Source organism: Chryseobacterium sp. 1B4 (genome assembly GCF_036631475.1).
Lineage (GTDB): Bacteria > Bacteroidota > Bacteroidia > Flavobacteriales > Weeksellaceae > Chryseobacterium.
Genome location: NZ_JAPNUF010000011.1, coordinates 230,685 through 345,228, shown reverse-complemented (window position 1 = coordinate 345,228; position 114,544 = coordinate 230,685). Strand labels below are relative to the sequence as shown.

Sequence of the window (114,544 nt, the reverse complement as noted above, 5' to 3'; positions counted from 1 at the left end):
TTTTTCTGATTGAAACAGCTTCAGAACTTTCTGGCAGGGTATCACCTGCTGCATTTTGTCTGCATATTTTTTCTGTTATCCAGCAGCTTTTGTCCCACTTCAAAGCTTTGCTGTAATTTGGCCTTAGCTTCCTCATCCGTTAAGGTTTCCGGATCAAAGTTTGAATTGAACTGACTTTTTATCTGTTTCTGGCTATCCAGATATTCGTTATACAATTGTGTAAATTCGGCTTTATCCTCCGGATCAACATTCAGATTATCCATGATCATATTGTTTCTGAATTTCTTCAGAAGTTCTTTTCTCTCTTCAGGAGAAAGGTTATTGATGACTTCCTTTCTTTGTTTAGGATCCATCTTTTTCCAATCATAATCTGTTCTTTGGGCATTTAAACCAAAGCCGTAAATAATCAAAAACGTCAATAATATCTTTTTCATCTTCTTTTAATTATAAATATCCAAATAAACGTCCTGAGTTGAATTACTTGCTAACTCTGCAATTTCAGAATTAGAAAATGAATCCAGATAGTCATTCATTCGTGTTTCTTCTTTTTTATTTACAGTTTTCACCGGTTTTGGTGTGTCTGTTGTTTTTTCAGTTTCCTGGACGCTTTTTGAAGCGTACACATTGTTATTTTTTGATTTTCAACTGTTTGATTATTATTTTCAACAGAAGTTAAATCAGATTTTAAAGTTTCATAAGCCAACTCACTTTCTGTTTTTGGTTCTCCGTTATTGGCCACATACGTTGTTTTAGAGTTCAGTATTTGTTCCGTGGAATCGTTATCTGAATTGAAAACATAAGTTGCCCCAAAGATCAAAGCCAGTGATGCCGCTGCTGCATACATCCAGTTCAGCTTAAAGACAGGTGCTTTTTTACTTGTCTTTATATCATTCATAACGCTCTCCTGAATATTTTCAAACAAATTTTCAGGGACTGTGTAAATGTTTTTACGTTCTAATTTTTCTATATCGAACTCTTTCATCTTTGTTGGATCAAAAATTATTTTTCGTAATTTTCTTTAATATAATCTTCTATTTTCTGTTTGGCATAATGATAATTCGTTTTCAGAGTCCCTACCGACATATCTACAATCTTTGATATTTCTTCATAGGGCAAATCATCATAATACCGCATCATAAATACCAGTTTCTGCTTCTCGGGCAGGCTCTGTATAGCGTTCTGCAGTAAAATCTGTATTTCTTCAGCATCATCATCTGTATTATCAGCTACGAGATTCTGCATGTGATAATCCGGGTCTTCGTCAGTTTTCTGCATCTTTTTCATTTTGTTGACCTGCTGTAGCGCCTCGTTGGTAGCAATTCTGTACAACCAGGTATACAGCTGGCTATCATTTTTGAACTGATGAAAATTCTGATAAGCTTTAATAAAAGTTTCCTGCAAAGTATCCTGTGCAAGATCTCCGTCCACAATAATTCTTCTTATGTGCCAGTACAATCTGCTTTGATAGGCATCCATCAAGGCACGGACACCTTTATCCTGGGTCCGTGGATTCTGCATCAACGAAATAATTTCCGCGTCCTTAATCTTCATAAGATGCCTTACATTGTTTTGGATTACAAAAATAACTGAAAGTTAAATTAATTATTCAATTTTCAATTTAAATATTAAAAATATTATGAGACACTTACGCAATAAACGTGCCTGTATTGAAGTACATGATTTCCAAAGCTGACTTCCTTTCCCGGCTCGGCTTAAAATCCTATATTTGTTATATGCAAATTGTAATTATCGGTTCCGGAAACGTTGCCTATCATCTGGCAAAGGCTTTCACTTTGAAAAGCATTCCTGTGGCCCAGTTATTTGGGAGGAACGAAAAAGAATTAAGTAAAATTTCCGAAGAATTAAACATTCCCTACTCCACAGATCATCTGGAAAAGGCAGATCTTTATATCATCTGTGTAAGTGATCATTCTGTAGAAGAAGTTTCGAAGATCATACCCGGAAAAGACTTTCTGGTTGCGCATACTTCAGGATCACTTCCTAAAGAAATTCTTGCCGGCGAATACCGGAAATCCAGTTTCTATCCTTTACAGACCTTTTCAAAATCCAAAGAACTGGAATACGAAAAAATTCCGTTTTTTGTAGAGGCTGAAAATGATGAAGACCAGAAAATATTGTTGGATCTTGCTTCAAAAATTTCGGAAAGGGTGATGGAAAGTACTCATGAAAAAAGAAAGTATATTCACCTGACGGCTGTTTTTGCATGCAATTTTGTGAATCATCTTTTTTCAAGGGCCAAGGAAATTTCAGATTCTCAGGAAATTCCGTTTGATTATTTCTTACCATTGATTGATGAAACAGTTCAGAAAATTCATACAATTGAGCCTAAAGAGGCACAAACCGGACCTGCCGTAAGAAATGATGTCAGGATTTTACAGCTGCATGAACAGTTATTAAAGGACGAGAGCCTTGACATTTATAAAACAATGAATCATTCTATTCAGAAAATGTATGAGCTATAAAGAGAAATTAAAAGATATTAAGGCATTTGTATTTGATGTTGACGGTGTTTTCACAGACGGAAGTGTATATCTGCTTCCCGGAGGAAATATGTGCAGGGTAATGAATGTCCTGGACGGCTATGCTGTGGTGAAAGCATTAAAAAACAATTATCTGATTGGTGTTATTACGGGAGGAAATGATGAAATGGTAAAACACAGAATCAACTACCTTGGAATTCAGGATTACTATCCGAAATCTCACAATAAAATAGATGATTTTGAAGACTTTAAGAAGAAATACAATCTTAAAAATGAAGAAATTCTGACGATGGGTGATGATCTTCCGGATATTCATATTATGGAAAGTTCGGCTATTGCTGCGTGCCCTGAAAATGCAGTTCCCGAGGTAAAAGGAATCTCTGATTATATTTCACCTAAAAAAGGAGGAACAGGAGCGGTTCGTGACGTGATAGAACAGGTGATGAAAGTTCAGGGTAACTGGCATGATGATAATACCCAATCTGTATAATTAACGGCATGAAATTACTTTTAGCATCACAATCCCCAAGAAGAAAGGAACTTCTTTCCAGCCTTGGTTTTGAATTTGAGGTTGTCAAAATAGATTGTGAAGAAATACTTCCTCAGCACATTAAAATAGAAGAAGCCGCAGCGTATCTTTCCGATTTAAAAGCGGATGCTTTCAGAAGTCTGGAAGGGGACGAAGTGCTTCTGACTGCTGACACAGTGGTAGCTATTGATAATCAGATTCTAGGCAAGCCTAAAGATGAAGCAGATGCCTTTAAAATGCTCCAGAGCCTTTCAGGAAGAACGCATCAGGTGTATACAGGAATTACCATCAGAACTGCCAATCAGTCTTTTACGGAAACAGATGTAGCCGATGTAGCTCTGGATGTGCTTACGGATGAAGAAATTAACTATTATGTGCAAAATTACAAGCCTTTCGATAAAGCAGGAAGCTATGGCATCCAGGAATGGCTGGGAATGGCAAAGATCACAAGCCTTACAGGAAGCTTTTATACGATTATGGGACTCCCTACCCACCTCGTTTACAAAATTTTGAAAAAAACCGCTTTGATTTAAAAGATTTTTAGAATTCCGGATATCTGTTAAAGAAGAAATAAAATATTTCCTGCGGAAATATAAATATTATTCGTTATAAAATTTTATTATTTTTACAAAATCATCAAACTGCTGATAATAAAAAGCAGATTAGCGAGTTATATTGAATAATGAAAAAGAATATATTATTCCTTTTAGTCATATGCCTTGTTGCCTCCTGTGCTACCAAAACAAAAAAGCCGGAGCAGCGTTCAAGGGTATTGAAAGGATTTTCCACATATTACAATACTCTGTTTAATGCGAAAGATGCATTAAACAGTGAATTTACGGCCAGGGACAAAGGGCACAAGGACAATTTCTATGCTCCTTATATTCCTATTCTGACATACGAGGAACAGCCTTTGGGGAGTGACCTTGGGCAGACTGAAGCTTTTGCAGAAAATTCTATAAAGATGGCCGAAGTAGCCAACAGACCCTCCGGAAGAGGTAATTCGGGAGTTCCGAATATTCCTGGCGGGCCTCCGGGAGGCGGGCCATCAAGACCGGACGGTGAGGAGAGCAAAGGCGCTACCACCCTTGAAATTGCAGAAGCCAAAGCTTTAAAAGCTATTAATAAATATTCGGTAACCAGAAATGGTGAAGAGAAAAACAAGCAGATTTTTGATGCCTATATGATCCTTGCCCAGGCAAGAATTTACCGTGGTAAATCCCTGGAAGCTCTGGATGCGCTCAATTATGTCTTCACACACATGAAAGATGATAAAAGAATTGCACTGGCAAGAATTTATCAGGGGCTTGCTTATGATAAAATCAAAGATTACCACAGAGCACATGAGACTTTTGCCAAACTGAAAGGAGAAGATATAAATAAAAGCTACGCAAAGCTGCTGAGTATTTACTATGCTGAATCTCTGCTTGATGCAGGAAAAAAGAAGAGGCAGCCAAGGAACTTGACAATGCTTTTGAACTGAATAACAACAGAAAGGTCAAAAGCAGAATCGCTTATCTGAGAGGTCAGGTTTATGAAGAACTGAACCAGAATGATAAGGCAAGAGAAAGCTATGCTGCGGCATACAAATATGCCAATGATTTCGAATTCGAAGTAAAATCCCAGATTGCAATTGCTAAAACCTTTAACGGTAAAGGAGATTATGCCGGGGCAAAAAATTACCTGGAGGGAATCAGTAAAAAAGGAACTTATGGTTCCAGAAAGAATGAATTTTACTATGCCTTAGGTTTGATGGCTAATAAAGCCGGAAAAAAGATGAAGCACAGCAATTCTTCAGAAAATCACTGTTTGAGAAGGTTTCTGACCCTCAGATCCGTGGGCTGACTTATTATGAAATAGGAAAAAGCTACCTTGATAAGAATGATTATATAGGGGCAGGAAGCTATTACGATTCTGCACTTGCCGTAATGACTTATGAACCGTCAAAAGTCTTGTTGAAAGACCAATCCGAATACATTAAAAAGATTTCCAAAAACTACTATCTGATCAAAAAGAATGACAGTATTCTTTCTCTGGCAAGGATGGATGATGCCCAGAAGACTGATTATTTCACAAAATATATTGCAAAATTAAAGATTAAAGAAGAAAAAGCAGAACAGGAAAGAAGACGTGCTGAAAGAAGTAAAGGTTTTGATACAGGAGATTACAGCGCCAATTCTATTTTTGCCAACAGTGGTAATTCTTTTGAAGACTTTGGAGTAACTACAAAAGGTTTTTACTTCAGCAATACAGGAACTGTAAGCAAAGGGACCTCTTCATTTAAGCAGATCTGGGGAGACCGTGCTCTTGCCGACAACTGGCGTTCTTCCAAGAAGATGGCCTCTATTGAAGATATGAAGAATGAAGCTCTGGGAGTTACTTCAGCACCTAATCCAAGACGTTTTGAACCTGCTTATTATATTGAACAGATTCCTACCGACCAGGGCAAATTGTCCCAGTTAAAAAAGGACAGGGATACCGCTTCTTTGGGACTTGGTATTATGTATCAGAACTATTTTACCAACACTCCCTGGCGACTAAAACGCTTTATGACCTTGTAGATGTGAAGCCGGAAGAAAAGGTAATGCTACAGGCATTGTATGAGATTTTTGCCATGAATTATGAAAAAATCCCCAGGCTTCTGAAAGAGCAAAACAAATTCTGTTAGCTGATTATCCTTATACTTCATATGCTGAGTTTGCAAGAAATCCTAAAAACAAATCATTTGTGAAATCAACTGAGGAAGTTGAAAACGAATATAAAAAGGCATATGCCCTGTTTGAATCGGAAAAGTTTACGGAAAGTAAAGAGGTGATCGATCAGACCATCCAGAAGTTCCCGAAGGATGCACTGGTTCCTAAACTATATCTTTTGAATGCTTTCAATGCTGGAAAATCCAGTGGTAAGGAGGTAATGATTCTGCAGCTTGAACAGATTGCGCTGAACTATTCCAAAACTCCGGAAGGTGTAAGAGCGAAAGAAATGCTGAATTACCTGAAAAGTGATCTAAGCTTCCAGGCAACGGATAATAAAGGAAATACCATCCCTCAGCAGCCTTCAGGAGCTCCCGTACAGCCCAATGCCCAGAATACAGGTATTTCACAAATGAATAACGGGAAAATCCAGAAGCTGGACAGCGCTCAGAATCCGAATATGAATAATACGGCTCCACAACAAAATCCCGGGCAACAAAATCCCGGGCAGCAAAATCCTAAGAAAACAAACGAAACAAAATCAGGGTCGAAAATCCCGCCAAGACCTCAATAAAATAAAAAAGCGAAGATTTATTCTTCGCTTTTCTTTTCTTTACTCCATGGAAATCTTTGAGATAAAAAGGCTCAAAGTACGCCATGTCTTCAAATTCTTTATGCTTTATCTTTTCCAGTGTCTTCCTGATCAGATATTGTGCAGAGGGATATACATCTTCTTTAAAAGCTGCATCCGGAAGATTCAGGATATCTTTTGCCTTTTTAGCCCCATCCCCTACAAACAGGACTTTTTTATCTTTGAATTCTTCAAAAGAAGCTTCATCTAAAATTTTGGCTTCAGTGGCTGACAATTCTTTTCCTGTCTTACCGTCATAAACAGCTGTATAAACCTCCATTCTCCTCGCGTCGATCAAAGGCACTATGAGCTCATAGTTATCGCCTAAAAAAGGCTCTATCATGCTTTCAAGAGAATTTACAGCTACCAGAGGAACTCTAAGCCCGTAACAAAATCCTTTTGCCGAAGCAGCTCCGATTCTTAAGCCGGTGTAGGAGCCCGGTCCCTTTCCTAAAGAAACCGCTTCAATCTCTTTCAGAGAAATACCAGCTCCTTCCAATGCCCATTCAACATAAGTGTGTAAACTTTCAGACTGTTTATAGTTTTCGGAAACTTCTTCACAAAGGCATAACAGCTTCTCATTATCTGAGACTGCTACTGAACAGTTTTTAGATGATGTTTCCAGATATAGAATTTTCATTTTTTTCTTTTAAGCTAAACTGCAAAATTACAAAAAGGCAAACCGCTTTAATGTTCTGCAAATTTACTCCATTATTTTGGACTATTTTCTATAAATTGTTCTCGGTTCTGCCTGGGCACTTGGATAGATGGTCATATCTGAAATGGTAACATGCTTCGGTGCATTCACACAGTAAGCAATTGCGTCTGCAATATCTTCCGCTTTCAATGCTTCATAGCCTGCATACACCGTTGAAGCTTTATCGCTGTCTCCTTTGAATCTTACCAGGGAAAAATCCGTTTCTACAGCGCCTGGCTGAATGTTGGTTACCTTGATTCCAAATTCAGTAAGCTCCAGCCTCATCCCTTCGGAAATAACATCTACTGCTTTTTTCGTCGCACAGTACACTACTCCATTCGCATAAGTTTGTCTTGCTGCTACGGAACTGATATTTACAATATGACCTAAATTTTTAGTTTTCATAATCGGGATGACCATTTTGGATACATAGAGCAATCCCTTAACATTTCCGTCTATCATAGAATCCCAGTCATCCGTTTTACCAGCCGACAGCGGATCTAATCCGTGCGCATTTCCCGCATTATTGATCAGAACATCAATATCTTTCCAGTTCTCAGGAAGAGAATTGATGGCTGTTTCCACTTCTTCAAGATTTCTTACATCAAACTTTAAACTAAATATTTCGGTAAATTGGGAAAGTTCAGTCTTTACAGATTCCAGCACTTCACTTCTTCTTCCGCAAATAATTATTCTGTTTCCTTGTTTTGCAAGAAGTTCTGCAGTAGCTTTTCCTATACCGGAAGTAGCTCCGGTGATCAATATTGTCTTCATATTTTTTTCTCTTAAATGATATGCTTTGCCCCCTGTATTCCACCATTTCCAAACGACCAGTCTTCCTGACCGTTATTCTCAGTTAATACAATAATGATATTATTTTTTGTAATTGTAGTTGATGCTTCTATTTTTTCAGCAATAGAAGCATATAACCTTTTTCTTTTCAAAATCCCTTCCTTTTCCTGCAGTTATCTGTATAAAGATGATTTCTTTTGTATGAGGGATGTCCAGATAGCTTTGAGGAAATTTAACCTGGTGTGATTCCAATTCTTCTATAACATGAAAATAATCATCGGCCGGGATATTAAATTCATTCATAAGAGCCTGATGTACAGAAATGGAAATCTGATCTTTCTCTTCTTGTTTCAGCGTTTCAGGCAGGCTAATTCTTACAAAGGGCATATGGTAAATTTTAATTATTTATACTCAAAGATAAGACATATCTAATTGGCATCAAACGCCTCAAAGGCGTCTTCAATATGTTCAATTATTAAATTTTTGTTGTCGTCAGGAAGAGCGGAAATAATATCAAACCTTACTTCGTTATCTTTATTAAATTGTTCCAGATAATGATTGGCAGCAGAAACAATAGATCTTATCTTTGTTTTGGTTACAGCTTCCTGTGGGAGCATAAATGCATCAGTAGATCTTGCTTTTACTTCCACGATGATAATCAGATTATCCTTTTCAGCAATAATATCAATTTCAGCTTTCTGAAAACGGAAGTTTCTGACCAGGATTTTATAGCCATACTTCTTGAGATGCTCAACAGCGAGATCCTCTGCCATTTTTCCAAAATCGTTATGGTTTGCCATATTCAGTATTTAAGAGTCTGGAGATAGGAGGGAGGTACCTACTTAAAAATCAATTTTTACTTTATTATCAACCTTTAGCTTAACCTCGCTTCCGATAATTAATGGCCGGTTGTCTTTGATATGTCCATTCGGGAAGGCAAATACCACAGGGAATTTATATTTTGAAATTCTGTCAGAAATCAGCTTGTAAGCAAACTCGTCAAAGCTTTCTTCATAGCTTTTGTTTTCTTTTTCATCTCCCATATTGGTCATACCCCCAACAATGAGTCCTTTAATTTTGTTAAAAACTCCTGCCAGCTCCAGGCTCATGATCATACGGTCCAGGGCATAGAAATTTTCACCAATATCTTCAATAAACAAGATTTTATCCTTAAAATCAAAAGAATATTTGGTCCCCAGAAGGGCATAGATAAGGGCTAAATTGCCTCCAACCAGCTCACCCTTGATATTCCCTTCCTTATTAAACTGATGAGATTCAAGGCTGTATTTGGGCGTTCTCCCTTTCAGGATATCGAAAATAAGATCATAACTTTTATCCGTAACTCCAAAACTGGATGTTTTAATGGTCTGGCCATGGATAGAAGCGAAGCCTTTTTCAAAAGATAGCTTTGAATTACAGTATTATCGGAATATCCGATATACCATTTCGGGCTTTCTGTAAAGTTTTTCAGTTTCAGATGCTGAATCAGGTGCTGGCATCCATAACCTCCTCTAGAAGCCCATACGGCTTTTATTTCTTTATCATTTAAAGCCCAGTTGATATCTTTTATTCTTTCCTTTTCTGTTCCGGCATAATTGTATCCGTTTGAAAATTTAGCGTAAAGATGTTCCCCCGGAACGGGTTCAAAACCTCTGCTTTTAATCATTTCAATCCCTTTTTCCAGTTGTGAGGCATCTACGGCACCTGCAGGGGAAATAACAGCTATTTTGTCTCCTTTTTTAAGAGACTTTGGAAAGATCATTTTTTTCATTTTGTTTTTTGATATTTTACTTCTTTCTTTTCTGCTTCCTCCAGCTGTCTGTCAAACTGGTTGAATTTTTTGAAACTCTGAAGGAAAATAAAGAAACTGAAGATAATAAGAATACAGCCAACCACCCGTCTGATCTGGTTGGCTAATTTTTGTGTCAATTTATCGTGAAACTGCTTGGCAAGAAATATCTTCGCAAGGTCTATAGATAGGTAAGTGGCCAGCACTATGCTGATGTATAAAATAAAACTGCTGGTGTCCGGGTATTGATTCCTTACGGAAATTACCGTTACCAGCCAGAAAAGGATAACACCAACGTTGAGAAGATTAAAGAAGAAACCATTGAAAAATGTCTTGATATAATTCTGGCCAATGATCTTTTCTTCACCAGGCATATGCATTTTGGTTTTGGTAACCAGCATCACAATCCCGTAGATGAAAATAAGAATGGAAGTAATTCTGTAAAATCCGGGATGCTTATCTATTAAAGTTACAATATCTGTACTGGCATAGTACGCCGCTACAATGCATAACAAATCTGCTGTGATAACGCCAAGATCCAGTGATAGGGCATGTCTGGGGCCTCTGGAAAAGCTGGTTTCGATTAACAGGAAAAAAATAGGTCCTATGAAAACCAGGCTCAGCATAAATCCTAATATGATGGCAGATAGTACAAGTTCTAGCATTAAGTGGTGTTTTAAAATGAAAAAAAATTCATTTCGTTTAATACAAAGTTAGACTTTATGATTTAATTATTCAATAAAGTTGTGATATATCAAGTGGATTTTAATCAGAGTTTAATATAAAAATTTTAAGAAATAGGAGAGGGAGCATATTAAAAAGCTCTTAATATGAAAAAACAAAAGGCTGATCGTTATTGAACCATCAGCCTTTTTATTTACTGTCTTTGGAGACATTATTTACTTCACAATCTGGAAATCCAGCTGTTTCTGAATCAGATTGGCTTTCACCACTTTGATCTGAACTTCGTCTCCCAACTGGTATTTATTACCATGTCTTACTCCATATACAGCATGTGTTTTGGCGTCAAACATGTACGAATCATCAACAAGATCTCTCAGTTTGATCAGACCTTCCGCTCCGTTTTCCGGAATTTCTACCCAGAATCCGAATTCTGCCACTCCGGAAATCACACCTTTGAAAGTTTCTCCTAAATGTTTTTCCATGAATTTCACCTGCATGTATTTGATAGAATCCCTTTCCGCATCTGCTGCCAGTCTTTCCATGGCACTGCAGTGTTTTGCCTTTTCTTCAAGCTCACCTTTGTTTGGAGATTTTCCTCCATCCAGATAATGCTGAAAAAGACGATGGGCCAATAAATCCGGATAACGACGGATAGGAGAGGTAAAATGGCTGTAATATTCAAAACCTAATCCGTAATGCCCGATAGGTTCTGTAGAATATACCGCTTTACTCATACTTCTCATGGCCAGCGTTTCGATCATGTTTTCTTCACCTTTACCTTTTACATCATGAAGAAGCTTATTCAGGGATTCAGCAACTTTTTTGGTATTGGCAAGATTCATTTTATATCCGAAAGTAGCTACAAAGTCTCTCAGTGATTCCAGTTTTGCAGGGTCCGGATCATCATGAACCCTGTAAATAAATGTATTATTGGTGATTTCACCTTTCCTTGTCAGAGATACAAATTCCGATACTTTTTTGTTGGCTAAAAGCATGAATTCTTCGATCAGGTGATTGGAATCTTTACTTATTTTAAAATAAACCCCAACCGGCTCATTATTTTCATCCAGGTTGAATCTTACTTCACTTCTGTCAAAAGTAATAGCTCCTTTTCTGATACGTTCATTACGCATAATTTTTGCCAGCCTGTCAAGAGTATTGATCTCTTCCGCCAGATCTCCTGTCCGGTTTCTATACGTTCCTGGGCCTCTTCATAGGTAAATCTTCTGTCTGAGTGGATTACTGTTCTTCCAAACCACTGTTTCTGGATTTCCGCCTGATCATTCAGTTCAAAGACTGCTGAAAAAGTATATTTATCTTCGTTTGGACGCAGGGAACAGACATCGTTGCTCAATACTTCCGGAAGCATCGGTACAACCCTGTCAACAAGATATACCGAAGTAGCTCTCTGATAGGCTTCATCATCAAGAATAGTTCCCGGAACCACATAATGAGATACATCTGCGATATGAACCCCGATTTCCCAATTTCCGTTTTCCAGTTTTCTTATGGATAAGGCATCATCAAAATCCTTGGCATCTTTAGGGTCAATTGTAAAAGTGCATATTTTACGCATATCCCAGCGTTTTGCAACTTCTTCGTCAGTAATACTTCTGTCAATTTTATCTGCATCAGCTTCTACTTCCTGTGGAAATTCATACGGTAAACCATATTCTGCAAGGATAGAGTGGATTTCTGTCTCATGTTCACCCGGAGCACCCAGTACCTGGATAATTTCACCTTCAGGATTTTTATCCCCTGGTTTCCACTCTGTCATTTTTACGATCACCTTATCTCCATCTTCCGCATTATTGAACTTGGTCTTGGGAATAAAGATATCCGTATTGATTGTTTTTTTATCACAAACTACAAACCCGAAATCTTTGTGAGCTACCTTCTGAAATGTCCCTACAAATTCTGTTCTGTTACGTTCCAAAACTTCCAGAACTGAGCCCTCAAGTTTCTTTCCTTTATAATGATAAGTTATAATAAGAACCTTATCTCCCTGCAGTGCATCCTTCACATTTTTGGCATGAATGAAGATATCGTCTTCCATTCCTTCCACACTTACGTAGGCATTTCCGCTTTGGTTAAAGTCAATAATTCCGGTTAGTGTTCCTGCTATTTTCAGGTTAACAATATATTTTCCGCGCTCCACTTCTTTGATCTTTTCAGATGCCTGAAGTTTATGCAGTGCCTGGATAACAAGTTCCCTCTGTCTTGGATTTTTGTAATCTATACCATCAGCGATTTGTTTGTAATTATAAATTTTGGATGAATTTGCATTCATAAAACGGAGGATCAGTCTTCCGATCTCCATCAGTTTTAAATCATTTTTATGACTTATATATTTTCTTTTTTTGGCATGTTAATTTTCTTTTTTAAATGTTTGGCCTTATCTCAATTCAAATAAAACCTTTTCTAAATCTTCCTTATCCTTATATAAGGTTATTCAATTTCATCATAGATTCTTTCCGTATATCATCAGAAATTATCTTTCAGTTTGCTAACAACGGGAGCTTTAGTTTTGTATAAATTTAATACAATTCTGGAGAAGAAAAGAGAAAAACCTTCTGTTAAATATATTTCCAATATAAAAAAGGCTTTAGAGAATAATAGAGTATTATTTCTATTGGACACTGCAAATGTACGAATAAAAAATAAATAAGGCTTGTAAATCGTTTTACAAGCCTTATTATATGTTAGCAAAATGCAATTTTGTCAACTCTGTTCTGGTGTCTTCCACCTTCAAAGTCTGTTGAAAGAAATTTATCTACAATCTCAATGGCCAGTTCCTTTGATATAAATCTCGCCGGTATCGAAATCATGTTGGCATCATTATGCTGTCTTGCCAGCGTTGCAATCTCCGGCATCCAGCAAAGGGCGCATCTTATTTTCTGATGTTTGTTGGCAGTGATCTGAACTCCGTTTCCGCTTCCGCAGAACAAAATTCCCAGTTCATTTTCTCCGTTTTCCACAGAAGTAGCGGCAGGGTGCACAAAGTCCGGATAATCCACACTGTTTGTGGAAAACGTTCCAAAATCCTGAACTTCAAAATGTTCTGAAAGGTAGTTTTTAACAATCTCCTTATATTCATAGCCTGCATGGTCCGCTGCAACAGCAATTTTTCTTTTCATAATACTCTTATTAAGCTTTTTTAGATTCTATTTCCTTACAAAGGTAAGAATAATAACAATTCGTGTTAGTAAACCGGGAGTTAATTGTGAAAAGGTCTGTGAATAACTGTGGAAAACTTTTATCAACTTTCTATTTTTAAAGATCAATTTATTTCGTAATAGAAAACCTTTCTGCAAAATTTAACCACAACTTTCCAGATGTTTTCTTCAACTATCCCCAGTCTTTTCCATAATAAAATAACTAAGAATTGCTTTATTTCAAAGTTATCAACATTTGTTAATAAGTGTGTGAAACAGCGGGTTTACAAGGATTTATATTGTGAGTTAAATATGAATTGAATAAAAGTTGAGTGTTACCAACTTTCGACCTGAAACTTATCCCCGAAACTAACAATACTCAACAACAACTACATTATTCTTTTTTTAAAAGAGAAAAAATTGTTGATTAATGGGTGATTGGGTTCGGGGAAAGTTTTTGAAAACTTTTATTTTAATCAAACTGTTGAAAAAGTTTAAAACCTTACATTTGTGAAACAAAAATTCAGTGAAATTTATGAAATTGTTCATGCGAGACTTTCCAGGAAGCTAAAACGGATTTGAGCACGGCAGTTTCATGAGGCTTAGAAAAAAATAAATCTATTTATGAAAACAATCAATGATCTTAATTTTAAAGATAAGAAGGCTCTGGTAAGAGTGGACTTCAATGTTCCGCAGGATGATCAACTGAAAGTGACAGACAATACAAGAATTGTTGCTGTAAAACCTACAGTGGATAAGATCCTTAATGATGGTGGTTCTGTCATCTTAATTACCCACCTGGGAAGACCAAAGGGAGAGGTTAAAGATGAATTTTCTCTTAAACATATAGTGAGCGAAGTTTCCAATGTCTTAGGACGTGAAGTAAAGTTTGTTGATGAATGTATCGGTGAAAAAGCAGAGCAGGCTGCAGCTGAACTTAAACCGGGAGAGATCTTGTTATTGGAAAATGTACGTTTTCATAATGAAGAAGAGAAAGGAGATGCTGCCTTTGCAGAAAAGCTTTCTAAACTTGGAGATGCTTATGTAAATGATGCATTTGGTACTGCACACAGAGCTCATGCTTCCACAGCCGTAATTGCACAGTACTTTCCATCAACTAAATATTTCGGTTTACTGATGGCTAAAGAGCTTCAGGCAATCGATAAAGTATTAAAAAGCGGCGAAAGACCTGTTACAGCTATTCTAGGGGGTCTAAAGTTTCAACTAAAATTACCATTATAGAAAATATACTTCCTGCTGTTGATAACCTGATCATCGGAGGAGGTATGGCATTTACCTTTATTAAGGCTCTTGGAGGAAAAATCGGAAATTCTCTTGTTGAAGAAGACAAGCTTCCTTTAGCTCTTGAGATTTTAGGTAAAGCTAAAGAACATAAGGTGAAAGTTTATCTTCCGTCTGATACAATTATTGCAGAAAGTTTTAGTAATGATGCGGAAAGAAAAGAGGCTGATATTTATGCAATCCCTGAAGGATGGATGGGACTTGATGCGGGCCACAAATCCAGAGATCAGTTCAATGATGTACTGTTAAACTCAAGAACTATCCTTTGGAACGGTCCGATTGGAGTTTTCGAAATGTCAAACTTTGCGGGTGGAACTGTAGCGTTAGGTGATAGTATTGCTGAAGCAACCAGACTTGGTGCCTTCTCTTTAGTTGGAGGTGGAGACAGTGTTGCATTCGTTAAGCAATTCGGGTATGCTGATAAAGTAAGTTATGTTTCTACCGGAGGTGGGGCTATGCTTGAAAGTCTTGAAGGACTTGAGTTGCCAGGTGTAGCTGCAATCAACAATTAAAAGGAAAAAATATTTTAAAGCCTGCTAATTATATTAGCAGGCTTTTTTCATCTCAGTAACTTAAAGAAAATCCTTTATTCATGAGTAATTCCAATGTGTTTTAGATATAACTTATGGTTATATAGAGCCATGTTTAGTTTTTTTATCAATTACCTGTATTTTATCGGAATTTCTTTGTCTGTATTTTTCTCTATAATTCTGTAATTTTAAAATTTTATGCTTATTCTTTCCTTGTTTTTTTGAAAATAAATGGTTCGATTTTCAACTGAATATTGTCATTGAAAGATCCATTTTAGAAACATTTTTATGTTTTTCATTTTATACTTATTTTCTTGTCTATGCTCTTGTGGGAGATTAGTCTGACAGTTACTTTAAAGTACCATTTTTGATCCCTGATTTTATAATCCTGAAACAAGATTATTCTTTATATTTCTTTGAGGAAATAATTTGAATTTTATTTTTTATAAAGTAATTCTATAGTTATTTATTTCACATAAATGTGAAGATGTTATATCATTTTGAATATCAATTAATAAACTATTTGTTAAATATATTTATTAGAATCGTTTTTAACTTTGATACTTTGTAAGTAATGTGAAATGAATAAGTTAACAATATTTCTTATCAAATTTTATTGTAACAATGAATTTAAGTCAAATTAGAAATGTTGTGCTGACAGCACGTTCAAATTACATCTACTGCTTTTTAGGTTGATTTATAATTTTGTTTTGAAAGATTTTATTTTAAGTTAGAAGAAACTGAAGTAAGATGTAAAACTTTGGTTATAAATTCAGATAAGAAGAGTAGGGGAAGTTTTATATTTTTCATTGTTATGTATTCTCTGTTTATTTCTAATAGCTTCCGATTTGCAGAATAAGAATATTTACCGGTCTTGTATTTTCAATTAGGAATACTGAAAAATCGACCTCAATAAATATACTGAAAATCGACTTTCTGTATTTTTCCGTGAATTAGCATGTCAATTTATTTTTAGCGGAAATTATCTTTGTTTTTTGTAAGAATTTAAATTGTAAAATCCAATTTTTTGTTTTGTAGTGACTTTTAGACATCAGGATAAGTTTATAGATAGTAAAGTGAAAATTGAACTCTAACAAAATAATTGTTTAAAATGGAGTAGGGGGAACCTTATTAAAAGTTTCAAGAGTTCACTGAGTCAAAATTATTTTACTTACAATTTCAAGAATAAATAAAAATGAAGTTTATATAAAAAAACTCAGGAGAAAAATTCCTGAGTTTTGTTTTTTTTAGTCAAAATGCCGAAAAATGACCTTCATAAACAGGTCAAAAATCGATTTTCTATCTTTTTTCGATAATATATATCAAACTTGAAAATTCGTTCGAAAATAATGCCTTTATGTTGGAAATTGTTCCATAGACTACTGCTTTTAGCCAAAACAGGGGTGATTTTTTATATTTTTCGCTCAACATGGAGATGTAGTATGAGTCAAGAACCAGTGGTTTTATTTTTCTTAATTTCCAGTCTCGGTTTTTAGAAATTAAATTTTCCATTCCATTTTTTGAAAAGTGATAGATGTGTCTCGGAACATCATAAGCAGCCCAATATTCTTTATAATGTTTTGCATCATATGATGTAGGGTTAGGAACGGCGATAACAAGAAGACCTTTTTCTTTTAATTTTGTATGGAATATATTCAGCATCTCATCCTGGTTCTCAATGTGCTCGAAAACGTGCCAGAGTGTAATAGCATCCAGACTGTTTTCTTCAATCTTATCAATGTCATCCACAATAGAGGCTTTGGATATTTTTCCCTGAGCAGCTTTTCTTGCATCGGCGTCAGGTTCAAAACCGAAAGTCTCAAAATCATTTTCAATATATCTTACAAATTCTCCGGCTCCGCATCCATAATCCATAACTTTAGATCCTTTGTTGATTCTATCTACCAGTATATTTTTTGTACTGAAGATTAAATGACTGAAGAAACTTGTAGAGTTTTTCTTTTAAACTTCCGGAATCCTGGTGATGAGAAATGTAATCTTCGCTTTCATAATATCTTGAAATGTCAGATGGAATAGGGGAGGTTTTAAAAACACCTTTTGTTTCTGTCTCTTTAATTTCAAATATTTCCTGTGAAAGAAAATGATCTTTTATTTTCATTGATATGTTATCTTTTTATAGGGTAAAAAAATTAAGATATTCAAAGTTTTATCACTACAAATATCTTAATTTTTTGTTTTTATTTTTTAATGTTCCACGTGAAACATTTTTTTTAACGTCCCAGATATACTAATAAAACATTGATGTCGGCTGGAGAAACTCCACTTATTCTTCCTGCCTGTGCTATAGTTTTCGGGCGTACATTAGACATTTTCTGCTTCGCTTCTGCAGAAAGGCTGGAAAGCTTGGTATAATCAAAATCTTCAGGAATTTTAATGTTTTCCAAACGGTTCAGTTTAGCAACATTTTCTTTTTCTTTCTCTATGTATCCTTTGTACTTGATATTAATCTCTGCCTGCTCCCTTACTTCATCGTTATATTGAGCAGAAACTTCTTTAATGAAATCAATTTCATCCAGTTTTTCCAATGTCATATTTGGCCTGGTAAGAATCTGTGCTGCTCTGTACGCCTGGTCTACGGGGCTGCTTTCGATAGATTCCAGAATCGGATTGATAATACCTGGCTTTAAAGAAGTTTCTCGAAGGAATTCTTCAAGTAATTGACTTTCAGATACTTTTGTTTCTACGCGTCTTAATCTGTCTTCTTTTGCCAATCCAAGGTTGAAAGCTTTTTCAGTTAGACGAATATCAGCATTATCCTGTCTGAGAAGAAGTCTGTATTCTGCACGTGAAGTAAACATTCTGTAAGGCTCTTCGGTTCCTTTAGTAATCAAATCATCAATAAGTACTCCGATGTATGCTTCATCCCTGTTCAGGATAAATTCACCTTTTTCGTGTACTTTATTATGTGCATTGATCCCTGCTATTAAGCCTTGACCTGCCGCTTCTTCATAACCTGTTGTTCCGTTAATCTGTCCTGCGAAATATAAATTATCAATAATTTTAGTTTCCAGGGTATGTTTTAATTGGGTAGGAGGGAAGTAATCATATTCAATAGCATAACCTGGACGGAAAACTTTTACGTTTTCAAATCCCGGGATATGTTTCATTGCTTTAATCTGTACATCCTCCGGAAGAGAAGAGCTGAATCCGTTTACGTAGATTTCAACAGTTTTCCATCCTTCCGGTTCTACGAAAAGCTGGTGTCTGTTTCTTTCTGCAAAACGGTTAATTTTATCTTCAATACTTGGGCAGTATCTTGGACCTAAACTTTGGATTGTACCATTGAACATTGGACTTCTGTCGAAGCCTTCTCTCAAAATGTCGTGTACAGTTTCGTTAGTATAAACAATATGACAGCTTAATTGTTTTGTCAGTTTCGGGGTATCAAGATAGCTGAACTTTTGAGGATTTTCATCTCCTTTCTGTTCTTCCATTTTTGAATAATCCAGGCTTCTTCCATCTACTCTCGGTGGAGTACCGGTTTTCATTCTGCCTGCTTCGAAACCTAAAGTGACCAGTTGCTCTGTAATTCCAAAAGCTCTTGGTTCACCCATTCTTCCTCCGCCTAATTGTTTATCTCCAACGTGAATTAATCCGTTAAGAAAAGTTCCGTTGGTAAGAACCACAGACCTTCCTTTGATCTCAATTCCTAAAGAAGTAACTACTCCTGTTACTTTATTATTTTCAACAATCAGTTGTTTCACCATATCCTGAAAGAAATCAAGATTGGGAGTATTCTCTAATGCTAAGCGCCACTCTTCAGCAAAAAGCATTCTGTCATTTTGGGTTCTCGGAGACCACATCGCAGGACCTTTTGAAAGATTCAGCATCTTGAATTGTATCGCAGATTTGTCTGCTACAATTCCGGAATATCCTCCCATTGCATCAATCTCTCTTACGATCTGTCCTTTTGCGATTCCGCCCATTGCCGGGTTGCAGCTCATCTGTCCGATGGTCTGCATATTCATTGTAATAAGTAAAGTTTTTGAACCGAGGTTGGCTGCTGCTGCTGCTGCTTCACAACCTGCGTGTCCTGCACCTACTACTATTACATCATATATTTCTGAAATCATTTTTATCTCGCTTGTTTTAAGCTTTAAACCTTATCTTTATAACCAATGTTTCACGTGAAACATTTTTGGAGAATGCACTCTAGGTAAATGTATATTGTTGCTAGAATAGAGTACTTTAGATATGGGACTTTAAGTGATTGTTCAATTTTAAAACTTTAAATCCCTGTATTTATCAAGGTACAGATCTTCCATTCTCCGCATCTCTTTTTCTTCCTCTTCCGTCTTGTCTTTATAGCCTGCCAGATGTAAAATCCCGTGGGCTAAAACCCTTCTTAATTCTTCTTCATAATCTCGGGAAAGGATAGAGGCGTTATCAGAAATGCGCTGCAAAGATACGAAAATCTCTGCGCTTATTGTCTTCCCTTTTACATAATCAAAAGTGATGATGTCTGTATAATAATCATGCTGTAAATAATCCTGATTGATCTTAAGAAGATATTCATCGTCACAGAAAATGTAATTGATTTCTCCTAGTTTTTTCCTTCTGAAAGAATAAGATCTTCCAGCCATTTTTTGTAATCTGTACTTACTGACTCCGGTAAGTTTTCGTAAAAGAACTGTATCATTTTTTAAAACCAGTGCCCTAAAATAACACTGAATATACCTTTTTGGTTGTTTTTAAGTGAGTGGCTGAAGTTTACTTTTATCTGCCCGAAAGGAGATTTGTAACCAGCCGTTATTCCCAGTGAGCTATAATTTACTTTAACTGCATCTTCAAACTTGATATCGTTTGATAAGTTAGCAAAGCTGAAATTTCCACTGATAAAATAGTTTTTGTTGAATTTAAACTGGAGATCATTAGAGGCCAGTATAACATTATTTGTATGAAGCTGGGCAAAATAAAATCCTCCGAAGCTTTTGAAATTAATCAGGTTCTGTTCAAAAATTCCCCTAATCTGTATTGATAATAAACAGGAAGGTTTTCACCAATGGTAACTCCTCCAAATAAATTCAGGCGGTAACTGAACTGCTTACCCAGCGGAATATTAAGCCTGAGATCTGCTTTAATCTGAATGATTCTTTTATCAACCTCGGACTTTAAAAGATCTACTACCTTTCCTTCTGCAGCGAAATATACTCCTTTAGTCGGAAATTCTTTATCATCCTGCGTGTCGGTTTTGATGAAAATATACGGGTTTAAAAAACGGCTGTAACGTTGGTTCTCACCATTGGGGTTTTCTGCCTTAAAATAGTCGTGGCTGATACCGCCACCAATGGCAAATTTGTCTTTCCATACAGACTGTATATAAGCTTCATTTCTGAGCCACTCCCAGCGGTCTACCACATAATTGTCTATATTTTTGATATCAAAGCTCATTCCGGAAGAATAAATTCCAAATCCGGGAATATATCCGTTATCGATAAAATAGTTCAGGTAATACCTCAGGCGGTCTCCAACAACAACATCGAGGGAAAGGTTTGAGTTTTTGAATAAAAGTCTTTTTGCTGAATAATTCAAAAGAAGTCCCGTCTTGAAAACTTCGTCATAATGTAAGCCAAATTTTAAAAAATGACGGGCTTCATCTTCGGTAACATACAGCTTCAGATAATTGGCATCATTTTCCTGAACAATATCATAGTTGATAAAACGGTAGTTGTTTGTAGCAACAAGCTTATCTATCATTTTATTGATGCTTCCATAGGTCTGCAGAGAGGGAGGCGCAGTCCCATTTTACCAAGCGTATAGTTTTTTCCGTAGATTTTACTTCCTTCAATAGAAATGCTGTCTATCTTATAAACATTGGAATAGATTGGATTTATACGTTGTCTGAGGCGGTCAAACGGTCTTTTTGGAAGCTGATCCAGTATATGGGTATATTTCAGTCCTTCCACGTAACCGCTGTCCAGAATTTTCTTTTTATCATCATAACTTGTTGCAGACATCCCTTTCAGATTGGGTTTAATATTGATGTCTGTATATTTATACTGTCTTCTGGTATCTTTTTTATTCCGAAATCAATAACCTGATTCAGAATGGCTATAATGTTGTTTAAATCCTCTCTTTTTGAAAGATCCTGGTTAAGATCCACACCAATGACAATATCGATTCCTTTGTCCTTTAAAGGCTTTGACGGATAGTTTACCGTCATAGCTCCGTCAATATAAATACTGTCTCCGATTTTAACAGGATCCATTAAAGAAGGAAATGCGGAGCTTGCCATAATAGACTGTACAAGATCTCCTTTTTCAAAGATCTGCATATTTCCGCTTTCAAGATTGGTGGCAACACATAAAAAGGGAATAGGCATTTTAGAGAAATCTTCGATATTGGAAACGTTTTTAAAAGTTCTTTAAGAAGATAAACATTTCTCTGGCCGGTGCTGATGGAAGAAGGAAGGGTGATTTTTCCGTTTTTAAGCGGAATGGATAAAAGGTATTTATCTACTGATTTGTTGAAAAAGCTGGCTTCCTGCCGTGATTTCGGATCCATAATCAGAGAATAGAAATCCGTATCCATGACAATTTTTTCTATTTCTTTTCCGGAGTAGCCGGCCGCATACAATCCTCCTACAATAGCCCCCATACTTGTCCCTGAAATATAATCCACTTTCACTCCCAACGAATCTAATACTTTAAGAACCCCGACATGTGAAAAGCCCTTGGCCCCGCCACCGGCAAGTGACAGCCCGATCTTTGCATTCTTGGGAATCACCAGATCTTTTTTTACCTGAGAATGAATCAATAACAGCGGGAATATGAAAAGCAGAATCAGGAGTTTTCTCATAAGTTAGTCTTTTATATAGATCCGTTTCACCCGGGGTGAAATGGAAGTTAATACTTCATAGGTTATCGTTTTGCAGTATCCTGCGAATTCTTTTAAACTTGGGTGTGCATTAAAAACAGTTACCGTGTCACCTTCTTTTACATTCGGAATGTGATCTATATTAATCATCATCATATCCATACAGATATTTCCAACGATAGGTGCCAGTGTTCTGTTAACGCCAACATTTCCTACCTGATTTCCTATCAGCCTTGGGATTCCGTCTGCATATCCTACAGGAATGGTTGCGATTCTGGTAGGATGATCTGTCTTATATCTTCTGCTGTAGCCTACAGATTCTCCGTTTTCCACAGTTGATATCTGTGAAATTACGGTTTTAAAGCTTACGACGGACCGCAATTGCTTCTGAATTTCAGGATCTGCTGATTCTCCAAGCATTCCGATACCGATTCTTACCATTTCATACTGGTGATCTGTATAACTTGTGATTCCGGAAGAGTTCAGGATATGACGGATAGGAGTGTATCCCAGCTTTTCTATAAGATAACTGGAATTTTTTTCGAAAACTTCCAGCTGTTTCAAAGTGAATTCTTTTTCTTCAGGTACATCAGAAGAAGAAAGATGGCTGAACAAACTTTGTACTTTTAAGTTTTTCTGATTTAAAGTTTCGCTTAACTGATCCAGTTCAAAATCTTTAAAGCCAAGGCGGTGCATTCCTGTTTCCAGTTTGATATGAATAGGGTATTTTTTATCATATCCTGATTTCTGAACGGCTTCATAAAATAATTCCAAAACTCTGAAGCTGTAAATTTCAGGTTCCAGGTTGTATTCTATAATAGTCTGATAACTGTGCTGCTCAGGATTCATTACAATAATAGGAGTCGTAATTCCTTTCTTTCTCAGCTCCACACCCTCATCTACATAAGCAACTCCAAGATAGTCTATATGATGATGCTGAAGGAATTCTGATACTTCAAAACTTCCCAGACCGTAGGCATTGGCTTTTACCATAGCCATCATTTTCGTTCCCGGTTTCAGCAGTGATTTATGATAGTTGATGTTATGAAGAATGGCATTAAGGTTTATTTCCAATACGGTATCATGCTTTCTGAGTTCCAGAATATCTTTAAGTTTTTCGATCTCAAATTTTCTGGCACCTTTCAGCAGGATGATCTGATTTTCTATTTCAGTAAGATGTTTACTTTCAATAAGCTCTTTAGTGTCAATAAAAGTAAAGGTTTTAGCTTTAAATAATTCACTGAATATGGAAATTTCTTTACCGATCAGGAATACCGAATCAAAATTCTGATCATTCACCAGCTCTGCTACTTCTTCATACAATTCTTTGGCATTGGTGCTCACGCCTACGATGTCTGTCAGGACCAGAGATTTTTTTGCTTTATTGTATTCATTCAAAAACTGCAGGGCAGTCTTCAAAGAGTCGAGGTCAAGGTTGAAAGAATCATTGATGACAATATTGCCCTTAATTCCTTCAATGGCTTCAAGCCTCATTTCGACGGCCTTTAAAAGGTTGATTTTTTCGACGATCTTTTTATTTCCGATATTCAGTTCCTTGAGGACTGTGATAAGCGCCATAGCATTGGTTAACGTCGCTTCGTCTCTCTTATGGGCCGGAAAACTGATTTCTTCGCCAAAATATTCAACAATTATATTTTCATCTTTGGAAATATTGCTTTTGATGAAAACCTGGTTCTCTTTTTTGAAACCATAAGCAATTAGTTTTTTATCAGAATAGGCGTTTTTAATTTTTTGATCAACTAGGGAATTGTCACCATTATAAATGATCACTTCAGAATTCTTAAAAAGACTGATTTTTTCATTAATCAATTCTTCTTCGGAAGAAAAGTTGGCAGCATGAGCTGTTCCGATGTGTGTCAGCAATCCGATCTGAGGATGGAAAATATTTTCAAGTTTTTCCATTTCGTGCGGTTTTGAGATTCCCACTTCAAAAATTCCCAGCTGATGAGAATCATTGATCTGAAGAAGAGATAATGGTAATCCAATCTGGGAATTGAAACTCTTTGGACTTTTTACAGTAGGAAATTCATTCCACAGACATTGATATAACCATTCTTTTAAAATGGTTTTTCCATTACTTCCTGTAATTCCGATAGATTGTAAATGAGAATTTTCGAAATGATATTTTGCTAATTTCTGAAGAAACGCTACGGAATTTTCAACAATGATCAGGTTATATTTTCAAACTCCTGATAATGATGTTCAGAAATAATGACCTTAATACCCCTGTCCATTGCAGATTCAATAAATTTTTCCCCGGAATTTTTATGAGTATTGATCGCGATAAATGCTGTATTTTTGATAGAATAAATAATCCTGCTGTCATACGCTATATTTTTGATCAATAAATTTCCGTCTCCAATGATCTGTGCATTGGTGATCTCTGCAATGTGTTGTGCTGTATAGTTCATTGGTACCCTTTCTGCTTTATTTTAGACGAAATCGCAAAAAGGTAAAATAGTAAAAGGGGCTAAGATTTATTACATCATCCGGTTTTTTCCTTTTTAATATTTTACGATAGCTTTTTCGCTTTTCATTTTATATTAAGTTAAATATATTCTTAATGGTTTTGGCAACAGCTGATTCATAATGTAGCAGCTTCGCCTTCCGGTTATTTTCTTTTTGAAAGTACTTCGTCAATAAAAACACGGCGGCTTACTGCTTCATAGCTTTCTGTTTCTCCCAATTCTACCAGGTTATCTCCCTGGGAAATTCTCATGGAATAATTGGCAAGATTACCCGTTCTCTTACAAATAGCATGCACTTTTGTAACATATTCGGCAGTAGCCATCAGATTCGGCATAGGCCCGAACGGACGGCCCAGAAAATCCATATCCAACCCTGCGATAACTACTCTGATACCGCTATTGGCAAGCTGATTGGCAATATCAACAATGCTTTCATCGAAAAACTGAGCTTCATCAATTCCTACAACATCACAATTGGATGCCAGCAGAAGAATTTCATTTGGATTCTCTACTGCTGTACTGCGGATCTTATTCTGATTGTGGGAAACTACATCCTCTTCAGAATACCGTACATCCAGCTTAGGTTTAAAAATTTCCACATTCTGTCCTGCCATTTCTGCTCTTCGCAACCTGCGGATAAGTTCCTCGGTTTTACCGGAAAACATAGAGCCGCAAATCACTTCCATCCAACCGCTTTGTTTGGAATGATTAATTGTATTTTCTAAAAACATTTGTTAAATTAGCCGTATATTTTTAACATCAAAAGTAAGCAATTTTAATAAGAATCTTATTATGCAGAATATCCAAGATTTAAAGGAAAAGATTTTTTTGAATCCATGAATATCATTGATAATCTGGACAAAATAAGTCACATAGACGAATTACTTTCTAAGCAAGATCTTGTGGATGAGCTTGCTAACAGGATTTCTTTTTTGAAACTGCTGGAAAAAAATATTGAATACTTCGTCGCAGACAATCCGGTGCAGAACCCGGACAGCCAGTATGTCTCTTTTGCTTCAGGAGAAACAGAACATCATGATGCAAACGAAGTGACCGAAGAGGAAGCTATTTTCAATAATGAACTGAATGAAATTGACGAGAATGAAATTTTCCCTGACGGATCTGAAGAAGAAGCGGTTTTTAATAATCAGCTGAATGAAATTGTTGAAAACGAATTTCATGAAAATATAGTGAGCTTTGTAGAAAAAAGTTACACTGAAAATACTGAGGGCCAGATTTCTGACCATGAAATACAGGAAGAAGAAGCCGTGTTTAATAATCAGTTGAATGAAATTGATGAAACAGAAATATCAGCAGAACAAAGAGCCGTTCTGAACTTTGTAGATGAAGATAAAATTCTCGCAGATTCCACACCGGATTCAGATGAAGATCTTAATGAAGATCTTTATTACCATGAAGTAACTGAAGAAGAAGCGATTTTCAATAATCAGCTTAATGAAATAGAAGACGAGGAAAAATTTCTGAACAGGAATCAAAAAGAAGTTGATTCTGCGATCGTAAATGATACCAAAACATCAGTTACAGAGACAATTCCAAGTATTTTTGACAGCGAAACACTGGAAGACGAAATCCTGATCGAAGAAAGCGAAGAACAGTTTGTAGCTTCAAATGTTTCGATAGAGCAGGGAGAGATGGCTACTGAAACTTCCAATGTGGAAAATATTCTGAGCGAGATAAAAAATGATCATTCAGCAGAAGAAACAAAAGAAGAAAGCATCCTTGCCGAAGTTTATGACCGGAGAAAAATTGTTGAAATTGACAAACCTGTTCGCGAAGAAACCGATAAAAATCCTTCCGATGAGAGCTTTGAAAATTTAGAAGAATACCATCGGGAGAAAAAATAAAATTAGCCAATATCAAAGGAATGAAGGCTGTTCAGTCGCTTTTCGATGACGACCATCTGGAAAGAGATCTTCCTAAAGAAGAAAAACCGGCTCCGGCTGTGAAGGAAGACACGGGAAGTATCCTGAAATCCAATATTCCAACCAACTTCATGGAAGCAGACAAGCTGAAACCTGAATTTAAGCTGGATCTTAATGACAGGCTTGCCTTCACGAAGATGCTTTTGAAGGAAGCCAGGCAGATCTGAATGATACGGTATACCAGCTGAATCAGTTCAGGACACTGGATGAAGCCAAAGAATATCTGAGCGATCTGTACTACGAAAGAAAATGGAATAAAGTGGATGAATATGCCCAGAGGCTTTGGATATTGGTGGAAAATAAATTCTTATAATTTTGAGCGGAATCCTATATTTTGTTCCCACACCTGTCGGGAACCTTGAAGATATGACCTTCAGGGCAGTAAACGTCCTGAAAGAAGTTGATTATATTTTATGTGAAGATACCAGAACTTCCGGTGTGCTTTTAAAACATTTTGAGATCTCGAAGCCTTTAAAATCTTATCATTTGCATAATGAGCATCAGGCGACGGAAAAAGTGATTGCAGACCTTAAAAACGGCCAGAATATCGCTATTGTTACCGACGCAGGAACTCCCGGTATTTCGGATCCCGGATATCTGCTGGCAAAAGCGGGGGCAGACAACAATATTGAAATGATCTGCCTTCCCGGGGCTACTGCTTTGATTCCTGCCCTTGTAGTTTCAGGACTGCCCAATAATGAATTTCTATTCGCAGGATTTCTACCTCAGAAAAAGGAAGACAAACCAAACTGAAGCAGCTTGCTGAGGAAAAAAGACCATAGTTCTTTACGAAAGTCCCCATAAGATCAACACCACTCTGGAGCAGATTAAGGAGTTCTTTGGAGAAGAAACCAAAGTAAGCTTAAGCCGTGAGATTTCCAAGAAATTTGAAGAAACCAAACGTGGGACAATCAATGAATTAATTGAGTTTTCCAAAAGTAAAACTTTAAAAGGAGAGATTGTTCTTATTGTCAATAATTCTATTTAATTTTCCTTGAAAAAATTAGTTTTTGTATTATGTTCTGTAGTCTGTACAGCACAGACTAATCAGTATATGAAAGTAATCCTGTCGAAAAAAACAGGAAAAGAGATCAGTTCTTATTCTGAAGGATACGGAACAGCTTACGATCCCAGATCTAAAAAACAAGGTATTATAGATTCTTTGGGGAATATCACATTTGAATCTCCAGGGAGAAGTGTTTATCATATTTTCAAAAACCGGTTTATCCTGGATTCTGAAGAAGGAAGCAGCCGGAAATCAGCAGTTATTGATGAAAAAGGAAATGAGATTATTCCATTGGACAATCAGGAATTTAATACGCCCTGGTGGAGCAGAGAGCGGATTATTTCATCAAAACAGAATGCAGAAGCAGTCTTCGACTTTAACGGAAAGCAAATTATTCCTTACTCAGAAAAGATCCGTTTTTCAGGAAAGAACAGATTTTTTGTTTTAAAAGATAAAAAATGGTTCCTGTATGATCTTCACGGAACGCAGCTCAGTACCAGGGAGTTTAAAGAAGATTACAATTTTGAAGAGGATAAAGCACTCATCATTAATGAAGATGGTCAGAGCGAAATCATAGGAAGTAATGGCCAGACCTTACATACATTTTCTCAACAGGTGATCAACATCAGTGCTTATCCCTATCTGATTACCAGAAATAAAAGTACAGGCAAATATGGTTTGATCGATGCAGACGGAATTACGATTGCTGAAGAAATTTTTAATGATATCACTCCTGAATATTTCGGAAGAAGGGAATATATCTATTTCGGTAAAAACGGCAAAACAACTGTTTTCAGTAAGAAAGACAGGAAGCTGTATTCCCTGGCTTATCAATATCTGAATCCTTTACCGGATAAGTATTTCAGTACATATAACGATAAAACAAAGAAATATGGTGTTGTAGACCTTGAGGAAAGGTTATTTTTCCTCAGGAATATGATTTCATAAGAAGCTTTACCATTTCCGGAAAAGACTTTATTTATCTTAAAAAGGAAATGAAGAGAAATTTCTCGATAATGATCTTAAGAATATGATAGAAGAAGGATTTCAGGTTTTTGGCTTTTATCCTGATGATCTCATTATTGGAAAGGACAATACATATTACAGCTTTTCAGTGGCCGGAAAAAGGTTGAAAGAATTAAAAAATATCAGCTGGATAAAGAATGAGGATGTTGGATATTTTAATCCTCTTAACCAGTACTCCAAACCTTTGGTTTGCAGGAATACTGATAATTTTTATGGCATTCTGGATGGGAAAGGAACAGAAATTGTACCCTTTGTTTACGAAGATATCATAACTTTCGGGAATGCTGAAAATGAAATTGTAGTGAAAAAAGAAGGGAAGTTCGGCGTTTCCAATTTCCAGAATGAGCCTCTGAAAGAAATTGTGTATGATAAATATTTCTGGCAGAAAGAAGTACTGAGGCTGGATCAAAACAAAAAAAGTGATTTTATCTATTTCACCAGATTTAAAAATAATTCTGCCCAACTATAATAAATATAAATAATCATCAAAAAAAGATGAGTATTTTAACAATTTAAATGGGTTGAATAACAATTTATAATATCTTTGCAAACCGTTTAATTCCGGAAAGGAATTGTAGAGACTACAAGAGTCAGCTCACACAAGCTGAATGAGTTATAAAGAAAATAATTGTCAATAGATATGAAAATATTAGAAGGAAAAGTAGCACTAATTACCGGAGCTACAAGAGGAATCGGTAAAGGTATCGCTGAAATGTTTGCCCAGCAGGGAGCAAAAGTAGCATTTACCTACGCCGGCTCTGTAGACAAAGCAAAAGAATTAGAAGCAGCTTTAAGTTCTGTAACCCAAATTAAAGGATATCAGTCTGACGCATCAGATTATGATGCTGCTCAGAAATTGGTGGATGAAGTAATGACAGAGTTCGGGCAGATTGATATTTTGGTAAACAATGCAGGGATTACAAAAGATAACCTGTTATTGAGAATGTCCAAAGAAGATTGGGATAAAGTAATCAAAGTAAACCTGGATTCAGTTTTCAACCTTACGAAAGCGGTAATCAAACCAATGATGAAAGCAAGATCAGGTTCTATCATCAATATGACTTCTGTAGTAGGAGTGAAAGGAAATGCCGGACAGGCCAATTATGCAGCTTCTAAAGCAGGGGTAATAGGGTTTACAAAATCAGTAGCGTTGGAATTAGGATCTAGAAATATCAGGTGTAATGCTATTGCTCCTGGATTTATTGAAACGGAAATGACGGCTGTCCTGGATGAAAAAACAGTTCAGGGATGGAGAGAAGAAATTCCGATGAAGAGAGGAGGACAGCCTGCAGATATCGCGAATGCATGTGTATTCCTGGGCAGCGAAATGTCAGCATATATTACCGGACAGACATTAAACGTTGACGGTGGAATGTTAACCTAGAAAATGAAAAAAGTACAGAATATAATAGTATTCTTGTCAGTTTTACTATTCATCGGTCTGACGTACATTAGTTTTTTTAATGTATATCAGACCGATGATTATTTCTGGTCCTATACTACCAGAAAGCTTGGGCTGCTGCAAAGCTTTATAGACACCTATACACAATGGGGCGGAAGATATTTCGGATATTCCATTAATATGTTTAATCCTGTCTTCTATGACAGCAATAATATTGTCCCCAAAATATATCCTGTCTTTCTGATCTTCTCTTTCATTGGAGTTTCGGTATTAAACTTTAAAGGGTATTTCAACTATTCTCTGAAGGAGTCCGTTAAAAAAGGATTTCTTTTGTTTTTCTTTTATACAGTCCTTCTGGTAAGCTTACCGGAACATTACTTCTGGATTACGGGGTCCAATATTTATTTTGTTCCTGTTATTCTATCCGGTATTTTACTTTATTTTTTCAGAAAATATGAAGATACAGACAGGAAGATATGGTTTTACCTTTCAGCTTTGCTGATCCTCATTCTGATGGGATCTAATGAGATTCTGGCATTGATTCTTGAAGGGCTTTTATTAGTGACCTGTTACCGGAAACGCAATAAAGAAAGCTTGATCCTGGCATTGCTGGGAACCGTATTTCTGCTCATATGTTTTCTCGCACCCGGAAATTTCAACAGAATGGGGGAAGTGGAAAAAGGAATTGTTAAATGGCTGAAAAGAGCTGCTCTTTTCGGGGCGGATACTGCATATGTAGTATTTAAGGTGATTCTTATATTACCGTTATTTATAAAGGTTTTTGAAGAAGAACTTAAAAAGATTGCTGGTAAGGTTACATACAGGCAGGCTGTTTTATTCTGGTCAGTATCATTGCTCCCTTTGTTATTTACAAGCTATATTCTCACCTCTGTTGCAAGACAGTTCGAAAGTATACTTTTTTATTTTCTGCTTACTTTTTCACTGTTATTATATTTTAAATGGAAAAAGATTAAAAAGTTCTGGTGGCTTTCCCTTCTCATTGTTTTGCTTCCGGAGCTCAAAATTTTCCCCGGAAAATATTCTTACTTTAATATTGATTTTAATAATGAAAATATAATAATGGAAGTTCTGGATACAGATCTGAAAGAATATGAAAGAGAAATGAACCAAAGAATAGATACCATCAGAAACTCTCCTGAAGATTCAGTTGTGGTGGATAAAATAAAAGAAGTTCCGAGGATTTTATATATGGATGAAATGGCTTCTGTAAAAGAACAGGAGACCTACGTAAATGATCAGCTTCAGAAGTATTTCAATAAAAAATACATCAGAACAAAAGAATAAAGGCTTTAGAATTATTATCTAAAGCCTTTGTTTATTAATCTTTAAAAACCTGGTTTTCCTGTTCCTGAACCCTTATAAAAGTAGTTCGCTTGGAAAGTTCTTTCAGTTTCGAAGCTCCTACATAGGTACATGTAGACCGGACACCTCCTAAAATATCCTTTACTGTTTCAGAAACCGGACCTTTATAAGCTACTTTTACTGTCTTTCCTTCAGAAGCACGGTATTCTGCCACGCCTCCGGAATGCTTATCCATTGCCGTTTTAGAGCTCATCCCATAGAAAAGACGGTATTTTTTACCGTTTTCTTCAATCATTTCTCCGCCGCTTTCATCGTGCCCGGCAAACATTCCTCCCAGCATTACGAAATCTGCACCGCCGCCGAAGGCTTTTGCAACATCACCGGGAACTTTGCATCCTCCGTCAGCAATGATATGTCCTCCTAAGCCGTGGGCAGCATCAGCACATTCAATAATTGCAGAAAGCTGAGGATATCCAACCCCGGTTTTTACTCTGGTAGTACATACGGATCCCGGGCCAATACCTACTTTTATGATATCTGCTCCTACCAGAAGAAGCTCTTCCACCATTTCTCCGGTAACCACATTTCCTGCGATAATAATTTTCTCCGGAAAATTAGCCCTTGCTTTCTTCACAAATTCAACAAAATGCTCAGAATACCCATTGGCTACATCTATACAGAGAAACTCGATTTTTGGATGCTTTTCGAGGATCAGCCTTATTTTTTCTTCATCTGCCTTTCCTGTTCCTGTACTTAAGGCAATATACTGGTGAATACTCTCAGGCTGGCTGTTGAGAAACCGGCTCCATTCATCAGGAGTATAATGTTTGTGAACAGCAGTAATAATTTTTCTTTGGCCAGTTCTACTGCCATTTCAAAAGTCCCTACTGTATCCATATTAGCAGCAATTACCGGAACTCCTGTCCATTTTTTCTTGGTATGCTTAAAGGTAAATTCTCTTTGGAGATCAACTTCCGAACGGGATTTTAAAGTAGAACGCTTAGGGCGGAACATTACATCCTTGAACCCCAGTTTTATGTCATATTCTATACGCATTTTGTAATTATTTGTCAGAATAAAGGTAGTGAATAATATGAAATAGTGTATTTTTGAAATAATGGATTTTCCTGTAACCTTTCATATTTTCGGCAAAACAATCCTTGCGCATCCGCTTTTTGAGGCTGCCGGAATGTTTTTGGGTATGAGATATTATTTTTATCTGAAACGTAAGTCCGGGGAAAAACTTTCTTTCAATACTTCTGCAGCGGTTTTAATAGGCGCTACTGCCGGAGCTTTGATAGGCTCCAAGCTGATCGGAAATCTTGAAAATCCTTATGCATTATTTGAAAATTTTTCTATCAGAAAATTCTGGTCAAACAATACCATTGCAGGAGGTCTGGCCTTTGGCTTACTGGGAGTAGAGCTGGCAAAAAAGATTGTACACCATAAAGAAAGTACGGGAGATCTTATTGTTTTTCCCCTGGTATTTGCTATGATTATAGGCAGAATAGGGTGCTTTCTTACCGGTATTGGTGAAGAAACATATGGTATTCCTACTGATTCTGTTTTTGGAATGCATTTGGGGGACCAATATCTCAGGCATCCTGTTGCTTTGTATGAAATAGCCTTTTTAATTCTTCTTTGGATAGGATTAAAGTATATTCAGAATCGTAAGAAATACCCTTCCGGCTTTATATTTCAGCTGTTTATGCTCAGCTATTTTACATTCAGATTCTTTTTAGATTTTATAAAACCAAAGGTAGAAATCATTGGAAATATGGGTACGATTCAAATGGTCTGTATCTGCGTAATTATTTACTACATTTATAAAATTAAAAATACCGGATCTTTATATTTAAAAGAGTCAAGATGAAAACATTAACTATTTTAGAAGGCAATCTCAATCTGGCAGGGTTGGTGGTAATGATTGTTGGTGCGATTATTTTGGTTGCACTGGTTCTTTCCCTTATTGTCACTGTTGTGACAAAAACCATCTACGAATGGAAAGGAGACCGGAAATTTACCAAAAAACAATTTATCCAGACCATGCTTATATCCCTTCTGATCTGTGGACTGATCAGCGGCTATATTTGCGGAGGACTTTAAAAAATTTGCTATGCCAGTAAGAAATTATACCTATTACGATTATACTATCAGTCTTTGCCCGGAATGTCTTAAAAGGGTAGGAGCTAAAATCATTATTGAGGATGAAACTGTTTTTATGACCAAACGATGTCCGGATCATGGTTTTTTTAAAACAAAAATAGCTTCTGATGCACATTATTATAAAAATATAAGAAACTATAATAAAGCCTCTGAAATGCCCCTTCATTTCGGAACTGATGTGGAATATGGCTGTCCTTATGATTGCGGGCTATGTGTAGATCATGAACAGCATAGCTGTCTTTCAATTGTGGAAGTTACAGACAGGTGTAATCTGACCTGTCCCACCTGTTATGCGATGTCCTCACCTCACTATGGAAGTCACAGAAGCCTGGAAGAAATTGAGGCTATGTTTGATGTTATCGTAAAAAATGAAGGAGAGCCGGATGTAGTGCAGATCAGTGGAGGAGAGCCCACTATTCATCCGGAGTTTTTCAAAATTATGGATATTGCCAAGTCAAAACCAATCAAACATCTGATGCTGAATACCAACGGAATCAGAATAGCCAATGATCCGGGGTTTGCTGAACAATTGGCTACGTATGCTCCTGAGTTCGAGATATACCTTCAGTTTGACTCATTTAAACCTGAAGTACTGGAAGATTTCAGAGGGAAGGATCTTACGGCAGTCAGAATGAAGGCGCTGGAAAAACTCAATGAGCTTAACCTTTCTACCACATTGGTGATTGTCCTTCAAAAAGGTAAAAATATTGATGAAATAGGAAAAATTATAGAATTTGCCCTGAAACAGAAATGTGTAAGAGGTATTACCTTCCAGCCTGTTGAAATTGCCGGAAGAAACCGGGAAGATTCTGCTCATGAAAAAATTACCTTAACTGAAGTAAGGCAGGAAATTATCAATCAGTTTCCGTTATTAAATCCTGATGATATTATTCCTGTTCCCTGTAACCCGGATGCTCTGGCTATGGGATATATCTTAAAACTTCAGGGTGAAACAATTCCTCTGACCCGATATATCAATCCTGCTGATCTTCTGAATAATGAATCAAGAAACACGATTGTTTACGAACAGGATAAGGGATTGCATATGCAGCTGCTGGATATTTTCAGTACGGGGATTTCCGTAGATAAAGTCCAGCCTAAGGTCAATCAGTTATTGTGCTGCCTGCCTGAAGTCTGTGCTCCGGATCTTGGCTATGATAACCTTTTCAGAATAATTATCATGAACTTTATGGATGCTCATGATTTTGATGTAAGGGCAGTGAAAAAGTCATGCGTACATATTGTCAATAAAGATCTGAAGTTAATCCCTTTTGAAACAATGAACCTTTTTTACAGGGATGAGAAAAAGGCTTACCTGGAAGAGCTCAGAAAAGAAGATAAAGTATTATTTTAACAACATAAAAAATAAAGCGTGAAATCTGATTTCACGCTTTTATTTCTCTTTGATTATTTTACCTCTTTTACATTTTCAAAAGTCATCACCTCTTCCAGCGTTTTCATATATTCGTATGCGGTCAGGTCAAATTTTACCGGAACAATGGAAATATATCCGTTAGCCAATGCTGTTTCATCAGCATCCTCAGAATCATCCATATTGTTGAAATATCCGGTCAGCCAGTAATATTTTTTACCATGAGGATTGATTCTCTCATCAAAGCTTTCTTCCCATTTTGCATGCGCCTGTTTACATACTTTTACACCTTTTATTTCTCCGGCCGGAAGTTTAGGAATATTGACATTCAGTACAATTCCTTTGGGCATTGGGTTTTCCAGCGTTTTTCTTACGATATTCTGAATAAATTCTTTAGCCTGGGTAAAATCTGCTTCCCAGCTGAAATCAAGTAATGAAAATCCGATAGCAGGAATACCTTCCACACCAGCTTCTACTGCAGCAGACATGGTTCCTGAATAGATCACATTGATAGAAGAGTTCGCACCGTGATTAATTCCTGAAACGACAATATCAGGCCTTCTTTTCAGAATTTTATCAAGAGCCATTTTGACACAGTCTACAGGAGTTCCGCTGCATGAAAAATCAGTTTGAGGGCCCTCCAGGGTAACTTCTTCGTAGCTTAAGGTAGAATTAATGGTAATAGCGTGGCCTTTTCCACTTTGAGGAGAATTGGGTGCTACAACAACTACTTCTCCGATTTCATTCATAAAATTTACAAGATTTCTGATACCGGGAGCTGTAATTCCATCATCATTAGTCACCAGAATAAGTGGTCTTTCCATAAATTATCTTTAATTTTTTTATTCAAATAATATTGTGAGTCTGTTCATTTTCAGAATGGAACAGATAGATTTTCAACACATCAAATGTAGGTAAAAATAAGACGCGATAAAACAGCAGATGCAGTATTGATTTCTTTGAAATCAAAATTGAGTTTCATCTGTTTTAACCATAAAATAAGATTGGAAACCGGATTATCAGAAAATACAATGTTCAGAAAAGTAAACCGAAATAAATACTTTGAAAAGGAAGAATTTTTTGTGACCGGTGTCATTATTCATCAGTTTATCTTAAAATTTACAGATGCATTTCCAGCAGGAATCTGTTGAAATTCTGAGGAAAAGCACCTGTAAAGACTGATGTTTTTGTTACGTGATTTGAAAAAGAATTAATCAAGTGGTTTTCTGCCGGAAATAATGTTATAAAGAATAACAACAATGGCAATAACCAGTAAGACATGAATTAAATAGCCGGTACTCATACCCGGAACTATTCCTAACATTCCTAAAAGCCAAACGACGATGCAGATAACTGCGACTAACCATAGTAAACTTTTCATAACTTAATATTTTGAATTTGTATACATCAATACCATCATATTTTATGCCTTAATGGTTGAAAACAGATTTTTGTGGTACCTGTTTTGCGATTTTTAATGAAAAAAATTGGAAAAAAACCTCGTAAAAAGAAATAAAATAATATGGTTTTGGATTGAAACTGCCTGACAGCAGGAAACGGATAACACTGTTTTGATTATTTGCAAATCTCTTTAAATAAAAATGACCAAAACTGTCGATATTTGTAAATAAGGTATTAAATTTGATCATTTGTAACAGTACCAAACTTACTGCTACTAATTATTATACTTATTTTAAAAAAATTAATAAATAAAGACAGTTTATGTGGAAAAATTTCAAACTGAATAAATTTTTACTCCTGATTCCATTAACCAGTCTAATGTTTTGTTTCAACTCGCCAAAGAATGACGATGAAAAGATGCAGACAATAATGGTGAGCGTAAAAAACACACTTTCTTATCTGCATTACAGCCCGAAAACTATCAATGATGCCTATTCGAAGGACGTTTATAAGCATTATTTCGAATTGGTAGACCCGGCAAAAAGATATTTCCTGCAATCTGATATGGACGAATTCAGCAAGCATGAAACAAAGCTTGATGATTATATAGGACAGGGTGATCTGACATTTTATAAACTTACCATTGACAGATTATACCAGAGAGTGGATGAAATCGATAAAATCACACAGGATATCTTCAGTAAACCGATCAATCTTCAGGAAGATGAAACCCTTACCCTTGAGCCAAAACTAAAAAAAGTACCTGCCAACAAACAGGAACAGTATAATGAGTGGAAAAAGTTCATCAAATACAATATCCTTCAGGAAGTTGAATCGATGAACAGTAAGGAAGAAGCTCAGAAAGAAAAGAAAGATTCTGTTCAGAAATTCAAACTGAAAGATACCATCAAACTGAAGGTACTTACTCAGGATGAAAAGATCAAAAAAGCTACAGATGAAGTAAAAGATCTTGTAAAAGATACCTTTACCAGATTCAAAAAGAGAAAGAAAATGGATTGGTTTACCGTGTATATGAATGCATATACAGAAGTATTTGATCCGCATACGAACTACTATTCTCCAAAAGATAAAGAAGATTTTGATACCCAGTTTACCGGAAAAGTAATCGGTATCGGGGCGCTGATCCAGGAGAAAAAAGGAAATCTTTATCTGGGAGCTCTTACCATTGGCGCACCGGCATGGAAGTCTAAACAGCTTTCAGAAGGCGATAAAATCCTGAAAGTAAGATCCAAACCTAAAGAAGATGCGGTAAATGTTGTAGGAATGCTTTCTGATGAGGCAGTAAGGCTGATCAGAGGGGAAAAAGGAACTCCGGTAACATTAACGGTTCAGAAAAAGACGGTACCATTAAAGATGTAACCATGATCCGTGAAGAGGTCGCTATTGAGGATACCTTTGCAAGAAGCATCGTTGTAAATGCTCCAAACGGTAAGAAATATGGTTTCATCAACCTTCCAAGCTTTAATGCGGATTTTGAAAATGCAAAAGGAAGAAATGCTTCTGATGACATTAAGAATGAGATTGTTAAGCTTAAAGCCCAGAATATTGAAGGAATCATTCTTGACCTTAGAAATAATGGTGGAGGTTCTTTAACTGAAGTAGGCGATATTATGGGGCTTTTCATGGAAGCAGGACCTTATGTTCAGGTAAAAGACGGAAACGGAAAAATACAGACGCTTAAAAATAAAAATGAAACGCCTATCTGGACTGGTCCGCTGGTAATCATGCAAAATGAACTTTCTGCATCCGCTTCGGAAATCCTTGCGGGAGTAATGCAGGATTATGGAAGAGCAATGATCATCGGGTCTCCTCAGTCTTTCGGAAAAGGAACCGTTCAGACTTTTGTTGATCTGAACAGATTCCTGAATACAGAAGATGACTTCGGATCCTTAAAACTGACCATCCAGAAATTCTACAGAATTACAGGAGAATCTACCCAGAGAAAAGGAATTGTATCCGATATCCAGATGAAAGACTTCTTTACCTATGCTGAGGTAGGAGAGCGATATGATGATTATGCATTGGCATGGGATAAAATTTCCCCTACAAAATTCCAGAAACTGAACTATTTCAATATTCAGGCCCTGGAAAAAGCAAGTGCTGACAGAATGGCTAAAAACAGCAATTATCAGTTGTTGTTGGAATCTGCCCAGTGGAGAGAAAAGCTGGATAAAGAAGAAAACATTACGCTGAATATAACGAAGTTCAACGAACTGATGAAGAACAGAAAATCTCAGATCGAAAAGTTCAAGGCTTTGACAAAATTTGAGAACGGACTTCAGTTTATCATGTACCCAAGTGAGATTGAAAGAGAGAAAAAGATGAAGCTTTCAAGAAAAAATCTGAAATGTGGATTAAGAATCTGAAAAAAGATCTTTACCTGCAGGAAGCAATGAATATTGTCTCAGATATGGGCGCTAAGTCCTAATCATAAAAAAACCGCTAACCAAAAAGGTTAGCGGTTTTTTATTGAATAAAAGTAAATTATTTAATTTCTACACATCCTACTCTTCCTCCTGCATTTCCTGTAGGCTGAGTATGGAAGTCATCTGCTGCTGCATGTACAATAAGGCCTTTTCCGATAATGTTTTTAGACTCATCTGTACAGCCCAGACACCATTTGTCTGTTTTGAAAGTTAATGTTGCTGTTCCGTTCTGGTCGGCAACCAGGTTTCCTATATCTCCCATATGGAAATGTTCGGCTCCCCATTTACCATGATCATTCTTGGAAGGATTCCAGTGACCGCCCGCAGATGTCCCATCTGCCGCGGAGCAGTCTCCTTTTTCATGAATGTGTACTGCATGGATTCCAGGAGTAAGGTTCGTGATGTCCAGCTTCATTGTTACCTCACTTCCGTTTTGGGTAAACTTCGCTGTTCCTCCTGTCTGTGTTCCGCTTTTGGCATTTACAGAGTACGTTTTTGTAGTTCCGCATGATGCTGCTAAAAATGCACACCCTGCCAGTAATGCTAATGTTTGTACTTTCATTTTTTAAATGATTTATAGTGATTTTACCCTAAATTTAAAAAAGATTTTCCAATGCGCTTTATGATTCCTGTCTTTTTTCAAAAGATACTGCGTATTACAGCTTTATTCCATCTTGTTTTAATCACGGCTCATCCACTTATGATCAGATTGTTATTGGCATTAAAACAACCCGGAAAAAGCTTATTTTTAACGTGGAATTATTATATATAAACATGGTCATTCTGTACACCTTTATCAGCGAAGAAAAACATCTGTTTTTTTTGGACAGATACATGTCCGGTTTTTCTCCGGAAACTCAACAGGCTATCCTGAGATACAGAAGATGGCAGGATGCACAGCTTTCTTTACTGGGAAAAGTTCTTTTACAATACGGATTGAGAGCTTATTATAATATCTCTGATATAGAGACAGGTCTTCTCCCTAACAGAAAACCCTACCTGAAGGATCATCATCTTCATTTCAATATATCGCATTCCAAAGATCTTGTTGTCTGCGCCATTGCGGAATATCCTTTGGGAATAGATGTGGAATTCAATGATCCGAAGATCAGCTATCAGGATTTTATATTTCAGATGACAGACAGAGAACTTCTTGAAATTCAAAATGCTGACGATAAAATAAAAGGATTTTTCACCTATTGGACAAGAAAGGAAGCTGTAATCAAAGCGCATGGAGACGGAATGATGATTCCCCTGGAATCTTTCGAAATAGCAAATAACGAATGTATTATTGAAGGGGAAAAGTTCTTTACCAGAGAGATTTTTATTCATGAAGGCTACCACGGATATATCGCCTCTTCAGACCGGGAAATTAAAAAAGCTGTTCCTCTTTTAAACATTGGGAAGAAGCTGGTTTATAACTGATGAATGCATAAATTTCTGAGAATAGCAATAATAGACAAACAAATCTCAGCCTGAAAAAATATCTTTGTGCACATATACTTTTGAATTGGAAGAATATAAAAAACGGATTGTAAAAACACTTCAATATATTGATAACCATCTTGATGCAGATTTGTCTCTGGAGAAAGTTTCAGAGGTAAGTGCCTATTCCCCGTTTCATTTCCACAGAATATTTAAGCTGGTTACAGGGGAAACTCTTCAGAACTATATTATCAGGAAGAAAACAGAAAAGAGTGCTCTGTGTCTTGCCTTGCATAAAAGTATGGAAATAAGGGATATCTACTGGGATCTTGGATTCTCCAGCCATTCTGCTTTCTGCAAAACATTCAAAAAATATTACGGATTAGCGCCTACGGAATTCAGGAGGTCGGCACCGGAAAAGTTTCACAGGATTGTACAGAAGCAGAGCAAGAACGGACAAGTTGATACGGTTTTCAGCCAATACATTTGCAACATCGAAAACCTGTTAAACTGGACGAAAGTGAATTTAAAAATTGAAGTAAAAGAAATGCCGGAAATGCACCTGGCATCCGTAATGAGCCTTGGAATAGCCAATGTAGAGCCTTCTTTCAATGTATTGGTAGACTGGGCGGTAAAGAAGAATCTTTTTCCCAAAGAGAATGTGAAAATGATTTCCGTTTATCATGACAGCTGCAAAATAACACCTCTTGATAAAGTCAGGATTCACGCCTGCATGCTTCTGGATGAAAAACTGCAGAAACAGCAAGGAGAAGTTTTTGCGGAAACTTTAGATGCCGGAAAATACATTGTAGGAAGTGGTGAAGTTACCCTGAATGACTTTGAGCAATGCTGGGTCTCTTTGTTTTTATGGATGAATGAGCACCATTACACGATGAGGAGAACCTTTCCCTATGAAATTTATCACTCTAATTTTAAAGAACATCCGGAAGGAAAAATGGTTGTGGATTTTTGTATCCCGGTTCATTAATTACCATTCGGTAGCAAAAGAATGCCTTTCGGTAACAATTTTTTTACAGGAAGGTATTTACTGTGCTATTTTTGACGCAGAAAACAATAAAAATGAAAACACAAGGACAAAACATACCGGTTCTTTTTTTCCTGATTGCCTCCATTATGGGATATTCTCAGGTGAAAATATCGGGGAAAGTATTCTTCAAAAACAAAGGAGTGGCCGAAGTAAATGTAACACTTAAAGATACTTACGACGGGACAACCACTGATACACAAGGTAATTTTACATTTGAAACCTCAGAAAAAGGAGCTCATATCATTACTTTTACCCATCCGAAATATGAAAATGTAGAAAGACCGGTTTCTATTGAAAATCAGGATGTTTCTTTGAATATCGACCTTAAAGAACAGATCAGCGAAATTGATGCAGTTGTCGTTTCTGCAGGATCTATTGAAGCCAGCGATAAAAAAAGAGCAACAGCGCTGCTTACTCCCATTGATATTTATACCACAGCAGGAGCCGATGGGCAGATTTCTTCAGCACTGACGTATCTTCCCGGGGTACAAAAAGTAGGCGGAACAGAAGGTCTTTTCATTAGAGGGGGTACAGGAACGGAGTCTAAAATTTTTATGGATGGAAGTCTTATCAACAATTATTTTTCCAATTCAGTTCCGGGAATTGCAGGAAGAGATCAGTTCAATACCTCTCTTTTTAAAGGAAATATATTTTCAAGTGGTGGCTATTCTGCACTGTATGGGCAGGCTCTTTCAGGAGCATTGATGCTGGAAAGTGTGGATCTTCCGGATGAAACTTCTTATAATGTTGGGATTTCACCTATTTTCCTGAATGCCGGCTTTCAGAAGTTATCAGGTAATAAAAATTATTCGTACGGGGCTACAGCAGGATATTCTCTTTTAAGTCTGATGCAGAAAGTTTTTAATTTTAATACAGATTTTGTTGAAGCGCCACAAGGGTTTAACGGAGACCTGAATTTCAGATTTAAAACAAAATCAGGAGGATTTTTTAAATACTACGGAATGTTCAACTCCAATAGAATGGGTGTAAAGTCGGAAAGTCTTGAACCCGGATCCGATTTCAGCCTGGTAAAGCTTAATGGTAAAAATACTTTTCATAATCTCTCTTTTAAGCAGAAATTCGGAAAATATCTGCTGAATGTGGGTGGTTCTTACTCTTATAACAGATCGGATCTTCATTTTTCTACAGAAACCAGTGATATCGAATCTAACAGAAGCCAGCTTCTGACAGACGGAAATTATCTGAATTTTAAAGCTGTTCTTGAAAGAAAAATCAACAGGATAAGTGCAGTAAGGGGAGGTTTTGAACTTAATAATACCGATGAAAACCTGAATTTTGAAGCCGTACAAAAGCATTACAAGGATTTGATCTCATCAGCTTTTGTTGAAACAGATCTCGGCTTCAGTAATGCATTGTCAGCGAAAATAGGAGTAAGAACGGAACATTCATCATTCTTAGGGAAGAACAATATTGCACCACGTTTTGCGGTTGCCTATCGTCTGGCAAAAGACTGGACCACTTCGTTAGCTTACGGACTTTTTATCAGAATCCGGAAAGTAAATACATCAACGGACCTGCAAATCTTGGTTTCCAGAAATCTCAGCATTATATCTTCCAGGTTCAGAGAGCATCAGAAGGCAGAACTTTACGTTTTGAGGCATTTTACAAAAAATATGACCAGTTGATTAAAACGTTCAATATTACCCAGGATAAAGAGCAGAATCAGCAGATCCAGACTGCACTGAACAATAATGGATACGGATATGCCAAAGGACTGGAGTTTTTCTGGAGAGATAATAAAAAAACATTTGAAAATATTGATTACTGGATCAGTTACTCGTATCTGGATTCAAAAAGAGATTTCCTGAATTATCCTGTGAGCCTGCAGCCAGGTTTTGCAGCAGAACATACGCTTTCAGCAGTGGCAAAAAGATTTATTCCGGAATGGAAACTAGGGGTAAACCTGTCTTATACCTATGCGAAAGGACGTCCTTATTATGATATTGCATCTAAGACTTATAATGGAGAAGTGATTAATTATACACGTAATGAAGGGAGATTGAAAGATTACAACGCATTGAATTTCAGTATCAATTATCTTCCGAATATCGGTAAAAAGGATGCGAAATCTTTTCCCGTATTTGTGCTGAGTATCAGTAATATTTTAGGATCAAAAAATGTATATGGCTATAATTTCTCGGCAGATGGCTCCAGAAGCTCCGCAATTGTGCCGCCGGTCAATACTTTTGTATTCATAGGAGCATTTATAAGTTTCGGAGTAGACAAAACAGATGATGCTATCAATAATAATTTATAAAAAACATAACTTAGAACCCACAAACATCACTAACTTTTAAAATTTGAATCATGAAAAAATACCTTTAAGCTTTGCTTTAGCTTTTATGAGTTTAACTGCTTTTGCACAGGCAGATTACGACAAAGTAATGTCTGATAAAATCGCCAGGATAGAAACCTGTAAAACACCGGAAGACTTCCAGGCACTGTCCAACGACTTCCAGAGAATAGGGAGCAAAGAAAGCTCGAAATGGCTTCCGGCTTACTATGCCGCTTTTTCTTTAATTCAGAAAGGAAGAGTCCTGATGAGAGAGGGGAAAATGCAGGAGCTGGATGTTATCGCTGATCAGGCTGAGAAACACCTTTCAATGGCTCAGAATCTTGCCGGAACTGATAATGCGGAAATTCATCTGTTGAGAAAAATGTCTTATTCTCTGAGAATGATGGTAAATCCTGCCCAGCGTTACATGACAGACGGTGCAAGAGCAGCAGAAGAGCTTAATGTTGCAGAGAAATTAGATCCTTCAAATCCGAGAATTGCCCTGATCAAGGCAGAAGATACGTATTTTACTCCTGAACAGTACGGAGGCAGTAAAACGAAGGGATTGGAGATGTTTAAAGATGCTCAGACAAAATTTAAAGCCTACAAACCCAAAACTGTTTTAGATCCTAACTGGGGAAAAGCTGAAGCAGATTATTTCCTGAGCCTGCCTGCAGAAAAAGCAAAATAGTTTTCTATATTTTACGTAAAAATCAACCTTCATTCGTGAAGGTTTTTTTATACCATTCAGAAAAGAAAATCAGCCCTTCGGTAAGAATTAATTTTTGATACCTTTAATAAAAACTAATTTTGAGTCAAGAAAACAGATCATGAAGCGTAAATACCTTATAACATTACTTTGGACTTCGTTAGGAACCACATTGTTTTTTTTCTTGTTTTTTAATGATGAAAAGACAATGCAGACCTTTTTGATCACTTTGCTCCTTTCGACGATGTATTCTTTTGTTCTGGGGTTTGGAAACGGATTCATCAATGAATTTCTCAATAAAAAATTTCCCTGGTCAGAAGCTACCCGTACGAGGGCTGTCTTAAGTATTGTTTCCATTATCATCGGAAACTTTGTTCTGGTCTATTTCTGTAATTATATGAACTATGTTGTCATTCAGAAAACAGCCAGTGCAGAAGAGTTTTTCTCATCAAAATATGGAGTTACCAATTGGTTTATGATCAATATTGCTCTGCTGATCTCCGCTTTTCTGCACGCAAAAAGTTTTATGGAGGAGCTGAAGAAGACTTCCAGAAAAGAAGTGGTGGAGCAGAAGCTTATTGCCAAATCTGCGAATGCACAGTTTGAGAGTTTAAAGAACCAGCTGGATCCTCATTTCCTTTTTAATTCGTTGAATGTCTTAAGCTCCCTGATTGATGAAAATCCCCGACAGGCTCAGAAGTTTACCGCTTCAATGTCAAAGATTTACCGCTATGTACTTGAACAGAAAGATAAGGAGCTGGTGACGGTAGAAGATGAAATAGAATTTGCAAAAACCTATTGTGAACTTTTAAAAACAAGGTTTGAAGACAGTGTGGATTTCAGTTTTGATGTTCCCGGGGGAGACTATCAGAAATATGTGGTTCCGCTTTCCCTGCAGCTGCTGCTTGAAAACTGTATCAAACATAATTTTGCGACATCGTCAAAACCACTTACTATCAGAATTTTTTCAGACGGAAATACCCTCTGCATTGAAAACAATCTGCAGGTACGAGAACAGATCAAAGAAAGCTCCGGGATTGGTCTTGCCAATATTGTACAGCGTTATTCTCTTCTTACAGAAAGAAATGTCTTTATAGAAAAATCTGAAGATCATTTTAAAGTAAAGCTTCCGATGCTTTTAGCTAAGCCTCAGATTACCATTGAAGAACCTGAAGAGGAGGCTGCTGCTTATAAAAGAGCCCAAAAGAGGGTAAGAGAAATGAAAAAGTTTTATTCCAGCCTGATTACGTACTGTATTATTATTCCTTTTTTATTCTTTGTCAATCTTTTAACAAGTAAGGGAGAGTATTGGTTTTGGTATCCGGCATTAGCCTGGGGAATGGTTTTGGCTTTCAGGGCTTTCAAAATTTTCGGAATCGGGGAGTCCTGGCAGGAAAAGAAGATCAGAGAAATTATGAATCAACAAAAAAACAGAAGCAATGGAAAAATTTGATGAAAATGATATCCACTATCAGCAGGCTAAAAAGCAGGTGGAACAACTGACCGGCTTTTATGGGCATTTATTTGTTTATGTGGCAGTAAACATCATTATTGTCTTTTATAATATTTCACATCTGGAACCGGGAGAAAGCTATTTTCAGTTTAAAAACTTCTTCACTGCCATCTTTTGGGGAATCGGACTTCTGGCTCATGCGCTTTCCGTTTTTTTACCAAAAATCGGAGCCGTAAAAAAGTGGGAGGAAGATAAGATCCGTGAAATAATTGATAAGAAAAAAAATCATTAAAAAACAGCAAACTGTGTAAATGCAGGCTTCGTTTTTAGTGATTCATTTAAAAATTAACCATAAAAACCTAACGGAAATGAATACTTTATCCATTCTATTTTATATTTCAATGGCTGCCTGGTTTCTTACGGAGATATTGTATAAAAACAGGCTTAAATCCGGTAAAGAAGACAAAAAAGATAAGGACAGATCTACCCTGAATATTTTATGGCTGGCCATTCCTTTTTCCATTATGAGCTCAGTAATTATATCCTATAATACCCGCTTACCGATAATTAGGACTAACTGGATTCTTTATCTGGGAGAGTTTTTCATTCTGGCCGGGATTATTTTCAGATACATTATGATCAGGTCCCTGGGAAAATATTTTACGGTAGATGTTACCATCAGACAGGACCATAAAATCAAAAGAAGGATTTTATAAATACCTGAGACATCCTTCCTATGCTTTTTCCCTGTTAACATCACTTGGACTTGGCTTGTATCTCAATAACTGGCTTTCATTACTCTTTGCTTTTGTGCCTCCTTTTTTAGCTTTCGCCTATAGGATTAAAATTGAAGAACAGGCTTTGGTAGAGCAGTTTGGAGAAGAATATATCGCTTACAGAAAAAGTACTAAAAAGCTGATTCCTTTTATCTATTAAGTTGAGGTTCTTACCATTCAGGTATCATTTTCTACCGTTCGGTAATATAAAATTGATTGGAGGCTTCTTTCTTAGCTACCTTTGACTCAAGAAAAACAAATTAACCTTTAAAACAAAAACATTATGGAAATTTTACCTGATAAAGAAACAATTGCTTACAGAAAAGCTACTAGAAGAGTAAAAGAACTGAAAGAGTTTTATGGAAATCTTACTTCTTACTGTCTTGTAATTCCCTTTTTAGCTGTACTGAATATTCTTACTGCTCCCGGATATTTATGGTTTTTATGGCCTGCACTGGGTTGGGGGATCGGACTTGCATTTCATGCCGTTAATGTATATGGAATCGGCAAAGAATGGGAGGAAAGAAAAATAAAAGAACTGATGGATAAAGAAGAAAAACCAAAAATAAAAACATTTTAACCCATAATAACTAAAAAATTATACAATCATGGATTACCAAACTGCCTGCACAAGAACCCAAAACATCAAAAAATTCTACAGAAGCATTTTCATATTTGCGATCGTTGCTGTGCTTATTGCTCCCGACGATATTTTTGATGAAAAGATAATCAGAATCCAATTATTCGACAGGTATGCCATACTTGGAATATGGGGGCTTATCCTTCTTGTAAAAGCGATAAAGCTGTTTCTTTTTGATTCCGAATGGGAAAGGGATATGATTGAAAAAGAACTCAGAAAAGAGAAAAAGCCGATAGACTATTAAAATCTGTCCGCTTTTATCTACCTTTATTTCCTGAAATCTGAAAACCAAAAGTAAAGCTCAATGATCAAAACTGTTATTATAGAAGACGAAAAACCGGCTTCAAGGAAATTGGAAAGAATGCTGGGTAATTTCCCTGAAATTGAAATAGTTGCTAAAATAGAATCAGTAGAAGAAGGAGTTGCCTGGTTTTCTGAAAATGAGCATCCCCAGCTGATTTTCTCCGATATTGTTTTAGGTGACGGTCTTTCTTTTGATATCTTTGAAAAGGTACCTACCAAAGGGTTCATCATTTATACGACAGCTTTTGACCAGTACACGCTGAAAGCATTTAAACTGAACAGCATCGATTATCTTTTAAAGCCCATTCTTGATGAAGATCTTGAAGGCGCTGTTGAGAAGTTCAAATCATTCATTCCTGCAAATGATACCAATGCTTCTCAGGATATCAAACAGCTGATCAGAAAAGAAAAATCAACACTTTCCAGAATTTTGGTTAAAATAGGATATAACCTTAAAATTATACAGACTCATGAAATAAGCTGTTTTTTCAGTGAGAATAAAATCGTTTACCTTCAGACGGAAGACCGTAGTTATCCATCAGATTTTACGCTTGATGAGCTGGAAGACGTTCTGGATGAAAAAAGTTTTTCCGTGTCAACAGACAGTTTATTATAAGCTCAGATTATATTAAAAATATCCATACTTCGCCTTACTATAAAGTAGAGCTGGAATTTCAGCCTGATGACGAGATTACGGTAAGCAGAGACCGTGTGAAAGATTTCAAAGACTGGTTAGTCAGTTGATAAACAACCTTTAAAAACAAACACCATGGATCTTATATTATTGATTTTTAAACTTTTCCTTTCTCTTTTTTATCCCTGAAATCAAAAGAATAATCAGCCGTTATAAAACCGGGCGGCAGATGTTATAAAATGATGGAAGGCTTCCGTAACTTCTTTCCTGTGCTTATGGGCAAGAGGAAAAGGAACCATATGGGAATATTCATACGGAAAGTCTTTGATTTCAATATCAACGTTGATATTCCTGTAACCTCCCTGCAGTGTATTTAAAGCTTCGATTGGAGGGGCAACACTATCTTTCTCCAGCACATAAGCTTTGATGTGGGTTTGGATTTCCTGAATCCTTTCTTCCCTCTCTTGCTGAAAATAATTATAGCGGAGCATCTTTTTAAACCAGCTTTCCTGTGGGTGTAATGCTTCGGTCTGATAGTGCTTCAGCCGGGCATCTGATTTGAAATCCGAACTCAGGAGCTCCGTAAAAACAGACTGCATTTTAACGGTTGCCTGGGTATCCATAATGTATTTGGATATCGGAAACATCCGGTCGATGGTCATTCCGCCACAAAAGCAGAAAACTTTCGATTCGGAAAAGTAATGATCCGGATCAGCCATTTTGATGATCATGGAGAAGAAAGATCCTATGGAATACCCGAATAAATCTAATTTTGCATCCTGGGAAATACTTTTTAAGTGGCCGTTTTTGATATCTTTTACCACTTCGGTGATATCAGAATAGGTCTGAAGGCCGGACCAGAACATCCTTTGGGGATGAGCTTCCAGCCGGGAACTTATGGCAGCATTTACATAAGAATAATTCATGTTTTCCGGATACTTTTTCTTTCTGAAATGTACTACTTCCATCATGTGATGGCGGTCACTCCAGATAGGTTCCGCACGGTTCATATGAAAAGCGATAGGGAAAAGAACAATGGCTTTTTTCGTTCTTTGGGCCAGTTCATATGCCCACGGAAGATATTTGTCCCATTTCTTCTCATTCAGGCCATGAAAGAAAAAATACATCCGTCTGCTTTTTCAATATCTGCGCTCTTCAGAAGGTAATATTCAAACTTTTTGTTGCATTCAATTTCGAAATCTTTAATGTCTACTGTTGGATGATTATAAACAAGATACCCCTTTTCGCTGATTTCCAGGGTCTGCTGGTGTTTATTGCAATGCTGATGCTCCGAACCGTACAGAAGGTCAGAAACTTTAGATTCAAAAGGAACTGACTCAATGGTTACATTCAGCTCCTTTATTTCAATGGTGCTTTTTCCTGAATCAAAATGACTCTTCAATACTTCATACAATTCATAATATTCCATAACGGTGCCATTGAGGGGTTCATAATTAGAACTATCAAGTTAAAGAATTATTGCAGTAATCTGCTGGTTTTGAATGATTAAATGTATTCCAGGCATAAGAGAAATATAATAGAAGCAGCATAACGAACCCTTTGGTGAATTTTTAATGAGATCAGCAGGTCTTAATTATCTGTAATCAATCCTGTTGGATTCTGTATCTTCAAGCTGTTTTACAATAGATTCCGGAATCTCATCACTGTCAATCGGAAAGCTGATAGAGTCGGAAATAAAATTTTTCCTGTCTGCTTTTCTGAAGATTTCAAACAAGGCAATCGGCTCCTGATTGAAGCTTATACAAGTGCTTATAAAGTGGATTTCGTGGAGTTTATAGTCCGGATTCTTAAGTTTTTCTTTACTATCTTTTATCCTTGAAATAAAATGCCTCTGACGGATAAAAGTATTGCTGTTCATAATGATGAAAACATAATCCGAATAGGCGGTTACTTTTCCAAAATATTTATGGTGATCGCCGCCGCTTCTCTCAATAAAATATTCTCCGGTAGTTTCCGACTTATAAATTTCCATCGCAGAGCGCCATATACGGTCTTCTTCTGCCATCAAAGGATTATCAGGCAGATTTCGGTTATATGAATACCAGCAGCCTACCAAACGGTCTAAAAGTGCTGTATTCAGATTAACATTGTTCATTTCAATTCTCAGGTCATTAAAATTGAATGATTCCGTATTGGAATTAATAAAATCTATATAATTCGAATAACCCAGAGCTTTAACAATAAGGCTAAGTTTGGCAAGGTTCGGCCTGCTCAGAACAGCATTTTCATTCTGTTTGAATTTTTTCAGCTTATTGATAATCAGATGTTCATACAGGTAATTTGTTCCCAGAAGATCAGGTTCTTTTTTTATCTGCTTTTCAGCATGATTACTGACAATCAGATCATTCAGTTCAGCACTTATATAAGACCATTCGGTTTTGGTAACATCTTGCCAATGGTTTTTCTTTAAAAACTGCCGGCTTAAGAAATTCATAAGCTTTTCAAGATGCAGAATATCCTCCTTTTTCATGGGTTGGTTTTATAAGACTAATTTAAGATTTTTATCAAACCAAAAAAGACTTTTGAAAGACTTTTATATTGTATAATCCATTGATATTTGAATAGAAAACAAATAGTAAGACAATGGAAACAAAAATGGTATTAAAAGACGAATCTCTTTGGAAAAGGATACAGGAGTTTTCTCTGGATGCTCCCGGGGTTGATTTTCCCTTTTCAAAAAAGCTGGCAAAAGAAGAAAACTGGAGCCTTGATTTTGCTAAGAAGGCCATTGAAGAATACAAAAAGTTTGTATATCTGTGCTGTATTCTTCCCAGCGGCGCTTCTCCCAGCAAAGTTGTAGATAAGGTATGGCATATGCACCTGATCTATACCCGGAACTATTGGGAAGAATTTTGTCCGGATATTCTGAAAAAACCTCTTCATCATCACCCATCCAATGGAGGAATAACAGAAAAAGAGAAACATCAGAACTGGTTTGAAGATACCCTGGCCGCCTACCGGAAAGTATTTCAGCAGGAAGCCCCGGAAGAAATCTGGAAAGCGCCGGGGAAGAAATCGAAAGTGCAGACCCGGATAAAAAAGATCGCTTCCTTTACCCCGGCTTTCATTTTGCTGATGCTGTTCTCATGCACTGAAGGGAATGGATTTACAGGCTTACTCGTGACAGGAGTTGTATTTGCAGTTATTTTCATCCTGGGAGTGGTTGTATCTGTCATCGGAGATCATGAAGCTTCAGCCCCCAATGGAAAAAAGAAAGCAGATAGTGATGGAGGAAGCTGCGGCGGATCAAGCTGCGGCAGCGGTTGTGGAGGAGGTTGCGGCGGTTGTGGAGGTTGTGGCGGATAAAAACTAATGAGTATGAAAAAGATCATCATTCTTTCGGTTCCTGTTGTGATCAGCCTTATATGGCTTTGGACAACATATCAGACATTTAATCCTGTTATACTTAAAGGGCCCGGTTTCCTGAAGTTCTATATTTTACTGATTCTTGGTTTCTACGCTTCGGTCTTTATGCTCAGTTCTTTTAAAGAAAAGATTTCAGAAGTGACACTTTATTTTACCGGCTTTATTTTTTTATTGGGAATTATAAAGCTGATCAGAGGAATTGTATTGGAAAAACCTGTTGGTTTTCTGGTTGTGGTTTTAATAGCAGAATGTATTGTTACATTGGTTTTTATGTCAGGTTATTTTAATAAAAAGATTAAATAAATATTTTTATAAAAAATAAACCCGAAACGAATGTTCCGGGCTTTATTAGGTAGGGTTGACATTAAATATCTTTCTTTTCATTGGCCGGTTTGTGACTATATTTCCGGACCATAACGGAAGTCAGAATTACCAGCATTAAGGCCAGCGCGATGTTGGATTTTTCCGGATGTACAATGGCCTGATAAAGATTATACCCAAAAACTGCAGATACAATGGTAATCAGGATATTGTTTGCATAAGCATACTGGTTTTTTGCAGATGTTTTCATAGTAGTATTTTTATTGTTATTTACTGAGTAAGTATGATCACTTAAAAAACGTTACAGTAAAATTTCAAAAAAATATTCTCCTTAAAAAAACAGTCCCGGTATCCTTAAAAGCTCTTCATTCAGGAACTCGCACCATTAAATCCCGAATCCCGAAACCCTTACGAAATCACGCCGCTGCCGATCAATTCCTCATCGATATACCAGGAAGCAAACTGACCTTCAGCAATAGCAGACTGGAGCTCATCAAACTCAATATAAAAGGCATTTTCAAACTGATACAGGGTTGCTTTCTGCAAAGGCTGTCTGTATCTGAATCTTGCCATTACTTCCATTGATTCACCATTCTGAAGTCTCATATCCTCACGTACCCAGTGCAGTTCTGAATTATCAATTTTCAGCGCTTTTTTGTGTAATCCCGGGAAATGACTGCCTTCTCCTACGAAAAGGATGTTGTTTTCCATGTCTCTGGAGATGATAAAACAGCTTTCTTTGTGTCCGCCTATTCCAAGCCCTTTGCTTTGTCCGATCGTGAAAAACTGGGCTCCCTGATGCTTCCCGATCACTTTTCCGTCGGATTTTTTATAATTGATTTTTCTTGATAAATATTCCAGCTCTTCTTCTTTAGAGGAAAATTCAGGCTTTTCTTCTGAAAAAAGAGGAGAATCTTTGAAAATTTCTACAATTTCCCCTTCGTTAGGTTTCAATTGCTGTTGCAAAAACTGTGGAAGGCTTACTTTTCCGATAAAGCATAAACCCTGTGAATCTTTTTTATCCGCCGTTACAAGCCCGATTTCTTTTGCGATCTCTCTTACCTGTGGCTTTGTAAGTTCGCCGATAGGGAATAATGCTTTTGAAAGCTGATCCTGACTTAGCTGGCAAAGGAAATAGGACTGATCTTTATTATTGTCTTTCCCTGCCAGAAGATGGAAAATTTCTTTGCCGTTTTCATCAAAAGTGGAAGTTACCCTTGCATAATGTCCTGTTGCAACCTTATCTGCACCCAAAGACATTGCGGTCTTCATAAATACATCGAATTTTACTTCTCTGTTACACAATACATCGGGGTTGGGAGTTCTGCCTTTTTCGTACTCGGCAAACATATAATCAACGATACGTTCTTTGTAAAGTTCACTCATGTCTATTACCTGGAAAGGAATTCCAAGCTTTTGTGCCACCATAAGGGCATCATTACTGTCCTCAATCCAGGGACATTCATCTTCTAATGTTACGGAAGCATCGTTCCAGTTTCTCATGAATAAAGCCACTACTTCATGGCCCTGCTGCTGCAGCAAATAAGCTGTAACACTAGAATCTACACCTCCGGAGAGGCCTACTACTATTTTCATTGTATTTCAATTTTACGAAACTCTTAACGGGAGTTCTTAGTTTGATGCGGCAAAAATACAACTAATAAAGTCGTAAAAAAACCATAATTTTAAACATTGATAAAAACGATAGTAATCGGGATGGCCATCTTGCCGGCTTATAACGGGTGACGGATGGATAAAATAGCATCAAAACAAAATATATCTAGATATGAAAAAGTTTATTATTTCTATGATGCTGATAGGATCAGGATCAGTATTTTCCCAGGTTTCTGTAGGCACACCGGTACAGGAAAACAGCAAATGGACCTTCGGAGGAGGCATCGGGGTAGGATTTGGAAGTAACAGTGCTTTTAACCTGTCTGCTTCACCCAGAGTAGGCTACAGGTTAACTGATGATCTTGAAGGAGGAGTAGTGGGAACAGTTTCCTGGCAGACTTCGGACTATTATAAATCAACAATGTTCGGGGTAGGTCCTTTTGTCAATTATTATTTTGCCAGAACATTTTATTTGGGAGCCAACTATCAACATTATTTCATTGATTACAAGGATAAATACTACGACTACAAATATAATACGGAGGAAAATGCATTGTATCTGGGAGGAGGATATATGCAGCGGATCGGGAATAATTCCTTTATGCAGCTGGGATTAATGTACAATGTGCTCTGGAAACAGAATTCCAGTGTGTTTTCCAGTGGCCTGGTCCCAACTATCGGTTTTGTGGTTGGGCTTTAATACCTGATGGATTATAGGAACGGGCTTTAGCCCGTTCAATACAATATTCAAAAAAACATTGGCTTTAGCCAGACTTATACAAACAAAAAGCACCGGAAAACTTTCCGGTGCTTTTCTATTGAATTAAATTATTTATTTTTCATTAAGACTGAGAAGATTTCTCAGCGGCTGATTTCTTAGCTTTCTGCGTCTTTCCAATCAATCCGTCTTTAGCCTCATTCAGGTCAAGAACCACGGTTTCTCCTTCAGATAATTGCTTGTTTACCAGCATTTCTGCCAATAAGTCTTCAATATATTTCTGGATCGCACGTTTCAATGGTCTTGCACCGAAATCTTTGTCCCATCCTTTTTCAGAAATAAAGTCTTTCGCTTCATCTGTAAGCTCTACTTTATATCCTAATTTTTCAAGTCTGCCATACAGTTTGTTCAGTTCAATATCAATGATTTTCTTGATGTCATCCTGTACAAGAGAGTTGAAGATAATGATATCATCTATTCTGTTTAAGAACTCAGGAGCAAATGCCTTTTTAAGGGCATTTTCAATGGTGCTTCTTGCTCTTGTATCTGAAGTTGACTTTTTAGCAGATGTCCCGAATCCTACACCGTCTCCGAAATCTTTAAGATCTCTGGTTCCGATATTGGATGTAAGGATGATAATCGTATTTCTGAAATCGATTTTTCTTCCTAAACTATCTGTAACGTGACCTTCATCAAGGATCTGTAACAGGATATTGAACACATCCGGGTGAGCTTTTTCAATCTCATCCAAAAGAACTACAGCATAAGGTTTTCTTCTGACAGCCTCGGTTAGCTGGCCGCCTTCTTCGTATCCTACATATCCCGGAGGCGCACCTACCAATCTTGACACCGCAAATTTTTCCATATATTCACTCATGTCAATTCTGATCAATGCTTCGTCAGAATCAAATAATTCTCTTGCCATTACTTTAGCCAGCTCGGTCTTACCAACCCCGGTTGTACCAAGGAAAATGAAGGTACCGATAGGACGGTTCGGATCTTTAAGCCCGGCTCTGTTTCTCTGGATTGCTTTTACAACCTTTTTCACAGCGTCTTCCTGACCGATTACCTTACCGTTCAGTTTATCATCCATCTGGGCCAATTTATCAAGCTCGTTCTTACCAACTTTCGTTACAGGAACCCCACTCATCATTGAAACCACTTCTGCTACATTTTCTTCCGTTACGGTTTCTTTTTTCTCTTTTACATCTTTGTCCCATTTTTCCTGGGCAGCATTCAGTTCCATCTGAAGACGTTCTTCTTCATCTTTCAGCTTTCTTGCTTCAAGGTAATCCTGCGCTTTTACCGCTTTCTGTTTCAGTTCCTTGATCTCTTCGATTTTCTTTTCAAAATCAATGATTTCAGTAGGAACTTTCATGTTTTTGATATAAACACGGGATCCGGCTTCGTCCATCGCATCAATCGCTTTGTCCGGTAAGAAACGGTCTGTAATATATCTCGATGTCAGATTGACACACGCTGCAATGGCTTCCGGAGTATAAATTACATTATGATGTTCTTCATACTTATCTTTGATCTGGTTCAGAATCTGAATCGTTTCATCAATAGAAGTAGGTTCCACCATTACTTTCTGGAATCTTCTTTCCAGAGCCCCGTCTTTTTCAATATACTGACGGTACTCATCCAGAGTGGTTGCCCCGATGCATTGAATTTCACCTCTTGCCAAAGCCGGCTTAAACATATTGGAAGCATCTAAACTTCCGGTAGAACTTCCAGCTCCTACAATGGTGTGAAGCTCATCAATAAATAAGATGACATCTCTGTTTTTTTCCAGTTCCGTCATAATCGCTTTCATCCTTTCCTCAAACTGACCACGGTATTTAGTCCCGGCAACCAAACTTGCCAGATCCAAAGTGATCACACGTTTTCCGTAAAGAACCCTGGACACTTTTTCTGTTGAATTCTTAATGCCAACCCTTCAGCGATAGCAGATTTACCAACTCCCGGCTCCCCGATAAGGAGAGGGTTGTTTTTCTTTCTGCGGGATAAGATCTGAGAAACCCTCTCAATTTCTTTCTCACGCCCGATCACCGGGTCCAGCTTTCCGTCTCTTGCCAAAGAAGTAAGGTCTCTGCCAAAGTTATCCAATGTAGGTGTTTTACTTTTTGCAGAACCTAGATTTCCTGTAGGCTTTCTCATTTGCTCAAATTCTTCTCTCTCATCATCATCATCGTAAGCACTCATCTGAGGAGACTGTCCTGAATTTTTAAGCATAGTCTGGTATTCTCTTGAAACTCCCTCATAGTCAATATCATAAGCTCCCAGAATATTTGAAGTAGGATCCTCATATTTATAAAGAATACCTAAAAGCAGGTGAACGGTATTAATTTCATTGCTTTTATATTGTCGGCATTCTAACTCTGCACGTTTAATAGCATGATCTGCCATCTTGGTGAAAGAAATATTGGTAACCTCTTCAGAAATAGGATTAAGACTTGCTGTATTTAAAGTTTCAATTTTTCTTCTGATTTGTGTTAAATCCGCATTAAGGTTTTGAAGGATTTCTTTTGCAGAGTTTTCCGTTTTTATAATACCTAAAAGTAGATGTTCTGTATTAAGAAATTCACTTTTCAGCCTTTTAGCTTCGCTTTTGCTTTGTTTGAACACCTGGCTCAAACCTTGTGAAAACTTATAATCCATAATATATCTCATTAGAACAAAGGCAACATTACCTTTTATTCATTATCTAAATTACAAATATTTTACCAAAAATCAATTAATGACTTTATGGCAGAAAAAATTTTATTATCTTATTGAAAATGATTAAGTTTGTTATCCTTAAATTTTCCCCATGAATTCTGAACTTACCACTTACATCGGCTATTCTGCTTCTCTTTTTATTGTATTGAGTTTCATACTGAAAGATGTAAGGAAAATCAGAATTGTCAATATGATTGGCTGCATTTGTTTTGTCATTTATGGCTTCTTCAGCGGACCGCTTTGGCCGGTTATCATTCCAAACGGGCTAATCTGTTTTATTCAGATCTATCATTTAATACTAGGTAAGAAGAGTTCATGAGGAAAAAAATAATTACTTCGGCTTTTAGTAATCTGTATACTGACCAGAGGATCGAAAAGGTGTGCAAAACCCTTTTTGATAACGGATATTCTATAGATCTGATCGGGAATGACTGGCAAGGGAATGAAAAAATGGAGCGTCCATATCCCTTTTCAAGGATTGCTCTGAAATCTAAAAGCCTGAAGACTGCTTATTTTGAATTCAACTGGAAATTATATAAAGAACTGAAGAAAAAAGCGGACAAAGATACTATCCTTCATGCCAATGACATTGATGCACTTCTGCCAAATTATCTCATTTCCAGAAAACTGAACATCCCTTTGGTCTTTGACAGTCATGAAATTTTTACGGAAATGCCATCGGTTCAGAACCGGTTTTCGCAGAAATTCTGGAGAGTACTTGAAAGAAAGCTGGTTCCTCACATGAATCTTATGATGACAGAAAGTGAAAGCTATGCTGAATGGTTTCATGAACAATATAATGTCAATCCGGTAGTAGTAAGAAATATCCCGAGAAAAATCCTTTCTGCTCCTGAAATTCCTGAAAATCATCCTAAAATTATTTTATATCAGGGAGCGATTAATCAATCCAGAGGAATAGAAAAAATGATTGTGGCTATGCATCACATTAAAGATGCTGTTCTGAAAATTGCAGGCGACGGCCCGAAGAAAAAGAATACGAAGAACTTGTGACTCAGGAAAAACTTCAGGATAAAGTATTTTTTCTGGGTAAACTAAAGCCTGAAAATCTCAGGGAAATCACCAAAACGGCTGATGTGGGGTTCAGCCTTGAAGAAAACAATGGTGTAAGCTATTATTATTCACTTCCCAATAAGGTTTGTGATTATATCCAGTCGAGAGTGCCTCTTGTAATGATTAATTTCCCGGAGATGCAAAGGATAAAAAATCAGTTTGATGTAGGAGAAATTGTTCCTGATCATCAGCCTGAAACAATTGAGAAAGCGATAAATCTTGTTCTTCAGAGAGGAAGATTGCATTATCAGAGTGAACTGAATAAGGCCGCAGATGTTTTTTGCTGGGAGAATGAAGAAACAAAAATACTGCAGCTTTTTGAAAAAGCATCCCGGCAATAAATTTTACAAAATTGGTTATCTTTGCACAAGAAATTGATTTAAAATGACCATTAAAGAAAAACAGCAGGAAATAATCGACGAATTCGCTTTTCTTGAAGACTGGGAGCAAAAATATGAGTACATCATTGATCTTGGAAAAGAACTGAAAGGCTTGCCGGAAGACAGAAAAACGGAAGAAAATCTGATTAAAGGCTGTCAGAGCAAAGTTTGGATTGATGCCGAATTCAAAGATGGGAAGCTTTTCTTTAATGCAGATTCTGATGGTATTTTACCCAAAGGAATTGTTTCGCTTTTAGTAAGCATTTACAGTGGGCATTCCACTCAGGAAATCCTGGATTCTGATTTTGATTTTATTGCAGAAATAGGACTACAGGAGTTTCTTTCCCCTTCCAGAGCCAACGGGCTGATGGCGATGACGAAGCAGATTAAGTTTTATGCAGTTGCTTACCAACTGAAATCATAACGGTGACCAGAATTTTAGCATATCGTTTTTCCGCATTTGGAGATGTGGCAATGACTGTACCTGTTTTCAGAGAATTTCTGGAGCAGAATCCCGGTGTGGAAATTATTATGGTTTCCAGAAAAAATTTTGAAGCTTTGTTTGCGGGAATTCCTAATGTGACTTTTAAAGGAATTGATCTGGATGATTACAAAGGACTTTTTGGGTTGAGAAAACTCAGTAATGAACTGATCCGTGAGTTTAATCCGGACTGTATTGCTAACCTCCATGATGTAATCCGGACGAAGATTTTAGACAGGATATACAGAAGAAAAGGATTTAAGGTTTTCAAAATTGATAAAGGTAAGGAAGAGAAAGAGCATCTTACGGATGTCTGGAATCTGGAAAAAGGGCAGCTGAAAAAAACGGTGGAACGTTATGCGGATGTTTTTCGTGATATGGGATTCAAAGTAGAGCTTTCTCATAAGCTCAGACCTGTTTCAGTGGATAAATCAGGGATTGGTTTTGCTCCTTTTGCCCAGCATAGGGGAAAAATGCTTTCTCTGGAAAAATCATATGAGCTGGCCAGGATTCTCGCCAGGAAACATACTGTGTATTTCTTTGGAGGGGGTAAAAGAAACAGAAACCCTTGAAAATTGGGAGTCTCAGATCCCGAATACAAAAAATCTATCCGGAAAATTAAATCTTACAGAAGAACTTCACCAGATTTCTCAGCTGGAACTTATGATTTCCATGGACTCTGCGAATATGCATCTTGCGAGCCTTGTAGGAACGAGATGTATTTCGATCTGGGGGGCAACTCATCCTTATGCCGGATTTTTAGGATTCGGACAGAGCGAAGAAGATGTTGTTCAGGTGAAAGATCTTAGCTGCAGGCCATGTTCTGTATTTGGAGATAAAGAGTGTTACAGAGGAGATTGGGCCTGTCTTGAAGAGTTTAATATCCAGAAGGTGGTGGATAGGGTTAATTTTTAAAAATAATCTTCACCATCTCTTCGGCTTTAGCCTTATCAGAATGGTTTTTTCTAAGATTTCCTTTCTTTTTTCAGTCTCATGAAACTCTTTTTCAGCTGAGGTGATAATCTGCCGGCGGATTTCGTTCATGTCAGCTCCATACAGACACAGATTCATCAAAAAAGGATCGTCTGTAATATTTTCATTGATAATGACAAAACGGCTGTTGTAAAGTGTATTAAACAACTTTACTTTTGTTCCTGAATTCTGGTAAGAAATCAAAATATTGGCATGGGCATCTTCCAGAAGACGGTAAAGATTTTCTGTGGTTTGAATAGGAGTGAGGCTGATGTTTTCAACTGTGGAAATCTTTCTTTTAATATCTTCAGTGGCACGATCTGAGGCTACGACCAGTTTATATTGAGGAAGCGTTTTAAATAAGTCGATGGTCTCATTCAATGCTCTTTTATTATCAGCGGTGGTAAGATCTCCGTGAAAAAGAAAATACTTTCCTTTTCTATCCAATACCTTTACCGATTCATTACCATGAAAGATATGAATCAGGCGAGCATTTCCCGAATAGGTTTCTACTTCATTATATTCTTTTTCAGACAAGCAGAATACAGCTTCAAATTTCTTTAAAAGCTTTTTCTGATATCCGGAATACTTTAAAGACTCAATTTTATAAATGACCTTTTTAAAGATGTTTTTTTCTGACAATGAAAGGCCTTTGTAGTATTCTCTTTCGTTATTGTGATAACGGAGATAGAGTTTGTGGTCACTATCTCTCAAAAACCTTATAATATGCGTTGTCTGCAAGCCTTCGAACAGGATCGGAGCCTTATTCTTTTCTAAATTTTTAAGAAAGGTATCAGAATTTCTTATGGCTGCTGCAAAAGGAGTAGGTAAGAAGTAAAGCAAAGGATTCTTTTTCTTCCTGTAAAAAAACACATTTTCCGTAATTTCTTTAATTTCCCTGTCAATTGTTGAAGGAATCTGATCTATAAAACAGTGTAGATGGATTTTTATTCCCAGATCAGATAAAGCCTTAATTTTATAATATACATCAATGATTCCGCCATAAGAAGGAGGGTAGGGATAATTGAATGATATAATATGGAGTTCCTTCACGTTTAATTAATCCGATGCAGACAAAGGTAAATAAATATCAGCAAAAGTAGAAAGGAGGTTAAACAGGATAAAAATAAAAAAATCTCCCAGAATCTGAGAGATTTTTGTGGGTCCTGAGGGATTCGAACCCCCGACCCTCTGGGTGTAAACCAGATGCTCTGAACCAACTGAGCTAAGAACCCGAATTTTTTGAAAGGTTTCGTTTCCTTTTCTGTGGGTCCTGAGGGATTCGAACCCCCGACCCTCTGGGTGTAAACCAGATGCTCTGAACCAACTGAGCTAAGAACCCTCTAGACTTGTTCTCTTGTTTAGAGTGGTGCAAATATACGACTTATTCTTTAATCTCCAAATTTTTTTCTAAAAAATCTCCCACTACAAAGTTGCTTCCGCCGATGAAAATCATTTCTTCATTTGTACATCGTTCTTTTGCAGACAGATACGCTTCCTGTACGGAATCAAAAATTTTATAAAAAATTTTCGCCTCCTGAAGCAGGTTTTCGTAATCTTTGGGAGGTCTCCCCCTGTTGATGGATGGTTTTGCGAAATAGAACTCAGAATTTTCAGGAAGTAATTTCATCACGTCATCTATTTTTTTGTCGTTTACAAAACCCAAAATGATATGCTTGTGACGGTCAATTGAATTTAATTGTGAAAAAACATACTCCAGACCTGCCTGATTGTGCCCGGTATCACAAATGGTAAGAGGCTGTTTTGAAAACTCAAACCAACGGCCGATAAATCCTGTATTCTGATGAACGTGGAGCAGCCCGTTTTCAAGATCTTCATCAGAAATATGTACTCCAAGTTTTTTTAATTCTTCTACAGCCGCCAAAACAACTCTGATATTTTTTTCTGATAATCTCCTTTCAGGTCAGAAGAAAGATTAGCATCAATAGAAGTCGCATCTATAAACGGAGCACCTTCTTTAGCCGCTGTTTCCCGGATGATATTTTTCACCACCTCACTATCATCCCCTGAAATAACAGGAATGTTGTTTTTAATAATCCCGGCCTTCTCAACTGCAATTTCTTCAATGGTATCACCCAGAATATTCTGATGATCCAGCTGTACATTAGTAATAGCCGAAACCAAAGGGGTAATAATATTGGTAGAATCCAGTCTTCCTCCCAATCCAACTTCAATAATGGCAAAATCTACCTGCTGCTGGTAAAAATATTCAAAAGCCATAATGGTGGTAAATTCAAAAAAGAAGGACGGATGTCCTCAGGAAGCTGTTTTAATTTCTGAATAAAATCAAAGACAAATTCTTTATCACAGTTTTTTCCATTAACCTTAATGCGTTCTGTAAAATCGATCAGGTGAGGAGAATTGTATAATCCTGTTTTATAGCCGGCTTCCTGAAGAACCGATGCCAGCATATTGCTTGAAGAACCCTTGCCATTGGTGCCACCAATATGAATGCACTTTATTTTATCCTGGGGGTTTCCAAAGAAAGCACAAAGCTTTGTAATATTATCAAGCCCGGGTTTATAAGCCTTCTGCCCATCTATCTGATAGTTGGGCATCTGTACGAAAAGCCAGTCGATAGCTTCCTGATATTGTTCGTTTGTCATGGTGCAAAATTCCCAAAAGTTTTTTTAAAATAAAATATAATTTTTCAATCTGTAACTTTTTTATATTTAATTCGTCTAATATTGAAAAATCTTAATATGAAATCGTTGTGATTATAGGTTACAGTACTGAATAAAGATCATACGATTCCATATGACCATTAAAAACAAATAAACATATACATATGAAAAAAGTTTGGATCATCGTTTTTGGATTAGGTTATCTGGGTTTAAGCGCTCAGAAGAAATGGTCCTTAAAAGAATGTGTAAGCTATGCAGTGGAGCATAATCTTCAGGTTATCCAAAATCAGTATAACAAACAAAATCAGGAATATAATCTTAAAGCAGCCCAGAAAGAATATTTGCCTTCTGTATCGGGGAGTATGACGAATGGGGTAAGTTTCGGACAGGGGTCATTAGGAGCCGGGAGCTTTAGAAACGATAGATTCAACAGCAGTGTTGGTCTGGGTGCCGACATCTTGCTCTATAATAATGGAAGATTAGAGAAAAATGTAAGAAAAGCCCAGTTTGATGTAGAAGCAAGTCAATATGATATTGAGACCATTAAAAATGATATTTCCCTTCAGATTGCTCAGCAGTATCTGACAGCCTTGCTGAATAAAGAGATCGTTAAAATTTCTCAGAGTGCTGTGGATAATGCCCAGAAACAGTTTGACAGAGCTAAAATCACAACTCAGGTTGGAACAACTGCGCAGACGGTTTTAGCAGAGGCTGAAGCTGCGCTGGCAAGAGAAAAACAAAACCTTAAAACAGCAGAAGTAAACGTCGGACGTGCTTTGTTTGCCATCGCTCAGCTTTTACAATTGTCAGATTATAAGGGGTTTGATGTGGAAGATGTACATGTTCCTGAAAAGCTAGATTTACAGCTTAATTCTGTGGATGAAGTACTTACAACGGCATATGAGATACAACCTCAGATCAAAGCCGCAGAAAGCAGGATAAGATCTGCCGAAGCACAAACTGAGGTAACCAAAACAGCCTTCTGGCCTACATTAACAGCAAGTGCTGGTCTTAATACTTTCTATAACAGGCAATTTGATCCTATACCAGGTACTGTGCAGGGAACTTTTTTGAACAATATAAAGATCAGTTCGGACAAAATGTGGGGTTATCCCTTAATATCCCTATTTTTAACAAAGGGAAAACAAAATTACAAGTAGAACAGTCTAAAATAAACGAAAGTATTGCCAAAAATACGTTGGAACAGCAGAAGCAGACCGTAAGACAGAATGTACAGAAAGCTCAGTTTGATGCTGATGCCAATTATGAAACCTATCTGGCCGCAGTAGAAGCTGAAAAAAGCTCTAAACTGGCTCTTGATTTTGCTGATAAAAGCTATGCTGCCGGAAGAACAACCATCTATGACGTAAATGTGGCGAGAAATAATTATGCAAATGCACAGGGATCAGTAGCGCAGGCAAAATATAATTACCTTTTTAGCCTTAAACTATTGAATTTCTATGCAGGAATTCCGTTAAGTTTGTAAAATGCCAATTCAATCTTTAGAAAAATACTTACCTCAAAATACACTTAAATATTTAAGAATCTGGTTTGCAGATTATTATATACATATAAAAGTTACAAGAAACAGGAATTCAAAACTGGGAGATTACAGAAAGCTTCCGGACAATTCACATGAAATTACGGTAAACTCTACACTTACCCCACAACTTTTTTCTTTGTGCTGACCCATGAGCTGGCCCATCTGATTGCGTTCGAAAAATATGGCAGAAGAATCTCTCCTCACGGAAATGAGTGGAAGGAAACCTTCAGGAATATGCTCCTGGAAAGCCTTGAAATTTATGATGAAGAGCTAAGACCCATCATTATAAAATTTTCAAAATCACCCAAAGCAAATTTCATGGCCAGCCCCGATCTGGTAAGGTATTTTCATACTGAAAAACAAGATGATACCCTTCAGTTTATCGAGGAACTTAAAAAGGGAGAATTTTTATCTACCGCAACGAAAAGTATTTATTGGAAGGTCTGGTTAAAAAAAACTATCTTTGTAAGAACCTGGCTACTGGAAGGAAGTATTCTTTCAAGCCTTTAGCAAGGGTAGAAAAATGTAGCTAATGATGTTAAAATCAGATAGATATTGCGTTATAATGGCGGGAGGAATCGGGAGCCGGTTCTGGCCGATGAGTACGCAAAAATTTCCAAAACAGTTTCAGGATATTTTAGGAACCGGGCGCACCATGATTCAGCAAACCTATGACAGAATCAGCAAGGTAATTCCTAAAGAACAGATATTTGTGATTACGAATAAGGAGTATGTTCCTGTTTCCCATCAGCAGCTTCCGGAGATTCCTGAAGAAAATATTGTGGGTGAGCCGCTTATGAAGAATACAGCAGCCTGCAACCTGTATATGGCCAACAAAATTGCTGAGATCAATCCGGATGCAACAATGATTGTATTGCCGGCAGATCACTTGATTCTTAAAGAGGATGTGTTTTTGGAGAAAGTGGAGCTGGCATTTGAGCTGGCATCAAAAAATGATTATCTGGTAACATTGGGGATTACTCCGACAAGACCTGATACAGGCTATGGTTACATTCAGTTTGTAGAAAAAAAGGTTCTGAATACTTTAAAGTGAAAACATTCACAGAAAAGCCCATCCTTGAAATTGCCCAGAGCTTTCTGGAAAGTGGTGATTTCCTTTGGAACGCAGGAATTTTTGTGTGGAATGTGAAAAGTATTCATCATGCCTTTGATCTTTATCTTCCTGAAATGATGCAGCATTTTATGGCTTGTGAGTATAATTCAGAGAAAGAAAACAGCTGTATTGAAACCATTTATCCAAAAGTTCAGAAAATTTCTATTGATAACGGGATCCTGGAAAAGGCCAAAAATGTATACGTGATTCCTTCAGACTTAGGATGGAGCGATCTTGGTACATGGACATCCGTATATGAAAATACAGAAAAAGATAAAGATGGAAACGCTGTAAAGCTGAAACATTTACTTTCTTATAATTCAAAAGGGAATATCATCCGTCTGAAGAATAATAATAAAGCTGTAATTATTGATGGGCTTGAAAATTATATTGTTGTAGATACGGATAAGGCACTTCTCATCTGTCCGAGAGATAATGACCAGCTTATCAAAGATTATGTTCTTGATTTAAAAAACTTTAAGAAAGGCGAGAAGTTCATGTAATATTTGGTATATTTTCTGCTGATTTTTAAACTATGAATAAAACTGCAACCCGATTTACAATTCTTACATTCCTGTTTTTGGGAATCTCAATATACGCTCAGGAGAAGAAAAATTTTCGAGCATTCCTGCTATTTTGCAGCAGATCAATCCAGGCAGCAGGGTAGATTCCTGGGTGTTGGTATACAACAGCTACGGGAAAGGAGAGGAAATAAAGACTTCGGGTAAGGTAAATTATACTCCTCAGTTCTCAGGATTCAATCTTTTTCCCAGTGAAGACAGTTTTTATTACATTGCCTATTCAGAAGGAAATAAGGTAAGCTATGTTACCGATGCCGAAGGATTAAAAAAGTTTGTAGACAGAATTGATAATGCCCAGGAAGCAGCAGTTATATTAGCCGCAGACGGATACATGGTAGATGAAGAGTTTAAGGACCTTGCAGGTAATTACCATGAAGATCAGTCGAATTACTATCTGGATCTTGGAAAGCTAACCTCAAAGGAATGTCCTTATCAGAAAACACATTATACAGTAACGGTAAGCAAATCTACAGGTGCCGTAAGTAATGTAAAAGATAATGGAACCTATATTGAGCTTTACAATAAAAAATGTGCTAATAACCCGAGACTTTTAAAAATCGAAAAAAAGAAGAACCAAAGAAAGATGAGCCTAAAAAAACATCCAAGCGCAGATAATACCTATGAGACTGAGCGATTAATCCTTCGCCCTATGTCCCGTGAAGACAAGGATTTTATCTTTGAGCTTTACAACAGGCCTAAATTCATTCAGCATATCGGTAACCGCAATGTTAATTCCATTGAAGACGCTGAAAATTACATCCTGAACAGATTTGCCCCACAGATTGAAAGACTGGGATTTGGAAATTATCTTTTAGTGACCAAAGAAGGAAATGAAAAAATAGGAGCAGTAGGAATCTTTGAAAGGGAAGGCTTGGATATTGTAGATATAGGCTATTCTCTGTTGGAAGAATTTGAAGGGAAAGGCTATGCTTTTGAAGGCGCTCAGAAAGTTAAATCCATAGTGATGGATGAGTTCGGATTAACAAAAATATCCGCGATTATTTCAAAGGATAATATTTCTTCTCAAAAGCTCATTGAAAAGCTGGGACTGAGGTTTAAAAAAACCGTCATACTGCCTGGGGAAACCGAAGAGCTCAACTATTATGAGACAGAATAAACTGCTATAAAAATACTTTCACCAGTAGTAAAGCGCAAAATCTGTGCTATTGGTGAAAGTATAAATGCTATTTGTATTTAAAAACTATCCTTCAAGAATCTGCTCAGCAGCAGTCTTTGACGTTACTTTTTCAATCACTCTTGTGCAAACGCCATTTTCGTCAAAAATAAAAGTAGTTCTTACAATTCCCATATAGGTTTTTCCAAACGTTTTTTTCTCCTGCCATACCCCGAATTTTTCAATGATATCACGGTTTTCATCCGCAATAAGATCATAAGGGAAAGCGAATTTGCTGTGGAAATTTTTCTGTTTTTTTACAGAATCACCACTTACTCCCAATAGCTGGAACCCCGCTTTTTTAAGCCTGGAATAATTATCACTCAGATTGCAGGCTTCTACCGTACAGGTGGGTGTATTCGCTTGCGGATAGAAGAAAACTACCAGTTTTTTTCCGATTAACTTTGATGAGGTTACCGTTTCTCCGTCTTGATTGATTCCTTCAAATTCAGGTAATTTATCTCCAACTTTCAGCATAATGATTTAATTTTGTTCAAATTTAAGGGTTACATGACAAAAAAACAAAGGGCTGAGATCGTTCAGAGAGAATTGGACAAATTATATCCCACAACACCTATTCCGCTGGATCATACTGATCCTTATACATTAATGGTGGCCGTAGCGCTTTCCGCACAGACCACAGATAAAAAAGTAAACGAGGTGACACCTGACCTTTTCGCCGTGGCAGGAACTCCGCAAAGAATGGCCAAGCTGGAAGAGTTTGAAATCAAGGAATTAATTAAAGAAATAGGACTATCCAATACCAAAGCCAAAAACCTTAAAAGAATGGCAGAACTTCTGCTGGAGCGCCATAATGGTATCGTTCCACAGACTTATGAAGAATTGGAAGCCCTTCCGGGCGTAGGGCACAAAACCGCTTCAGTAGTAATGAGCCAGGGATTCGGATTTCCTGCTTTTCCGGTAGATACCCATATTCACCGCCTGATGACACAGTGGAAGCTTACATCAGGAAAAAACGTTGTAGAGACAGAACGTGACGCTAAGAAATTATTTCCGGAAGAAGTGTGGAATAAGCTCCATCTTCAGATCATTTTCTATGGAAGAGAGTATTCTCCGGCAAGAGGTAAAGGAGAGAAGGATTTTATTACTAAAATGTTATTTGAAAAATAAATCGCTGTATTTTAACACAATGATCGCAAAGGCTTTACAATAATTTTTATTGACAAGGTTTGCAAAGGCAAAGGACAATTGTTTCTTTGCTGAGTGAAACGTACTTTCGAACTAAAGAAAACGCAATGATTACAAAGTGATCATTGCGTTTATTTTTTATGGTGCTAAAGAATGATTAATAATCCAATAACCTCCTGTGATAATTGATCTGCCCCAGATGATAATCCAGATGGGCAAGCAGATGGATCAGAAAATAATCGGTTGTCATGGCATTCTCAAAAACAACCAATGGGTATTCTTTTTCAGATCCTCATCAGACAATTGGGAAAGCGTTGAATCTATCATTGCTGCAGTGGCTGTAACCTTTTCAATAAGTTCCGCCTTCGGGATATCTTTTAAGGAAAATTCCAGATCACGCTGCCTGACGTATCCTGTGTTTCCAAGGTGTGTTCCCAGAAAATGATTGAGATTTCCAACAAGATGAAGTGTCAGATTACCCGCAGAATTGGCGATGTTTCTATCTGTTTTCCAAAGGTTTTCTTCGTTCTGATAGGCTTCTATCTCTGTTTTTAGTTTATTTAAATCTCTGCTGTAAAGAGATCTGAGGCTTTCTGTGATCATATCAATTATTGTATTATGGTTTTAAAATATCCTTTAAAGTGTTTATCAACTAAACTATCAATACTGCATTTATAATCTATAAAACCATAAATGCTATCATTTTTGTTGAATTTGTTACTGTTTAGAGTCAGTTTTTGGCTAAAAACTTTAGATTTTATGAATTTTTCTTCGCCTTTTAAGGTTTTGGGGTCAATATCTTTGATGTAAAACTGATTTTTAAAAACTTTAATCAAAATTCCGTTGCCAAAATATCCGTTATTGTTATTCAATTTTACGGTAAGAGTATCGTTCTGATATTGAGCTTTGCATTTATAATCATCGAATAAAAACGTTCCTTTACGAAAGTCATCCGAATAACTTGCAGACTGAATAATATGGGCTGTTCTTGTTTTGCTTTCAACAATTTCACTATTGTAAAGCTTCAGTTCCGGATATTTAGAGAGAAGTACAATAGCATCATTATCAGGCAGGTTGGTGTCCACAGTAAAATTTTCGAAATTCAGTTCCTTTTGGCAACTCAAAACCATCAGTAAAATACCTGAAAAAAATAAAAATAGTTTCATTGAAACTATTTTTGCTTTTGAGCCCAAAGCTCCATTTTCCTGTTCAGGACATCCAGAGGAAGGCATCCCTGGCTCAGAACTTCATCATGGAAGCTTGCCAGATTGAATTTGTTCCCAAGTTCTTTCTGGTATTTTTCTCTCAGGTCACGGATTCTTAAAGAGCCTATTTTGTAGCCTAAGGCCTGCCCCGGCATTGCCATATACCTCTCAACTTCTGCAGTGGCAGATCCTTCGTCATATGAAATGTTGCTTAAGAAATATTTGATCGCTTCTTCTCTTGACATTTTTCCGGTATGAAGCCCTGTATCTACAACAAGTCTTACCGCTCTCAGCATCTGATCGCTTAAATACCCCATTTTCTGGTAAGGATCTGTGTACAAGCCGAACTCAGGGCCTAATGTTTCACAATAATGTGCCCATCCTTCACCATAAGCTCCAAACCAACCGAATCTCATGAATTTAGGAAGCTTTGTATTTTCCTGCTGAAGAGACATCTGATAGTGATGCCCTGGGATGGCCTCGTGAAGGAAAAGAGACTCCATTCCCGAAGTAACATTGAATTGGGAAGGATCCGGAAGCGGAACATAAAATATACCCGGTCTTTTACCATCCGGAGTTCCTGGCATATATTCTGCGCTGGCACTTGCTTCTCTGAACTTTTCTGTCTGTCTGATTTCAAACTTTGTTTTTGGTGTTACGTTAAACATCGTTTTCAGCTTCGGAGTGATTTTCGTTAAAATGCCATTAAATGCATGTAAAACTTCCTTGGAAGTCTTATAAGGCATCGCCTTTGGATCCGTTTTTACAAAGGTGATGAATTCTTCCAGAGTTCCGGTAAAACCTACCTGCTGTTTTACTTTTTCCATTTCCGCACGAAGCATAGCTACCTGCTGTAATCCGATCTTATTGATCTCTTCAGGAGATTTTTTGGTAGTGGTCCAGCTTTTTACATAATAGCTGTAAATTTCATTACCGTTAGGAAGACTGTTGTATCCATCTGTATCTCTTGCTTTTGGAAGATATTCTTTTTCCAGGAAAGTTCCCATTTTAATATAGGCCGGGATAATCTTTTTCGCAATGGCATCTTTGTAAAGTGCTGAAAATTTATCTTTCTGAGCCTGGGAGAAATTTTTAGGAAAATTTCTGATCGGGCCGTAGAAAATATTCTTTTCCATGTCAGAAGTTGTGATTTCCTCGGCTTTCATCTGAGGAATCATTTTAACAACCAGCTTTTTAGGAAGAACCATTTTATTAGTCATCCCTTCACGGAAATTGTCTGCAGCAGCATCCATCCATTCCGGGAATTTTTCCATTCTTTTCAGCCAGTCACTGTAATCTTTTTCTGTTTTAAAAGGCTGGTTACCCTGTCCGCTTCCATACAAAGGAAAAGTAAGCGGAAGTCCACCAAACTGGGTAAAAGGTATATATTCCGGATGATAGGCATAGGCCTCAATCTTGTCTTTTAAAGTGTAATCCAATACATCATATACCACTTTATCTTCATCAGAAAGGGTTTTGTAATCTACATGTTCCAGCTGTTTCTGGACGGAGTTGTAGAATGCTATTTCTCCTGAGATAAAATCTTTATCGATATTAATAGGAAGCTGGTCATTATATCTTGTATCTCCCTGTGCGGTAGCGTCCATCGGATATAGCTTAAGATACTGCTCATAATAGTTGGAAGCAATAGAGTCCAGATTGCTGGGAGTCACTTTTGTAAGGGGAGAATCCGATTTTTTGCAGGAAGCAAGACCTATCATCAGCCCTAGTCCTAGAATACCTTTTGATAAAATGTTTTTCATTTTCAGAATCTTTATGAAAACAAAAGTAAGTATTATTGGGATATTCAGGCTTATGGTATGCATTGATTTTAAAAAATTATTTTCAAAATCCTTTTAACTTTGAATCAATTTTCTATCTTTGTCTAAAACGTTTAACAATCATATTATTACAGTTCTTTTTTAAGAAAAAATGAAAGGGATTTTAAAAATTTACCATCCGGAAGAAACGCTAAAATACAATATCAGAAATACTTATTGTAAAGCCGTTTACAGCAACCAGCAACACTTTTTAGAGGTTGAAGTGATTACGGATGACAGTTTGGATCACGTAGATGATGATTCACTGCAGTACAACTTTCCGCAGCTTTCACTTGAAATTTTCGATTTCCCTATCGACTCTGCGGAAATAGAAGGAAAAACCATTACCATCAATGACTCTGATGAAGAGACCTATACTGAGGTAGACCTTTTCGATGACGAAGATGCCTATATCTATGACAATGAGCTTCTTTTTGAAAAAAATGAAGAAGGGGAGCTTCAGGTTATCTGGAAAGGAACCATTGATGATTTCTATACCGGATCTGATACCCCGATTCCTTTTAGATTAAAATGCGAATTCAAGCAGGATGATATTGAGGTAGACGAGGACTAACCCGAAACTCTATCCTTTTTAATACCGAATTTCTTTTCAGAATTATTTTTTGGAAAGAAATTTGCTGTTTGTAGAACTGTAACAAATTTTAAGTTGTTTTTAAGCAATTTTTAAGAGTTCAATTCATAATATTCTACTACATTTGTCGTTGAAACTTTAATAAATTCACATTTAATGCTGTTAACGGAACTTTCTCAGATTTTATTTGCACAAATCGCTACACCCGCTGTTGCTACAGACAATTTAGAGTTCTCATTCTGGAAGATCATGTTCCATGGAGGGGCTTTCGCTAAAATAGTGATGGTCACTGTATTACTTTTGGGAGTGTTTTCTCTGTATCTGTTTTTTGAAAGATTTTTCTTTATCAAAAGACTGACTTCAAAAACAGATTCCAACTTCATGAACAATATTGAAGACTTCATCAAGGCTGGGAAAATAGAGGCAGCAGCAGATTACTGCAAAACCCAGAATTCTCCGGAAGGAAGAATTTTAGAAAAAGGAATTTCAAGATTGGGGCGTCCTGTTTCAGATATTGTAAGTGCCATGGAAGCACAGGCGCAGGTAGAAGTTGCCAATATGGAAAAAACCTGAACCTGTTGGCTGTAGTACCAAGTATTGCACCAATGCTGGGGCTTTTAGGTACAGTAATAGGGATGATTATTGCTTTCTTTAATTTATCCCATGCCACAGGGTCTTTCTCTCCGAAAACGCTTTCAGAAGGTATTTATACCGCTTTAGGGCAAACCGCTGTAGGTCTGGCAGTAGCAATTCCGGCCAACTTCTGCTACAATATCCTTTTGACAAGGATTGATAAATTTGTACTGAAGGCTCAGAACATGTCAGGGGAATTTTTAGACCTTATCAATAAACCTTTATAATTTTCTTACGATGAAAATTCAAAGAAGAAATAAAGCGAATCCGGAATTCAGTTTAGCAGCGATGACAGATGTTATCCTGTTGATGCTGATTTTCTTTATGATTACTTCTTCAGCAGCCAACCAGAGTGCTATTGATGTGAATCTGCCGAAAGCCGGAGCAGTGGACGATAATATACCTAATCCTTTAACTGTTAGTATCAAACCGGACGGTTCATTTTTTGTGGATGATAATCCTGCCAATAAAGGTGAACTTGAGAAAATTATTGTAGATAAATTAGCGGGGCAGACCAATAAATCGTTTACAATCAGAGCTGACGAAAACACATTGCATAAAGATGTTGTTTTTGTAATGGAAATTGCTGAAAAACATAAATTTAACATTGCGATTGCAACCGTTAAAGATAAATAACAGAGCCGGATTTCCGGAAAGAATTACTTTTTAAGATGAGAAGCTATACAGCAAACAGAAACGAAGAAAATAAAGACAGGGTAAAAAGCGCACTGCTTTCTATTCTGATCTGGGCTGCTATTCTGCTTTTTGTTTTTTTATATAAACTAAAACCCGAACTGGATAAAGACCCGGAGGTAGTAACTACAATGCTGGTGAACTTTGGAGACAACAGGAACGGAAAAGGAATTGAGGAACCTGCTGAGCAGCCTGGAAGCCTTGCCGCCGCCACAGAAGAAGTGACGCCTGAACCTGCAGAAACACCGGTTCCGGAGACAAAAACTGTTGTAAAGCCAGAGCCTTTACCTACTCCTGAACCTAAGAAAACAGAAGTGAAGGAAAAGGTAATCACGGGTAATAACTCAAAAACAGCAGTTGCTAAGAAAGAAGAATCAAAAAAAGCTGAGAAAAAAGAAGCAACCAGTACAAGTGCCTCTAAAAACACCAAAAAATCTGGCGCTGCCACAGCCAATTCAAAAACTGGGAATGGGGACGGAAAAGGAACTGCAGCTATAGGAAACCTGATCAAAGGAAGAGGAACTAAAGCCGGAAGCCAGGGAACTGGTGATGGTATCGGAAATGCAGGAGATCCTTTAGGTGGTGACGGAAACGGTGATAGTAAGGTTGGAATTGATAGAAAGCTTGTAGGTTATATTCCGGGAACAATGGGAAGAGGAGGAGCACAGCCCTCTCACAGCTGTACGGCAAGCGGATCGATTACGATTTCCTATACTGTAGATAAAGCAGGAAATGTGGTGTCTGCAAGAAGATCAGGAGGTATTTCAGATCCTTGTGTGTCATCTACATCTGTGGCCTGGGTTAAGAAATATGTAAAGGCTGAGAAAGCCAATACTTCATCAACAGGAACTTATAAAATTACTTTCTAAAATATAAAATACAAAAGCACTTTATCCAAGTGCTTTTTTTAATTCGTTGATTCTGTTGATAACCGGAAGGGCAAAAATACCGCTGGTCTGAAGATACAGCTCATAGAACGTTTTTGCTTTATCCTGAAAATCTTTGTTCTGATCATGTCTGCTGTTAAAGTAAAAAAGATTTCCAAGCATTTCATAATAATCTTTGCGGTCCCTTTCCTGTCTTTCATTGACCAGGGCAATCATTTCTTCTTTAGTCATTGAGGAAACTTCCGTGAAATTCATCTTAAAAATATCCCTCATTAAAGTGTCAAAATCCAGCTCTTTCTGCATTAAACTTTCTTCGGGTTTGTCCAGAATCAGTTTTTCCAATGCCTGGGTTAACTGGCGGATGAGCCTTAATGTAAATTCTTTATCTGTAATCATAATGGGTAGTTTTGTTGCTGGTTGTTAGTTGCAGTTGTTGGTTGTTGTTGTTGTTGTTGTTGTTGTTGTTGTTGGTTGCGGTTGCTGGTTTGGGTTATGTACGCCAGTTTAACTGGACGTATTTTATAAAGTTATTGATTTTTCCTCCTAAGAGTTTATATTGTTCCGTTTTTTCTTTGAAGCTTAAGCTTAATTCCGGATAAAGCCTGTTGATTTTTGATAAGTGACAAACCGTTTCATCACAACTTGCTTGAGAGTAGGTAAGAAACCTTATGAAGTCACCTTTGTAATTGTTTCTTCCATAGCCTTCCGCAATATTTGTGACAACGGAGTCTGCAGATCGTCGCAATTGGCTACCCAATTCATGTAATTCATAGTTTGGCAGTTGGAGTGATAACTTATGTGTTTCAATAAACAGCTCAAAAGCAATATTATAGATATCAAGTTTTTCGTAACTCATCAATACATTTTTAACGGTAAAAAACAGCAACGATCTGACCAGCAACTTTTCATTATGCGAAAAATAAATAAGCCAACGCAATAGAAGTGATGATACCTACCAGATCGGCCAGAAGCATGGCAATTACCGTGTATCTCGTGTTTCTAACAGCTACGGCTCCAAAATATACCGCGATCACGTAAAAAGTCGTATCTGAGCTTCCCTGAAGCACAGCGGCCAATTTACCCTGGAAACTGTCTGCCCCAAATGTTGTCATTGTATCTACCATCATTCCTCTGGCTCCGGAGCCGGATAACGGTTTGATTAAGGCGGTAGGAAGCCCATCCACAAATCTAGGGTCCATATTGGCTGTATTAGCCACCCACTTCATTCCATCAATGATCACATCGAAAACACCTGAAGTCCTTAATAATGAAATGGCAATCAGCATTCCGACAAGGTAGGGGATAATCTTAACACAGGTTGTAAAACCTTCTTTTGCTCCTTCAATAAAGGCATCAAAAACGTTGATTTTTTTATAAACAGCCCCAAGCACAATTGCCAGGAAGATAAAGAGAATCAGACCATTGCTCAATACTTTGCTGAAATCATCCAGTTCATCTTTACTCAATTGAACCAGGTACAAAACCAATAAAGCGATAACGGCTGAAATTCCTCCTACATAAGCAATCACTACCGGACGGAGAAGGTTGATTTTCTGGTATAAAGAAACGATAATCATTGCTGCCAGTGTAGCCGCAAAAGTGGCAATCATACAAGGCAGGAAAATATCTGTAGGCGTTTTGGAGCCCATTGAGGCTCTGATCGCAATAATCGATACAGGAATCAAAGTCATACCACCGGCATGGAGACACAGGAACATAATCTGTGAATTGCTGGCTGTATCTTTATTGGGGTTTAAAGTCTGAAGACTTTCCATTGCTTTTAAACCAAAAGGAGTCGCAGCATTATCCAATCCCAGAAGATTGGCACTGAAATTCATCAGCATGTGCCCGAATGCAGGATGGTTTTTGGGGATATCAGGAAAAAGTTTTGAGAAAAACGGCTGTATCAGGCGGCTTAAAAGATTGATGCCTCCTGCTTTTTCTGCAATACTCATGAATCCCATAAACAGAGTCATAATCCCGATAAGTCCAAGGCAGATTTTAACTGCGGTTTCTGAAGTACCGATCACTCCGTCTGATTCCTGAACGCGGTAAATATGAACATTTTGCTTCAAAGAATCCGTTTTGTAGTGAATTCTGCTGTCTGCAAAATCATTTTTTCATCAGGCTGTCTCTTACAACAGGAGAGAGGCTGTTCATAGGCTGGGAGGCAATCTTCACTGTATCACCACCTTTTCCTACCACCATATCATTGAAAATGGTTTTGTAATTACCTGACGAAACGTATTTTATACTGGCAATGGCAATGGCAATGATAATGAAAGCCGACCAAATTCTGCTGAGGACCATCTGATTGATTTAATTGTTTAAACTTATCGAAAATACTTTAAACCACAAAAATAACTAAAGTCTTTTGTTATTATGGTTTGAAAGTAAACTAATGACAGCTTCTGATGTTAGATTATAAAAAATTCTCAATATTTTACCATTAAGAAGAACTGAAGAAATAAAGCTTAGTTAAGATGTATCACTCTTTTAAGCTTAAAGCGAAACTTATCTTCATACTCTTAAAGCCTTAAATCAATCTTAATGTTTCAAAATAATGAAGGTTTAAACAGTTATTCTTCCATATAAACAAGATACCCCTCAAAATTGTCATCTAGTTTTTTAAGAACTTTAGCATCATCCATTTTTTTGATTAATGCGTCTACAAAGAAGCTTTTTTCAAAAAACTGGCGGTGAATTCCCGGTAAAAGTTCCATGAAATAATCCATTCCGATTTTGTTGTTATGAAGATCCATTTTGGTTTCCAGGGGTTCATTCGGGAACAGCTCTTCATGCATGTCTGTGATCCTTTTACAAAAATCGAGCGCTTTTTTAGGGGAAGAAATCTTACAGCAGTACATCATAATGAAGCAGCACCAGAGAGCATGCCTGAAAGCATTTCCAATCCCGTTATTGGAAGCTGTTTCAGGGAATTTTTTCTGTGCAATGGTGAATGCTTTTACTGTTGCATAAAAACTTAGTAAAGCGAAAAGAGGATGGGGAAGGATAAGTGATAAAAGACGCATAATCTTTTTAAAACTCATACTCCTGATGGTATTGAAAAATATCTTAAAAGTCCTCATAAATAAAAATCTCTCCCTAATTAGAGAGAGATTGTATTGTTTTTGTTACAGATACTATGCTTTTACAGCTAATAAATTAACTGTTTTGGCAACCGTATCCTGAATTTCAGTTCTTTTTACGATGAAATCTACAAATCCTTTTTCCTGCAAGAATTCTGATGTCTGGAATCCTTCCGGTAAGTCTCTACCAATTGTTTCACGGATTACTCTTGGTCCTGCGAAGCCGATCAGCGCTCCAGGCTCTGCCATAATAATATCAGCAGTCATAGCGAAGGAAGCTGTGATTCCTCCGAATGTAGGGTCACAAAGGTAAGCGATGTATAAAAGTCCTGCTTCAGAAAGCTGAGCTAATTTAGCCTGAACCTTTGCCAATTGCATCAGAGAGTAAGTGGCTTCCTGCATTCTTGCTCCTCCGGACTGACAGATAATCATATACGGAAGTTTGTGTGCGATACAGTAATCTACTGCTCTTCTGATCTTTTCTCCCATTACAGAACCCAAAGATCCACCGATGAAAGCAAAATCCATACACGAAACTACCATTTCAGTTCCTTTTACAGTTCCTACTGCGTTTCTGATAGAATCTGTAAGCTTTGTTTTAGCTTTCACCTCTTTCAGACGGTCTTTGTAAGGCTTTGTATCTTTGAAGTTTAAGATATCAATACTCTCAACATTGGCATCCAGTTCGGTAAATTTACCACCGTCAAAAAGGATGTCAAAAAATTCTGCACTTCCTATTCTCACATGAAATCCGTCTTCAGGAGAAACGTAGTTATTTCTCTTTAGTTCATCATGTTCCACTACTTTTCCGGATGGAGTCTGATGCCACAGGCCTTTGGGAACGTCCTTTTTCTCATCAGTAGAAGTGGTAATGTTTTTTGCTTTTCTTTTAAACCAGTCGAATGCCATTTTTGTTTGTATTAATGTATAAATGTAAAATGTACCAATGTAAATCTATTTCGTATGAATATTTTTACATTGATACAATTGTACAGTTCTTATTTTAAAGTATTTACGTTATTTAAATCTTCAAATGCTTTCACCAATCTTGCAGAGAATGTATCTTCACCTTTTCTTACCCAAACTCTTGGATCATAGAATTTTTTGTTAGGTTTCTCTTCTCCTTCAGGGTTTCCGATCTGAGCTCTTAAATATTCAATATTGTTGATCATATAATCTCTGATTCCTTCTGTGTATGCAAACTGAAGGTCAGTATCAATGTTCATTTTGATTACTCCGTAATCGATAGCTTCTCTGATCTCTTCTAAAGTAGATCCTGAACCTCCGTGGAATACGAAGTTGATCGGTTTAGCAGCCGTTCCGAATTTTTCCTGAACATATTTCTGGGAATTGTCAAGGATTTTTGGCGTAAGAACTACGTTTCCTGGCTTGTAAACTCCGTGTACGTTACCGAAAGCAGCAGCAATTGTAAAGTTATCAGAAATAGCTTTTAATTTTTCGTACGTATAAGCTACGTCTTCAGGCTGAGTATATAATTTTGAGTTATCAACGTCTGAGTTGTCAACACCGTCTTCTTCACCTCCGGTAACTCCGATTTCTACCTCAAGAGTCATCTGTAGCTTAGCCATTCTTTCAAAATATTTAGCAGAAATTTCAAGATTTTCTTCTAAAGGCTCTTCAGAAAGGTCTAACATGTGGGAAGAATAAAGGGATTTTCCTGTCTGCTTGAAGAATTCTTCATTAGCATCCATCAAGCCGTCAATCCAAGGAAGTAATTTTTTTGCACAGTGGTCTGTGTGTAGAATTACAGTTGCTCCGTAAGCTTCCGCAAGCGTATGAATATGTTTTGCTCCAGCGATAGCTCCTAGGATAGCAGACTTCTGTCCGTCATTGCTTAATCCTTTTCCTGCGTTGAAAGAAGCTCCACCATTTGAAAACTGAATAATGACAGGAGCGTTTAATTTCGCTGCAGTTTCCATCGTAGCGTTTATGTTGCTTGATCCAATTACGTTTACTGCAGGTAATGCAAATTTGTTTTCTTTAGCATACTGAAAGATATCAGTAACTAACTGACCTGTGGCAACTCCTGCCGGAAAAATTCTGCTCATGTTTTACTTTTTAGTATAAATTTATTAGGTGTTTTTAATTTCGTGTAAAGGTAATCATTTTTAAGAAATTGCTAATTTCTTTTATCTCTTCCCCAAAGTAGCTTCTGACGGATGGTTTCGTAGAAACTTAAACTGTTGGGCTGTACCAGAAGAAGTTGGAATTTTGCTTTTTGATAATGATTTCTTTATCCGTTTCTATATGGATCAGTCGGGAGTCCAAGGAAAGTGAGTACTGAGGCACCCGGCTTTCCACCCTGAATTTTATTTCTACCTTATCATTTACAACCAGAGGCCTCACATTCAGATTGTGAGGTGCAATAGGAGTAATGACAAAGTTTTCGTTGTTAGGAGAGATAATTGGTCCGCCGCAGCTCAGAGAGTAGGCGGTAGAGCCTGTAGGTGTTGAAATGATCACGCCGTCACCCCAGAATACATTCAGAAATTCATCGTTGATGTACGAATCTACGGTGATCATGGATGTGGTTTCTTTTCGGGAAACGGTAACGTCGTTCAATGCATAGGGAAAAGACCCTTCAAGCTTGGGAGAAACAACTTCTATTACCGAACGGCGGCTTGTTTTTACATCTCCTTTTAAGATGGAATCCAGCTCTTTAAATACTTCTTCTTTAGTGAAAAAGGCTAAAAAACCAAGACGTCCTGTATTTACTCCCACTACCGGAATTTCAAGATCTTCAATAAAGGTTAAAGAGTTTACAATGGTTCCGTCACCACCGAAAGTGAAGAACAGATCCACTTCCTTGTCCAGAAGATCCTGTTTGCAGTTAAAAGTTTCGAATATTTTTGAAAACTGAAGAGCCTCAGCCATTTCATCATACAGAACAGATTTTACACCTCTTGCTTCAAGTTCAGAGATAAACTTGCTTAAATATAAAAAAGTATCAAGATCTTTTTTCTGAGAATATATGGCTGCCTTCATGTTATATTTCTATGAATTTTTGTAAAAACCCGAATCGGTCTTTAAACAGATCGGATTTCTCATCAGAATAGTATTTTTCAACAATTCTGTAATCGTACCGGTCAAAAGTAGCGTCTATCGAGGCCAGGTTTTCATTGCTGATCTTTATGGTGATCTGGACCACTTCTTCAGACATAAAGCTTATAAACCCACCGTAAAACTTCGAGTTGTTGCTTTCCACGATATTGGTGATTTCCGTCATAGAATATTTTCTGGCGGGAGTTTCTACGGTAAGAATGGCTCCTGTTTCCGAAAACAGAGGATAACGGGAAAGGTCCTGAAAAACATCTTCACAGGTAATATATCCCAGGTATTTTTCATTTTTATTGATCACCGGAATTACATTGGAACTGAATGTATAAAACAGGCGGATACTATCCATGATATTGCTGTCCTCCAGAATGGCAAAACGCTCTATCTGATGTTCCAGATCTTTCAGTGTTCCCCCTTCCTCCTCATACAGAAAGTCCATGGCAATAGCACCATAGAAGTGGTGGGATTTTTTGATGAAAACATGGGAATATCCAAAATCTTCCAATATATTTCTGGCCGACTCTATGGAGTCAGACAGGCTAAAACACGGAAAGTCTTTTGAGATATAGTCCTTGATAAACATTGTGCTAATTTATAAAAAATTAAATGAAACTTTTTCTGAAAACCCGACTTTTTTTAAGATGAAACAAAAAAAGTGCCGTCAAAATTTGTTTGTAAAGAAAAATAAAGTACCTTTGTCGCCTTTCATTTTTACTTTTATTAGATTTATTTCAAACTGCACTGTCTACTAAGGACATATGCAGTTTTTTTATTTTAAAGCTTTTGCAAATTCCCACATTACAATTCCGCCGCATACACTTACATTAAGAGAATGCTTCGTTCCAAGCTGGGGAATCTCTAAAAACACATCAATATTAGGAAGAACATCATCACTGATCCCCTCTACTTCATTTCCTAAAATCAAGGCATATTTTTTTGACCTGTCAATTGTAAAATCAGTAATAAGCTGGCTGCCGGTAGTCTGCTCAATTCCAATGATTTCGTAGCCATTGCTTTTCAGATCGGCAATAGCGGTATTGGTATCTGTTTCGTGAGACCAGTCTACACTTTCAGTAGCGCCTAATGCTGCTTTATGGATCTCGCGGTGGGGCGGCTGCGGCGTAATTCCGCAAAGGATTATTTTTTCAATTAAAAATGCATCTGCCGTTCTGAAGGCTGCACCTACATTGTGCATACTTCTGATATTATCTAAAATGATGACCAACGGAATTTTTTCAACCTTCTTAAATGTTTCTACATCTATTCTGTTAAGTTCTTCCAGTTTTAGTTTCTGTACCAATTGTATTATTTTGTTGAGATTAATTTTCCGTCTTTGTAGACCTCTGTCTTTTCTATGCTTCCGTCTTCACGGTAATGAACCCGGGTGCCATTTCTTTTGTCATCGGCAAATTCAGTTTCACGCTGTAATTTCCCTGACGGGTAGAATACTTTCCATTTTCCAGTAGCAAGACCGTTGTCATACTGGCCAATGTCTTTTATTGATTTTCCGTCTTCATGAAAGGTTTTGCTTTCTCCCTGTAATTTATTGAATTTATAATTCGAAATTTCAGTTATTTTACCGGCAGGAGAATAAAAAGTAGCGGTAAGGCTGTTATCATAAATATTCTTTTCTCCATTCCTGAAAGCTTCCTTAGATGTGAGAACGCCATTTTTGTCAAAATAGGACCATTCTTTTACCTTGAATCCTTTTTTGTATTCGCCTTTGGACTGTATTTTTCCATTATCATAATAAAAAACAGCATCGCCGTCCAGTTTTCCTTTTTTCCATTCCACTACATTTTTGACCTGTCCGTTTTCATAAAATTCTTTACAGGATCCCTCCTGCAATCCGTCTTTATATCCGCAGGGTTTCTGTGCCATAATGAGGGCAGAAGCGGAAAAAATAATAGAAACATGTACTTCATAGCTATTTTTATTTCAAAAATAGTAAAATACTTATATTTGACTCAAAAATATACTATGAAAAAATTATTCACCTTATTCATATTAATGTGGGGATTTATTTACCTGGAAGCACAAAACACCTATTATCCTCAGGCTTTTTTTGATAAAAAACTGGCAAGGGAAATGCTTGGGTTTGGGAATTCTACCATTGAAGGTGTGGCTTCCACAAAACAAAAAAACAACTGGGGTATTAAGCCGTTGCTTGGAGAAAAGCATTATGCACCCAAAGGAACTGTTGTTATGCTTTTTCCCGTAACGCCTTATTTTCAGGAATTTTACGACATGAGAAGGAAGTATGAAAATAAAAAAACTACGGTATATATGTCTGAAGAAGCTTTTAAATACAGAGTAGAAGCTTTAACAGATGATCACGGAAGGTTTAAATTCGAAAAGCTGAAGCCGGGGAAATATTATCTTGAAACCATCGTCAATTTTACAGCAACAGCAAGTTACCAGCAACAGACAGGAACTTCAGATGCTTATAACGGCTACGGAGCCTATCTGTATTCAACCCCGATATACAGTACATTTTTCTACGGATATTCTGCAGCCAACAGGGAAAGCAAATTTGTAGAAATAAAGCAGGACGGCGAACTGAAAGAAATCAAGCTTTAAAAGCTTGATTTCTTTATTTTCTGATCATAATCTGATGCACATTCTTCTCAATATTCTGAGCTAATGTTTCCATAGGAATATCATTTTCATCATTATTGAAAGGATCTTCAATTTCTTCAGCAATGAGTTCAAGACTCATCAATACATAATATACGAAAACGGTAAGCGGAATCATGAAAAGACCAATGGTGATCACGTAAGCAATGGGCAGGGCAAAAACGTACAGGATAATAAATTTCTTGATGAAAGAAGAGTAGGAATAAGGAATCGGGGTGTTTTTGATTCGCTCACAGCCTCCGCATACATCCAGAAACCCTGAAAGCTGGGTATCCAGATACAGCATTTCAACATCAGATATTTTCCCTTCTTTTTTTAATTGATTTAATTTATGGCTTAACAGAATAATCATTTCACTCGGGCCATGATTTTTTAAAGAGCTTTCAATTTCAGAATAATCTTCGTCCAGGGCAAGTCTTGTAGATTCCTTGGAAAGGTGTTTGGCTAAAAAGTGAGGAAAGAATTTCAGATATCTTGCAATCTGCTCAGCATCCTGACGGTTATCACCAAGAATGGTATTGATTTTTATTGCAAAATTTCTGGTATCATTGACCAGTTTACCCCAAAGTTTTCTGCCTTCCCACCATCTGTCATAAGCCGTATTTGTTCTGAAAACCAGCAAAAGAGAAAGAACAAAGCCCAGCAGAGAGTGAATCATCCCCACATTGCTGATTCCTGATTTTGAAGTAAGATGGAGATATTCTACCTCCAGATACTGAATTCCCCATGAGTACAATCCTACAAGAAGCATACTCGGGAAAAGAATTTTCAGGGTATCGCTTTTGTGCAGGCTGAAAAGGATTTTAAGGAAATGTTTGGTATTATAGACTCTCATAAATTTACTTATTACCACAAATATAAATTTTTCATCCGAGCTCTGCCAATAAAGTAAGGAAGTCTGAAGCTGGAAGAAGGATCTTCTTGAAGCCGAAGAGGAGGTTTGAGTTTTCCGTAAAATCTTTTTATGAAATGATGTACAGAGGTTTGCGGGCAAATAGAAACTTCCTGCATCCATCTTCCATCTTCTCTCCTAATCTTAATTTTCTCAGGTTTCAAAAAAACACTATTTTTATTTCGCATTAAATACAAAGTACATGATCCTCGAAAACGTAGATATTGTAACTGATATCAGTAAAGAAGATTTTCAGAAGAATTATTTCAAAAAGCAGAAGCCTCTTTTGATTAAAAATTTTGCCAGCCGCTGGGATGCCTTTGACAAATGGAATCTGGCATATATCAGAGAAAAAGCAGGTGATCAGGAAGTTCCGTTGTATGATAATAAACCTGCCGATGCCTCTAAAAGTTCTGATGCTCCGGTCACTCATATGAGCATGAAGGAATATATTGATACCATAAAAAGCAAACCTTCAGACCTTCGTATCTTTTTCTATATCATTACTGACAGGCTTCCCGAGCTGCTGAAAAATTTCACATATCCGGATCTTGGGATGAAGTTTTTTAAAAGACTTCCAACTTTATTTTTCGGAGGAAGCGAAGCCCATGTTTTAATGCATTATGATGTAGATCTGGGTGATTTTATGCATATTCACTTTGAAGGAAAGAAAAGAATCCTGCTTTTTGATCAGAAACAGTCCCCGTTTTTATATAAAGTTCCCTTATCTGTTCATACTATTTACGAACTTGATTATGAAAACCCGGATTATGAAAAGTTCCCCGCGTTGAAATATGCCAAAGGATATGAGATTTTCATGGAACATGGTGATGCTCTTTTTATTCCGGGGGCGTTCTGGCATTTCAACAGATACCTTGAGCCTGGTTTTTCTCTTTCTTTAAGAGCACTTCCGAATAAGCCAAACGTTTTTGCCAATATGCTGTATCATGTTTTCATTATGAGATACACAGACAAGCTGATGCGAAAACTTTTCAAAGCCAAATGGGTAAATTACAAGCAGAAATGGGCCTATAAAAAAAGTTCCGAAGCTTTGGAGAAATATATGAAAACAGGAAAATAAGAAAGGCTGGTGAAGGAGGCGGGAAGCTGGAAGACTCTTTGCAGCTTAGTATTAATGGTTTTCATTTTTATTCAAAGGATAATGATTACCTAAATGACCAATTGAAACTTCCATCTCCCAGCTTCGTGCTTTCAGCTTATTTATTAATCAGCCCAAAGATCGTTGCATCAACGAATTTTCCTTTTTCAAAAAAATAATCTTTCAACGTTCCTTCTTTACTGAAATTTAAAGAAGACAACAGTCTGTCAGAAGAAATATTGGACGGATCAATGAATGCGTCTACACGGTGAAGTCTCATCGTTTCAAATCCATAGGTCAGAATGGGAAGAAGAGCTTCTTTCATATAGGACTGCTGCCAGAATTTTGGATTAAGCTCATAGCCGACCTCTGCCCTGAAATGCTCCCTGTACCAGTTGTGATAGCCGCATGTACCAATGACTTTTCCACTGGATTTCAGCTCCAGAGCCCACCTGAATCCTTTTCCTTTTTCAAACTCACTGTTAAAATGTTCAATAATGCGGCGTGAATCATCAGGCGTTTTGAAAGTGTCCAGATCATAATATTCCATGACTTCATCCAGAGAAAAATACTCGAAAAGGTCCTGGATGTCATTGAAAGTAAGCTGTCGCAAGATAAGTCTTTCTGTCTCTAAAACAGGAAATTCCATAAATAATGTGATTTGACGGTGAAAATACGATTAATTACTGATTAAGAAAAACAGGGAAGATTAACCCTTAAACAATTCTCTTACCCTGAATTTATTTTTTAAATTTGGGGCTCATTTTTTACTATGGCAAAATCAAAGAAAGAAACCCCGCTAATGACGCAGTACAATACCATCAAGGGTAAATATCCGGATGCGCTTTTGCTTTTCAGGGTAGGGGACTTTTATGAAACTTTCGGGCAGGATGCAGTGAAAACATCCCAGATCCTGGGCATTGTTCTTACCAAAAGAAATAACGGCGAAGGAAGTGTGGAGCTGGCAGGTTTCCCGCATCATTCCATAGATTCTTACCTTCCCAAACTGGTGAGGGCAGGAATGCGTGTGGCGATCTGTGATCAGCTGGAGGATCCTAAAATGGTGAAAGGAATTGTAAAAAGAGGTGTAACAGAGCTTGTTACTCCCGGCGTTACTTTCAATGACCAGGTATTAAATTCAAAAAAGAATAATTTTCTTCTTTCATTACATAAAGAAAAAGAGAAATACGGAATTGCTTTAGTAGATATCTCTACAGGAGAGTTTCTGGTAAGTGAAGGAGCCCTGGAAAAGCTGTTGCATATCGTCAATACTTTTGATCCGAGTGAGATTATCTTCCAGAGAAGCACACAGATTCCGGAACAGATCAAAAATAAAAATGCTTTTAAGCTTGAGGACTGGGCCTTCCAATATAATTTTGCCTACGAAAAATTAACGAATCACTTTAAAACCAATTCCCTAAAAGGTTTTGGGGTAGAAAACCTTCCGTTAGCGATTACGGCAGCTGGTGCTATTTTTGCCTATCTCGTGGAAGATACCCATCACAACCTGCTTTCCCATATTACTAAACTTCAGATCATTCCTCAGGAAGATTACCTGATGATGGATAATTTTACCCTGAGAAACCTGGAAATCGTGTATCCAAGCAATCCACAGGGGAAATCATTATTGGATATTATTGATAAAACGTCTACGCCAATGGGCGGAAGGCTTTTGAGAAGAAGAATTATTCTTCCTTTAAAATCTGTGGATGAGATCATGAGAAGACTTTCCCTGATTGATTTTTTAAATGAAAATGATCATCTGAAATATGAGATCTGTCAGCTTCTGAAATCGATTTCGGATCTGGACAGGCTGATGGGAAAACTGGCGGCAGAAAAAATTTCTCCGAAAGAACTTGGGTATTTACGGCAAAGTTTGATTAATATCCATAAAATCAAAGCGTTATTGCACCCTCATGCAGGTGTACTGGCATGGTTAGAACCTCTGTTTGACCTTGAAGAATTGATTAAATTCCTGCAGAATCATCTTAATGAAGAGCTTCCGGTAAGTATAGCGAAAGGAAATATCATCAAAGAAGGCGTGTCTGAAGAGCTGGACAGATTGAGAAACCTTCAGAGTAAAGGCCGTGGCTTCCTGGATGAAATGTGCCAGAGGGAAATTGAAAGGACAGGAATTACCAGCCTTAAAATTGATTTTAACAACGTTTTCGGATATTATATTGAAGTTCGGAATACTCATAAAGATAAAGTTCCAGATGACTGGGTGAGAAAGCAAACCCTGGTGAATGCTGAAAGATATATCACCGAAGAATTGAAGGAATACGAAAACCAGATTCTGGGAGCCGAAGAAAAAATAGGCGTTCTCGAAGCTTCACTGTACAGAAATGTATGTGGAGAAACCATGGTTTATATTGATCAGATCCAGGGGAACTCCAACATTATTGCTCAGCTTGATGTGGCATCAGGATTGTCTGAACTGGCTGTTTCTGAAAGCTATACAAAGCCTGTGCTGAATGATGGCTATGCAATCGATCTGAAAGAAGCAAGGCATCCGATCATAGAAAACGCACTTCCCTTAGGTGAAAAATACATTCCGAATGATATCTTCCTGATAAGGATTCCCAGCAGATCATTATGGTAACGGGACCAAATATGGCCGGTAAGTCAGCAATTCTACGCCAGACAGCGATTGTATGCCTTCTGGCACAGATCGGAAGTTTTGTACCGGCAAAATATGCTGAAATTGGGATGCTGGATAAGATTTTTACAAGAGTAGGAGCTACCGATAATATTTCTGCGGGTGAATCTACTTTTATGGTAGAAATGAATGAAGCTGCGAATATTCTGAATAATATCTCCGAGCGAAGCCTTATTTTATTGGATGAAATCGGGCGTGGAACTTCCACTTATGACGGGGTTTCCATTGCATGGGCGATTGCAGAATACCTTCATCAGCATCCAACGCAGGCAAAGACTTTATTTGCAACACATTATCATGAACTGAATGAAATGACTGTGAATTTCGAAAGAGTGAAAAATTTCCACGTTTCTATCCAGGAAAACAAAGGAAATATCATCTTCCTGAGAAAGCTGGTTCCGGGAGGAAGTGAGCACAGTTTCGGTATTCATGTGGCAAAACTGGCGGGTATGCCTGCCAAAGTAGTTAACAGAGCGAATGAAATTCTTAAAACACTTGAAGCCAGCAGAACTCAGGGTAATGGAGGTACTTCAGAGAGCATCAAGAGGGTAACTGAGGAAAACATGCAGCTTTCATTCTTCCAGTTGGATGACCCTGTTCTGGAGAATATTCGTGAAGAACTGACGAAAATAGATATCAATACTTTAACACCGATTGAAGCTTTAATGAAGCTCAACGCCATAAAAAAATGATTGGAGGCTAATCCAATCATTTTTTTAGTCTTATTTTACTAGCAGCAGAATCCGTCCTGCATGCCCGGAACTCCATATCGCTCTTCTCCGGTATCCGGATCTGTACAGCTTATCACTCTTGGGCAGATCGGTCTGTTGGCTCCTCCGCTGATCTCTTTCAGCTCATTTTTACTAAGCTTTCTTTTCTGATTTTTTGAATTTTTCATAATAATTTTAATTTGGTAAAAGCTAATTTACAAGTTATTTTAGTATGTTCAAAATATTGTGAGTCAAAATGTTATGTTTTGTTTGAAATAGAGTTTTATAAAAAAAGATTGAGGAGTTGCCTCAATCCTTATTCTATATCTAACAAAGTTAGCGGATATTAACAGCAATAGCCGTTTCTTCCTACAGGCCCGATTACATATTCACCGTCACCTCTGTCGCAAAGCCCTTCAGGACATACAATAGGGCCGTTGCCCCCATTAATGTCTTTCAATTCGTTTTTGGTTAGTTTTCTTTTCTGAATGTTTGATTTTTTCATGATATTTTAGTTTTGATTCAACTCAAATATACGAAATTATCTGCATAATTCTATAGTGTGTGAAAAATAAAATCTGTGAACTAAAGAAAATAAAAAAGAGCGCCTGAGCGCTCTTCTGTATTATAAGTGATTGTATTCGTATGTAATAACCTCACTGCTTGTTACGTTAGTGGATGTCTTGTCATAATAAACTCTGACATTTTTGGTAGGATAGTTACTTGTATTATATTCATAAGTGGACTTAAATATTCCCCACATAGCCCCTCCAGAACCATTGTTAAGATCCAGTTTATCACTATAACTTAAAATATTGTGAGAAGATCCATTTTCATCTTCAGTATCAATAATCTTTAGATATCCTGTTATATTTTTATGTGGAGAATTCTTTGTATCATATACAATAGGCTTCAAAATACCGGTAGCAGAATTAAAACCAGAAGTACCAGGAATAGGGATTGAGGCCGTTTCTGTCCAACTATTTAATGAACCATCTGCATTTAATGTCGCATTTTTAGTTCCTGTTGTTACAGAAGGAGATCCTGTGAAATTTCCTGCAACAGTCTTGGTATAAGTTATTTTTAAAGTAGTATTGGAAGTATAGGCATAATTATATTCATCTGTTGCGGTGTATCCATTAACAAGCATATGTTGTACACTCACTTTTTTAATTAATCTTCCGCTTCCATCATAAGTATAATTTACTTTAAAGGTTGAGCTTCCTCCCGTGGTTAATTCTTCCGTTATTAAATCTCCGGTATATGTATAAGTGGAAACTTCTCCAGTATTAATATTTTTAACCTGAGAAATTTTTGAACCATTATATGTGAATACGGATGTATCTCCATCTACAGTAAGTTTCGAGATTAAGACAGGAGTGCCGGAATTATTGTTGCCATTGTTATTCCCATTATTGTTGGATGAATCTGTTTCATCATTGCTGCTTGAACATGAAGCCAAAAAGAAGATTGGCAGAAGTAAATAAGTTTTTTTCATGGTTTAATTTTTAAGGCTGTAAAAATATCAAAAAAATGAATTGATGATACAAATAAATCCTTTATTTGTAAAATATTTTTTAGCGGTACATTTTGTTTTTGTATATTGTTGAATGATAATATTTTGTCTTTTATAAATGATTAGCCTGATCAATAAAGTGCAACAGACAGAGATTTCCGGGAATATCAATTTTTTATGTCTTAAACCCGGTTTAAAATGAAATTACAATTCAGTCTGAAATATTTCCTTATCACAATCTTTATTTTTCTGGTAGAAGTATTGATTGCCACCAAACTAAGCCATATTTTCTTCGTGAGGGCATATCTCGGAGATGTCATTGTGGTGATGCTCCTTTATACTTTTGTCAGGAGTTTTGTAAAAGTAAATGATCAGAAGCTGATTTCTGGAATTTTGATTTTTTCATTTTTAGTAGAATCTGCACAGTATTTTCATATGGCAGAAAAACTAGGCTTCCGTCCTGGAAGCCTGATGTATATTGTGATCGGAAATTCTTTTTCATGGATTGATAATCTGTGCTATACCATAGGCTGCCTGATTCTCTATATTTTCGTAAGGATGGCAAACAATGGTGGCGTAACCTCGGCCCCTAATCCCTAACGCCTGCAGTCCGGCACCTATCTTCCAAAACTGTCATACTTATCCTCAGCATATTTGGTAAAGCGGTTCAGTAACGCCACATTTTCCTTTTCAAGAGGAGAAAGATCATTGTCTACATTATTAGAGACAGGGATATACCAATCTGTCTGCTCAAAGAAATTTCTGTAGGTTTCTTTTTGAAGGAGTAGCCATGTCTTGCAAATACAGAATTTTTGATAATTTCAAGATCAAGCTTTCTTAAGTTTTTAAGATCTTTTTCAGTTAATTTCTGCTTGGATGCATTCAGCTTGAATATGGCTTCGGAAGCGAAACGGTTTTTAGTTGTTTTATAGCTTTCTGTTTTACCGGTTTCCTCATCTGTATATTTTTCGGTGAACTCTTTAGAATTTGACCAGTCTACCAGATCAGAATCCTTATCCAGCATAAAGTTGGGATTGTAAACAAACTCTTTTTTAATCAGTTTCAGGGTTTTTAAAGGGGCTTTAACGGATGTTTTATCGAATGCATTCCATTTTCCGGTTAAGCTGTCTCCTTTCAGTTTTACTTCAAATCTTCCGTCTGTTTTGTCATTTCCCGGTTCATCAAGCACAAAAGATGCCGTAGCTTCATTGAAAACCCCTCTGAACGGGCGCTGATTGCCATTCACGATACTTTGCCCGTAAACACTGTCCTTGGTAATTCTGTTGATTTTTAAAGAAATTCTTTTGTAATTATCAACATCATATTCCGAGCCGTCTGTTTCGTCAACTACCTTTTCCATTCCGGCAAATTCTCCGGTATAAATTCCGTAATATTCTTTGTGTACTTCAGGAACAACAACAGAATCTTTCTTTGCGGTCAGAGAATCCTTTCCGGACTCATTGGTTTTTGCTTCTTTTTTGCAGCTTACCAAAGAAACTGCCAGTAAAGAAATAAGAGTGTACTTTACAATTTTCATATATGTTTTTTTGTGATTAAATATTCAATAATGAGGATGTTGGGAATCCAGCCCAGCCATGCGATAACCTGATAAACATCCATGGGGTTGGGATGAAATAAATATACAATAATTACTTTCCACATTCTCAGGGTAATGGCAGATAATGTAAAGGCAAAACTCCGCCACATCCATTGTTCGTGTTCTTTAAATTTCTTTTGTTTTGCCAGCTGATAGGCCTTGTATGTTGAAAACCACCATAAAAAGCCTAATATGACAAAAGAAGTTTTTGATAAAAAGCCCCCATTGGCAAAGAGCCCCATATAAATTCCCGAGGGTGCAGCAAAGATCAGAATAAGAAGAATATACACTTTTCCGGTATTCCGGTGAAAGTTTTCAGTCCAAAATCTTTTCTGAGAATGGCCAGAAAACCTGAAAGAAGTACAAAAATACTTGTATAAACATGCGTATAGAACAATGTAAGATATTCCGGTCTTGCTGATACTTCCGTCTGTTTAATCATCAGAAAACTGACTTCGGGATTAAATGGGATATATTCTAAGGTAATTCCCAACATCAGCCAAAAGAAATATACAAATCCTGCAATAAGAAGGATTTTAAAGAAAGCAGAGATATTTCTTTTGGCAGAGAGCATTGTCTGTTTAAATCTGAATATTGACGTTATTTATTTTCAAAGAAATCAATGACTAATTCATTGAACAGTTCCGGTTTTTCCTCAGGAACAAAATGGCCTGAATTAGGAATAATAGCCAATTGCCCATGGGGAATTGATTCTGCTATTTTTACGGTATGTTCTGTTTTTATAATGTCTTTATCTCCTGCAATAATCAATGATGGACACTGTATTTTATTCAGGTCTTCATACTTCCAGTTCGGATACTTCAGGTCCAGATTCAAAAGATCAATAAGGATATCATTTTTATGATCCTTATTCTCTTTAATAAGGCTGGCAAGCATTTCCTTCATGGATTTCAGCTCATCATCTTTAACTCCTTCCGGATAAATATTGGCTCCGGAGCACGCTATTTTATCTACCATCTGAGGGTATTTCATTGCCATGGACAAGGCAAGAATTCCGCCGTCACTCCAGCCCAGGATCTTTGTTTTTTTGATGTTGAGTTTCTCTAAAAACAGCTTAATATCTTCTGTCTGAATATCAAAAGTAAGTTCTTTTGTTTTATCGTAAGTAGATTTTCCACGTTCACGGCAATCAACGATAATGACTTTATATTTTTTGGCAAATGTATCCTTCTGGTTCATAAAAGCACTGATAGATTGGCCGTTACCATGAAGCAAAAGTACAGGTTCACCTTCTCCATAAACCTCATAATATAATTTGATGCCGTTAACATCCATAAATTTTCCATGCGGCATTGTACCGATAATATCATGCCCTTTCATCAGCAATGATCTGCTACCACTGAATGGCTTATAATCTGAAGCTCCAATTGTAAAGTGCTTTACGTGCGTTACTCTCTGGAAATGTATTCCTTCAAACCAACCACCAGATGCTGTAATATCTTTCTCAAAACCTGAGTTTTGCAAAGGAATTTCGATCCATTTTTTGATTTTCCGTCATTGACTTCCAGCTTGAAATCGTCAAAATAAAAATCCCCGTTGTTTTGAGCAAAAGCACCGATATTCATAGTTTTTGCTGAGGGGCTGATGGTCCCTTTTATTTCATATGTTTTCCATTCATGGGTTACTTTGATTCCGTAATATTGATTTTCAAAAAAACCTGTAGATTCATCTTTATTGTCTATTCTGCACCACAGTCCGCAATTGGAACCATTATCCTCATTTTCTTTCCTGATTTTTGCAGTGATGCGGAAGTTCCAGTTCGGTTTATTCTCTATATTGACGGCCTGGGTAAGTGAAGTCCAGTCAGAAACAATTGTTCTTTCCTGGCTATATCCTAAAAAGAGCCAGAATAAAAGAAAGGAACCGAAAATTTTTTTCATGGTTATAGTTTTTCGTAAAAATAATACTTTTTTATAAGCTGTTGAGATCCTGAGCAATGAGCCATCCTTCACTCCAGCAAGCCTGGAAATTAAACCCGCCGGTCACCGCATCGATATTCAAAACCTCTCCGGCAATATAAAAATTAGGGAGCAGTTTTGAAGACATGTTTTTGAAGTTAATTTCCTTTAAATCAACACCTCCGGCTGTTACAAACTCGTCCTTGAAAGTCGATTTTCCGGTTACCTGAAATTTTCTCCTGCAAAGATTTTCCAGTATTTTCTGCATTTCCTTTCCGGAAACATTGGCTACCTGTTTGTTAAGATCAACCTTTGAAATTTCTATAATCTTCTGCCAGAATCTGTTGGTAATATCAAAAATCTTAGACTGTGCGACCGTTTTTTTAGGATGGGTTTGTTTGAATTTCTGAAAGATATCTTCTGCCTCATCCATTTCTTTCGAAATAAAATTAACTTCAATTTCAAAGTTATATTGAAGCCTGGCAAGACTTATCGCTTCCCAGGCAGAAATTTTCAGAACAGCAGGTCCTGAAAGTCCCCAGTGCGTAATGAGCAAAGGTCCGCTTTCTTCTGTTTTCAGCTTCGGAATTGAAATTCCTGCATTTTCAAAGCTTGTTCCCGGAAGCTCTTTCAGGAGTTCATCTTTAATATTAAATGTAAAAAGGGAAGGAACAAGGTCTACAATCTTATGTCCAAGATTTTCAACAATTTTGAGTGATTTTGGAGAACTTCCGGTAGTATACACAATATAATCTGCCTCAAAATCCCCGGAATTGGTTCTCACCCTATATTTTTCACCCTGTTTCTCAATCTCTTTTACCGTACATTTTGTTTTTACAGATACATTTTTCTTTTGTGTTTCATTCAGAAAAGTATTGATGATGGTCTGAGAAGAATTGCTTTCCGGAAAAGTCCTGTTATCACTTTCAATTTTTAACGGAACATTGCGCTGGTCAAACCATTCCATCGTATCGCCGGGCTGGAATTTAGTAAAAACACTCAGCAGTTCTTTATTTCCACGGGGATAAAACTGAACAAGCTCTCTTGGATCAAAACAGGCATGAGTTACATTGCAGCGTCCGCCTCCGAAATTTTAACCTTCTGAAGGACATCAGAATTCTGTTCTAAAATCGTAATTGTATATTTCTTTTCGTCAAGGTTGGATGCACAGAAAAAGCCTGCAGCACCGCCTCCGATAATAATGATCTGTTTCATGTATATGTAATCCTATGCGGAAGATTATTTTTTCAAAAGTACAATTTTTATAAACCATCTTATTTGAGTATTTTTGAAGATTATAATTTTAGTGAGACCAAAAACGATTTTCAAATGATTTTCTACCATAAATTTGAAGTGCGATGGAGCGATCTTGATGCCAACAAGCACTTAGCCAATTCATCATATGTACAGTATTGTGCGCAAGCCAGAATGGCTTTTATGACTAAAGAGAAAATGGGGGTTACCCAGTTAAGCAGATGGGGGATCGGCCCGGTGATCCTGCATGAGAGATATTCTTTCTTTAAAGAGATCTATGCAGACCAGACGGTAATCGTAAGTGTGGAAATAGACGGATGTTCAGAAGACTCTTCTATCTACCGTTTCCTGCATAAGTTCTATACTCCGGATGGCGTACATTGTGCAACGTCAGAAGCTACAGGAGTATGGATTGATATGATGCTTAGAAAAATGACCACTCCGCCGGATGATGTAGTGGAAGCAATGAATAAATACAAGAGCCCGGAAACAGTGGTGCTGTCGAAAGAAGATTTTAAAAAGCTGCCTTTCCACCCACATAATATCGACCCGGCAGAGCTTACTCAATAATTCAAAGTTTAAAATTCAAGGTTCAATGTTGGAGAAGCAATTTTAAATTCATTCGTACTTTTTACATTGGACATTAATACAAAAAATCATGTTTGAAGATAAATCACAGGAACTTACACCCATCTCAAAATTAGGAGAATTCGGTCTAATTAAACATTTGACGGAGCATTTTCCGTTATCCAATGAATCTTCAGAGCTTGGGGTAGGAGATGATGCGGCAGTCATTAATCCGGACGGCAAAAAAGTAGTTCTTACAACAGATGTACTGGCAGAAGGGGTACATTTTAATCTGGGCTATGTTCCTTTAAAACATTTGGGATATAAGGCAGTGGTGGTAAACCTCAGCGATATCGCTGCTATGAATGCAACTCCTACGCAGATTCTGGTTTCTCTTGCTGTATCCAACCGTTTTCCGGTGGAGGCTTTGGAGGAAATCTATTCAGGAATTCAGGCCGCTTGCGGAAGGTACAAAGTCGACCTGATCGGAGGGGACACCACAAGTTCCAATTCAGGATTGGTCATGAGTATTACCGCTGTAGGAATTGAAAACGAAGAAAATATAGTAAAAGAAGCGGTGCGAAGCCAAATGATCTTCTTGTAGTAACCGGAGATCTGGGCGGAGCGTATATGGGCTTGCAGATTCTTGAAAGAGAACACGCCGTTTTCCTTGCTGATCCGAATATGCAGCCTGAAATGGAAGGTTATGATTATATTCTGGAAAGACAGCTGAAACCTGAAGCAAGAACAGATGTCAAAAAGATTCTGGAAGAACTGGATATTAAACCAACTTCTATGATTGATATTTCTGATGGCTTAGCTTCCGAAATTCTCCACCTTTCGGATCAGTCTAAGGTAGGTTTCAGATTATACGAAGAAAAAATTCCGCTGGACAGTCTTACAATTTCTACTGCGGATGAAATGAATCTGAATCCGGTAATGACGGCATTAAGTGGTGGTGAAGATTATGAGCTTTTGTTCACGATCTCTCCCAACGATTTTGATAAGATTAAAAATCATCCGGACTTTACCATTATAGGACATGCTGTAGAAAAAGAAGAAGGAAACTTTATGGTGGCCAGAGGATCTAATCAACTGGTAGCACTTACTGCCCAGGGATGGGATGCTTTCCTGAACCAATAACCGAAAAATTATATTTAATTTTAAATATTGTAAGAAAACCGCAGCTTTTTTTGCTGTGGTTTTTGTTTCCAGTTAATTATTTTACACTTTAGTGATGATTACGTCTGAAAAAGAAATCCCGGTTCACCATCTGACTTCTGAAGAGTTTCAAATGAGTACCCTGAGTGCAGCAGGTCCTGAAAATTTCCATGATGTGCACCGGCATAATTTTTTTGAAATTATCTGGTTCAGGGAAGTATTTGAAAACAGCCGGCTGGAACTGGATTTTGAAAGCTACAGACTTGAAAACAATCAAATCTGTATCATTGCACCGGGGCAGGCCTTCAATATGAAACTGGCGGGAGAGGAAGGATATGCCATGGCTATAAGCAGAGAAATTTTCAATGAAGCATGTGAGATAGAATCAGTACTCAACGGAGGGGAGCTTCCCTTTCTTTTGAACCCAGAAAATGAAAAGACCTGCATCACCATTATCTCCCTGATGGAACAGGAATATAAAACCACAGCAAGGACGGAACTTTTGAAGGCTTATCTGAAAGCATTCTGTATCATCATCGGGGAACAGATTATTCCTCAGGAGCCTCTACAGAATGACCGTCAGCGTATTCAGGAACTGGTGGGACTTATTGAACGGAATTATATTGCGCATAAAGAAACGGATTTCTATGCTGATCAGCTAAAAATAAGCAGCCATCATCTTAATGATATTGTACGTCTTTTGAGAGGGACAACTGTAAAAAAGATGATTTCCCAGCGTCTCATCCTGGAAGCCAAAAGAGAGCTTAGCTTCGGAGCCCTTACGGTGAAGGAAATTGCTTTTAAACTTGGTTTTAATGATGCTTCATATTTTTCCCGATTTTTCAAGAAACATACCGGCCAGACACCCGATTGTTTTAAGAATAATGAAAAAGGTAATCTTCAGTATTTACTATAACAATAAGTTTAAAATGATATTTTTCATTTATTGTTCAGTTTGAATCTTCAGTTTGTCCTATACTTCCTTCAGTTCTTTTATTGAAAAGCGATTGTTTTTAAAGCAACTTTGCAGCTGAAAAAATGCCCGTAAGGCTTACCGTTATTTATGAAGAAGAATTTGAATATTGTAGTGTTTATTCTTGCACTGCTCAACACGCTGGAGTCATTAAGTATAGATCTTTATCTTCCTGCTTTTCCTAATATGGCCAAGATTTTTAATACCGATATCGGGCATATCCAGATATCCATTTCTGTGTTTTTTGCCGGATTTGCTTTTGGACAGCTGTTGTGGGGGCCCTTATCTGATAAGAAAGGACGGAAGCCTGTGCTGTACTGCGGCCTTTTACTTTTTATTACAGGAGCTACAGCCATCTATTTTACTTCAGATATCTATGTATTATGGGCAATGCGTTTCCTGCAGGCGTTTGGAGGGAGTGCCGGAATTGTTGTAGGAAGAGCGATCATTATTGATCTGTATGACAAGCACAAAGCAGTCACTATCTTTTCCCAGCAGTCGCAGATCAGTGGTATCGCTCCTATTGTTGCGCCATTACTGGGGAGTGTATTCCTTAGATTCTGGGGATGGAACAGTTCTTTTGCCTTTTTATGCATAATGGGACTTATAACCTTTTTTATGGTGTATAAATATGTACCCGAAACCAATACCAGGATCAATTTTCCTGATGATGAAGCAGCGGATGAAAAAAAGTTAAAAGATCAGCTGAAAATGATTATTTCCAATAAAGATTTTATCAGCAGTACCATGGTAGGAAGTATAGCTTTTGCTTCTCTGATCATTTATATCTCGAATGCTCCGTTTCTATTCATGGAAATTCATGGTTTCTCAAGCAGTGTATTCAGCTTTATATTTGCCTTTAATTCATTGGCTTTGATTACCGCGGCCTACATTACACCTAAGCTGATTAAAAGAATAAGCAATTCAACACTTTTATTTGCAGCTACAGTTATTTTACTGGTGGTATGTACGCTTCACATCCTTATTGCGGCAGAAAATTTATCCGTAGCATTGGAGATCGCCATGCTTTATCTTTCATTGCTGGCTATTGGTATTTTATTTCCGATTACATCAGCCCATGCACTGTCTCCGTTTAAAGAAGGAAGAGGAACAGCTGCTGCATTACTGGGCTTTATGCAATTGATGGTTACATTTTTAATGTCAGCATTGCTGGGCTTTTTAGAAGCAGATTCTATAATTCCAATGGTGGTAACCCGTTCTGCAATGGCATTAATTGCAGTTTGGTTCGGATATCGTATTTTTAAGACCCAGAAAAAGGAAAGTTTAAATACACAATCTTCCACAGAAACTAATCCTGCTATTTGATCCTGTTGTCACACAATCCGGACACTTAATCAAGTAATTTTTGTAAAAAATATCCAAAGGGTTCTCTTTGCATAAAATTTAAAATATGAAAAGAACCCTTTCGGCAGCTTTATGCTGTATATTGCCATTAGGATATTGGGTGAATGCACAGTCCGGACTCTCCGCAGAGCTTAAAACCGAATATATCCCGGCATCCAATTATATTCGTCCAGAAGACAGTACAAAGACCAATTCTAAAAGTGATTTTAAAAGAGTAGATCTGAACCTCAGCATTCCGTTGTCTGTAAAAAAAGATACCGATGGGAAAGTAAGAGCCTGGTCTATGCTGCTCAGCGGATCTTACGCAAAGATGGCACACAAAAATTATGAAACTCAGCTGTTTCCGGATCAGATGCTGAATGCACAGGTCGGAATACAGCATATGAGACCTTTGGGTAAAAAGTGGAGCATGATGATGACAGCGTCTGTAGGAGTATATACAGATCTTGAAAAGGTAGACTTTGATGATGTGCTGGGGCAGGGAGGTATTTTGTTTATCAGGCACTTTAATCCTAATCTTTCCTTAGGCGCCGGGCCGGTACTTACCACGGCTTTCGGTGTCCCTATGATTTTACCGTGGATTTATTTTGACTGGAAAACAAACGGGAAAATTAAATTCAATATCAATTTCCCGGAAGGAATGGAAGCCGGATATCTTTTCTCGGACAAATTTGCCTTAAAAGCCGTTGTAGAGCTGAACGGAATGACTGCAGAGAGAAATATAAACGGAAAATCGATGTTGCTGGGTTATCAGCAGATCACTGCAGGACTCAGACCGGAATTAAAAATCAATGACAAACTGACGTTGCGCCTCACGGGAGGAACAGCGATATTGCGGAGCTTTAGTGAAAATGACCGGAAAATAAGCAGTATTTTCAGAGATAAAAAAATAGCTGATCCGAGATTTTCGAGTACATTTTACGCAGCAGTATCATTACGCTGGAATCTGCCATAAAAAATAAAGGGAAGGAGTAATATTCTTTTACTGCCTTCCCTCTAATATTATCAATTTTTCTATTTACTGATCAGCTTTTTATATACTACCTGATTAAGTAATTCTTCCTTTCGGTTACGCGAAATAGGTAATTCAGTTTTATTAATGAAAAGACGCCCGCCGGAGATCATATCAATATGGGTAATATTGATGAGGTATGATTTATGAATCCTGAAAAAATGATCCGAAGGAAGTGATTCTTCAATCGCTTTCATCGTCTGGTGAATGACCAATGATTTATCTTTAAAATGAAGCTTGGTATAATTCTGCATGCTTTCAATGTACAGAATATCAACCCACGAAACTTTAATGAAAGTATCAGACTGCCTTACATAGAGGAACGGATCATCAAGAGATGTATTCTTTTTTAGTTTTTCACTGATGATAAATTGCTGTTGTGCCTTATTTACAGCCTGATAAAATCTGTTGAAGGCAATGGGTTTTAAAAGATAATCCACCACTTGCAGCCGGAATCCTTCTAAAGCATATTCGGAATAAGCTGTGGTAAGGATACATAAAGGAGGATTTTCAAGCTGTTCCAGAAACTCCAGGCCGGTAAGATAAGGCATATTGATGTCCAGGAAAAGAAGATCTATTTCACTCTCTTTTACTTTGGTATCTGCTTCCAGTGCTGTTGCGCAGGTTCCTTCAACGGATAAAAAATCAATCTGATCAGCCAGTTCTTTAAGATGAAATCTTGCCAGAGGTTCATCATCAATAATAAGACATTTCATTTTAGGAATATTAGAGCTCATAACTGTCAGATAGTGTTAGTATTAATGTTATTCTAAAGATGTGATTATCCGATTCCATATTCAGATCATGGGAGTCCGGATATTGTAATTTCAACCGTTTTTTTACATTTTGAAGGCCAATTCCACCAGTTCCGTCCTTCTTTTTATAGGTTGCCATATCCGAATAGGAATTTTCCACATAAAAATAGAGTTGATTGTCTTTTTCTTTACAGGAGATTTTCACATAACCTTTATGTCCCGGAAGCCTGCAAACGTATTTAAATGCATTTTCTATAAAAGGGACCAAAAGTAATGGAGCAATAAAAGCTTTTCTGTTATTGATTTGCCATTGGGCTTTTACATCCAGTTCATTTCCCCACCTCAGTTTTTCTACCTCAACAAGATTTTGGAGATACTCAATTTCTTTATCCAGAGGAACCATGGCCTGATTACAGTGATACAGCTGGTATCGCAGAATGTCTGAAAATTTCATCAGTAAAAAATCGGCAAGCTGGGTATCCGTTTTCATCAGAATATGGATATGATTCAGGATATTGAATACTACATGCGGATTGATCTGATCCTGTAAAAGTTTAAGCTGATTTTCCAGGTGAGCCTGCTGAAGGAGAATATGATCTCGCTCTATTCTTCCATGTTCATTGTAAAATTTTACACCACAGGCTGCTCCGTTGATGAGGAATGAGGCAGGCAGGGACATATAAAAGCCCTTCCACAAAAAAGGCAGCTGATCTCTGAAATTTTCCGGAAGCTGCTCTTTGGGCTCCACTTCAAGGTATGTGAATATAACGGAGAAAACCAGGCTAAGCATGAAAATAACCATTACCAGCTGCACCAGAAACAGTTTCATTTTCTTTTCCCGGAGAGCTTTCGGCAAAAGCTTATTGGTTAAAAAATGAGTAAATGCAAACGAAAATGCGGCAATAATTGCAGCCTGGGTCATCGCCAGATAGCTTTCTGTTGTACTCTGGAAATTAAACCACAATACAATGGCCAGTACAAGCCAGAAAATAAAGGTAAATATGTATTCTTTTAAAACAAAAGATTTTGTCATGGAACAGGAAATAGGTTGATAAAAAAATTAGAAACTGCAGGGAAAACAGTTTCTAATGGTAAAGATAATTTAAGTTTTTCAGAACAGGAAATAACCTATCCCAAGGGAAAAACTGTGGGGTTTGGACTTAAATTCTTTACTGATGCTTGTAAGACCGGTCTCATATCTCAAATCTACCGTGAAGTTCTTATAATCTAATCCTAGACCTCCCGTAATTCCGATATTGGATTTGTCAAACTTTTTAAATCCTTCCTGAAGAGCCTGAGAAGTGGATAATTTATTATTAAAGGCATAGCTGTAGACACCTCCGGCGAAAGCTCTTACATTAAAATCTTCGGTTTTAATGAATTTATATCCTACTACCATAGGAATATCAATAGCGTTCCAGGAAAGTTTGGAAGAGCCTCCGTCTTGGGACTGGAACGATGTCTTTCTTTTGTTGAACAGAGCTTCTCCCTGCACATACAGTTTTCCGAGATCCACTCTTGTCATTATTCCTGCCTGATAACCGAACCCGTATTTCCCTTCCAAGGAAGAAGATTCCGTTGAGGTTTTTGTAAAATTTGCCCCTCCCTTGACTCCAATGTGAAAAGCCGGAGTCTGCTGTGCTTTAGTTTCTATTGTGCAAAAGATGCATAATAACAGAGTACTAAGCGCTAAAAATTGCTGCTTCATAATGTAATTGTTGTTAAAAATCTGATGCAAAACAACAACTATGAAGATGAGAATGAAATTTTATTTGATGAACGGCAGGGATACTTTGACAAGGACCTGTTTCCCGATGAAAAATAAAACCAGGAACATCTATGTTCCCGGTTTTCTATTCATTAATAAGGTTGTTCTTCACAAATGGAAGGAGGGATGCATCCGCCGGTGCCTCCACCGCCAGGATTTCCGCCTCCACCCACAGCAATGCATTGTCCGGGTGTTCCGTCTTCATACATTTCACAGGCTTTTCCCCAGGCACACTCACAGTCACTCTGGCAGTTATAGGAATCTCCTCCCATATGGCATTCATTTCCCCCGCTGCCAAGAATGGAAGATAAGTCTTTTCTCAAAAGTTTTTTCATTGTTTTCATGATAATTGGTATTAAATGTTATTGTTTAAAATTGTACTTCCTTGTAAATATAATAAAATTGACTTAATGTACTGTAAATGAATTTTATGGGTAGCTTTAATAAAGAAAAGCCACTGTAAAAGTGGCTTTTTATAATAATATGGATAAGTTGGCTTAGAAGCTGAACTCCTTCTGATAAAGCATACGTTCTTTTTTGAAAAGAGGAATAGTTCCTTCATACCGCAATGGAGCAATTCCAAAACCATAGAACATATCAGCCTGAATTTTGCCTTTTACAGAAATCACACCTTTTCTTTGAGGAACAAATGTTAATCCTAAAGATGAAAGAGCAGAAGCTCTTCCTTTCAGCCCTGAATTAGCAATAGGAATGGTAAGGAACATTAATCCTACAGCTCCTTTTGCTTCCAAACCAGCTTCAGCAGATAAGTTACCTTCTGCGCTTGTAATGGCAGGGTCAGATTTTTTTTGAAGGTTGATATTAATGTCCGGAGCTTTGCTTACCAAGAAGTTGGCATTTCCTTCAAGATCCAGAAGCTGTGCCTGTACTTTTCCTGTAGCCTCTATTCCCAGGAAAGGGCCTGCAGAAAGGGTAGGACTTAAAATCAGTCCTGTAGGTCCTAAGACGATTGGAACAATAGGAATATTCAGGTAGTCTGTAGTACTGGCTGTATAGCCCAGGCTTCCTGCAATAGTCGCGGAGCTCTGAAGTTTGATGTCATCCATAATGAGGTTTACATAGAAGTTGGACAAATGGCCCCACGAGAATGTAATATTATAATCAATCTTTGGTGTAAATCCTCCCTGTACATTAACACTGGATGTTCCTGCCGAAGATAAAGGAAACGAAAAGGTTTTATTAAAATTATAACGGTTGAAGGTAATTAGTTTCTGATTTTGAAAATTTTTAGCTTCAATAGAACGTATTCTCTGGTTAATTTGCTCAGAAACCATGCCTTCTACAGGGACATAATTAACCATTTTTCCATCAATATTAACGGGAGCTTTTCCTTGTGGATCATATACTCCGCTCAGTGTTCCGCTATAGATAAATTCTTCAAGCTTGGCACTGGAAGTCTGTACTGTAAATTGGTTATTCAGTTTTGAAACAGAATTTACTTTTGAAAGAATGGTGCTTACCTGATCACCTTCTACCTTAGTCCCTACAATAACAGTTCCTACCGAAATACTGTCCGTTTGAGGAGTCATACGGCTAAACGTAATTTTTCCATCATTATGGTTAGAAATTGCATTGACTGATTCATCATTCAGAATAATAACATTTTTCTGTAAAGTCAGATTGCCCAAAGTCTTCAATTGAACAGACTCGGAAGGTTTTTCAGCAGGGAGATCTGCAGAATCATCCTGAGAACAAGACGTTAAAAGAAACAAACAGAAAACAGATAATAGAAAAGTAAAGTAAAAATTTCTGTTGATTTTGAAGGGGTTGGATTTCATTTTCATATAGAGTGATTTTAAGTTTTAATCAAAATTAAGTGAATTATTTAAAACTTACAAAAGAATTGTGTTAAATTAATATCAACAACATAATGATCTTTGATTATGTTTTCATTATATGAAAAAGAAACCCCGCCGTCATACCAGCAGGGTTTGTATATTATTTTTTAAAATTTAATGTTAAAGGGACTGAAAGATTGGAAGAGACCGGTTTTCCTTTGTCTTCTGCCGGTTTCCACTTGCCTTTATCTTTAATCCTGTAAAAAGCAGCTTCAATGAATGCATTTACATCTTCATTATTGCCTTTTACTTTAGGGTTAAGGGCATTCCCTTTAGAGTCTACCACAAAACTGATTGTAGCTTTGTAAGAATCCGACGAAAAGTTGAGAAAATCAAGATCTACGGCTTCATATAAAAGCTTTTGAAAACCTGTCTTCCCTTTATCATATTCAGCTTCTTTAGTGACTTTTGTTTTTACTGGAGGGTCGGCAGCAATCATTTTCTGATCCTCGAGAGAAGCTTTATCCAAAGCCGTCTTATATGCTGTTATTTTATCCTCCGTCAGAAGCCATTCTTTCTTTGTTCTTAAATCATTAGGCTTAGGATATTTATTATACAGAGCCGTTTTCTTTCTTTCATAGCGTGAGTCTGCCCTCTGAAATTCAGAAACCTGGGCACTGCTGAAAATAAAAGTGAAAATGAATGCTGATGCTAAGACCTTTTTCATGATTATTAAGCTTTTACAATATTAATGATGACTTCAGTTGCTTTTTCCATACTTTCCAAAGCTACATACTCATATGGTCCGTGGAAGTTGATTCCTCCCGCGAAGATATTCGGGCATGGAAGTCCCATATAAGAAAGCTGCGCGCCGTCTGTACCTCCTCTGATCGCTTTGATCTTAGGCTCAATACCTGCTTCAGTCATTGCTTTTGCCGCAAGATCTACAATGTGCATTTTCCCTTCAAACTGCTGTTTCATGTTTCTGTATTGTTCCCTGATCTCCACTTCGGCAGTTCCTTCACCATGCTTCTGATTGAATTCAGCTATTTTTTCTTCCATAAATTTCTTTCTGGCTTCAAACTTATCTGCATCATGATCTCTGATGATATATTGCAGTTTAGCCTCAGAAATATCAGCCGTGATATCCATTAAATGGTAGAATCCGTCGAAGCCTTTTGTAGTGGCCGGAGTTTCATTAGCAGGAAGCATTTGAGCAAATTCAGCAGCTAATAAAGCAGCATTGATCATTTTTCCGTAAGCATAACCCGGGTGTACACTTAATCCGTGGATTTTTACTACCGCTCCGGCAGCATTAAAATTCTCATATTCAAGCTCTCCAACTTCTCCGCCGTCCATGGTATAGGCCCATTCTGCACCAAATTTGGCAACATCGAATTTATGTGCTCCTCTTCCAATCTCCTCATCCGGAGTAAATCCTACAGCAATTCTTCCATGTTTGATTTCAGGGTGTGCAATAAGATATTCGGCTGCTGTTACAATTTCTGCGCAGCCTGCTTTATCATCAGCACCAAGAAGCGTATTTCCGTCAGTGGTAATTAACGTCTGGCCGATATATTTTTTTAAACTTTCAAATCTTGAAGGAGATAATGTAAATCCTGTCGCCTGATTCAAAAGAAGATCATTTCCATCATAGTTTTTCCAAACCTGAGGTCTTACATTTTCTCCGCTGAAATCCGGTGAAGTATCATAATGTGAAATAAATCCGATGGTAGGTCTGTCATCATTTTCCAGGTTAGAAGGAATATAGCCCATAATATAACCGTTGCTGTCTATAGAAACGTCTTCAAGACCAATAGTCTTCAGTTCTTCAGTAATATAATTGGCAATATCCCACTGGCGTTCAGTAGAAGGTGTTGTTTCACTTTCTGCATCACTGGTTGAATATATTTTTACATAGCTAAGAAAGCGGTTCAGTAATTTTTCTTTCCACAAAGGGTTGAATTCTATTGTACTCATCAGATATCAAAATTTTAACAAAGTTAGCAAATTTGATGCTGAGAATACGTTATTTGCGATTTAATATCAGTTATCGAAATTATAAATCGGATATAAAAGTTTGAAAATCAAAATAGTGCTAGCTTTGTATGTGCAGTATACCAAATAGTTTAGTTTTATTATATTTGAGAAAATCAAAAAGTAACAATGTTTCTTACCGAATGTCCTAGAGATGCTATGCAGGGATGGGGAGAATTTATCCCTACCGATAAAAAAATTGATTATATCAACTCCTTGATGGATGTTGGTTTTGATGTATTGGATTGTCTGAGTTTTGTTTCTCCGAAAGCAATTCCGCAAATGGCAGATTCCAATGAGGTAGCGGAGCATATTGATAAATCCCGTTCCAAAACGAAAGTTTCTGCAATTATCGGTAATTACAGAGGTGCCGAAAAAGCATTGAAACACCAGTCGGTAGATATTCTGGGCTTTCCGTTTTCTATTTCTGAAACTTTTCAGCACAGAAACACCAATAAAAGCCAGGAAGAAGCTTTTGATGAGATCATTAAAATGCTTGACCTGGTAAGGAGTGAAGGAAAACAGCTTACCATTTATTTCTCGATGGCTTTTGGAAATCCATACGGTGAAATGTGGAAGTGGGAAGATGTAGACCAGTGGGCCCAGCGGTTCTCAGATATCGGGGTGAAAGATATTTTACTTTCAGATACTACAGGGGTAGCAACTCCGGAAACCATTGCTCTTTTGTTTGAAAAAATACCTTCCAAATATCCTGAAATTAACTTTGGAGGGCATTTCCATAACCGCTATGAAGATTCTTATTCCAAATTGAAAGCAGCTTATGATAAAGGCTGCAGAAGATTTGACAGTGCGATAAAAGGAATAGGAGGCTGTCCTATGGCTAAAGATGACCTTGTAGGAAATATGCCTACCGAACAGGTTATCAATTTTATGAGCGTGGAAAAAGCAGAACATAAACTGAATCTGCTGAATTTTGAAAGCTCTTACAACAAAGCGAAGGATATCTTTCATTTTTAAGATGAATGAATTATAAGTTTTACCTATTTAAAAACTTACAGGGATATTTGATGTCCATAGCCAGATTTGTCATTCCGTAGGAATCAGGACTATTTTTTAATAATGAATTGAGATTCCTACGGAATGGCCAAATACAGCCGAGCGACCTGTTTAATATCTCCGGATATAATGGATTGTGCCCCGAATTGAATTAAAATTTAACCAGAAAATCACCAGAATGTCACCAATAATCTCATCCTCCGAACTCAAAAATATTCCAGCGGAAAATCTTATCATTCTTGATGCAAGAACAGGAAAAGATGCAAAGCAAAACTACCTTGAAAAACATATTAAAGGAGCCCGGTTCATCGATCTGGACAGAGATCTGGCAGAGATTGGAGAAAATGCGGCTTTTGGAGGCAGGCATCCGCTTCCTTCCGTAGAAAAGTTTGCAGAGACACTTTCAGATCTTGGGATTTCAGAGGATGCTCATATTGTTGTGTATGATGATAAAAATGCTTCGAATGCAGCGGCACGTGCCTGGTGGATGCTAAGATCTTTCGGATTTGAAAAAGTACAGGTTCTTGATGGCGGAATGCAGACTGCAGAAAAAACCGGGTTAGCATTTTCTTCAGGAGAAGAGAAATTTGATAAAGCGTCTTTCATTCAAGAAAAGCAATGGCTTCTTCCGGTTTCAAGTCTGGAAGTTGTTGAAAATGAATTGAAAAACAATTCCTCTACGGTTGTTGATGTAAGAGATGCCTACCGCTATAAAGGTGAATCTGAACCGATTGATCTGGTTGCAGGACACATTCCCGGAGCGATCAATATTCCTTTTTCTGAGAATCTTGATGAAGACGGAAATTTTCTGAGCCCGGAAGTTTTAAAAGAAAAATACAGCCAATTATTAAAAGACAAACCTGAACATCTTATTATTCACTGCGGATCAGGCGTTACAGCCTGCCATACGATTCTGGCGCTGGACTATGCAGGATTTCCCATTCCGGATCTGTATGTAGGCTCATGGAGCGAATGGAGCAGGAGGGAAGGAAAGGAAATTGCAAAAGATATTTAAAAACAAAAACCCCGAAAAATGATTCTTCGGGGTTTTATATTGTTAAGAGTGATTAAAGCATTCCCAGCTCAAACTTTGCCTCTTCGCTCATCATATCCTTATTCCAGCTCGGTTCGAAAGTAAGCTCTAAATCTACACTTTTTACATGCTCTACTTCAGACACTTTATCCTTTACCTCCTGTGGAAGTGTCTCTGCAACAGGGCAGTTGGGAGTAGTAAGTGTCATGATAATTTTTACATCAGCATCATCGGAGATCTGGACATCATAAATCAGTCCTAATTCGTAAATATCTACCGGAATTTCGGGGTCATATACGGTTTTCAGCACACCAATGATTTCCTCACCAATGTCAGCAATTTGATCGTCTGTAAATTTCATTTTTTAATCTAGATTGATATTCCTTTTCAACAAATCTTCCTGACGCATGCGCCGGAAAACATTTGCCAAAGTTAAGACATCTTTTTCACAATAGTCAACAATTCTCTGCAAGTCTTTTTCTATGTAGTAAATTGATGAAACCATTGAGCCGTCAATATCATCCTTCGGAGTAGGAATACCAAAGACATGAGCCAGTAATTCCAGGGAAACAAAACTTTTATAATCCCCGAACTTCCAGAGTTCCATAGTGTCTATATGCGGAATTTCCCAGGGCTTTTTCCCAAACATCTGAAACGGTGCCGGTGGCTGCATGCCATTGATAAGATAACGCCTGGCAATCCATGGAAAATCGAATTCTTTTCCGTTATGGGCACAGAGAATCACATTATAAAGCCTTGGACTGTTGAAGATTTCCCCGAATTCCTGCAGCATTTTCTTTTCATCATGCCCGGAAAAACTCTTTATTTTTAACGTTTCATTCTTTTCCACCATTCCGATAGTGATGCAGATGATTTTTCCAAACTCGGCCATAATGCCGGCTCTTTCATAAAATTCTTCTGCCGTCACCTCTTCCTTTCTCTGGAATTTTGTTTTTTTATCCCACAGATACTGTTCTGTTTCGGATAAGTCGCTCCAGGAACCTGCCTGTGGAACTGTTTCGATATCAAGAAATAAGACTCTTTCTAAAGGAATACTTTGGATCATTTTTTGTTTTTTATAACCGAATATATGACATAATAAACCAATTATCCAAAACGTTTTTATTATACCTAAATTTTAGCTTATGAAGAAGTTATTCATTATGGGAAGCAGTATCTGCCTATTATTTCTGGCATCATGTAATGATTCTAACGAAAACGGTACTGCTACAGTGAATGTAAGGCTTACTGACGGCCCTGCAGCATATAATGCTGTTAATATTGATATTCAACGAATCGAAATTAACAGTAATGGAGAATGGACAGCATTAAACTTTCCAAATCCAGGCGTTTATAATCTTCTTAACTTTAAAAACGGAACAGATGTAGTTTTAGGGCAGGCCACACTCCCCGAGGGAAATGTTTCTCAGATGAGAATGGTGCTGGGCCCTAACAACAGTGTAGTTGTCAATGGAATTACTTATCCTCTGCAAACTCCTTCGGCCCAGCAAAGCGGGCTGAAATTCAACTGGAATCAGACATTATCAGCAAACGGAGCTTATACTGTATGGATTGATTTCGATGCGGGAAGATCTATTGTTACTACAGGGAACGGATCTTATATCCTAAAACCGGTGATACGGGCGTTCTCTGAGCTTACCAACGGCCAGATTAAAGGATATGTACAGCCTCAGGCGGCGCAGGCAGTCGTTCACGCCATTATGGCTTCAGATACGATTTCTACAGCAATACCTAACCCCGATGGATTTTTCATGTTTTCCGGGCTGCCACAGGGAAATTATACCGTTTCTTACGATGCCGGAAATAATACGGGATATGTGGATGAGAATACGTCTAATGTATCGGTAAGCTTCGGTCAGGTTACGAATCTTGGAGTAAAGACCCTTCATCAATAATAATTAATTTAAAAAAGCCTTATAATTTATAAGGCTTTTTTATACTTAACAGACGGTTATCCTACCTGCATTCCGTTTTTTGTGGGTAATGAAGGCGTTAAAAGAGTGACATCTTTTTTGTCCTCACCATATAATCCTAACACAAGACATTCACTGAAGAAGTTGGCAATCTGTTTCTTCGGGAAATTCACCACTGCTAAAATCTGTTTACCGATCAATTCATCTTTTGTATAAAGGGAAGTAATCTGTGCGGATGACTTTCTGATTCCTAAATCTCCGAAATCAATCTCCAGCTGATACGATGGATTTCTTGCTTTTTCAAAATCATTCACTGAGATTATAGTTCCGCATCTGATGTCTATTTTTTCAAAATCTGCCCAGGTGATATCTGGTTTTACTGTCATGGCAATTCGTTAATTAAATGTTCAACTTCTGTTTTCTGTTCTGCATATTTTTGCTGTAATACTGAACCTTCACCCATTCTTTTATAGTATTCCAACGCTTTTCCCCCAAAAAATTTTTTATGGAAATCCGAAACTTCAGGAATCTGTGGGAAAACTTTGTGAAAAAGCATTTCATAATACGCCTGGAATTCTCTTTCATTTTTGTCTTCAATGACCTGCCCGGGGGCTTTCTGTCTTACGTGGAGCATTTCATGGGCAACCATATTCAACACAAGGTTCAGGTCAAAATCAAATAAATTTCGTGGGATCATCACGGTTTGCGGACCTCCCAGATCACCTTCTGCCGTAAGAAGCATCGAGGTGGGAGAAAGTTCTTCCCTGAACCCGAATCCCGCAAAGTTTTCATGTTCAAGATTAAAAGAATGGATCAGGTATTTTGCTGCATCCAGAATCTGATGATGTTCTTTGTAAGCCTCAAGGTGTAAGTTGATCTGTTCGAAATTCATCTGAAGTATGTTTTAAACAAATGTATTAAAATATTGAGAATACTGGCTAAATCAGTCCGATATTTTAATCTGCATAGAAAAGTCCGCCCCGGAAGGCGGACTTTGGTTTTAAACTAAAAAAATAAATTAAGGATGTTCATTTCTTGCTCTGATGACCAGATTGACTAAATCTGAGCCGCCACTTGCAAAATTATCACTTGGATTATGCGCGCTTTGAGTGGCTACAGCATACGGAGAGCCGTCCCAATATCCCCAGAAAGGGCCTCCGCTTTGTCCAGGCCATATATCTGCTTTATGGCTCATGCTTTCGTTGTCATCGGCACTCCAGAAATCTCCATCCAGTGCGATACCTGTCTGGTAGGTTGGTCTTTGCGTTCCTGTAAGGTCTCCCGGATATCCTGCGTGGGTCCAGTAAGCGCCTCCGTCCCATGAATCGGAATAGGATTTTGAGCCTAACCAGCCTGTGCTGTTTCCAATGGGTCTGTCCAATACAATCACTACATAATCATATTGTATTTCTGTAGAGTCAATAGAAGGGCCTGCAACTTTATACTTGTAGTACGTCAAGGTACCCCAGGCAGTTCCGTAAGGAGCGCTTCCGTTATAATACATTGGAGTGAATTTCAGCCATCCTGTGGTATTATTAGCCTGCCAGTCTACAATGTGAGAGCAGGTAAGAAGGTGTCTTGGTCCGATCATTACGCCGCTCCCTGACCCCAGAGAGCTTTCTACTCTGCCGACACATCTCCATGGATAGGCTGTAGAATTGTATACTTTTCTCTGATCGACTCCAAAAATGGTTCTTGCATTTTCAGGAGTCAGGAAAGAATCTCTGTCAATGAATTTAGGTTTACGGTCTCTTTTCGGTTCCAGTTTTGGGCTGTATTCAAAATCAGCATGGGTAGGATAGAAATGGTCGGTTTCCAGTGCCCGGTTTTCTGTTGTTTTTTCGTCCATAGGCATTCCTATGGTTTTCATTCCTTTAGGAAAAGTTCTTCCGTTAATCATTTCCATGGCAGGTGCCTGGCTGAATAATTTCTGAATAACTTCCGGTTTTTCAGTTGATTTTGCTTTAACCGTTCTGAGTCTTGACACTTCTTCAGCGGTCATCGGGTTGTTGTTTTCAATTTTTGACATGATTATTATTTTTAATCTGGTATATTCCTACTCTTTTATGGCTTTTCGGATTCCGCCGGTAATGGTTATTGGTTAAGTGAATATTTTTTGTGAAAATTCTGCAGTCATGCTTTCTGTCTGGTTGACCTGGGCCGCTCCCATAGCTGCTAAGGCAATAGCGACCTGCTTATCAAGAGTTTTTCTTACAATATTTCCATTGGTAGCACGCAATATTTTACAGAAATGATACGTAAAATAGCCACGTATCTGTCCGCTGATATTTCCTTCCATGGATACCTGATTGTCTTTTGCGGCCGCCCATAACGTGTGATTCATTCCTGTAACCGGGACAAGTGCTTTGGTAAGAACGGTTGTTTTTTTTGCATTTTTAGCTCCGATTTCACTGGCATAGGTCAGGTAAAACTCATCCTCAAGCATTGGAGGGATGTAACGGGCAGTTTCGTTGAGAAGATCAGCTTCCAGACCCAGATCCATTTTTCTGGTTCCGGTTCCTGAGTAACAGCAGTCGAAGATCACTTCCATATTAACTCCGGCTTTTAGCTTATCAAGTACCGCTTTAAAATCATCATCACGAATGACCCCGGCATTGGCATAATCATGTGGACAAATAGCTTCATCCAAACCGTCAAGCTCGAGATCTGAGCCGATATTAGCCACTCTGGTTCCATGCCCTGAATAATAAAAAACAAGAGAATCTCCTTTCACGCTTGTGGTGATCATTGATTTCAGATAATTTAATATATTCGCTCTTGTGGCATTCTGATTGGTCAGGATTTTAATCTTTGCCGGACTAAAACCACAGATTACCAATGTATTGGCCATATCTCTAGCATCATTTACACAGCCGTTAAGATCCGGACCTCCGTATCCGATGGGTGCATAATCATTAATACCTACGATAAGTGCTTTTTTCATTGTATTAGTTTTTAAAAATATTCCCTACTCTGTTCCGGCTTTTCGGGTGCTGCCTTTTGGTGTTTTTTTCTATGACAAAATTCCGTCATTCTGCAAGACGAAAACAGAGGAGAAAGCCGTATTCTGAGAAAGGAAAAACACCTTTTTGTTTGTATATGAGGGTGTTATAAATAAGATCCGGCGGCTTGAAAAGCCGCCGGATCCATACAGAATATAAAGATGTTTTTTTCAGATAATAGTTAAAGGTTAGAAATTGAGGTTTTAAGTCAGCACAGATCATGTTTCAGGGCAAAAAGTACCAGGCCCGCTCTGTTTTTTATATCCAGTTTTACAAAAACAGAATCTCTGTAGCCGTCAATGGTTTTAGGGCTGAGGCACATTTTGTCTGCTATTTCCTTATAAGTGAGCTCACTGCAGGCCCATTTTATAAATTCTTTCTCTCTGTCTCTCAGCTCTGAAAGTAAGGATGCGTTTTTTGCTTCTTCTGTTTTTACTTTCAGTAATTTCTGGGCCACAAAATCAGTGTAAAAACTGCCTTTCTCAAATACAGTTTCAATGGCCTGGAAAAGGATAGAAGGCTGCATATCTTTCAGCAGATAACCTTTAGCACCTGCCTTCAGCATTTTGATCAATATTCTTTCATCATCATCCATTGTCAGGGCAATGACTTTAATATCAGGATAATGTTCTGTAAGCCATTCTGTGGTTTCTATACCGTTTTTATAGGGCATATTGACATCCATCAGGACTACGGCAGGTAATTCAGAAGCTTTTTCCACTCCTGCAATAAATTCTTCTCCGTTGGGATGATTCATAATGACCCTGTATTGAGTATTCTCTGTGATCATATTTTCCAAAGCCTTGGAGATTAAAGTATGATCATCAACGATCGCTATGGGAATAGTTTTCATAATAAATTTTTGTGATAGGTTATCAGAGTTTGTGTTCCTTTATTCAGTTGTGATTGTATAGACAGTTCGGCATGAATCAGTTTGGCTCTCAATTCCATGTTTTTTAATCCTGAGCCGTCCTGAATAATGCTGGTATCAAAGCCTTTTCCGTTATCAGAAATACTGATATGTAATTTTTCACAATCATCTTCCAGTTGGATGGAAACGTTTTTGGCTTTGGAGTGTTTGAGAATATTGTTGATGCTTTCCTGGATAATTCTGAAAAGAATAAGACCATGTTTAGGAGAGATATCAATATCATGTTTTTGGGTGATGAATTCGATTTTTAATAATTTCAGTTTCCGGATCCTCTGAACTTCCCTTTCAATGGATTCTGCCAGCCCGAAGTGAATGATCTGCTCGGTGATTAATGTTTTGGAAAGGTTTCTTATATCCTGTATACATTCTCCTAATAATTCGTTGAGTTCAATCAGGTCTTCTTTTTCTGAGTTTTTTAATTTGGTAATCAATTGGTTATGACGTAGGCGGACTACAGACAGTTTCTGTCCCAGATCATCATGCAGTTCCTGCCCGATATAATTGAGGGTTTGCTCCTTCATCTCCACCTGTGAGGTGGCCAGCTCTTTTTCAAAACGTAAGTCTTTTTCCTTTTGTTCGATCAGCAGTGTTGTTTTTTCCTGATAAAAACCGCATAGATGAAGACCATTGTCAAAACAACGATAAATAAAGTAATCGTAAAAATGATGACCAGATTATTCTCTTCCATATCTGCAAGGCATTTATCTTATTCTTTCCTGTTTGTTCCAGAGTAAACCCAGTATGAGTATGCCGTTACTGATCAGATTCAGCATAAATAAAATGAAGAAATAAATCGTCTCCGAAACAGTAGTTCTGAAAAAAGTATCGGAATGCTTCCGATAAAAAGAATCAGTAAAGCTACTGAAATCCAGAACGGTAAATAATTCTTGATTTCCAGTATCTTGTCAGAATTAAAGGTCTGGTACAGGAACAAAATAATTGAAAACAGCAACAGAAGAATATCTGCATACAGCATATTAAAAGAAAAATGGTGAAGCAGATCATCTTCCGTGTACAACATAACAGCAATATTGAGGACA

105 protein-coding genes, 2 tRNA genes and 25 pseudogenes (2 of these 132 only partly in view) are annotated in these 114,544 nt (G+C 37.4%); 60 read left to right on the top strand and 72 right to left on the bottom strand.

All coding sequences use genetic code 11. The annotated features are described in order from the left end of the window. The 4 genes from OWR28_RS23770 to OWR28_RS23755 form a co-directional block, all read right to left on the bottom strand. Positions 1-54: the 5' end (the start) of a hypothetical protein gene (locus OWR28_RS23770; protein WP_332388780.1), read on the bottom strand. It extends 78 nt beyond the left edge of the window; 54 of the gene's 132 nt are visible here — the first part of the coding sequence; it begins with the start codon at positions 52-54; its stop codon lies off the left edge, out of view. Continuing rightward, positions 42-434, bottom strand: a complete 393-nt coding sequence (locus tag OWR28_RS23765) for a hypothetical protein (RefSeq protein WP_332388779.1) — start codon at positions 432-434, stop codon at positions 42-44. The genes OWR28_RS23770 and OWR28_RS23765 overlap by 13 nt, the downstream gene beginning before the upstream one ends. 128 nt (positions 435-562) lie before the next feature. Next, positions 563-982: a hypothetical protein gene (locus OWR28_RS23760; RefSeq protein ID WP_332388778.1), complete on the bottom strand. Its 420-nt coding sequence runs from the start codon at positions 980-982 to the stop codon at positions 563-565. 17 nt (positions 983-999) lie between these two features. Beyond that, positions 1,000-1,551 carry an RNA polymerase sigma factor gene (locus tag OWR28_RS23755; protein WP_002982020.1) on the bottom strand — a complete coding sequence of 184 codons (552 nt, stop codon included), beginning with the start codon at positions 1,549-1,551 and terminating at the stop codon, positions 1,000-1,002. 182 nt (positions 1,552-1,733) lie between these two features. Between OWR28_RS23755 and OWR28_RS23750 the strand changes: the two genes are divergently transcribed. The 4 genes and pseudogenes from OWR28_RS23750 to porW all read left to right on the top strand — a co-directional run bounded on the left by OWR28_RS23750 (position 1,734) and on the right by porW (position 6,297). Further along, entirely contained in the window at positions 1,734-2,483 is a 750-nt protein-coding gene (locus OWR28_RS23750; RefSeq protein WP_332388777.1) for a Rossmann-like and DUF2520 domain-containing protein, read from the top strand. Continuing rightward, a complete protein-coding gene (locus tag OWR28_RS23745) occupies positions 2,473-2,991 on the top strand; it encodes a KdsC family phosphatase (protein ID WP_034694018.1) in 519 nt (172 codons plus the stop codon). The genes OWR28_RS23750 and OWR28_RS23745 overlap by 11 nt, the downstream gene beginning before the upstream one ends. Positions 2,992-2,999: 8 nt before the next feature. Next, positions 3,000-3,563, top strand: coding sequence for a Maf family nucleotide pyrophosphatase (locus OWR28_RS23740; protein WP_332388776.1), 564 nt, complete (start codon positions 3,000-3,002; stop codon positions 3,561-3,563). Positions 3,564-3,712: 149 nt separating this feature from the next. Further along, positions 3,713-6,297 (top strand): annotated as a pseudogene (gene porW / locus OWR28_RS27355) (type IX secretion system periplasmic lipoprotein PorW/SprE). Here the strand turns inward: porW and tsaB are convergent. The 8 genes and pseudogenes from tsaB to rpiB form a co-directional block, all read right to left on the bottom strand. Next, the gene (tsaB, locus tag OWR28_RS23720; protein WP_332388772.1) at positions 6,242-6,994 is read right to left on the bottom strand and encodes a tRNA (adenosine(37)-N6)-threonylcarbamoyltransferase complex dimerization subunit type 1 TsaB; all 753 of its coding nucleotides are present in this window, start codon (positions 6,992-6,994) and stop codon (positions 6,242-6,244) included. The pseudogene porW and the gene tsaB overlap by 56 nt on opposite strands. A gap of 81 nt (positions 6,995-7,075) precedes the next feature. Then, positions 7,076-7,825 (bottom strand): SDR family NAD(P)-dependent oxidoreductase, encoded by a 750-nt coding sequence (locus OWR28_RS23715; RefSeq protein ID WP_332388771.1) that lies wholly within the window; start codon positions 7,823-7,825, stop codon positions 7,076-7,078. Between the two features lie 11 nt (positions 7,826-7,836). Continuing rightward, positions 7,837-8,230 (bottom strand): annotated as a pseudogene (locus tag OWR28_RS23710) (tautomerase family protein). Between the two features lie 41 nt (positions 8,231-8,271). Continuing rightward, the gene (locus OWR28_RS23705; protein WP_332388770.1) at positions 8,272-8,643 is read right to left on the bottom strand and encodes a YraN family protein; all 372 of its coding nucleotides are present in this window, start codon (positions 8,641-8,643) and stop codon (positions 8,272-8,274) included. 42 nt (positions 8,644-8,685) lie between these two features. After that, positions 8,686-9,614 (bottom strand): annotated as a pseudogene (locus OWR28_RS23700) (S66 peptidase family protein). After that, positions 9,611-10,297 carry a LysE family translocator gene (locus tag OWR28_RS23695; RefSeq protein ID WP_002982035.1) on the bottom strand — a complete coding sequence of 229 codons (687 nt, stop codon included), beginning with the start codon at positions 10,295-10,297 and terminating at the stop codon, positions 9,611-9,613. Before OWR28_RS23695 ends, OWR28_RS23700 begins: the two are co-directional and overlap by 4 nt. A 234-nt stretch (positions 10,298-10,531) precedes the next feature. Further along, positions 10,532-12,636 (bottom strand): annotated as a pseudogene (gene rnr / locus OWR28_RS23690) (ribonuclease R). Between the two features lie 382 nt (positions 12,637-13,018). Beyond that, complete coding sequence (gene rpiB, locus OWR28_RS23685) at positions 13,019-13,453, bottom strand: ribose 5-phosphate isomerase B (RefSeq protein WP_002982040.1); 435 nt, start codon at positions 13,451-13,453, stop codon at positions 13,019-13,021. 642 nt (positions 13,454-14,095) lie between these two features. On the opposite strand from rpiB, the pseudogene OWR28_RS23680 reads away from it, so the two are divergent. Further along, a pseudogene (locus OWR28_RS23680) lies at positions 14,096-15,285 on the top strand (phosphoglycerate kinase). Positions 15,286-16,602: 1,317 nt separating this feature from the next. Here the strand turns inward: OWR28_RS23680 and OWR28_RS23675 are convergent. The 6 genes and pseudogenes from OWR28_RS23675 to OWR28_RS23645 form a co-directional block, all read right to left on the bottom strand. After that, positions 16,603-17,422: pseudogene (locus OWR28_RS23675) on the bottom strand (class I SAM-dependent methyltransferase). A gap of 112 nt (positions 17,423-17,534) precedes the next feature. Next, positions 17,535-19,397 carry a tRNA uridine-5-carboxymethylaminomethyl(34) synthesis enzyme MnmG gene (mnmG, locus tag OWR28_RS23665; RefSeq protein WP_332388766.1) on the bottom strand — a complete coding sequence of 621 codons (1,863 nt, stop codon included), beginning with the start codon at positions 19,395-19,397 and terminating at the stop codon, positions 17,535-17,537. A gap of 147 nt (positions 19,398-19,544) precedes the next feature. Beyond that, a pseudogene (gene ybeY / locus OWR28_RS23660) lies at positions 19,545-19,963 on the bottom strand (rRNA maturation RNase YbeY). Between the two features lie 3 nt (positions 19,964-19,966). Continuing rightward, positions 19,967-22,122 (bottom strand): annotated as a pseudogene (locus tag OWR28_RS23655) (patatin-like phospholipase family protein). A gap of 3 nt (positions 22,123-22,125) precedes the next feature. Further along, positions 22,126-24,572: pseudogene (locus OWR28_RS23650) on the bottom strand (bifunctional UDP-N-acetylmuramoyl-tripeptide:D-alanyl-D-alanine ligase/alanine racemase). A 200-nt stretch (positions 24,573-24,772) separates the two neighbouring features. Next, positions 24,773-25,360, bottom strand: coding sequence for a thymidine kinase (locus OWR28_RS23645; protein ID WP_002982051.1), 588 nt, complete (start codon positions 25,358-25,360; stop codon positions 24,773-24,775). Positions 25,361-25,465: 105 nt separating this feature from the next. On the opposite strand from OWR28_RS23645, the gene OWR28_RS23640 reads away from it, so the two are divergent. The 8 genes and pseudogenes from OWR28_RS23640 to OWR28_RS23610 all read left to right on the top strand — a co-directional run bounded on the left by OWR28_RS23640 (position 25,466) and on the right by OWR28_RS23610 (position 31,311). Further along, positions 25,466-26,494 (top strand): hypothetical protein, encoded by a 1,029-nt coding sequence (locus tag OWR28_RS23640; RefSeq protein ID WP_332388765.1) that lies wholly within the window; start codon positions 25,466-25,468, stop codon positions 26,492-26,494. A 20-nt stretch (positions 26,495-26,514) separates the two neighbouring features. Next, the gene (locus tag OWR28_RS23635) at positions 26,515-26,739 is read left to right on the top strand and encodes a hypothetical protein (RefSeq protein WP_332388763.1); all 225 of its coding nucleotides are present in this window, start codon (positions 26,515-26,517) and stop codon (positions 26,737-26,739) included. Then, positions 26,736-26,885 (top strand): DUF8457 domain-containing protein, encoded by a 150-nt coding sequence (locus tag OWR28_RS27350; protein WP_494168532.1) that lies wholly within the window; start codon positions 26,736-26,738, stop codon positions 26,883-26,885. The genes OWR28_RS23635 and OWR28_RS27350 overlap by 4 nt, the downstream gene beginning before the upstream one ends. 2 nt (positions 26,886-26,887) lie before the next feature. After that, positions 26,888-27,560 (top strand): annotated as a pseudogene (rsmI, locus tag OWR28_RS23630) (16S rRNA (cytidine(1402)-2'-O)-methyltransferase). 6 nt (positions 27,561-27,566) lie between these two features. Next, positions 27,567-28,526 (top strand): hypothetical protein, encoded by a 960-nt coding sequence (locus OWR28_RS23625; protein WP_332388762.1) that lies wholly within the window; start codon positions 27,567-27,569, stop codon positions 28,524-28,526. An 82-nt stretch (positions 28,527-28,608) separates the two neighbouring features. After that, entirely contained in the window at positions 28,609-29,073 is a 465-nt protein-coding gene (locus tag OWR28_RS23620) for a WG repeat-containing protein (RefSeq protein ID WP_332388761.1), read from the top strand. Between the two features lie 171 nt (positions 29,074-29,244). Continuing rightward, on the top strand, positions 29,245-29,988 hold the full coding sequence (gene fabG, locus OWR28_RS23615; protein ID WP_332388760.1) for a 3-oxoacyl-[acyl-carrier-protein] reductase: 744 nt from the start codon (positions 29,245-29,247) through the stop codon (positions 29,986-29,988). 3 nt (positions 29,989-29,991) lie between these two features. After that, positions 29,992-31,311 carry a DUF6056 family protein gene (locus OWR28_RS23610; protein WP_332388759.1) on the top strand — a complete coding sequence of 440 codons (1,320 nt, stop codon included), beginning with the start codon at positions 29,992-29,994 and terminating at the stop codon, positions 31,309-31,311. Positions 31,312-31,345: 34 nt separating this feature from the next. Here the strand turns inward: OWR28_RS23610 and OWR28_RS23605 are convergent. After that, positions 31,346-32,385 (bottom strand): annotated as a pseudogene (locus OWR28_RS23605) (GMP reductase). 61 nt (positions 32,386-32,446) lie between these two features. On the opposite strand from OWR28_RS23605, the gene OWR28_RS23600 reads away from it, so the two are divergent. From OWR28_RS23600 to OWR28_RS23590, 3 genes are read left to right on the top strand one after another with little or no spacing between them, the layout of a single operon-like run. Then, positions 32,447-33,202 carry a prolipoprotein diacylglyceryl transferase gene (locus tag OWR28_RS23600; RefSeq protein ID WP_332388758.1) on the top strand — a complete coding sequence of 252 codons (756 nt, stop codon included), beginning with the start codon at positions 32,447-32,449 and terminating at the stop codon, positions 33,200-33,202. After that, a complete protein-coding gene (locus OWR28_RS23595) occupies positions 33,199-33,435 on the top strand; it encodes a hypothetical protein (RefSeq protein ID WP_332388757.1) in 237 nt (78 codons plus the stop codon). Before OWR28_RS23600 ends, OWR28_RS23595 begins: the two co-directional genes overlap by 4 nt. 10 nt (positions 33,436-33,445) lie before the next feature. Then, entirely contained in the window at positions 33,446-34,849 is a 1,404-nt protein-coding gene (locus tag OWR28_RS23590; protein ID WP_332388756.1) for a radical SAM protein, read from the top strand. Positions 34,850-34,902: 53 nt separating this feature from the next. Here the strand turns inward: OWR28_RS23590 and surE are convergent, their stop codons facing one another. Then, positions 34,903-35,691, bottom strand: a complete 789-nt coding sequence (gene surE, locus OWR28_RS23585) for a 5'/3'-nucleotidase SurE (protein WP_332388755.1) — start codon at positions 35,689-35,691, stop codon at positions 34,903-34,905. 386 nt (positions 35,692-36,077) lie between these two features. Further along, a complete protein-coding gene (locus OWR28_RS23580; protein ID WP_041461998.1) occupies positions 36,078-36,248 on the bottom strand; it encodes a lmo0937 family membrane protein in 171 nt (56 codons plus the stop codon). Between the two features lie 437 nt (positions 36,249-36,685). On the opposite strand from OWR28_RS23580, the gene OWR28_RS27345 reads away from it, so the two are divergent. After that, entirely contained in the window at positions 36,686-37,648 is a 963-nt protein-coding gene (locus OWR28_RS27345; RefSeq protein ID WP_494168521.1) for a hypothetical protein, read from the top strand. 2 nt (positions 37,649-37,650) lie between these two features. After that, complete coding sequence (locus tag OWR28_RS27340) at positions 37,651-38,655, top strand: carboxy terminal-processing peptidase (protein ID WP_494168520.1); 1,005 nt, start codon at positions 37,651-37,653, stop codon at positions 38,653-38,655. 118 nt (positions 38,656-38,773) lie between these two features. On the opposite strand, the gene OWR28_RS23570 is transcribed toward OWR28_RS27340, so the two are convergent. Further along, entirely contained in the window at positions 38,774-39,277 is a 504-nt protein-coding gene (locus OWR28_RS23570) for a superoxide dismutase family protein (RefSeq protein WP_332388754.1), read from the bottom strand. A gap of 212 nt (positions 39,278-39,489) precedes the next feature. Between OWR28_RS23570 and OWR28_RS23565 the strand changes: the two genes are divergently transcribed. From OWR28_RS23565 to OWR28_RS23510, 12 genes and pseudogenes are all read left to right on the top strand, one after another. Next, entirely contained in the window at positions 39,490-40,140 is a 651-nt protein-coding gene (locus OWR28_RS23565) for a 4'-phosphopantetheinyl transferase superfamily protein (RefSeq protein ID WP_332388753.1), read from the top strand. Positions 40,141-40,204: 64 nt separating this feature from the next. Further along, on the top strand, positions 40,205-41,128 hold the full coding sequence (locus OWR28_RS23560) for an AraC family transcriptional regulator (protein WP_332388752.1): 924 nt from the start codon (positions 40,205-40,207) through the stop codon (positions 41,126-41,128). 92 nt (positions 41,129-41,220) lie between these two features. After that, on the top strand, positions 41,221-42,834 hold the full coding sequence (locus tag OWR28_RS23555; RefSeq protein WP_332388751.1) for a carboxypeptidase-like regulatory domain-containing protein: 1,614 nt from the start codon (positions 41,221-41,223) through the stop codon (positions 42,832-42,834). Further along, positions 42,831-43,466, top strand: a complete 636-nt coding sequence (locus tag OWR28_RS23550; protein WP_332388750.1) for a hypothetical protein — start codon at positions 42,831-42,833, stop codon at positions 43,464-43,466. The genes OWR28_RS23555 and OWR28_RS23550 overlap by 4 nt, the downstream gene beginning before the upstream one ends. Before the next feature lie 43 nt (positions 43,467-43,509). Then, positions 43,510-44,175 (top strand): hypothetical protein, encoded by a 666-nt coding sequence (locus OWR28_RS23545; RefSeq protein WP_332388749.1) that lies wholly within the window; start codon positions 43,510-43,512, stop codon positions 44,173-44,175. Between the two features lie 139 nt (positions 44,176-44,314). Beyond that, on the top strand, positions 44,315-45,646 hold the full coding sequence (locus tag OWR28_RS23540; RefSeq protein WP_332388748.1) for a histidine kinase: 1,332 nt from the start codon (positions 44,315-44,317) through the stop codon (positions 45,644-45,646). After that, positions 45,633-45,938: a 2TM domain-containing protein gene (locus tag OWR28_RS23535; protein WP_332388746.1), complete on the top strand. Its 306-nt coding sequence runs from the start codon at positions 45,633-45,635 to the stop codon at positions 45,936-45,938. The genes OWR28_RS23540 and OWR28_RS23535 overlap by 14 nt, the downstream gene beginning before the upstream one ends. Positions 45,939-46,014: 76 nt before the next feature. Beyond that, positions 46,015-46,362, top strand: a complete 348-nt coding sequence (locus tag OWR28_RS23530) for a hypothetical protein (RefSeq protein WP_332388745.1) — start codon at positions 46,015-46,017, stop codon at positions 46,360-46,362. Then, positions 46,316-46,582 carry an isoprenylcysteine carboxylmethyltransferase family protein gene (locus OWR28_RS23525; protein WP_332388744.1) on the top strand — a complete coding sequence of 89 codons (267 nt, stop codon included), beginning with the start codon at positions 46,316-46,318 and terminating at the stop codon, positions 46,580-46,582. Before OWR28_RS23530 ends, OWR28_RS23525 begins: the two co-directional genes overlap by 47 nt. Before the next feature lie 123 nt (positions 46,583-46,705). Next, positions 46,706-47,002, top strand: coding sequence for a 2TM domain-containing protein (locus OWR28_RS23520; RefSeq protein ID WP_002982083.1), 297 nt, complete (start codon positions 46,706-46,708; stop codon positions 47,000-47,002). A gap of 28 nt (positions 47,003-47,030) precedes the next feature. Then, a complete protein-coding gene (locus tag OWR28_RS23515; protein WP_332388743.1) occupies positions 47,031-47,306 on the top strand; it encodes a 2TM domain-containing protein in 276 nt (91 codons plus the stop codon). A gap of 60 nt (positions 47,307-47,366) precedes the next feature. Then, a pseudogene (locus tag OWR28_RS23510) lies at positions 47,367-48,109 on the top strand (LytR/AlgR family response regulator transcription factor). 93 nt (positions 48,110-48,202) lie between these two features. Here OWR28_RS23510 and OWR28_RS23505 read toward each other — a convergent pair. Together OWR28_RS23505 and OWR28_RS23500 are read right to left on the bottom strand one after the other, a co-directional pair. Next, positions 48,203-49,428: pseudogene (locus OWR28_RS23505) on the bottom strand (DUF6051 family protein). Positions 49,429-49,593: 165 nt separating this feature from the next. Further along, positions 49,594-50,490 (bottom strand): hypothetical protein, encoded by an 897-nt coding sequence (locus OWR28_RS23500; RefSeq protein ID WP_332388742.1) that lies wholly within the window; start codon positions 50,488-50,490, stop codon positions 49,594-49,596. A 113-nt stretch (positions 50,491-50,603) separates the two neighbouring features. Here OWR28_RS23500 and OWR28_RS23495 point away from each other — a divergent pair, with 113 nt between their 5' ends. Both OWR28_RS23495 and OWR28_RS23490 read left to right on the top strand, forming a co-directional pair. Further along, entirely contained in the window at positions 50,604-51,326 is a 723-nt protein-coding gene (locus OWR28_RS23495) for a UCP032817 domain-containing protein (RefSeq protein WP_332388741.1), read from the top strand. 12 nt (positions 51,327-51,338) lie between these two features. Then, complete coding sequence (locus OWR28_RS23490; protein WP_332388740.1) at positions 51,339-51,689, top strand: hypothetical protein; 351 nt, start codon at positions 51,339-51,341, stop codon at positions 51,687-51,689. 61 nt (positions 51,690-51,750) lie between these two features. Here OWR28_RS23490 and OWR28_RS23485 read toward each other — a convergent pair whose 3' ends face one another. Further along, positions 51,751-51,957 (bottom strand): hypothetical protein, encoded by a 207-nt coding sequence (locus tag OWR28_RS23485; RefSeq protein ID WP_332388739.1) that lies wholly within the window; start codon positions 51,955-51,957, stop codon positions 51,751-51,753. Between the two features lie 158 nt (positions 51,958-52,115). Then, positions 52,116-53,303: a tRNA 2-thiouridine(34) synthase MnmA gene (mnmA, locus tag OWR28_RS23480; RefSeq protein WP_332388738.1), complete on the bottom strand. Its 1,188-nt coding sequence runs from the start codon at positions 53,301-53,303 to the stop codon at positions 52,116-52,118. 190 nt (positions 53,304-53,493) lie between these two features. Here mnmA and OWR28_RS23475 point away from each other — a divergent pair, with 190 nt between their 5' ends. After that, entirely contained in the window at positions 53,494-54,021 is a 528-nt protein-coding gene (locus OWR28_RS23475; RefSeq protein WP_332388737.1) for a hypothetical protein, read from the top strand. 142 nt (positions 54,022-54,163) lie between these two features. Here the strand turns inward: OWR28_RS23475 and OWR28_RS23470 are convergent. Next, positions 54,164-56,700, bottom strand: a pseudogene (locus OWR28_RS23470) (ATP-dependent Clp protease ATP-binding subunit). Between the two features lie 151 nt (positions 56,701-56,851). Between OWR28_RS23470 and OWR28_RS23465 the strand changes: the two are divergent. The 4 genes and pseudogenes from OWR28_RS23465 to OWR28_RS23450 all read left to right on the top strand — a co-directional run bounded on the left by OWR28_RS23465 (position 56,852) and on the right by OWR28_RS23450 (position 59,607). Beyond that, on the top strand, positions 56,852-57,079 hold the full coding sequence (locus tag OWR28_RS23465) for a uroporphyrinogen decarboxylase (RefSeq protein WP_332388736.1): 228 nt from the start codon (positions 56,852-56,854) through the stop codon (positions 57,077-57,079). Further along, positions 57,076-58,172: pseudogene (locus OWR28_RS23460) on the top strand (glycosyltransferase). Before OWR28_RS23465 ends, OWR28_RS23460 begins: the two are co-directional and overlap by 4 nt. A 43-nt stretch (positions 58,173-58,215) precedes the next feature. Further along, a complete protein-coding gene (locus tag OWR28_RS23455) occupies positions 58,216-58,635 on the top strand; it encodes a SufE family protein (protein ID WP_002982105.1) in 420 nt (139 codons plus the stop codon). 50 nt (positions 58,636-58,685) lie between these two features. Further along, a pseudogene (locus tag OWR28_RS23450) lies at positions 58,686-59,607 on the top strand (glycosyltransferase family 9 protein). 9 nt (positions 59,608-59,616) lie between these two features. Here the strand turns inward: OWR28_RS23450 and OWR28_RS23445 are convergent. The 4 genes and pseudogenes from OWR28_RS23445 to OWR28_RS23430 all read right to left on the bottom strand — a co-directional run bounded on the left by OWR28_RS23445 (position 59,617) and on the right by OWR28_RS23430 (position 62,291). Further along, positions 59,617-60,717, bottom strand: coding sequence for a hypothetical protein (locus OWR28_RS23445; protein WP_332388735.1), 1,101 nt, complete (start codon positions 60,715-60,717; stop codon positions 59,617-59,619). 107 nt (positions 60,718-60,824) lie between these two features. After that, a tRNA-Val gene (locus tag OWR28_RS23440) sits at positions 60,825-60,899 on the bottom strand. Between the two features lie 32 nt (positions 60,900-60,931). Continuing rightward, positions 60,932-61,006, bottom strand: a tRNA-Val gene (locus OWR28_RS23435). A gap of 42 nt (positions 61,007-61,048) precedes the next feature. After that, positions 61,049-62,291, bottom strand: a pseudogene (locus OWR28_RS23430) (bifunctional folylpolyglutamate synthase/dihydrofolate synthase). 182 nt (positions 62,292-62,473) lie between these two features. Between OWR28_RS23430 and OWR28_RS23425 the strand changes: the two are divergent. From OWR28_RS23425 to OWR28_RS23405, 5 genes and pseudogenes are all read left to right on the top strand, one after another. Further along, entirely contained in the window at positions 62,474-63,469 is a 996-nt protein-coding gene (locus tag OWR28_RS23425; RefSeq protein ID WP_332388734.1) for a TolC family protein, read from the top strand. Next, positions 63,412-63,795 carry a TolC family protein gene (locus OWR28_RS23420; protein WP_332388733.1) on the top strand — a complete coding sequence of 128 codons (384 nt, stop codon included), beginning with the start codon at positions 63,412-63,414 and terminating at the stop codon, positions 63,793-63,795. The genes OWR28_RS23425 and OWR28_RS23420 overlap by 58 nt, the downstream gene beginning before the upstream one ends. A 195-nt stretch (positions 63,796-63,990) precedes the next feature. Continuing rightward, positions 63,991-64,362 carry a SprT-like domain-containing protein gene (locus OWR28_RS23415; RefSeq protein ID WP_332388732.1) on the top strand — a complete coding sequence of 124 codons (372 nt, stop codon included), beginning with the start codon at positions 63,991-63,993 and terminating at the stop codon, positions 64,360-64,362. A 55-nt stretch (positions 64,363-64,417) separates the two neighbouring features. After that, positions 64,418-65,469, top strand: a pseudogene (locus tag OWR28_RS23410) (mannose-1-phosphate guanylyltransferase). 133 nt (positions 65,470-65,602) lie between these two features. Further along, complete coding sequence (locus OWR28_RS23405) at positions 65,603-66,664, top strand: GNAT family N-acetyltransferase (RefSeq protein WP_332388731.1); 1,062 nt, start codon at positions 65,603-65,605, stop codon at positions 66,662-66,664. Between the two features lie 84 nt (positions 66,665-66,748). Here OWR28_RS23405 and bcp read toward each other — a convergent pair whose 3' ends face one another. Then, positions 66,749-67,198 (bottom strand): thioredoxin-dependent thiol peroxidase, encoded by a 450-nt coding sequence (bcp, locus tag OWR28_RS23400; RefSeq protein ID WP_332388730.1) that lies wholly within the window; start codon positions 67,196-67,198, stop codon positions 66,749-66,751. Positions 67,199-67,231: 33 nt separating this feature from the next. On the opposite strand from bcp, the gene OWR28_RS23395 reads away from it, so the two are divergent. Next, entirely contained in the window at positions 67,232-67,852 is a 621-nt protein-coding gene (locus OWR28_RS23395) for an endonuclease III domain-containing protein (RefSeq protein WP_332388729.1), read from the top strand. 175 nt (positions 67,853-68,027) lie between these two features. Here OWR28_RS23395 and OWR28_RS23390 read toward each other — a convergent pair. The 3 genes and pseudogenes from OWR28_RS23390 to OWR28_RS23380 form a co-directional block, all read right to left on the bottom strand. Beyond that, positions 68,028-68,473 (bottom strand): annotated as a pseudogene (locus OWR28_RS23390) (DinB family protein). A 5-nt stretch (positions 68,474-68,478) separates the two neighbouring features. After that, positions 68,479-69,036 carry a hypothetical protein gene (locus OWR28_RS23385; RefSeq protein ID WP_332388728.1) on the bottom strand — a complete coding sequence of 186 codons (558 nt, stop codon included), beginning with the start codon at positions 69,034-69,036 and terminating at the stop codon, positions 68,479-68,481. A gap of 5 nt (positions 69,037-69,041) precedes the next feature. Continuing rightward, positions 69,042-70,838, bottom strand: a complete 1,797-nt coding sequence (locus OWR28_RS23380; RefSeq protein ID WP_332388727.1) for a DUF885 domain-containing protein — start codon at positions 70,836-70,838, stop codon at positions 69,042-69,044. Between the two features lie 169 nt (positions 70,839-71,007). Here OWR28_RS23380 and OWR28_RS23375 point away from each other — a divergent pair, with 169 nt between their 5' ends. The 4 genes and pseudogenes from OWR28_RS23375 (at position 71,008) to OWR28_RS23360 (ending at position 73,682) form a co-directional block, all read left to right on the top strand. Next, positions 71,008-71,469, top strand: a complete 462-nt coding sequence (locus OWR28_RS23375; protein ID WP_002982135.1) for a hypothetical protein — start codon at positions 71,008-71,010, stop codon at positions 71,467-71,469. Positions 71,470-71,643: 174 nt separating this feature from the next. Further along, a pseudogene (locus tag OWR28_RS23370) lies at positions 71,644-72,347 on the top strand (MotA/TolQ/ExbB proton channel family protein). Between the two features lie 10 nt (positions 72,348-72,357). Further along, on the top strand, positions 72,358-72,756 hold the full coding sequence (locus tag OWR28_RS23365; protein WP_002982137.1) for an ExbD/TolR family protein: 399 nt from the start codon (positions 72,358-72,360) through the stop codon (positions 72,754-72,756). A gap of 35 nt (positions 72,757-72,791) precedes the next feature. Beyond that, positions 72,792-73,682, top strand: coding sequence for a ferric siderophore ABC transporter substrate-binding protein (locus OWR28_RS23360; protein ID WP_332388726.1), 891 nt, complete (start codon positions 72,792-72,794; stop codon positions 73,680-73,682). A gap of 21 nt (positions 73,683-73,703) precedes the next feature. Here OWR28_RS23360 and OWR28_RS23355 read toward each other — a convergent pair whose 3' ends face one another. The 10 genes and pseudogenes from OWR28_RS23355 to OWR28_RS23310 form a co-directional block, all read right to left on the bottom strand. Continuing rightward, positions 73,704-74,096, bottom strand: coding sequence for a hypothetical protein (locus OWR28_RS23355; RefSeq protein ID WP_332388725.1), 393 nt, complete (start codon positions 74,094-74,096; stop codon positions 73,704-73,706). A gap of 94 nt (positions 74,097-74,190) precedes the next feature. After that, the gene (locus OWR28_RS23350; RefSeq protein ID WP_332388724.1) at positions 74,191-74,556 is read right to left on the bottom strand and encodes a four helix bundle protein; all 366 of its coding nucleotides are present in this window, start codon (positions 74,554-74,556) and stop codon (positions 74,191-74,193) included. Between the two features lie 52 nt (positions 74,557-74,608). Beyond that, positions 74,609-76,010: pseudogene (locus OWR28_RS23345) on the bottom strand (nucleoside recognition domain-containing protein). A gap of 269 nt (positions 76,011-76,279) precedes the next feature. Continuing rightward, positions 76,280-76,789, bottom strand: coding sequence for a DUF6973 domain-containing protein (locus tag OWR28_RS23340; RefSeq protein ID WP_332388723.1), 510 nt, complete (start codon positions 76,787-76,789; stop codon positions 76,280-76,282). A gap of 54 nt (positions 76,790-76,843) precedes the next feature. Further along, on the bottom strand, positions 76,844-77,698 hold the full coding sequence (gene accD / locus OWR28_RS23335; protein WP_002982142.1) for an acetyl-CoA carboxylase, carboxyltransferase subunit beta: 855 nt from the start codon (positions 77,696-77,698) through the stop codon (positions 76,844-76,846). Between the two features lie 89 nt (positions 77,699-77,787). After that, positions 77,788-78,858, bottom strand: coding sequence for a class II fructose-bisphosphate aldolase (gene fbaA, locus OWR28_RS23330; protein ID WP_332388722.1), 1,071 nt, complete (start codon positions 78,856-78,858; stop codon positions 77,788-77,790). Between the two features lie 71 nt (positions 78,859-78,929). Continuing rightward, positions 78,930-79,795 (bottom strand): annotated as a pseudogene (locus tag OWR28_RS23325) (NAD kinase). Position 79,796: 1 nt separating this feature from the next. Next, the gene (locus OWR28_RS23320) at positions 79,797-80,450 is read right to left on the bottom strand and encodes a CBS domain-containing protein (RefSeq protein WP_332388721.1); all 654 of its coding nucleotides are present in this window, start codon (positions 80,448-80,450) and stop codon (positions 79,797-79,799) included. A 186-nt stretch (positions 80,451-80,636) separates the two neighbouring features. Continuing rightward, positions 80,637-81,167 (bottom strand): RNA methyltransferase, encoded by a 531-nt coding sequence (locus tag OWR28_RS23315; protein WP_332388720.1) that lies wholly within the window; start codon positions 81,165-81,167, stop codon positions 80,637-80,639. A 5-nt stretch (positions 81,168-81,172) separates the two neighbouring features. Continuing rightward, positions 81,173-81,748 carry a toxin-antitoxin system YwqK family antitoxin gene (locus OWR28_RS23310; RefSeq protein WP_332388719.1) on the bottom strand — a complete coding sequence of 192 codons (576 nt, stop codon included), beginning with the start codon at positions 81,746-81,748 and terminating at the stop codon, positions 81,173-81,175. A gap of 99 nt (positions 81,749-81,847) precedes the next feature. Between OWR28_RS23310 and OWR28_RS23305 the strand changes: the two genes are divergently transcribed. Continuing rightward, positions 81,848-82,447: a hypothetical protein gene (locus tag OWR28_RS23305; RefSeq protein WP_041462008.1), complete on the top strand. Its 600-nt coding sequence runs from the start codon at positions 81,848-81,850 to the stop codon at positions 82,445-82,447. Between the two features lie 13 nt (positions 82,448-82,460). On the opposite strand, the gene OWR28_RS23300 is transcribed toward OWR28_RS23305, so the two are convergent. Then, on the bottom strand, positions 82,461-83,339 hold the full coding sequence (locus OWR28_RS23300; RefSeq protein ID WP_332388718.1) for a bestrophin family ion channel: 879 nt from the start codon (positions 83,337-83,339) through the stop codon (positions 82,461-82,463). A gap of 259 nt (positions 83,340-83,598) precedes the next feature. Here OWR28_RS23300 and OWR28_RS23295 point away from each other — a divergent pair, with 259 nt between their 5' ends. Further along, complete coding sequence (locus OWR28_RS23295) at positions 83,599-84,477, top strand: cupin-like domain-containing protein (protein WP_332388717.1); 879 nt, start codon at positions 83,599-83,601, stop codon at positions 84,475-84,477. A 136-nt stretch (positions 84,478-84,613) separates the two neighbouring features. On the opposite strand, the gene OWR28_RS23290 is transcribed toward OWR28_RS23295, so the two are convergent. Next, positions 84,614-85,144: a GNAT family N-acetyltransferase gene (locus tag OWR28_RS23290; protein WP_332388716.1), complete on the bottom strand. Its 531-nt coding sequence runs from the start codon at positions 85,142-85,144 to the stop codon at positions 84,614-84,616. Positions 85,145-85,267: 123 nt separating this feature from the next. On the opposite strand from OWR28_RS23290, the pseudogene mutS reads away from it, so the two are divergent. Further along, positions 85,268-87,846: pseudogene (gene mutS / locus OWR28_RS23285) on the top strand (DNA mismatch repair protein MutS). A gap of 38 nt (positions 87,847-87,884) precedes the next feature. Here mutS and OWR28_RS23280 read toward each other — a convergent pair. From OWR28_RS23280 to OWR28_RS23270, 3 genes are all read right to left on the bottom strand, one after another. After that, positions 87,885-88,052 (bottom strand): bacteriocin, encoded by a 168-nt coding sequence (locus OWR28_RS23280; RefSeq protein ID WP_002982158.1) that lies wholly within the window; start codon positions 88,050-88,052, stop codon positions 87,885-87,887. 158 nt (positions 88,053-88,210) lie between these two features. After that, positions 88,211-88,369, bottom strand: coding sequence for a class IIb bacteriocin, lactobin A/cerein 7B family (locus OWR28_RS23275; RefSeq protein WP_332388715.1), 159 nt, complete (start codon positions 88,367-88,369; stop codon positions 88,211-88,213). A gap of 120 nt (positions 88,370-88,489) precedes the next feature. Beyond that, the gene (locus OWR28_RS23270) at positions 88,490-89,362 is read right to left on the bottom strand and encodes a hypothetical protein (protein WP_332388714.1); all 873 of its coding nucleotides are present in this window, start codon (positions 89,360-89,362) and stop codon (positions 88,490-88,492) included. A 216-nt stretch (positions 89,363-89,578) separates the two neighbouring features. On the opposite strand from OWR28_RS23270, the gene OWR28_RS23265 reads away from it, so the two are divergent. Continuing rightward, complete coding sequence (locus OWR28_RS23265; protein WP_332388713.1) at positions 89,579-89,980, top strand: ribosomal maturation YjgA family protein; 402 nt, start codon at positions 89,579-89,581, stop codon at positions 89,978-89,980. Between the two features lie 112 nt (positions 89,981-90,092). Here OWR28_RS23265 and OWR28_RS23260 read toward each other — a convergent pair whose 3' ends face one another. The 6 genes and pseudogenes from OWR28_RS23260 to OWR28_RS23240 form a co-directional block, all read right to left on the bottom strand. Next, complete coding sequence (locus OWR28_RS23260) at positions 90,093-90,917, bottom strand: YARHG domain-containing protein (RefSeq protein ID WP_332388712.1); 825 nt, start codon at positions 90,915-90,917, stop codon at positions 90,093-90,095. Next, on the bottom strand, positions 90,914-91,267 hold the full coding sequence (locus OWR28_RS23255; RefSeq protein ID WP_494168519.1) for a DUF2306 domain-containing protein: 354 nt from the start codon (positions 91,265-91,267) through the stop codon (positions 90,914-90,916). The genes OWR28_RS23260 and OWR28_RS23255 overlap by 4 nt, the downstream gene beginning before the upstream one ends. Continuing rightward, positions 91,246-91,551, bottom strand: a complete 306-nt coding sequence (locus OWR28_RS27335) for a hypothetical protein (RefSeq protein WP_494168518.1) — start codon at positions 91,549-91,551, stop codon at positions 91,246-91,248. Before OWR28_RS27335 ends, OWR28_RS23255 begins: the two co-directional genes overlap by 22 nt. 26 nt (positions 91,552-91,577) lie before the next feature. Next, complete coding sequence (locus tag OWR28_RS23250; protein WP_332388711.1) at positions 91,578-92,462, bottom strand: alpha/beta hydrolase; 885 nt, start codon at positions 92,460-92,462, stop codon at positions 91,578-91,580. After that, on the bottom strand, positions 92,387-92,878 hold the full coding sequence (locus tag OWR28_RS23245) for a hypothetical protein (RefSeq protein ID WP_332388710.1): 492 nt from the start codon (positions 92,876-92,878) through the stop codon (positions 92,387-92,389). Before OWR28_RS23245 ends, OWR28_RS23250 begins: the two co-directional genes overlap by 76 nt. A gap of 31 nt (positions 92,879-92,909) precedes the next feature. Then, a pseudogene (locus OWR28_RS23240) lies at positions 92,910-94,111 on the bottom strand (BaiN/RdsA family NAD(P)/FAD-dependent oxidoreductase). 114 nt (positions 94,112-94,225) lie between these two features. Between OWR28_RS23240 and OWR28_RS23235 the strand changes: the two are divergent. The 5 genes and pseudogenes from OWR28_RS23235 to OWR28_RS23215 all read left to right on the top strand — a co-directional run bounded on the left by OWR28_RS23235 (position 94,226) and on the right by OWR28_RS23215 (position 99,171). Then, the gene (locus tag OWR28_RS23235) at positions 94,226-94,720 is read left to right on the top strand and encodes an acyl-CoA thioesterase (RefSeq protein WP_041462010.1); all 495 of its coding nucleotides are present in this window, start codon (positions 94,226-94,228) and stop codon (positions 94,718-94,720) included. Between the two features lie 88 nt (positions 94,721-94,808). Then, a pseudogene (gene thiL / locus OWR28_RS23230) lies at positions 94,809-95,860 on the top strand (thiamine-phosphate kinase). Between the two features lie 94 nt (positions 95,861-95,954). Then, positions 95,955-96,794 (top strand): helix-turn-helix domain-containing protein, encoded by an 840-nt coding sequence (locus tag OWR28_RS23225; RefSeq protein WP_332388709.1) that lies wholly within the window; start codon positions 95,955-95,957, stop codon positions 96,792-96,794. A gap of 147 nt (positions 96,795-96,941) precedes the next feature. Next, positions 96,942-98,177, top strand: coding sequence for a multidrug effflux MFS transporter (locus OWR28_RS23220; protein ID WP_332388708.1), 1,236 nt, complete (start codon positions 96,942-96,944; stop codon positions 98,175-98,177). Positions 98,178-98,262: 85 nt separating this feature from the next. Continuing rightward, complete coding sequence (locus OWR28_RS23215; protein WP_332388706.1) at positions 98,263-99,171, top strand: DUF6268 family outer membrane beta-barrel protein; 909 nt, start codon at positions 98,263-98,265, stop codon at positions 99,169-99,171. Between the two features lie 59 nt (positions 99,172-99,230). Here OWR28_RS23215 and OWR28_RS23210 read toward each other — a convergent pair whose 3' ends face one another. From OWR28_RS23210 to OWR28_RS23200, 3 genes are all read right to left on the bottom strand, one after another. Continuing rightward, positions 99,231-99,965 carry a LytR/AlgR family response regulator transcription factor gene (locus tag OWR28_RS23210; protein ID WP_332388705.1) on the bottom strand — a complete coding sequence of 245 codons (735 nt, stop codon included), beginning with the start codon at positions 99,963-99,965 and terminating at the stop codon, positions 99,231-99,233. Beyond that, entirely contained in the window at positions 99,955-101,016 is a 1,062-nt protein-coding gene (locus OWR28_RS23205) for a sensor histidine kinase (RefSeq protein WP_332388704.1), read from the bottom strand. Before OWR28_RS23205 ends, OWR28_RS23210 begins: the two co-directional genes overlap by 11 nt. 78 nt (positions 101,017-101,094) lie before the next feature. Next, the gene (locus OWR28_RS23200; protein ID WP_332388703.1) at positions 101,095-101,691 is read right to left on the bottom strand and encodes a porin family protein; all 597 of its coding nucleotides are present in this window, start codon (positions 101,689-101,691) and stop codon (positions 101,095-101,097) included. Between OWR28_RS23200 and OWR28_RS23195 the strand changes: the two genes are divergently transcribed. Continuing rightward, the gene (locus OWR28_RS23195) at positions 101,680-101,808 is read left to right on the top strand and encodes a hypothetical protein (RefSeq protein ID WP_332388702.1); all 129 of its coding nucleotides are present in this window, start codon (positions 101,680-101,682) and stop codon (positions 101,806-101,808) included. The genes OWR28_RS23200 and OWR28_RS23195 overlap by 12 nt on opposite strands. 35 nt (positions 101,809-101,843) lie before the next feature. Here OWR28_RS23195 and OWR28_RS23190 read toward each other — a convergent pair whose 3' ends face one another. From OWR28_RS23190 to pepT, 4 genes are all read right to left on the bottom strand, one after another. Beyond that, positions 101,844-102,086, bottom strand: coding sequence for a hypothetical protein (locus OWR28_RS23190; protein ID WP_332388701.1), 243 nt, complete (start codon positions 102,084-102,086; stop codon positions 101,844-101,846). Between the two features lie 162 nt (positions 102,087-102,248). Beyond that, positions 102,249-103,550 (bottom strand): hypothetical protein, encoded by a 1,302-nt coding sequence (locus tag OWR28_RS23185; RefSeq protein WP_332388700.1) that lies wholly within the window; start codon positions 103,548-103,550, stop codon positions 102,249-102,251. Between the two features lie 160 nt (positions 103,551-103,710). Then, the gene (locus OWR28_RS23180; RefSeq protein WP_332388699.1) at positions 103,711-104,277 is read right to left on the bottom strand and encodes an energy transducer TonB; all 567 of its coding nucleotides are present in this window, start codon (positions 104,275-104,277) and stop codon (positions 103,711-103,713) included. A 5-nt stretch (positions 104,278-104,282) separates the two neighbouring features. Then, entirely contained in the window at positions 104,283-105,530 is a 1,248-nt protein-coding gene (gene pepT / locus OWR28_RS23175) for a peptidase T (protein ID WP_332388698.1), read from the bottom strand. A gap of 186 nt (positions 105,531-105,716) precedes the next feature. On the opposite strand from pepT, the gene OWR28_RS23170 reads away from it, so the two are divergent. Together OWR28_RS23170 and OWR28_RS23165 are read left to right on the top strand one after the other, a co-directional pair. Continuing rightward, complete coding sequence (locus OWR28_RS23170) at positions 105,717-106,565, top strand: hydroxymethylglutaryl-CoA lyase (protein WP_332388697.1); 849 nt, start codon at positions 105,717-105,719, stop codon at positions 106,563-106,565. A gap of 217 nt (positions 106,566-106,782) precedes the next feature. Then, on the top strand, positions 106,783-107,619 hold the full coding sequence (locus OWR28_RS23165) for a sulfurtransferase (RefSeq protein WP_332388696.1): 837 nt from the start codon (positions 106,783-106,785) through the stop codon (positions 107,617-107,619). Between the two features lie 52 nt (positions 107,620-107,671). Here OWR28_RS23165 and OWR28_RS23160 read toward each other — a convergent pair whose 3' ends face one another. Together OWR28_RS23160 and OWR28_RS23155 are read right to left on the bottom strand one after the other, a co-directional pair. After that, a complete protein-coding gene (locus OWR28_RS23160) occupies positions 107,672-107,998 on the bottom strand; it encodes an SUF system Fe-S cluster assembly protein (protein WP_002982214.1) in 327 nt (108 codons plus the stop codon). Between the two features lie 3 nt (positions 107,999-108,001). Further along, positions 108,002-108,703: a 3'-5' exonuclease gene (locus OWR28_RS23155; protein ID WP_332388695.1), complete on the bottom strand. Its 702-nt coding sequence runs from the start codon at positions 108,701-108,703 to the stop codon at positions 108,002-108,004. Between the two features lie 79 nt (positions 108,704-108,782). Between OWR28_RS23155 and OWR28_RS23150 the strand changes: the two genes are divergently transcribed. Beyond that, a complete protein-coding gene (locus OWR28_RS23150) occupies positions 108,783-109,553 on the top strand; it encodes a DUF4382 domain-containing protein (RefSeq protein ID WP_332388694.1) in 771 nt (256 codons plus the stop codon). Positions 109,554-109,609: 56 nt separating this feature from the next. On the opposite strand, the gene OWR28_RS23145 is transcribed toward OWR28_RS23150, so the two are convergent. The 7 genes from OWR28_RS23145 to OWR28_RS23115 form a co-directional block, all read right to left on the bottom strand. Continuing rightward, positions 109,610-109,957 carry a tRNA-binding protein gene (locus tag OWR28_RS23145; protein ID WP_002982221.1) on the bottom strand — a complete coding sequence of 116 codons (348 nt, stop codon included), beginning with the start codon at positions 109,955-109,957 and terminating at the stop codon, positions 109,610-109,612. After that, complete coding sequence (locus tag OWR28_RS23140) at positions 109,954-110,463, bottom strand: hypothetical protein (protein WP_332388693.1); 510 nt, start codon at positions 110,461-110,463, stop codon at positions 109,954-109,956. The genes OWR28_RS23145 and OWR28_RS23140 overlap by 4 nt, the downstream gene beginning before the upstream one ends. A gap of 126 nt (positions 110,464-110,589) precedes the next feature. Then, positions 110,590-111,600 carry a trypsin-like serine peptidase gene (locus tag OWR28_RS23135; RefSeq protein ID WP_332388692.1) on the bottom strand — a complete coding sequence of 337 codons (1,011 nt, stop codon included), beginning with the start codon at positions 111,598-111,600 and terminating at the stop codon, positions 110,590-110,592. A 72-nt stretch (positions 111,601-111,672) separates the two neighbouring features. After that, positions 111,673-112,515 (bottom strand): caspase family protein, encoded by an 843-nt coding sequence (locus tag OWR28_RS23130; protein WP_332388691.1) that lies wholly within the window; start codon positions 112,513-112,515, stop codon positions 111,673-111,675. 266 nt (positions 112,516-112,781) lie between these two features. Then, on the bottom strand, positions 112,782-113,426 hold the full coding sequence (locus OWR28_RS23125; protein WP_062672986.1) for a response regulator transcription factor: 645 nt from the start codon (positions 113,424-113,426) through the stop codon (positions 112,782-112,784). Next, positions 113,423-114,025 carry an ATP-binding protein gene (locus OWR28_RS23120; protein ID WP_332388690.1) on the bottom strand — a complete coding sequence of 201 codons (603 nt, stop codon included), beginning with the start codon at positions 114,023-114,025 and terminating at the stop codon, positions 113,423-113,425. Before OWR28_RS23120 ends, OWR28_RS23125 begins: the two co-directional genes overlap by 4 nt. 245 nt (positions 114,026-114,270) lie before the next feature. Continuing rightward, positions 114,271-114,544: the 3' portion of a hypothetical protein gene (locus OWR28_RS23115; RefSeq protein ID WP_332388689.1), read on the bottom strand. It continues 305 nt past the right edge of the window; only the last 274 of its 579 coding nucleotides appear in the window; the start codon falls outside the window, past its right edge; the stop codon is at positions 114,271-114,273.

Excerpts from the sequence above, each read along its gene's own strand:
- OWR28_RS23765 (WP_332388779.1), bottom strand. The coding sequence starts at position 434 with ATGAAAAAGATATTATTGACGTTTTTGATTATTTACGGCTTTGGTTTA.
- OWR28_RS23760 (WP_332388778.1), bottom strand. The coding sequence starts at position 982 with ATGAAAGAGTTCGATATAGAAAAATTAGAACGTAAAAACATTTACACA.
- OWR28_RS23755 (WP_002982020.1), bottom strand. The coding sequence starts at position 1,551 with ATGAAGATTAAGGACGCGGAAATTATTTCGTTGATGCAGAATCCACGG.
- OWR28_RS23750 (WP_332388777.1), top strand. The coding sequence starts at position 1,734 with ATGCAAATTGTAATTATCGGTTCCGGAAACGTTGCCTATCATCTGGCA.
- OWR28_RS23745 (WP_034694018.1), top strand. The coding sequence starts at position 2,473 with ATGAGCTATAAAGAGAAATTAAAAGATATTAAGGCATTTGTATTTGAT.
- OWR28_RS23740 (WP_332388776.1), top strand. The coding sequence starts at position 3,000 with ATGAAATTACTTTTAGCATCACAATCCCCAAGAAGAAAGGAACTTCTT.
- tsaB (WP_332388772.1), bottom strand. The coding sequence starts at position 6,994 with ATGAAAATTCTATATCTGGAAACATCATCTAAAAACTGTTCAGTAGCA.
- OWR28_RS23715 (WP_332388771.1), bottom strand. The coding sequence starts at position 7,825 with ATGAAGACAATATTGATCACCGGAGCTACTTCCGGTATAGGAAAAGCT.
- OWR28_RS23705 (WP_332388770.1), bottom strand. The coding sequence starts at position 8,643 with ATGGCAAACCATAACGATTTTGGAAAAATGGCAGAGGATCTCGCTGTT.
- OWR28_RS23695 (WP_002982035.1), bottom strand. The coding sequence starts at position 10,297 with ATGCTAGAACTTGTACTATCTGCCATCATATTAGGATTTATGCTGAGC.
- rpiB (WP_002982040.1), bottom strand. The coding sequence starts at position 13,453 with ATGAAAAGAAAAATTGCTGTTGCAGCGGACCATGCAGGCTATGAATAT.
- mnmG (WP_332388766.1), bottom strand. The coding sequence starts at position 19,397 with ATGATTTCAGAAATATATGATGTAATAGTAGTAGGTGCAGGACACGCA.
- OWR28_RS23645 (WP_002982051.1), bottom strand. The coding sequence starts at position 25,360 with ATGTTTTTAGAAAATACAATTAATCATTCCAAACAAAGCGGTTGGATG.
- OWR28_RS23640 (WP_332388765.1), top strand. The coding sequence starts at position 25,466 with ATGAATATCATTGATAATCTGGACAAAATAAGTCACATAGACGAATTA.
- OWR28_RS23635 (WP_332388763.1), top strand. The coding sequence starts at position 26,515 with ATGAAGGCTGTTCAGTCGCTTTTCGATGACGACCATCTGGAAAGAGAT.
- OWR28_RS23620 (WP_332388761.1), top strand. The coding sequence starts at position 28,609 with ATGATAGAAGAAGGATTTCAGGTTTTTGGCTTTTATCCTGATGATCTC.
- fabG (WP_332388760.1), top strand. The coding sequence starts at position 29,245 with ATGAAAATATTAGAAGGAAAAGTAGCACTAATTACCGGAGCTACAAGA.
- OWR28_RS23610 (WP_332388759.1), top strand. The coding sequence starts at position 29,992 with ATGAAAAAAGTACAGAATATAATAGTATTCTTGTCAGTTTTACTATTC.
- OWR28_RS23600 (WP_332388758.1), top strand. The coding sequence starts at position 32,447 with ATGGATTTTCCTGTAACCTTTCATATTTTCGGCAAAACAATCCTTGCG.
- OWR28_RS23595 (WP_332388757.1), top strand. The coding sequence starts at position 33,199 with ATGAAAACATTAACTATTTTAGAAGGCAATCTCAATCTGGCAGGGTTG.
- OWR28_RS23590 (WP_332388756.1), top strand. The coding sequence starts at position 33,446 with ATGCCAGTAAGAAATTATACCTATTACGATTATACTATCAGTCTTTGC.
- surE (WP_332388755.1), bottom strand. The coding sequence starts at position 35,691 with ATGGAAAGACCACTTATTCTGGTGACTAATGATGATGGAATTACAGCT.
- OWR28_RS23580 (WP_041461998.1), bottom strand. The coding sequence starts at position 36,248 with ATGAAAAGTTTACTATGGTTAGTCGCAGTTATCTGCATCGTCGTTTGG.
- OWR28_RS27345 (WP_494168521.1), top strand. The coding sequence starts at position 36,686 with ATGCAGACAATAATGGTGAGCGTAAAAAACACACTTTCTTATCTGCAT.
- OWR28_RS27340 (WP_494168520.1), top strand. The coding sequence starts at position 37,651 with ATGATCCGTGAAGAGGTCGCTATTGAGGATACCTTTGCAAGAAGCATC.
- OWR28_RS23570 (WP_332388754.1), bottom strand. The coding sequence starts at position 39,277 with ATGAAAGTACAAACATTAGCATTACTGGCAGGGTGTGCATTTTTAGCA.
- OWR28_RS23565 (WP_332388753.1), top strand. The coding sequence starts at position 39,490 with ATGGTCATTCTGTACACCTTTATCAGCGAAGAAAAACATCTGTTTTTT.
- OWR28_RS23555 (WP_332388751.1), top strand. The coding sequence starts at position 41,221 with ATGAAAACACAAGGACAAAACATACCGGTTCTTTTTTTCCTGATTGCC.
- OWR28_RS23540 (WP_332388748.1), top strand. The coding sequence starts at position 44,315 with ATGAAGCGTAAATACCTTATAACATTACTTTGGACTTCGTTAGGAACC.
- OWR28_RS23535 (WP_332388746.1), top strand. The coding sequence starts at position 45,633 with ATGGAAAAATTTGATGAAAATGATATCCACTATCAGCAGGCTAAAAAG.
- OWR28_RS23530 (WP_332388745.1), top strand. The coding sequence starts at position 46,015 with ATGAATACTTTATCCATTCTATTTTATATTTCAATGGCTGCCTGGTTT.
- OWR28_RS23525 (WP_332388744.1), top strand. The coding sequence starts at position 46,316 with ATGTTACCATCAGACAGGACCATAAAATCAAAAGAAGGATTTTATAAA.
- OWR28_RS23520 (WP_002982083.1), top strand. The coding sequence starts at position 46,706 with ATGGAAATTTTACCTGATAAAGAAACAATTGCTTACAGAAAAGCTACT.
- OWR28_RS23515 (WP_332388743.1), top strand. The coding sequence starts at position 47,031 with ATGGATTACCAAACTGCCTGCACAAGAACCCAAAACATCAAAAAATTC.
- OWR28_RS23500 (WP_332388742.1), bottom strand. The coding sequence starts at position 50,490 with ATGAAAAAGGAGGATATTCTGCATCTTGAAAAGCTTATGAATTTCTTA.
- OWR28_RS23495 (WP_332388741.1), top strand. The coding sequence starts at position 50,604 with ATGGAAACAAAAATGGTATTAAAAGACGAATCTCTTTGGAAAAGGATA.
- OWR28_RS23490 (WP_332388740.1), top strand. The coding sequence starts at position 51,339 with ATGAAAAAGATCATCATTCTTTCGGTTCCTGTTGTGATCAGCCTTATA.
- OWR28_RS23485 (WP_332388739.1), bottom strand. The coding sequence starts at position 51,957 with ATGAAAACATCTGCAAAAAACCAGTATGCTTATGCAAACAATATCCTG.
- mnmA (WP_332388738.1), bottom strand. The coding sequence starts at position 53,303 with ATGAAAATAGTAGTAGGCCTCTCCGGAGGTGTAGATTCTAGTGTTACA.
- OWR28_RS23475 (WP_332388737.1), top strand. The coding sequence starts at position 53,494 with ATGAAAAAGTTTATTATTTCTATGATGCTGATAGGATCAGGATCAGTA.
- OWR28_RS23465 (WP_332388736.1), top strand. The coding sequence starts at position 56,852 with ATGAATTCTGAACTTACCACTTACATCGGCTATTCTGCTTCTCTTTTT.
- OWR28_RS23455 (WP_002982105.1), top strand. The coding sequence starts at position 58,216 with ATGACCATTAAAGAAAAACAGCAGGAAATAATCGACGAATTCGCTTTT.
- OWR28_RS23425 (WP_332388734.1), top strand. The coding sequence starts at position 62,474 with ATGAAAAAAGTTTGGATCATCGTTTTTGGATTAGGTTATCTGGGTTTA.
- bcp (WP_332388730.1), bottom strand. The coding sequence starts at position 67,198 with ATGCTGAAAGTTGGAGATAAATTACCTGAATTTGAAGGAATCAATCAA.
- OWR28_RS23395 (WP_332388729.1), top strand. The coding sequence starts at position 67,232 with ATGACAAAAAAACAAAGGGCTGAGATCGTTCAGAGAGAATTGGACAAA.
- OWR28_RS23385 (WP_332388728.1), bottom strand. The coding sequence starts at position 69,036 with ATGAAACTATTTTTATTTTTTTCAGGTATTTTACTGATGGTTTTGAGT.
- OWR28_RS23380 (WP_332388727.1), bottom strand. The coding sequence starts at position 70,838 with ATGAAAAACATTTTATCAAAAGGTATTCTAGGACTAGGGCTGATGATA.
- OWR28_RS23375 (WP_002982135.1), top strand. The coding sequence starts at position 71,008 with ATGAAAGGGATTTTAAAAATTTACCATCCGGAAGAAACGCTAAAATAC.
- OWR28_RS23365 (WP_002982137.1), top strand. The coding sequence starts at position 72,358 with ATGAAAATTCAAAGAAGAAATAAAGCGAATCCGGAATTCAGTTTAGCA.
- OWR28_RS23360 (WP_332388726.1), top strand. The coding sequence starts at position 72,792 with ATGAGAAGCTATACAGCAAACAGAAACGAAGAAAATAAAGACAGGGTA.
- OWR28_RS23355 (WP_332388725.1), bottom strand. The coding sequence starts at position 74,096 with ATGATTACAGATAAAGAATTTACATTAAGGCTCATCCGCCAGTTAACC.
- OWR28_RS23350 (WP_332388724.1), bottom strand. The coding sequence starts at position 74,556 with ATGAGTTACGAAAAACTTGATATCTATAATATTGCTTTTGAGCTGTTT.
- OWR28_RS23340 (WP_332388723.1), bottom strand. The coding sequence starts at position 76,789 with ATGAGGACTTTTAAGATATTTTTCAATACCATCAGGAGTATGAGTTTT.
- accD (WP_002982142.1), bottom strand. The coding sequence starts at position 77,698 with ATGGCATTCGACTGGTTTAAAAGAAAAGCAAAAAACATTACCACTTCT.
- fbaA (WP_332388722.1), bottom strand. The coding sequence starts at position 78,858 with ATGAGCAGAATTTTTCCGGCAGGAGTTGCCACAGGTCAGTTAGTTACT.
- OWR28_RS23320 (WP_332388721.1), bottom strand. The coding sequence starts at position 80,450 with ATGTTTATCAAGGACTATATCTCAAAAGACTTTCCGTGTTTTAGCCTG.
- OWR28_RS23310 (WP_332388719.1), bottom strand. The coding sequence starts at position 81,748 with ATGGCACAGAAACCCTGCGGATATAAAGACGGATTGCAGGAGGGATCC.
- OWR28_RS23305 (WP_041462008.1), top strand. The coding sequence starts at position 81,848 with ATGAAAAAATTATTCACCTTATTCATATTAATGTGGGGATTTATTTAC.
- OWR28_RS23300 (WP_332388718.1), bottom strand. The coding sequence starts at position 83,339 with ATGAGAGTCTATAATACCAAACATTTCCTTAAAATCCTTTTCAGCCTG.
- OWR28_RS23295 (WP_332388717.1), top strand. The coding sequence starts at position 83,599 with ATGATCCTCGAAAACGTAGATATTGTAACTGATATCAGTAAAGAAGAT.
- OWR28_RS23290 (WP_332388716.1), bottom strand. The coding sequence starts at position 85,144 with ATGGAATTTCCTGTTTTAGAGACAGAAAGACTTATCTTGCGACAGCTT.
- OWR28_RS23280 (WP_002982158.1), bottom strand. The coding sequence starts at position 88,052 with ATGAAAAATTCAAAAAATCAGAAAAGAAAGCTTAGTAAAAATGAGCTG.
- OWR28_RS23275 (WP_332388715.1), bottom strand. The coding sequence starts at position 88,369 with ATGAAAAAATCAAACATTCAGAAAAGAAAACTAACCAAAAACGAATTG.
- OWR28_RS23270 (WP_332388714.1), bottom strand. The coding sequence starts at position 89,362 with ATGAAAAAAACTTATTTACTTCTGCCAATCTTCTTTTTGGCTTCATGT.
- OWR28_RS23265 (WP_332388713.1), top strand. The coding sequence starts at position 89,579 with ATGAAATTACAATTCAGTCTGAAATATTTCCTTATCACAATCTTTATT.
- OWR28_RS23260 (WP_332388712.1), bottom strand. The coding sequence starts at position 90,917 with ATGAAAATTGTAAAGTACACTCTTATTTCTTTACTGGCAGTTTCTTTG.
- OWR28_RS27335 (WP_494168518.1), bottom strand. The coding sequence starts at position 91,551 with ATGCTCTCTGCCAAAAGAAATATCTCTGCTTTCTTTAAAATCCTTCTT.
- OWR28_RS23245 (WP_332388710.1), bottom strand. The coding sequence starts at position 92,878 with ATGAAAAAAATTTTCGGTTCCTTTCTTTTATTCTGGCTCTTTTTAGGA.
- OWR28_RS23235 (WP_041462010.1), top strand. The coding sequence starts at position 94,226 with ATGATTTTCTACCATAAATTTGAAGTGCGATGGAGCGATCTTGATGCC.
- OWR28_RS23225 (WP_332388709.1), top strand. The coding sequence starts at position 95,955 with ATGATTACGTCTGAAAAAGAAATCCCGGTTCACCATCTGACTTCTGAA.
- OWR28_RS23220 (WP_332388708.1), top strand. The coding sequence starts at position 96,942 with ATGAAGAAGAATTTGAATATTGTAGTGTTTATTCTTGCACTGCTCAAC.
- OWR28_RS23215 (WP_332388706.1), top strand. The coding sequence starts at position 98,263 with ATGAAAAGAACCCTTTCGGCAGCTTTATGCTGTATATTGCCATTAGGA.
- OWR28_RS23210 (WP_332388705.1), bottom strand. The coding sequence starts at position 99,965 with ATGAGCTCTAATATTCCTAAAATGAAATGTCTTATTATTGATGATGAA.
- OWR28_RS23205 (WP_332388704.1), bottom strand. The coding sequence starts at position 101,016 with ATGACAAAATCTTTTGTTTTAAAAGAATACATATTTACCTTTATTTTC.
- OWR28_RS23200 (WP_332388703.1), bottom strand. The coding sequence starts at position 101,691 with ATGAAGCAGCAATTTTTAGCGCTTAGTACTCTGTTATTATGCATCTTT.
- OWR28_RS23190 (WP_332388701.1), bottom strand. The coding sequence starts at position 102,086 with ATGAAAAAACTTTTGAGAAAAGACTTATCTTCCATTCTTGGCAGCGGG.
- OWR28_RS23185 (WP_332388700.1), bottom strand. The coding sequence starts at position 103,550 with ATGAAATCCAACCCCTTCAAAATCAACAGAAATTTTTACTTTACTTTT.
- OWR28_RS23180 (WP_332388699.1), bottom strand. The coding sequence starts at position 104,277 with ATGAAAAAGGTCTTAGCATCAGCATTCATTTTCACTTTTATTTTCAGC.
- pepT (WP_332388698.1), bottom strand. The coding sequence starts at position 105,530 with ATGAGTACAATAGAATTCAACCCTTTGTGGAAAGAAAAATTACTGAAC.
- OWR28_RS23170 (WP_332388697.1), top strand. The coding sequence starts at position 105,717 with ATGTTTCTTACCGAATGTCCTAGAGATGCTATGCAGGGATGGGGAGAA.
- OWR28_RS23165 (WP_332388696.1), top strand. The coding sequence starts at position 106,783 with ATGTCACCAATAATCTCATCCTCCGAACTCAAAAATATTCCAGCGGAA.
- OWR28_RS23160 (WP_002982214.1), bottom strand. The coding sequence starts at position 107,998 with ATGAAATTTACAGACGATCAAATTGCTGACATTGGTGAGGAAATCATT.
- OWR28_RS23155 (WP_332388695.1), bottom strand. The coding sequence starts at position 108,703 with ATGATCCAAAGTATTCCTTTAGAAAGAGTCTTATTTCTTGATATCGAA.
- OWR28_RS23150 (WP_332388694.1), top strand. The coding sequence starts at position 108,783 with ATGAAGAAGTTATTCATTATGGGAAGCAGTATCTGCCTATTATTTCTG.
- OWR28_RS23145 (WP_002982221.1), bottom strand. The coding sequence starts at position 109,957 with ATGACAGTAAAACCAGATATCACCTGGGCAGATTTTGAAAAAATAGAC.
- OWR28_RS23140 (WP_332388693.1), bottom strand. The coding sequence starts at position 110,463 with ATGAATTTCGAACAGATCAACTTACACCTTGAGGCTTACAAAGAACAT.
- OWR28_RS23135 (WP_332388692.1), bottom strand. The coding sequence starts at position 111,600 with ATGTCAAAAATTGAAAACAACAACCCGATGACCGCTGAAGAAGTGTCA.
- OWR28_RS23130 (WP_332388691.1), bottom strand. The coding sequence starts at position 112,515 with ATGAAAAAAGCACTTATCGTAGGTATTAATGATTATGCACCCATCGGA.
- OWR28_RS23125 (WP_062672986.1), bottom strand. The coding sequence starts at position 113,426 with ATGAAAACTATTCCCATAGCGATCGTTGATGATCATACTTTAATCTCC.
- OWR28_RS23120 (WP_332388690.1), bottom strand. The coding sequence starts at position 114,025 with ATGAAGGAGCAAACCCTCAATTATATCGGGCAGGAACTGCATGATGAT.